At 42.1% G+C, this 115,343-nt stretch carries 89 protein-coding genes and 2 tRNA genes (1 of these 91 cut by a window edge); 56 read left to right on the top strand and 35 right to left on the bottom strand.

Annotated features, from left to right (window positions below):
- Positions 1–308: 308 nt before the first annotated feature.
- The 5 genes from rplU (at position 309) to BacF7301_RS11220 (ending at position 6,064) form a co-directional block, all read left to right on the top strand.
- On the top strand, positions 309–626 hold the full coding sequence (rplU, locus tag BacF7301_RS11240; protein ID WP_151209221.1) for a 50S ribosomal protein L21: 318 nt from the start codon (positions 309–311) through the stop codon (positions 624–626).
- Positions 627–648: 22 nt separating this feature from the next.
- Positions 649–912, top strand: coding sequence for a 50S ribosomal protein L27 (rpmA, locus tag BacF7301_RS11235; protein WP_167962818.1), 264 nt, complete (start codon positions 649–651; stop codon positions 910–912).
- Positions 913–1,059: 147 nt separating this feature from the next.
- Complete coding sequence (serS, locus tag BacF7301_RS11230; RefSeq protein WP_167962816.1) at positions 1,060–2,334, top strand: serine--tRNA ligase; 1,275 nt, start codon at positions 1,060–1,062, stop codon at positions 2,332–2,334.
- An 85-nt stretch (positions 2,335–2,419) separates the two neighbouring features.
- The gene (gene gluP / locus BacF7301_RS11225; RefSeq protein WP_167962814.1) at positions 2,420–3,631 is read left to right on the top strand and encodes a glucose/galactose MFS transporter; all 1,212 of its coding nucleotides are present in this window, start codon (positions 2,420–2,422) and stop codon (positions 3,629–3,631) included.
- A gap of 144 nt (positions 3,632–3,775) precedes the next feature.
- Positions 3,776–6,064 carry a bifunctional dihydroorotate dehydrogenase B NAD binding subunit/NADPH-dependent glutamate synthase gene (locus tag BacF7301_RS11220; RefSeq protein ID WP_167962813.1) on the top strand — a complete coding sequence of 763 codons (2,289 nt, stop codon included), beginning with the start codon at positions 3,776–3,778 and terminating at the stop codon, positions 6,062–6,064.
- 107 nt (positions 6,065–6,171) lie between these two features.
- Here BacF7301_RS11220 and panD read toward each other — a convergent pair whose 3' ends face one another.
- Both panD and panC read right to left on the bottom strand, forming a co-directional pair.
- Positions 6,172–6,525 (bottom strand): aspartate 1-decarboxylase, encoded by a 354-nt coding sequence (gene panD / locus BacF7301_RS11215; protein WP_004301789.1) that lies wholly within the window; start codon positions 6,523–6,525, stop codon positions 6,172–6,174.
- 18 nt (positions 6,526–6,543) lie between these two features.
- Positions 6,544–7,389 carry a pantoate--beta-alanine ligase gene (gene panC / locus BacF7301_RS11210; protein ID WP_167962811.1) on the bottom strand — a complete coding sequence of 282 codons (846 nt, stop codon included), beginning with the start codon at positions 7,387–7,389 and terminating at the stop codon, positions 6,544–6,546.
- A 142-nt stretch (positions 7,390–7,531) separates the two neighbouring features.
- On the opposite strand from panC, the gene BacF7301_RS11205 reads away from it, so the two are divergent.
- Together BacF7301_RS11205 and bamH are read left to right on the top strand one after the other, a co-directional pair.
- Positions 7,532–8,374, top strand: coding sequence for a glycogen/starch synthase (locus BacF7301_RS11205; RefSeq protein ID WP_167962809.1), 843 nt, complete (start codon positions 7,532–7,534; stop codon positions 8,372–8,374).
- 22 nt (positions 8,375–8,396) lie between these two features.
- Positions 8,397–10,103 (top strand): BamH family beta-barrel-assembly machinery protein, encoded by a 1,707-nt coding sequence (bamH, locus tag BacF7301_RS11200; protein ID WP_167962807.1) that lies wholly within the window; start codon positions 8,397–8,399, stop codon positions 10,101–10,103.
- A gap of 160 nt (positions 10,104–10,263) precedes the next feature.
- Here bamH and BacF7301_RS11195 read toward each other — a convergent pair whose 3' ends face one another.
- The 3 genes from BacF7301_RS11195 to BacF7301_RS11185 are packed head-to-tail and all read right to left on the bottom strand — an operon-like array spanning position 10,264 to position 14,975.
- Positions 10,264–11,733 (bottom strand): glycoside hydrolase family 57 protein, encoded by a 1,470-nt coding sequence (locus BacF7301_RS11195; RefSeq protein WP_167962805.1) that lies wholly within the window; start codon positions 11,731–11,733, stop codon positions 10,264–10,266.
- Positions 11,734–11,750: 17 nt separating this feature from the next.
- Positions 11,751–13,019 (bottom strand): glycosyltransferase family 4 protein, encoded by a 1,269-nt coding sequence (locus BacF7301_RS11190; RefSeq protein WP_167962803.1) that lies wholly within the window; start codon positions 13,017–13,019, stop codon positions 11,751–11,753.
- Positions 13,020–13,037: 18 nt separating this feature from the next.
- Positions 13,038–14,975, bottom strand: a complete 1,938-nt coding sequence (locus BacF7301_RS11185; protein ID WP_167962801.1) for a glycogen debranching enzyme N-terminal domain-containing protein — start codon at positions 14,973–14,975, stop codon at positions 13,038–13,040.
- 214 nt (positions 14,976–15,189) lie between these two features.
- Here BacF7301_RS11185 and BacF7301_RS11180 point away from each other — a divergent pair, with 214 nt between their 5' ends.
- A complete protein-coding gene (locus BacF7301_RS11180; protein WP_167962799.1) occupies positions 15,190–15,849 on the top strand; it encodes a rhomboid family intramembrane serine protease in 660 nt (219 codons plus the stop codon).
- Positions 15,850–15,879: 30 nt separating this feature from the next.
- On the opposite strand, the gene BacF7301_RS11175 is transcribed toward BacF7301_RS11180, so the two are convergent.
- A complete protein-coding gene (locus BacF7301_RS11175; RefSeq protein ID WP_167962797.1) occupies positions 15,880–16,479 on the bottom strand; it encodes a MarC family protein in 600 nt (199 codons plus the stop codon).
- 138 nt (positions 16,480–16,617) lie between these two features.
- On the opposite strand from BacF7301_RS11175, the gene BacF7301_RS11170 reads away from it, so the two are divergent.
- Positions 16,618–17,283 (top strand): Crp/Fnr family transcriptional regulator, encoded by a 666-nt coding sequence (locus tag BacF7301_RS11170; protein WP_167962795.1) that lies wholly within the window; start codon positions 16,618–16,620, stop codon positions 17,281–17,283.
- 25 nt (positions 17,284–17,308) lie between these two features.
- Entirely contained in the window at positions 17,309–19,060 is a 1,752-nt protein-coding gene (locus BacF7301_RS11165; RefSeq protein ID WP_167962793.1) for an SGNH/GDSL hydrolase family protein, read from the top strand.
- A 123-nt stretch (positions 19,061–19,183) separates the two neighbouring features.
- Here the strand turns inward: BacF7301_RS11165 and BacF7301_RS11160 are convergent, their stop codons facing one another.
- The 6 genes from BacF7301_RS11160 to mscL form a co-directional block, all read right to left on the bottom strand.
- Positions 19,184–20,584, bottom strand: a complete 1,401-nt coding sequence (locus BacF7301_RS11160; RefSeq protein WP_167962791.1) for a DUF4998 domain-containing protein — start codon at positions 20,582–20,584, stop codon at positions 19,184–19,186.
- Between the two features lie 16 nt (positions 20,585–20,600).
- Positions 20,601–21,776 (bottom strand): DUF5126 domain-containing protein, encoded by a 1,176-nt coding sequence (locus BacF7301_RS11155; RefSeq protein ID WP_167962789.1) that lies wholly within the window; start codon positions 21,774–21,776, stop codon positions 20,601–20,603.
- 25 nt (positions 21,777–21,801) lie between these two features.
- Positions 21,802–23,697: a RagB/SusD family nutrient uptake outer membrane protein gene (locus BacF7301_RS11150; RefSeq protein ID WP_167962787.1), complete on the bottom strand. Its 1,896-nt coding sequence runs from the start codon at positions 23,695–23,697 to the stop codon at positions 21,802–21,804.
- Positions 23,698–23,709: 12 nt separating this feature from the next.
- Positions 23,710–26,847, bottom strand: a complete 3,138-nt coding sequence (locus BacF7301_RS11145; protein WP_369805656.1) for a SusC/RagA family TonB-linked outer membrane protein — start codon at positions 26,845–26,847, stop codon at positions 23,710–23,712.
- Positions 26,848–28,430: 1,583 nt separating this feature from the next.
- Complete coding sequence (gene guaA / locus BacF7301_RS11140; protein ID WP_167962783.1) at positions 28,431–29,954, bottom strand: glutamine-hydrolyzing GMP synthase; 1,524 nt, start codon at positions 29,952–29,954, stop codon at positions 28,431–28,433.
- Positions 29,955–30,083: 129 nt separating this feature from the next.
- Positions 30,084–30,530: a large-conductance mechanosensitive channel protein MscL gene (gene mscL, locus BacF7301_RS11135; RefSeq protein ID WP_167962781.1), complete on the bottom strand. Its 447-nt coding sequence runs from the start codon at positions 30,528–30,530 to the stop codon at positions 30,084–30,086.
- 142 nt (positions 30,531–30,672) lie between these two features.
- Here mscL and gap point away from each other — a divergent pair, with 142 nt between their 5' ends.
- From gap to BacF7301_RS11100, 7 genes are all read left to right on the top strand, one after another.
- Positions 30,673–31,683, top strand: a complete 1,011-nt coding sequence (gene gap / locus BacF7301_RS11130; RefSeq protein WP_167962779.1) for a type I glyceraldehyde-3-phosphate dehydrogenase — start codon at positions 30,673–30,675, stop codon at positions 31,681–31,683.
- 169 nt (positions 31,684–31,852) lie between these two features.
- Positions 31,853–33,913: a M3 family metallopeptidase gene (locus BacF7301_RS11125; RefSeq protein ID WP_167962777.1), complete on the top strand. Its 2,061-nt coding sequence runs from the start codon at positions 31,853–31,855 to the stop codon at positions 33,911–33,913.
- Between the two features lie 23 nt (positions 33,914–33,936).
- Entirely contained in the window at positions 33,937–34,443 is a 507-nt protein-coding gene (locus BacF7301_RS11120; RefSeq protein WP_167962775.1) for a DUF4847 family protein, read from the top strand.
- Between the two features lie 13 nt (positions 34,444–34,456).
- Positions 34,457–34,906 (top strand): dCMP deaminase family protein, encoded by a 450-nt coding sequence (locus BacF7301_RS11115; RefSeq protein WP_167962773.1) that lies wholly within the window; start codon positions 34,457–34,459, stop codon positions 34,904–34,906.
- 30 nt (positions 34,907–34,936) lie between these two features.
- Positions 34,937–36,688, top strand: coding sequence for a S41 family peptidase (locus BacF7301_RS11110; RefSeq protein WP_167962771.1), 1,752 nt, complete (start codon positions 34,937–34,939; stop codon positions 36,686–36,688).
- On the top strand, positions 36,600–37,190 hold the full coding sequence (locus tag BacF7301_RS11105) for a 5-formyltetrahydrofolate cyclo-ligase (RefSeq protein WP_167962769.1): 591 nt from the start codon (positions 36,600–36,602) through the stop codon (positions 37,188–37,190). The genes BacF7301_RS11110 and BacF7301_RS11105 overlap by 89 nt, the downstream gene beginning before the upstream one ends.
- On the top strand, positions 37,135–37,926 hold the full coding sequence (locus tag BacF7301_RS11100; RefSeq protein WP_167962767.1) for a histidinol-phosphatase: 792 nt from the start codon (positions 37,135–37,137) through the stop codon (positions 37,924–37,926). The genes BacF7301_RS11105 and BacF7301_RS11100 overlap by 56 nt, the downstream gene beginning before the upstream one ends.
- Here BacF7301_RS11100 and BacF7301_RS11095 read toward each other — a convergent pair.
- The gene (locus BacF7301_RS11095; RefSeq protein ID WP_167962765.1) at positions 37,913–38,200 is read right to left on the bottom strand and encodes a DciA family protein; all 288 of its coding nucleotides are present in this window, start codon (positions 38,198–38,200) and stop codon (positions 37,913–37,915) included. The genes BacF7301_RS11100 and BacF7301_RS11095 overlap by 14 nt on opposite strands.
- Positions 38,200–39,306 carry a DNA replication/repair protein RecF gene (recF, locus tag BacF7301_RS11090; RefSeq protein WP_167962763.1) on the bottom strand — a complete coding sequence of 369 codons (1,107 nt, stop codon included), beginning with the start codon at positions 39,304–39,306 and terminating at the stop codon, positions 38,200–38,202. Before recF ends, BacF7301_RS11095 begins: the two co-directional genes overlap by 1 nt.
- A gap of 160 nt (positions 39,307–39,466) precedes the next feature.
- On the opposite strand from recF, the gene BacF7301_RS11085 reads away from it, so the two are divergent.
- The 5 genes from BacF7301_RS11085 to BacF7301_RS11065 all read left to right on the top strand — a co-directional run bounded on the left by BacF7301_RS11085 (position 39,467) and on the right by BacF7301_RS11065 (position 42,337).
- Positions 39,467–40,150, top strand: a complete 684-nt coding sequence (locus tag BacF7301_RS11085) for a tetratricopeptide repeat protein (RefSeq protein WP_167962762.1) — start codon at positions 39,467–39,469, stop codon at positions 40,148–40,150.
- Between the two features lie 163 nt (positions 40,151–40,313).
- The gene (gene ribH / locus BacF7301_RS11080) at positions 40,314–40,808 is read left to right on the top strand and encodes a 6,7-dimethyl-8-ribityllumazine synthase (RefSeq protein WP_167962760.1); all 495 of its coding nucleotides are present in this window, start codon (positions 40,314–40,316) and stop codon (positions 40,806–40,808) included.
- A 49-nt stretch (positions 40,809–40,857) separates the two neighbouring features.
- A tRNA-Tyr gene (locus BacF7301_RS11075) sits at positions 40,858–40,940 on the top strand.
- A gap of 8 nt (positions 40,941–40,948) precedes the next feature.
- Positions 40,949–41,021, top strand: a tRNA-Gly gene (locus BacF7301_RS11070).
- Positions 41,022–41,083: 62 nt separating this feature from the next.
- Positions 41,084–42,337, top strand: a complete 1,254-nt coding sequence (locus BacF7301_RS11065) for a Gfo/Idh/MocA family protein (RefSeq protein ID WP_167962758.1) — start codon at positions 41,084–41,086, stop codon at positions 42,335–42,337.
- On the opposite strand, the gene BacF7301_RS11060 is transcribed toward BacF7301_RS11065, so the two are convergent.
- The 6 genes from BacF7301_RS11060 to BacF7301_RS11035 all read right to left on the bottom strand — a co-directional run bounded on the left by BacF7301_RS11060 (position 42,309) and on the right by BacF7301_RS11035 (position 53,032).
- A complete protein-coding gene (locus BacF7301_RS11060) occupies positions 42,309–42,869 on the bottom strand; it encodes an RNA polymerase sigma-70 factor (RefSeq protein ID WP_167962756.1) in 561 nt (186 codons plus the stop codon). The two genes, BacF7301_RS11065 and BacF7301_RS11060, sit on opposite strands and share 29 nt — an antisense overlap.
- A gap of 220 nt (positions 42,870–43,089) precedes the next feature.
- Positions 43,090–45,957 carry a M60 family metallopeptidase gene (locus tag BacF7301_RS11055; protein ID WP_209319522.1) on the bottom strand — a complete coding sequence of 956 codons (2,868 nt, stop codon included), beginning with the start codon at positions 45,955–45,957 and terminating at the stop codon, positions 43,090–43,092.
- Between the two features lie 167 nt (positions 45,958–46,124).
- Positions 46,125–46,994, bottom strand: a complete 870-nt coding sequence (locus BacF7301_RS11050; protein ID WP_245208439.1) for a discoidin domain-containing protein — start codon at positions 46,992–46,994, stop codon at positions 46,125–46,127.
- Between the two features lie 21 nt (positions 46,995–47,015).
- Positions 47,016–48,920, bottom strand: coding sequence for a RagB/SusD family nutrient uptake outer membrane protein (locus tag BacF7301_RS11045; RefSeq protein WP_167962752.1), 1,905 nt, complete (start codon positions 48,918–48,920; stop codon positions 47,016–47,018).
- Between the two features lie 11 nt (positions 48,921–48,931).
- On the bottom strand, positions 48,932–52,330 hold the full coding sequence (locus BacF7301_RS11040; protein WP_167962750.1) for a TonB-dependent receptor: 3,399 nt from the start codon (positions 52,328–52,330) through the stop codon (positions 48,932–48,934).
- 42 nt (positions 52,331–52,372) lie between these two features.
- Positions 52,373–53,032: a FecR family protein gene (locus BacF7301_RS11035; protein ID WP_256380259.1), complete on the bottom strand. Its 660-nt coding sequence runs from the start codon at positions 53,030–53,032 to the stop codon at positions 52,373–52,375.
- 214 nt (positions 53,033–53,246) lie between these two features.
- On the opposite strand from BacF7301_RS11035, the gene BacF7301_RS11030 reads away from it, so the two are divergent.
- A complete protein-coding gene (locus BacF7301_RS11030; RefSeq protein ID WP_167962748.1) occupies positions 53,247–53,486 on the top strand; it encodes a hypothetical protein in 240 nt (79 codons plus the stop codon).
- Between the two features lie 160 nt (positions 53,487–53,646).
- The gene (locus BacF7301_RS11025) at positions 53,647–55,494 is read left to right on the top strand and encodes a right-handed parallel beta-helix repeat-containing protein (protein WP_167962746.1); all 1,848 of its coding nucleotides are present in this window, start codon (positions 53,647–53,649) and stop codon (positions 55,492–55,494) included.
- Positions 55,495–55,614: 120 nt separating this feature from the next.
- Here BacF7301_RS11025 and BacF7301_RS11020 read toward each other — a convergent pair whose 3' ends face one another.
- From BacF7301_RS11020 to BacF7301_RS10990, 7 genes are all read right to left on the bottom strand, one after another.
- Entirely contained in the window at positions 55,615–56,160 is a 546-nt protein-coding gene (locus tag BacF7301_RS11020) for an RNA polymerase sigma-70 factor (RefSeq protein ID WP_167962744.1), read from the bottom strand.
- Between the two features lie 182 nt (positions 56,161–56,342).
- Complete coding sequence (locus BacF7301_RS11015) at positions 56,343–57,752, bottom strand: Gfo/Idh/MocA family protein (RefSeq protein WP_167967173.1); 1,410 nt, start codon at positions 57,750–57,752, stop codon at positions 56,343–56,345.
- A gap of 53 nt (positions 57,753–57,805) precedes the next feature.
- The gene (locus tag BacF7301_RS11010) at positions 57,806–60,388 is read right to left on the bottom strand and encodes a M60 family metallopeptidase (RefSeq protein ID WP_245208437.1); all 2,583 of its coding nucleotides are present in this window, start codon (positions 60,386–60,388) and stop codon (positions 57,806–57,808) included.
- Between the two features lie 100 nt (positions 60,389–60,488).
- Positions 60,489–61,841 (bottom strand): BT_3987 domain-containing protein, encoded by a 1,353-nt coding sequence (locus BacF7301_RS11005; RefSeq protein WP_167962740.1) that lies wholly within the window; start codon positions 61,839–61,841, stop codon positions 60,489–60,491.
- Between the two features lie 24 nt (positions 61,842–61,865).
- The gene (locus tag BacF7301_RS11000) at positions 61,866–63,890 is read right to left on the bottom strand and encodes a RagB/SusD family nutrient uptake outer membrane protein (protein ID WP_167962738.1); all 2,025 of its coding nucleotides are present in this window, start codon (positions 63,888–63,890) and stop codon (positions 61,866–61,868) included.
- 24 nt (positions 63,891–63,914) lie between these two features.
- Positions 63,915–67,250 (bottom strand): TonB-dependent receptor, encoded by a 3,336-nt coding sequence (locus BacF7301_RS10995; RefSeq protein ID WP_167962736.1) that lies wholly within the window; start codon positions 67,248–67,250, stop codon positions 63,915–63,917.
- Positions 67,251–67,284: 34 nt separating this feature from the next.
- Positions 67,285–67,959: a FecR family protein gene (locus BacF7301_RS10990; RefSeq protein ID WP_167962734.1), complete on the bottom strand. Its 675-nt coding sequence runs from the start codon at positions 67,957–67,959 to the stop codon at positions 67,285–67,287.
- Between the two features lie 1,287 nt (positions 67,960–69,246).
- On the opposite strand from BacF7301_RS10990, the gene BacF7301_RS25930 reads away from it, so the two are divergent.
- The 9 genes from BacF7301_RS25930 to BacF7301_RS10945 all read left to right on the top strand — a co-directional run bounded on the left by BacF7301_RS25930 (position 69,247) and on the right by BacF7301_RS10945 (position 86,858).
- Positions 69,247–69,915 (top strand): FecR family protein, encoded by a 669-nt coding sequence (locus BacF7301_RS25930; RefSeq protein ID WP_256380263.1) that lies wholly within the window; start codon positions 69,247–69,249, stop codon positions 69,913–69,915.
- A gap of 34 nt (positions 69,916–69,949) precedes the next feature.
- Positions 69,950–73,285 (top strand): TonB-dependent receptor, encoded by a 3,336-nt coding sequence (locus BacF7301_RS10980; RefSeq protein ID WP_167962730.1) that lies wholly within the window; start codon positions 69,950–69,952, stop codon positions 73,283–73,285.
- A 31-nt stretch (positions 73,286–73,316) separates the two neighbouring features.
- Positions 73,317–75,257: a RagB/SusD family nutrient uptake outer membrane protein gene (locus BacF7301_RS10975; protein WP_167962728.1), complete on the top strand. Its 1,941-nt coding sequence runs from the start codon at positions 73,317–73,319 to the stop codon at positions 75,255–75,257.
- A gap of 19 nt (positions 75,258–75,276) precedes the next feature.
- A complete protein-coding gene (locus BacF7301_RS10970; RefSeq protein ID WP_167962726.1) occupies positions 75,277–76,683 on the top strand; it encodes a BT_3987 domain-containing protein in 1,407 nt (468 codons plus the stop codon).
- A 20-nt stretch (positions 76,684–76,703) separates the two neighbouring features.
- On the top strand, positions 76,704–79,415 hold the full coding sequence (locus BacF7301_RS10965; protein ID WP_167962724.1) for a M60 family metallopeptidase: 2,712 nt from the start codon (positions 76,704–76,706) through the stop codon (positions 79,413–79,415).
- 480 nt (positions 79,416–79,895) lie between these two features.
- Positions 79,896–81,308, top strand: coding sequence for a Gfo/Idh/MocA family protein (locus BacF7301_RS10960; RefSeq protein ID WP_369805650.1), 1,413 nt, complete (start codon positions 79,896–79,898; stop codon positions 81,306–81,308).
- A gap of 115 nt (positions 81,309–81,423) precedes the next feature.
- Positions 81,424–82,314 carry a YitT family protein gene (locus tag BacF7301_RS10955; RefSeq protein ID WP_167962722.1) on the top strand — a complete coding sequence of 297 codons (891 nt, stop codon included), beginning with the start codon at positions 81,424–81,426 and terminating at the stop codon, positions 82,312–82,314.
- Between the two features lie 72 nt (positions 82,315–82,386).
- Complete coding sequence (locus BacF7301_RS10950) at positions 82,387–85,740, top strand: glycoside hydrolase family 2 TIM barrel-domain containing protein (RefSeq protein ID WP_209319521.1); 3,354 nt, start codon at positions 82,387–82,389, stop codon at positions 85,738–85,740.
- Between the two features lie 29 nt (positions 85,741–85,769).
- Positions 85,770–86,858, top strand: coding sequence for a phosphotransferase enzyme family protein (locus tag BacF7301_RS10945; RefSeq protein ID WP_167962718.1), 1,089 nt, complete (start codon positions 85,770–85,772; stop codon positions 86,856–86,858).
- Between the two features lie 25 nt (positions 86,859–86,883).
- Here BacF7301_RS10945 and BacF7301_RS10940 read toward each other — a convergent pair whose 3' ends face one another.
- From BacF7301_RS10940 to truA, 3 genes are read right to left on the bottom strand one after another with little or no spacing between them, the layout of a single operon-like run.
- Positions 86,884–87,534 (bottom strand): DUF3256 family protein, encoded by a 651-nt coding sequence (locus BacF7301_RS10940; RefSeq protein WP_167962716.1) that lies wholly within the window; start codon positions 87,532–87,534, stop codon positions 86,884–86,886.
- A 1-nt stretch (position 87,535) separates the two neighbouring features.
- Positions 87,536–88,441, bottom strand: a complete 906-nt coding sequence (locus tag BacF7301_RS10935; RefSeq protein ID WP_167962714.1) for a DMT family transporter — start codon at positions 88,439–88,441, stop codon at positions 87,536–87,538.
- 37 nt (positions 88,442–88,478) lie between these two features.
- Complete coding sequence (gene truA / locus BacF7301_RS10930) at positions 88,479–89,240, bottom strand: tRNA pseudouridine(38-40) synthase TruA (protein ID WP_167962712.1); 762 nt, start codon at positions 89,238–89,240, stop codon at positions 88,479–88,481.
- A gap of 126 nt (positions 89,241–89,366) precedes the next feature.
- Here truA and BacF7301_RS10925 point away from each other — a divergent pair, with 126 nt between their 5' ends.
- The 22 genes from BacF7301_RS10925 to miaA all read left to right on the top strand — a co-directional run bounded on the left by BacF7301_RS10925 (position 89,367) and on the right by miaA (position 110,235).
- Positions 89,367–89,864: a hypothetical protein gene (locus tag BacF7301_RS10925; protein WP_167962710.1), complete on the top strand. Its 498-nt coding sequence runs from the start codon at positions 89,367–89,369 to the stop codon at positions 89,862–89,864.
- A 22-nt stretch (positions 89,865–89,886) separates the two neighbouring features.
- Positions 89,887–91,539, top strand: a complete 1,653-nt coding sequence (locus tag BacF7301_RS10920) for a flotillin family protein (RefSeq protein ID WP_167962708.1) — start codon at positions 89,887–89,889, stop codon at positions 91,537–91,539.
- Positions 91,540–92,119: 580 nt separating this feature from the next.
- Positions 92,120–92,797: a DUF5715 family protein gene (locus tag BacF7301_RS10915; RefSeq protein WP_167962706.1), complete on the top strand. Its 678-nt coding sequence runs from the start codon at positions 92,120–92,122 to the stop codon at positions 92,795–92,797.
- Positions 92,798–92,898: 101 nt separating this feature from the next.
- A complete protein-coding gene (locus BacF7301_RS10910; RefSeq protein ID WP_167962704.1) occupies positions 92,899–93,915 on the top strand; it encodes a PhoH family protein in 1,017 nt (338 codons plus the stop codon).
- Between the two features lie 71 nt (positions 93,916–93,986).
- Complete coding sequence (locus BacF7301_RS10905; RefSeq protein ID WP_167962703.1) at positions 93,987–94,931, top strand: phosphoribosylaminoimidazolesuccinocarboxamide synthase; 945 nt, start codon at positions 93,987–93,989, stop codon at positions 94,929–94,931.
- 2 nt (positions 94,932–94,933) lie between these two features.
- Complete coding sequence (gene ubiE / locus BacF7301_RS10900; RefSeq protein WP_167962701.1) at positions 94,934–95,671, top strand: bifunctional demethylmenaquinone methyltransferase/2-methoxy-6-polyprenyl-1,4-benzoquinol methylase UbiE; 738 nt, start codon at positions 94,934–94,936, stop codon at positions 95,669–95,671.
- Between the two features lie 17 nt (positions 95,672–95,688).
- Complete coding sequence (locus BacF7301_RS10895; RefSeq protein ID WP_167962699.1) at positions 95,689–96,717, top strand: hypothetical protein; 1,029 nt, start codon at positions 95,689–95,691, stop codon at positions 96,715–96,717.
- Between the two features lie 6 nt (positions 96,718–96,723).
- Entirely contained in the window at positions 96,724–97,470 is a 747-nt protein-coding gene (locus BacF7301_RS10890; RefSeq protein WP_167962697.1) for a shikimate dehydrogenase family protein, read from the top strand.
- A gap of 56 nt (positions 97,471–97,526) precedes the next feature.
- Positions 97,527–98,477, top strand: a complete 951-nt coding sequence (locus tag BacF7301_RS10885) for an alpha/beta hydrolase (RefSeq protein ID WP_167962695.1) — start codon at positions 97,527–97,529, stop codon at positions 98,475–98,477.
- Between the two features lie 72 nt (positions 98,478–98,549).
- Positions 98,550–99,470: a TPM domain-containing protein gene (locus tag BacF7301_RS10880; protein ID WP_167962693.1), complete on the top strand. Its 921-nt coding sequence runs from the start codon at positions 98,550–98,552 to the stop codon at positions 99,468–99,470.
- A 71-nt stretch (positions 99,471–99,541) separates the two neighbouring features.
- Positions 99,542–99,841: a hypothetical protein gene (locus tag BacF7301_RS10875; RefSeq protein WP_167962691.1), complete on the top strand. Its 300-nt coding sequence runs from the start codon at positions 99,542–99,544 to the stop codon at positions 99,839–99,841.
- The gene (locus BacF7301_RS10870) at positions 99,838–100,158 is read left to right on the top strand and encodes a type II toxin-antitoxin system RelE/ParE family toxin (protein ID WP_167962689.1); all 321 of its coding nucleotides are present in this window, start codon (positions 99,838–99,840) and stop codon (positions 100,156–100,158) included. The genes BacF7301_RS10875 and BacF7301_RS10870 overlap by 4 nt, the downstream gene beginning before the upstream one ends.
- A gap of 7 nt (positions 100,159–100,165) precedes the next feature.
- Entirely contained in the window at positions 100,166–100,747 is a 582-nt protein-coding gene (locus BacF7301_RS10865) for a LemA family protein (protein ID WP_167962687.1), read from the top strand.
- Positions 100,748–100,904: 157 nt separating this feature from the next.
- Complete coding sequence (locus tag BacF7301_RS10860) at positions 100,905–102,071, top strand: AIR synthase-related protein (RefSeq protein ID WP_167962685.1); 1,167 nt, start codon at positions 100,905–100,907, stop codon at positions 102,069–102,071.
- Positions 102,072–102,074: 3 nt separating this feature from the next.
- Complete coding sequence (gene prfA, locus BacF7301_RS10855; RefSeq protein WP_167962683.1) at positions 102,075–103,187, top strand: peptide chain release factor 1; 1,113 nt, start codon at positions 102,075–102,077, stop codon at positions 103,185–103,187.
- Between the two features lie 66 nt (positions 103,188–103,253).
- Positions 103,254–104,078, top strand: a complete 825-nt coding sequence (gene pyrF / locus BacF7301_RS10850; protein WP_004304532.1) for an orotidine-5'-phosphate decarboxylase — start codon at positions 103,254–103,256, stop codon at positions 104,076–104,078.
- A gap of 29 nt (positions 104,079–104,107) precedes the next feature.
- Positions 104,108–105,337 carry an HD domain-containing protein gene (locus tag BacF7301_RS10845; RefSeq protein WP_167962681.1) on the top strand — a complete coding sequence of 410 codons (1,230 nt, stop codon included), beginning with the start codon at positions 104,108–104,110 and terminating at the stop codon, positions 105,335–105,337.
- 82 nt (positions 105,338–105,419) lie between these two features.
- A complete protein-coding gene (lpxD, locus tag BacF7301_RS10840) occupies positions 105,420–106,460 on the top strand; it encodes a UDP-3-O-(3-hydroxymyristoyl)glucosamine N-acyltransferase (protein WP_167962679.1) in 1,041 nt (346 codons plus the stop codon).
- Positions 106,461–106,471: 11 nt separating this feature from the next.
- A complete protein-coding gene (locus BacF7301_RS10835; protein ID WP_167962677.1) occupies positions 106,472–107,857 on the top strand; it encodes a bifunctional UDP-3-O-[3-hydroxymyristoyl] N-acetylglucosamine deacetylase/3-hydroxyacyl-ACP dehydratase in 1,386 nt (461 codons plus the stop codon).
- 19 nt (positions 107,858–107,876) lie between these two features.
- Positions 107,877–108,644, top strand: a complete 768-nt coding sequence (gene lpxA / locus BacF7301_RS10830) for an acyl-ACP--UDP-N-acetylglucosamine O-acyltransferase (RefSeq protein WP_167962675.1) — start codon at positions 107,877–107,879, stop codon at positions 108,642–108,644.
- A 21-nt stretch (positions 108,645–108,665) separates the two neighbouring features.
- Positions 108,666–109,211, top strand: a complete 546-nt coding sequence (locus tag BacF7301_RS10825) for an IS1096 element passenger TnpR family protein (protein WP_167962673.1) — start codon at positions 108,666–108,668, stop codon at positions 109,209–109,211.
- Positions 109,212–109,335: 124 nt separating this feature from the next.
- Entirely contained in the window at positions 109,336–110,235 is a 900-nt protein-coding gene (gene miaA, locus BacF7301_RS10820; RefSeq protein WP_167962671.1) for a tRNA (adenosine(37)-N6)-dimethylallyltransferase MiaA, read from the top strand.
- Between the two features lie 13 nt (positions 110,236–110,248).
- Here the strand turns inward: miaA and BacF7301_RS10815 are convergent, their stop codons facing one another.
- The 5 genes from BacF7301_RS10815 to BacF7301_RS10795 all read right to left on the bottom strand — a co-directional run bounded on the left by BacF7301_RS10815 (position 110,249) and on the right by BacF7301_RS10795 (position 114,722).
- Positions 110,249–112,588 (bottom strand): TonB family protein, encoded by a 2,340-nt coding sequence (locus tag BacF7301_RS10815; protein WP_369805649.1) that lies wholly within the window; start codon positions 112,586–112,588, stop codon positions 110,249–110,251.
- Positions 112,589–112,611: 23 nt separating this feature from the next.
- Positions 112,612–112,980: a BlaI/MecI/CopY family transcriptional regulator gene (locus BacF7301_RS10810; protein ID WP_167962669.1), complete on the bottom strand. Its 369-nt coding sequence runs from the start codon at positions 112,978–112,980 to the stop codon at positions 112,612–112,614.
- Positions 112,981–113,065: 85 nt separating this feature from the next.
- Positions 113,066–113,368, bottom strand: a complete 303-nt coding sequence (locus BacF7301_RS10805) for a G protein-coupled receptor family protein (protein WP_167962667.1) — start codon at positions 113,366–113,368, stop codon at positions 113,066–113,068.
- Positions 113,369–113,522: 154 nt separating this feature from the next.
- Positions 113,523–113,744, bottom strand: coding sequence for a type II toxin-antitoxin system antitoxin (locus tag BacF7301_RS10800; RefSeq protein ID WP_167962665.1), 222 nt, complete (start codon positions 113,742–113,744; stop codon positions 113,523–113,525).
- A gap of 30 nt (positions 113,745–113,774) precedes the next feature.
- Positions 113,775–114,722 carry an SPFH domain-containing protein gene (locus BacF7301_RS10795; RefSeq protein ID WP_167962663.1) on the bottom strand — a complete coding sequence of 316 codons (948 nt, stop codon included), beginning with the start codon at positions 114,720–114,722 and terminating at the stop codon, positions 113,775–113,777.
- 270 nt (positions 114,723–114,992) lie between these two features.
- Here BacF7301_RS10795 and BacF7301_RS10790 point away from each other — a divergent pair, with 270 nt between their 5' ends.
- Positions 114,993–115,343, top strand: the start of a protein-coding gene (locus BacF7301_RS10790) for a S9 family peptidase (protein WP_167962661.1). The gene runs 1,860 nt beyond the window's last position; only the first 351 of its 2,211 coding nucleotides appear in the window; its start codon is at positions 114,993–114,995; its stop codon lies beyond the right edge, outside the window.

Below are 115,343 nucleotides of genomic sequence, written 5' to 3'. Positions count from 1 at the left end.
TTTTGTTTTTGGAGGACGGTGATAGGTGATAGATGCGGTGATAGGTTACAAACCCAACCTATCACCAGGCAAAGTATTATAAATGAATGGTTTGAAACATCAGGTGATAGGTTGAAAGAGAAAATGCGTTTTTAAACTCTGGAGAGAGAGAGAAGTATTCCAAAACAACAAAAAAAGAGCAGAAACATTTGTTTGAATTGAATAAAAATAGTACTTTTGTGCCCGATTATTCCGCAACGGGTTCGATAAAGAGTTCTTTAAGTGATTAAAGACCACCCGCCGGAGCTAACTTATACATTATATATAAGATGTACGCAATTGTAGAAATTAACGGTCAGCAGTTTAAAGCAGAAGCTGGTCAGAAATTGTTCGTTCACCACATTGAAGGTGCAGAAAACGGTTCAACAGTAGAATTTGAAAAAGTTCTTTTGGTAGACAAAGACGGAAACGTAACTGTAGGTGTTCCTACTGTAGAAGGCGCGAAAGTTGTTTGCCAGGTTGTATCAAACTTGGTTAAAGGCGACAAAGTTCTTGTTTTCCACAAGAAAAGAAGAAAAGGTCACAGAAAACTGAACGGTCACCGTCAACAGTTTACTGAATTAACAATCACAGAAGTAGTAGCTTAATCATTTTAAAAAGTAAGAAGAAATGGCACATAAAAAAGGTGTCGGTAGTTCTAAGAACGGCCGCGAATCACAAAGTAAGAGATTAGGCGTTAAGATATTTGGTGGCGAAACTTGCAAAGCAGGCAACATCATCGTTCGTCAAAGAGGTACTGAATTCCACCCGGGTGAAAACATGGGAATGGGCAAAGACCACACTCTTTTCGCTTTAGTAGATGGTACAGTTAGTTTCAAAGTAGGCAAAGCAGACAAAAGATCTGTTTCTATCATTCCTGCAACTGAAGCATAATTGCACAACTGAAAATATTTAAGAGAAGGAGATGTAATCTGAAAGGATTGCATCTCCTTTCTTTTTTATGTCCGTTTTCATTGCTTGGTTGTTCGTTTTTTCTTTATCTTTGCATCCATTAAACGAAAGTACATAAAAAGTATAGATATGCTTACCATTAAACAAATTACAGAAAACACAGAGGCGGTACTCCGCGGACTGGAAAAGAAGCATTTCAAAAATGCAAAAGAGACAATCGATCAGGTGATCGCTCTAAACGACAAGAGACGTAGCACACAAAACCTATTAGATAAAAACCTGGCAGAGGTTAACTCGCTTTCGCGCACTATCGGACAACTAATGAAAGAAGGCAAGAAAGAAGAAGCTGAATCTGCACGCGCACGTGTTGCCGAACTGAAAGAAGGCAACAAGGAACTGGATGCCGTCATGACACAGGCTGCAACTGATATGCAGAATATACTCTATACCATCCCTAATGTTCCTTATGACGAAGTGCCCGAAGGTGTAGGCGCCGAAGACAACGTCGTAGAAAAAATGGGGGGTATGGAAACAGAACTTCCAAAAGACGCACTTCCCCATTGGGAACTGACTAAGAAATATGACTTAATCGACTTTGACCTGGGAGTTAAAATCACAGGTGCAGGTTTCCCCGTATATAAAGGTAAAGGCGCACAACTTCAACGTGCACTTATCAATTTCTTCCTGGACGAAGCACGCAAATCAGGATATACTGAAATCATGCCGCCGACAGTAGTCAACGCCGCTTCCGGTTATGGCACAGGACAGCTTCCCGACAAGGAAGGACAGATGTACCATTGCGAAGTAGATGACTTATATCTGATTCCGACAGCAGAAGTTCCTGTTACCAACATCTATCGTGATGTAATCCTGGAAGAAAAACAATTGCCGATTATGAACTGTGCATATACGCAATGTTTCCGTCGCGAAGCCGGTTCTTATGGTAAGGATGTACGTGGACTGAACCGTCTGCACGAATTTTCTAAAGTAGAATTAGTCCGTATTGACAAACCGGAACATTCCAAGCAATCTCACCAGGAAATGCTGAATCACGTAGAAGGCCTGTTGCAGAAACTGGAACTTCCGTATCGTATCCTTCGCCTTTGTGGTGGTGATATGAGTTTTACCGCTGCGCTCTGCTTTGACTTCGAAGTATATTCCGAAGCACAGAAACGTTGGCTGGAAGTAAGTTCCGTATCTAATTTCGATACTTATCAGGCGAATCGTCTGAAATGCCGTTATCGCAACGCAGACAAGAAAACCGAACTCTGCCACACATTGAACGGTTCGGCATTGGCATTGCCGCGTATCGTTGCCGCTTTACTTGAAAACAACCAAACTCCGGAAGGCATCAGAATTCCAAAGGCATTGGTTCCATACTGCGGTTTCGACATCATAGACTAAAAAAGAAATTTTCACTCTTGTAAGAATAAGGAAGTCCCTCTTCTTACAGGAGTTTTTTATATAACCTTTTAACACATTTACCCCCATGACAAAAAACACAAAGAGTTTCGTGCTGCCTTTGACATTCATCGGCATTATGTTCTTCGCGATTGGTTTCGCATTAGGTATTAATTCGCTGTTAGTTCCCGTATTACAAAAATCACTGGGAATCTCGAATACCGCTTCCTATCTTATTATTGCCGCAACCTTTATCCCATTTTTGGTATTCGGCTATCCTGCCGGACTTACTATCAAGGCGATTGGCTACAAACGCACCATGTCACTGTCTTTCTTTATTTTCGCCGTGGCATTTTACCTGTTCATCCTGTCGGCATCTCAGGAGAGTTTCCCATTATTCCTGTTGGCATCTTTCATTAGTGGAGCCGCCAATGCGTATCTGCAAGCAGCGGTCAATCCTTATATCACCATCTTAGGGCCATTGGACAGTGCCGCAAAACGTATCAGTATCATGGGTATCTGCAACAAACTGGCGTGGCCTATTCCTGCCATCTTCATCGTATGGCTATTAGGCAAAGATGTCAGCCTGATTGGTATCGAAGATTTGAACAAGCCGTTTATTATCATCATTTGCGCTTTTGTCGCTCTGGGCATCATGGCTTTCTTCGCGCCGCTACCCGAAGTGAAGGCTGCAGGAGAAGATGAAAGTGACGAAAAGACTGACGCCAGCTTCTATGCTTCCAGAAAAACATCCGTATTCCAGTTCCCGCATTTGCTGTTAGGCTGTCTGGCTTTGTTCCTTTATGTAGGTGTTGAAACGGTTTCATTAGGAACATTGGTCGATTACGCTAAAGAACTCGGTCTCGAAGGTGCCGCCAATTATGCCTGGATTGCTCCTATCGGTATTGTTATCGGTTACATCTGCGGTATTATCTTTATCCCGAAATATCTTAGCCAGGCAACAGCCTTGAAGATTTGCTCCATTCTGGCTATTATCGGTTCACTGCTGGTAGTACTCACTCCGAGCCATATTTCTATCTATTTCATTTCGTTTATGGCTTTGGGATGCTCATTGATGTGGCCGGCTTTGTGGCCGCTAGCCATGGCAGACCTTGGCAAATTCACCAAAGCAGGTTCATCGCTGCTTATTATGGCCATGTTCGGTGGCGCTGTTGTCCCTACCCTTTACGGTTGGCTGAAAGACATAGCCACTCCGCAACAGGCTTACTGGCTGTGTCTCCCCTGCTTCCTGTTTATCCTATATTACGGAGTAGCCGGATACAAGATCAGAACGAAATAAGCAGAGATATTCACTCATATATAGGGAGCCACTCATCAAAAGAGTGGCTTTTCTTTTTGTTTTTCGTAAATAAGCCGTATCTTTGCCGAAATTTATAACATTCTGCTAGCAGTTACGTAATAAAACCAACAAATTAATTAGATAATGAACAAAATCATTAGCAAAGAACGCTTTTCTGAGAAAGTATTCAAATTTGAAATTGAAGCTCCTCTAATTGCTAAATCTCGTAAGGCCGGACACTTCGTCATCGTACGTGTAGGCGAAAAGGGAGAACGTATGCCTTTGACTATCGCTGGTTCCGATGTAAAGAAAGGTACTATTACTTTGGTTATACAGGAAGTCGGGCTTTCTTCTACCCGTCTTTGTGAACTGAATGAGGGTGACTATATTACCGACGTAGTAGGTCCGCTCGGACAAGCTACACACATTGAGAAATTCGGAACAGTAATCTGCGCCGGTGGTGGTGTAGGTGTAGCTCCGATGCTCCCTATCGTACAGGCTTTGAAGGCTGCCGGCAACCGTGTGATTACCGTACTGGCAGGACGCAACAAAGACCTTATCATCCTGGAGAAAGAAATGCGCGAAAGCTCTGACGAAGTTATCATTATGACAGACGACGGGTCATACGGTCGCAAAGGCTTGGTGACGGAAGGCGTGGAAGAAGTTATCAAACGTGAGAAGGTTGATAAATGCTTCGCCATCGGTCCCGCCATTATGATGAAATTCGTTTGTTTGCTGACTAAAAAATATGAGATTCCGACTGACGTTTCGTTAAATACCATCATGGTAGACGGAACGGGTATGTGCGGTGCCTGCCGAATCACCGTAGGCGGAAAGACTAGATTCGTTTGTGTAGACGGCCCTGAATTTGACGGCCACCAGGTGGATTTCGACGAAATGCTGAAACGCATGGGTGCGTTCAAGAAAATCGAGCGCGAAGAAATGAACAAGTTACAGCCCGAATGTGAAGCCACCAAAGAAATCGACGAAAAAAGCCGTAACGCTGCCTGGAGACAGGAATTGCGTAAATCAATGAAAGCGAAGGAACGTACGGCTATTCCCCGTGTCGAGATGAACGAACTTGACGCGGAATACCGTTCACATAGCCGCAAAGAGGAAGTAAACCAGGGCTTGACAGCAGAGCAGGCGGTTACAGAAGCCAAACGCTGCCTTGACTGTGCCAATCCGGGATGCATGGAAGGCTGTCCGGTAGGTATAGACATCCCCCGTTTCATCAAGAACATTGAACGTGGAGAATTCCTCGAAGCCGCCAAGACACTGAAAGAGACAAGTGCGCTCCCGGCTGTTTGCGGTCGTGTTTGTCCGCAGGAAAAACAGTGTGAATCCAAATGTATCCATCTGAAGATGAAAGAGCAACCGGTAGCTATCGGTTATCTCGAACGCTTCGCAGCCGATTACGAACGCGAAAGCGGACAGATTTCCGTTCCTGTTATCGCGGATAAGAATGGCATCAAAATAGCTGTTATCGGTTCGGGACCTGCCGGATTGGCATTTGCCGGTGATATGGCTAAGTTTGGATATGATGTAACTGTATTCGAAGCACTGCACGAAATTGGCGGTGTATTGAAATATGGTATTCCTGAATTCCGTTTGCCCAACAAGATTGTAGATGTGGAGATTGACAACCTCGCCAAGATGGGGGTCAACTTTATCAAAGACTGCATCGTAGGAAAGACTATCAGTGTAGAAGACCTGAAAGAAGAAGGTTTCAAAGGTATATTCGTGGCTTCCGGCGCCGGCCTGCCCAACTTTATGAATATCCCCGGTGAAAACTCTATCAATATCATGTCTTCCAATGAATATCTGACCCGTGTCAATCTGATGGATGCTGCCAGCGAAGACTCTGATACTCCGGTAGCTTTCGGCAAGAACGTAGCTGTGATTGGCGGTGGTAACACTGCTATGGACTCTGTCCGTACGGCTAAACGCCTGGGAGCTGAACGTGCCATGATTATTTATCGCCGTTCGGAAGAAGAAATGCCCGCACGTATCGAAGAAGTAAAACATGCCAAGGAAGAGGGAATAGAATTCCTGACATTGCATAATCCTATCGAATATATCGCCGACGAGCAAGGTTGCGTTAAACAGGTCGTCCTGCAAAAGATGGAATTAGGCGAACCGGATGCTTCCGGACGCCGTAGCCCTGTAGCTATTCCGGGCGCGACGGAAACGATTGATATTGATTTGGCTATCGTAAGCGTCGGAGTATCTCCTAACCCGATTGTTCCAAGCTCCATCAAAGGACTGGAATTGGGACGCAGAGGAACGATTACTGTCGATGACAACATGGAGTCTTCCATTCCTATGATTTATGCAGGTGGCGACATCGTTCGCGGTGGAGCTACTGTCATTCTCGCTATGGGAGACGGCCGCAAGGCTGCTGCTGCCATGAATGAGCAATTACAAGCGTAGTAAAGCAATACACGGGCTGAAATTCAGCCCGAAGACAGATAAGAAAATCCCCGTCTACATCGAGTAAACGGGGATTTTCTTATTATTAAAATATCAGAGATACTTTCTTACTTTACTACTTTGTTCGTCGCGGGATCCGGAAAAATAACAGCCGGTTTAAACGACTTGGCTTCTTCAAAATCCATCAATGCGTAGGACATGATAATGACAATATCATCCGGTTGCACCTTGCGGGCAGCAGCACCATTCAGGCAAATCTTGCCCGAACCGCGTTCACCTTTGATAATGTAGGTTTCAAAGCGTTCGCCATTATTATTATCAGCGATATACACTTTTTCTCCCGGAATCATGTTCGCAGCATCCAGCAGGTCTTCATCAATCGTGATGCTACCCATGTAGTTCAGATTCGCTTCCGTGACGCGTGCGCAATGAATTTTCGACTTCAACACTTCAATCATCATAAGGTTTCGTCTTTTTAGTTATTCTTTATATTTAATATTATCAATCAGCCGGACTTCTCCGCAGAATACCGTGATGCATCCTACGACATAAGAAGTATCTTCCCAGCTATCTATTTTCTGCAATGTATTTCCGTCTACGATTTCAAAATACTCCAAACGCAAGCCCGGAGCGGCTTCAATCGCATCTTCCACCATCTTCTGCGTTTCGCTCACTGTGTGAGTGGCTGCAAAGTTACGACTTTTAAATAATGTCCGTGAAATATTTAAAGCATTTTCACGTTCTTGTGCAGATAAACGCTTATTCCGGCTACTCAATGCCAGTCCGTCCTCTTCGCGTACAATCGGACAGCCTACGATTTCCAACTTATATCCCAGTTGGCGCACCATCTCACGAATAATTGCCAGTTGCTGGAAATCCTTCTCACCGAAATATGCCTTGTCCGGCTGCACAGCATCAAACAACTTGCTGACAATCTGGCAAACACCGTTGAAATGTCCCGGACGAAACGCACCTTCCATCACCGTATCCAATGGAGCATAGCTGAATTGGCGGGTATCCGGTTCGGGATACATTTCACTTACGGAAGGAGCAAATACAAATGCAGCCCCACATTCTTCCAATAAGCCGCAATCAGCATCCAACGTACGCGGATATTTCTCTAAGTCGTTCTTATCGTTAAACTGTGTGGGATTTACAAAAACACTCACTACAGTTACACCATTCTCACTTACGCTGCGCTTTACCAGAGATGCATGTCCCGTATGCAAAGCACCCATTGTAGGAACCAGTCCCACCGTTTTACCTTGGGCTCTCAGGGCAGTCAATTCCGCCTGTAAGTCCTTGATAGTGTGCACTATTTTCATTTTCGTCAATTGGTTTATGTTTTACTCGTTTGCAAAAACTCTGCAAAATAAACTAATATTTGCCACATAAAGAAAGAATATCTTATTTAATGTGCCTTTTTTTTCGTATCTTTGCAGAATATTATAGTGAACTATCGTTATTATGACAAAGGCGAATAAAGTTTTATTTATTACTCAAGAGATTACACCTTACGTTTCAGAATCCGAAATGGCCAATATAGGTAGAAACCTTCCACAGGCGATACAAGAAAAAGGCCGTGAAATCAGAACATTTATGCCCAAATGGGGAAATATCAACGAGCGCAGAAACCAGCTGCACGAAGTGATTCGTCTCTCCGGTATGAACCTGATTATCGACGATACTGACCACCCGCTGATTATAAAAGTCGCTTCCATCCAATCCGCACGCATGCAGGTATATTTCATCGACAACGATGACTATTTCCAAAACCGTATGCAGACAGCGGACGAAAATGGCGTGGAATACGACGATAACGACAGCCGCGCTATCTTCTATGCACGTGGCGTACTGGAAACAGTGAAGAAGCTTCGCTGGTGTCCGGATGTTATCCATTGTCATGGTTGGATGACGGCTTTGGCTCCTCTTTATATTAAGAAGGCCTACAAGGATGAACCTTCTTTCCGCGATGCCAAGGTAGTTTTCTCTGTTTATGAAGACGACTTCAAGAATACGCTTAGCGACGACTTTGCCGCAAAGCTGATGCTGAAAGGCATTTCAAAGAAAGACTTAGGCGATTTGAATGAACCGATGGACTACGCTGCTCTTTGCAAACTAGCTGTTGACTATTCCGACGGAGTAATACAGAATAGCGAAAAGGTAGATGAGTCTATCATCGAATACGCCCGTCAATCAGGCAAATTGGTACTTGATTACCAGGACCCGGAAAACTATGCAGACACTTGCAACGAGTTCTACGACCAGGTATGGGATGCCACTTCCAACAACAACGAAGAAGAAGAATAAAAAAAATCAAGATACGACGATCATGAAAGCAAAATACGCCTTAATCGCTTTACTGGCAATCACTTTTTTCGGTTGTGATGATAACACAGCAGGATTGGGACTGGGAATGTTTCCGGGAAGCGACCAGAATATTAATGGACAACTGACGACATATGATGTTACAACGGAATCCGTCTCTGCAGGTAAAATTTATGCGATGAGTAACATCGGCTATGTAGGAAAGTTTACGGATGATATATTCGGTACTTATGAAGCTGGTTTTTTAGCTGAGTTGAATTGTGTGGAAGGAACGACATTTCCCGGAGCATATAATTATGAAAAGAATACATCTTTCGATAAAAATAACAAACCTACCCTAACGATGGTAGGGCCAGGCGGAAATGAGGCGGACAAAAAGGATATAGAGTTTGTAAAGGATGGCTATGGAAATATCATAGGTAATATCCATACCATTGAACTCTATTTATGGTACGACAGTTATTTCGGAGATTCATTGACTGCTTCCCGTTTAAGTGTTTATAAATTAGGTGATGCAGCAAAAGAGTTAAATGAGGGTAATGCTTATTATACTAATATTAATCCTGAAGAATTTTACAATCCCAAAAACCTATTAGGAACTAAAGCCTATACAGCGGTTGACCTATCTGTAAAAGATTCTATCCGCAATCTTAGCTCGTATGTTCCTAGCGTACATGTATCTTTCAAAGATGATGTTGCAAAAGAAATAGGTGCAAAAATAATAAAAAAAGCCTATGAGTCAGGAGCCAACTTCGATAGAAAAGCGTTTAAAGAGGCTTTTGAAGGAATCTACGTAAAAAGTGACTATGGTGACGGTACAATACTCTATATAGATCAGGTCCAAATGAACGTAGTATATAAGTGCTATGCTATAGACTCTATTAGTGGCAAAATATTACCTAAACAGGCAGCGGTAGAAGCAGGAGAAAGTAAAGACTCCACATATTATGGATATCGCTTTTTCAATTCTACCCGTGAAGTTATTCAAGCAAACAGTTTGGATAATGACCCGGATGTTATTGAGGAACGCATTAAAGACCCCGATTTGACTTATATAAAAAGCCCTGCAGGTATTTTCACTCAAGTAACTATTCCTGTTAGTGAAATAGCAGAAAAGCTACAAGGAGATACGTTGAATGCTGTAAAACTGGGAATTCCTATTTATAACGAAACGAATGAGAAGAAGTTTGGAATGACCAAACCGAGAAGTGTTTTATTGATACGTAAAAAGTATAAAGACACTTTCTTTGAAAAGAATCAACTTAGTGATGGTACAATTTCATCGTTATTTGACTATTCAAATAATACACTTAGCTTTACTCAGTATACATTCAACAATATCACTCAAATGATAAATAATTGTTTGGCAGATAGGGAAGCTGCGAAGAATTTATTACCAATGACATTTAAAGTTACTGATCCGGTAACTAATGTTGAAAAAAACAAAACAGCAACAACTATCGAAGAATGGGAAGAATATAGTGAGTGGAATAAGTTCGTACTTATCCCGGTACTTGTTACCAAAGATGCTTCATCAAGCAATAGTTATTATGGAACTTCTGCGAATATAATAAGTATACAACATGACTTAAAACCAGGTTTTGTACGCTTAAAAGGAGGTACTAAAAAAGGTTCTGATGGTAAGCCAGATCCAAATAATGTATTAAAACTTGAGGTTGTTTCCACAAACTTTGGAACAAAATCGAAATAAGAAACATTAGAGACACATCTATAAAATATCAGCGCGGATTACTTGATTGTAATTCGCGCTATTATTTTATAGAAATACTTGAAAGACGACAATACAACGAAAAAGCCGTGAACTTGATTTTCATCAAACTCACGGCTTTTTATATTAAGAGCGATTTGTATTATCCTTCTTTCTCTGCTGTAGCTTTCTTAGCTTTTGCAGCCGACTTCTTTGGTTCAGCAGTAGCCTTTTTAGCAGCAGCTTTCTTGGCAGCAGGTTTAGCTGCAGCGGTTTTTGCAGCAGGTTCTTTAGCAGCAACCGCAGTTGCCTTCTTTGCTGTACTCTTTTTCGCAGCAGCTTCCTTCGCAACCTTTGCTTGCAATTTCTCAACTTCTTTCTGTAATCCGGTTATTTCATCACCCTGATTCTTAATCGTAGTCAACAAAGAATTGAGTTCTTCGCTATCCACATCCGAAGGATATAATGAATCCACCCGTTTGATGAAGTCAGCAAGAATATTCATATAGTTAGTGAAAGCATCATAAGGAGAATCATAAATACCACGGTTCAGCCAAATACCGGTATTCTTCGTAGTCATGAAACGGAAGTTGTTGCTAGCCTGCAAATAATCCCAGTCCTGCTTGATACGACGGTCGTCACTCAAGTGAACACGTTCTGCTACACTATACAACTTATTGAAAGCTTCACGCTGCATAACATTACCCAGCCAACTACTTGTATCTCTTTCTTCATCTACCCATGACATCGGATAAGGAACATCAAGCTGAGAAACAGATTTCAACTTCGTCACGATTTCGGTCGGCGTAGAGAAAGTAATACCTTTCACTTTCGCACATTCCGGCAGAGCTTTCAGGAATTCGAGAATATTGGAAGACAAAGGTTGAGCCATACCAAGCGCACTCAATTCCATAAAGATATTGATAACCTGTTCTTCCTGTGGAAATGCATCAATCCAACTGATATATTTATCAGCAAACAAAGGATATTCCGCCCAATCCGAGTTAGAGAAACGCAAACCTATATCATCCGATAACTTGAAGTCTCTCAACAAAAGTTTAAGGCTCGGAGCCTGATTGCAATGATATACATAGTGCGAGCTCTTCCAACCCAATACATGTTTAGCACCTTCCGTCAACATTCCCTTGAAGCCCAAAGAAGCTACCAAACCGCCGATTTCATCTGAATAAATCAAACTGGAGTTGCGGAACACTTTCGGTTCCTTGCCAAACATCTGCTTCATCTTATCACGCTGACGAATCACTTCTTCACGGAAGCAATCCTCATTAGCAAGCGAAGACAGACCATGCGAATAAGGCTCGCAAAGGAATTCACAACAGCCGGTATCATTCAGTTGATGCAATAAGTCAATCACTGCCGGAGCATGAATTTCCAGTTGCTCCAACGCCACGCCTGAAATAGAAAGCGCAACTTTGAAAGCACCGCCCGAGTTCTTCACCATTTCAATCAGTGTACTAAGGGCAGGTATATATGAACGCTCGGCAACTTCATTCATACTCATTTCGTTTGCATAATCATCATAATAATAATGATCATTACCAATATCGAAGAAACGATAGCGTTTCAAATGGATAATTTGATGTATTTCAAAATAAAGACAGATAGTTCTCATTTTTGTATATTGTTTCGTTATTTACCATAGTTTCTTAACACATCCTCGTAGAGAGCACGAATTCTCAAACCGACTTTTTCCCAAGTAATTCCGTCAACCTCCTTCTTTCCTTCTTCCTGAAGATATTGGAAAAGAGATGGATTGGTACAAAGGGAATAGATAGCGTCGGCCATCGCATGAATATCCCAGTAATCGGTCTTAATCACCTCATTGAGGATTTCACCACAACCCGATTGCTTTGAAATGATGGAAGGCGTTCCACATTGCATAGCTTCCAGCGGAGCGATACCGAAAGGCTCGGAGACAGAAGGCATGACAAACACATCACTATTCTTATAAACCTCATATACTTGCTTACCTTTCATAAAGCCCGGGAAGTGGAAACGATCGGCAATACCCCGCTCTGCCACCAGATTAATCATGGCATTCAACATATCGCCCGAACCTGCCATCACAAAACGGATGTTACGGGTGCGTTGCAACACAAGCGCAGCAGCTTCCACAAAGTACTCCGGCCCCTTCTGCATGGTAATACGTCCGAGGAAAGTAACCACTTTCTCTTTAGAATGATCGGGACGCGGAATATCCAAAAGTTCCTGTGACAATGGATAAACGGCATTGTGCATGGCAAATACCTTTCTCGGATCCTGATGATACTCGTTAATAACAGTACGGCGAGTCAATTCGGACACACACATAATACAATCGGCATGATCCATACCATTCTTCTCTATCGAATAAACAGTAGGATTGACTTTTCCACGAGAACGGTCGAAATCCGTAGCATGCACATGGATACACAGCGGTTTACCGCTTACCATCTTGGCGTGCACACCGGCAGGATAAGTCAGCCAGTCGTGTGCATGAATAATGTCAAACTCTTGCGCACGGGCTACTACACCGGCGATAATAGAGAAGTTATTGATTTCTTCGTGTAAGTTTCCGGGATAACCACCGGCAAAATCCATACATCCCAAATCATTGACATGCATATAAGAGAAATCGGCATAGATATGATCACGGAAAGAATAATATTCTTCCGGTGATGTATTTGCCTGTAAGCGAGACTTCAGATAGTCATAATTAATATCACGCCATACGACAGGTACTTGATTCATACCGACTATTTTCAGGAACTTCTCTTCTTCACCGCTGGGCTTAGGCATACAAAAGATTGTCTCGACATCACCCTGCAAACTCAATCCCTTAGTTATTCCATAAGAAGCAACTGCAAGACCACCATATATTTTTGGGGGGAATTCCCATCCAAACATTAAAACTTTCATCTTCGTTCCTCCTTTTTTTTAATAATACTTAGACAGCAGCTTCAAAACACGCAAGATTTCTGCCGTATTCATTGCAAATGACACCGCGCCACGTCCTCTGAAAGGCGGATTTCCGTCAAACAGTTCAGCAAGCGAACCAACGCAATGGCTTGTCATTTCATCATCATAGCTAATCAATTGGCGTTCAACAAATGACAGCCCACTCATTTTATAAATCCGAAGATAAGCTTCCAAATAGAATCCCATCAGCCAAGGCCAGGCCGTTCCCTGATGATATGCATAGTCACGTTGTACCTGCGGGCCTACATAATTCGGGTTGTATCCCCCACTCTTCGGACTCAACGAACGGATTCCCTTAGGAGTCAGCAACTCTTTGGTCACGATATCAAGCACTTGTTTCTTCTGCGCCCGATCCAATGGAGAATAATCAAATGCCACAGTGAATATCATGTTAGGACGTACACTCCAATCCATCATATTGCCATCCACATAATCAAGCAGATATCCGTATTCATTACGGAATACATCAACAAATGACTTACCTGTCACTTCTGCCTGTGCGTCGAGTTCATCTGCCAGATATACATCGCCGCCTTCGCGCACCAAATCGGCCACAAAACGCAGTGCATTATACCACAAAGCATTAAATTCAACAATATATCCTGTACGCGGAATCACCGGATGTCCATTCACTGTAGAATTCATCCATGTAATCGCTTTTTCCGTACCATTCGCATAAAGCAGTCCGTTTTCATGCAGGAAAAGGTTATCATGTTTCCGCTGACGGATAAATTCCATGATATCTTTCAGAAGTTCTCCATATTTCTGACGGCATTGTTCGCGGGAAGTCTCCTTTGTATATTGTTGCAAAGCCCAGACAGCCCAAAGCAATACATCAGGATGCTCCATTTCATAAATCTTGTATCCGACAGGCTCTTCATTAATGAAGTTACGAATCGCCTTTTCCGCCGTTTTCATCACATCTTCAAACTGGTCGACTTCATCGATAGAGAGTGTCAGTCCCGGCAGGGCAATGAACATATCACGGGCGCGGCACTTAAACCACGGATAACCGGCAAGAATATAATGTTCGTCTTCCTGTTGGTTATGGAATTGGTGAGCAGAGTTTTTCAGACAGTGGTAGAAGCTATCACGCGGCGTACGGTCGGCCACTTCCGCTTCAAAAGTCTGTTTCAGTCTGCGGGGAGTGATTTCCGAAGTTCCGGCAGAGAATACGATACTCTCTCCTTTCTTTATATCCACCTCGAAATAGCCGGGAACATATAGGTCTTCGTTAAAGTCATACCCACGCTCTTGTTCTTTCGGATACTCAATGCCACGATACCAGTCGGGCTGGAAGTGGAACTCACATTTTTTGTTCAACTGCATGTAAAGTTCCGGGTAACCGGGATACATACAAGTCTTGATACCATTTTCCACGAGTTGATACTCGCGGCTTGCCTGTGCGTTTTCGTGTGTGTACTCGCGTACACTCCTGAAAGCAAGGAACGGGCGGAAGCGCAGAGTCGTCGCCGAGTGCGCATCAAGTAAAGTATAACGAATCAGGATTCTGTTTTCATGATGTACAAAGATTTTTTCTTTGCGGAGAATCACACCTCCAACACGGTAAGTTGTCGCCGGGATATGTTCGCAGTCAAACTCGCGGATATACTTGTGCCCGTTGGGACTAAAGTTGTTTCCTTGATATTTATGCAATCCCAAGTTAAACTCTGCACCGTGTTGAATTACCGTTTCATCAAGAGAAGATAGCAGCACATGATTTTCATCGTCGATATTGGGAACCGGAATTACCAATAAGCCGTGATATTTGCGTGTGTTACAATCAACAATCGTTGTACAATGATAAGCTCCTGCCTTGTTCGTCCGGAGTATTTCTCTCTGAAGAGATTCTTCCAGATTCGTCATGAGGGTCTTGTCAAATCGTAAATAACTCATAGTTGTGCATTATTTAAAGGTTAATTATTGGCTATTATATCGCACCTGCATTTATCGCCACATTATATACTAAATGGCTGTAGCTCCATACATAACAGGTATAACGCCCAAATGTACAAATTATAGATAAAAACAAAAATAAAAAGGCTTTTTATTTTCAGTTTTTGTGCAAATATTCGTAGTATTGCGTAAAATATCTAAAGAAAAGAATGTCATGAAGCAAGATATTCAGCGTATCATGGTGGCTGCAGCAAAGCCTTTGTTCCTAATTTTTATCTTATATATACTCAAGTTCCTGGAAGTCGGGATGGACTGGGACTTCTCTCACGCGGGGGTATACCCTATGGAGAAGCGAGGTTTAATTGGTATTCTGACTCATCCGCTGATACACAGCGGGTTCAGCCATTTACTTGCAAATACACTCCCTTTATTCTTTCTTTCCTGGTGTCTTTTTTACTTTTACCGGGGAATAGCCGGTAAGATTTTTATTCTCATCTGGCTTGGCGGCGGCCTGCTTACTTTCCTTATCGGAAAACCGGGATGGCACATCGGCGCCAGCGGACTTATCTACGGACTTGCTTTCTTTCTCTTTTTCAGTGGCATTCTCCGTAAGTATGTCCCGCTTATTGCCATTTCCCTACTTGTCACCTTTTTATATGGGGGGATTATCTGGCATATGTTTCCCTATTTCTCTCCCGCCAATATGTCATGGGAAGGGCATCTCAGCGGTGGAATCATGGGAGTGCTCTGCGCATTTGCTTTTGTAAGTCACGGACCTCAGCGACCGGAACCTTTTGCAGATGAGGAAGAGGACGAAGAGGACGACAAAGAAGCCAACGAAGAAACGGCACCGGAAGAAGAAGAAAATATATAAGAACAGGCTTGCGTCAGTTTTCCTGTCCTGTCAGGACTTATGCAATGCCTCAATCAACAACGTAATATTCGCCGTAAACAGCCTCACTGAAATAGCAAGCAGGATAATACCGAAGAATTTACGGATAAGATAGATACCGCCTTTTCCGAGAAAACGTTCCACACGCCCGGTCATACTTACCACGAAGTAAACCCAAATCATATTCAAAACCAAGGCTATGATGATATTAACACTGGCATATTCCGCCCGAAGTGAAAGCAATGTGGTGAAAGCTCCGGCACCTGCCAGCAAAGGAAAGACAAGCGGTACCAGAGTGGCTTCTTTGATAGGTCCCTGATTCTTGAAAATTTCAACGTCCAGAATCATTTCCAAAGACATGAGGAAAATAACAAATGCACCGGCAACGGCAAAAGATTCAATATCTACGTGGAAGAGTTTCAACATCATATCTCCCGCATAGAAAAATCCTATCAAGAGGGCAAAAGAGATGACAGTAGCTTTCGTTGCATTCACATCCTTCCCTTTTTCCTTTAGGTTTATTATAATAGGTATGGAACCAATAATATCTATTACCGCAAAAAGTACGATAAATGCACTGACCATCTGCTGCCAATCAAAACCTGCAAACATAATTCCCTCCTTTTTTTTCTGCAAATATACTCTATTTTTATGCATTCAAACAATAAAAAAAACAAAAAGAAGGGGTATATGTTGACAGTAGTGTCGCATTATGAGTAAATTTGTACGATTAACAAGAGATTACGACGTATGGAAACAATGTTCGACACTTTGCTCCAATTGCCTTTATTCCAAGGTCTTTGTCATGAAGATTTCACCAGTATACTGGATAAGGTAAAGCTACACTTTATCAAGCATAAAGCGGGAGAAACTATCATTGAAAGTGGTAGTCCTTGTACCCAGCTCCGTTTTCTGCTAAAAGGCGAAGTCTCAATCGTCACCAATTCTAAAGAAAACATTTACACTGTCATTGAGCAAATGGAAGCGCCCTATCTGATAGAGCCGCAGTCGTTATTTGGAATGAATACCAATTATAATTCTTCTTATATAGCGCACACGGAAGCACATACGGTAAGTATCAATAAAGTGTTTGTACTCAGCGACCTGTTTAAATACGAGATTTTCCGGCTCAACTACATGAATATTGTCAGTAACCGGGCACAAAATCTTTATTCACGCTTATGGGAAGAACCCACACAGGATTTAAAAAGCAAAATCATCCGTTTTGTCCTGCTACATTGCGAAAAGACACAGGGAGAAAAGATATTTAAAGTAAAGATGGACGACCTCGCCCGCTATTTGGACGACACCCGGTTGAATACTTCCAAAGCGCTTAATGAATTGCAAGATAGCGGCTTGCTTGAACTACGAAGAAAGGAAATTCTTATTCCGGATGCGCAGAAGCTGATTATTTAATCGCCAATATAAATCCAATACCTTCATGAAAACAACACATTTATACACTTTTTCCCTCATCCTTCTTTTCGGATGCAGTTTAACACTAAAAGCACAATACAAGTGGTTCAATCCACAAAAAGAAAAATTTCCGGTCGTACGCGGACAAGCATGGCAAGGACAGCAGGAAGAACCATCAACAGCTTATACACGCCTTCCGCAACGAGCCAGAGAAAAAGTGAGAAGAGACGTATGGAACTTATCACTCCAAAGTGCAGGATTATCCATCGCTTTCCGCTCTAATTCACCGGAAATAAAGGTACGCTATGTTGTAAAAGGTTCCCTTTCTATGCCGCATATGCCGGCAACAGGCGTATCAGGTATTGACTTATACGCTACAGACAACAACGGCCAAGAACGCTGGTGCGCCGGACGGTATGCCATGCGAGATACAATCACATACGATTTCAGCGAACTTTCGTATGCCTCCAAAGCTAGAGACGGCTTCGAGTATCAGTTATTTCTACCTCTCTATAATAATGTGTCATGGCTGGAGATAGGCGTACCCGAAAGTGCTTCTTTCCGCTTCCTTCCCGTCTCACAGGAGAAGCCCCTGGTGATTTACGGAACCTCCATAGCGCAGGGAGCTTGTGCTTCACGCCCGGGAATGGCGTGGGGCAACATACTAAATAGAAAGTCGGGACACCCTGTCATTAATTTAGGTTTTTCCGGTAACGGCAGACTAGAAAGCGAATTATTCGACTTATTATCAGAAATCGACGCCAAACTGTTTATTATCGACTGCATGCCCAACCTGCCGGGAGAAAAAGCAAAGGTTGTATATGACCGCACTTTAGCAGGAGTAAAAAAGCTGCGTAATGTCAGCAAAGCTCCCATTTTGCTGGTAGAACACGACGGATACGCCAACGATGCCAGTTCCGAAGAAGCGGAAAAATCATACCGCATGGCTAATACCGAACTACGCAAAGCATACGATGCCTTGCAACAGGAACAAATTGCGGATATTTACTATTTGACAAAAGAAGAAATAGACATTCCGGCAGACGGTATGGTAGACGGAGTTCACGCAACAGACTTGGGCATGCAGCAATATGCGGATAGTTACCTGAAAAAAATACGGGAGATTCTGCATGAAAAGAGTGAAGGCCCTACTTCATGCATCCCATGCAAACAACAAAGAGACTCCTACGACTGGTATGAACGACACGAAGAAGTCTTGAAACTAAACCGGCAGAACGCCCCGGAAATTGTCATGATAGGCAATTCCATCACACACTTCTGGGCTGGCGAACCGGCTGCACGGACACAGCGTGGTAAGGAAGCCTGGGAAAAACTATTCGAAAACAAATCAGTACACAATCTAGGCTTCGGCTGGGATAAAACAGAAAACGTACTATGGCGTATCTACCACGGTGAACTGGACGGTTTCAAAGCTAATACGATTTTTCTGCTGATAGGAACCAATAATCTTCAATTTAACACTGACGAAGAAATAATACAAGGTATCCTCGGGGTCACCGAAGCCGTAAAAACACGCCAGCCACAAGCTAAACTATGCGTAATGGGAATCTTGCCGAGAAAAAACATGGAAAAGCGCATCTTGCAAATCAACAAAGGGCTTCGTAAGAAATTAGAAAAGAATTGTACGTATATTGATCTTACTTCCTTGCTCACCAGCAAAGGTGGTATCATCAACTCCGCCTTATTCATCGACGGACTGCATCCGAACGCTGAAGGATACGAAAAAATAGCTGAGACTTTAAAAAAACATATTTAGAAGTTCCGTAAAGCTGCAAGTCCTTTTTCTTCATAAGAGGGTGTGACATTTTTCAATTTGCCACACCCTCTTTGAAACAGGATAGTATTAAAAGGGGGAACTATCCTTATTTACGGATTTATCTCACTCATACAGGTTCATCTCACTCATACAAAAATAAGGATTCGCAGATACTCCTTTTAATGCTGTCAGTTTTACATACCGTCCGCTTAACGATTTCTCCAGTGTGTACATTTGCAGGCCATTAATAGTACCGTTAGGGGTAAATTCTCCAGCACTTTCCCAATTTTCATTATCCGGGCTGACTTCCAAGCGCATTTTCGCAGCAAAATTGTTATTACCATTCCGGCGTGCCACGGCAATCGCACGGATAGTGGCAGTTATTTGTAAGTCAATAGTCAGATAATGAGGATAATCAGGTTTTGTCGGATTATACTGGGTATGCCAATATGTATTTATATCACCGTCAATTGCATGCTCGGCATGACCGCCACCACTTTCACCGGTTTCCTGCTGGGAAGAATAACCGATTACCGCCCAATTATCCATTGCTATTTTAGTTACCAGTGCATTCGCATCCACCTTGAGAGTAGGAGCTACGTATTCTTTTTCGTCATCCTCAATGAACGTTTCGATAGAAATCACCGCATTATCAGAAACATTGGTCAGGATTACTTCCAAGGTAGCCGGATCCACCGTAATATCCTCGTCGTCATAATGGATAACCGAACGTACCACGCCCGCGTCCGTACGTGCAGCAGACAAGGTAGCTACCACCGTTGCGGGATCTGTCTTATATATATATGTAAAAGACCGTGACAACCCAGTGGGAATATCCGAAGCGCCGCATTCTTTTACAGGTGCCGCAAAGTCATCAATAGCGGTATCAGACGGTTTCCAAACATCTCTCAGGTTAAAATATGAATCCTCCGCCACGTCATCCAAGAGAAGCTTGTCCACGCTTGCATCTATACGTTCATGCTTTTCTTCTCCCGATATGGACTTGTAATACACTTCAGTAGCCACAACTTTTGATGAAATGCTGGTTGATAATATGACCAATGCCGTATTGGCATTGTCCGGTTGCCTGAGTACCGCTTGAACAAAACGACCGGTACGCAAAGTATTCATATATCGCTCTCCGTACACATCCACTATGACATCGCTTTTTATCGAGCTGTTACCTTCTTTATCCATGGAGTATATGGAGAATGTGTATGTCTTTTCCGGCAAATTTTCAAGAACATATTCAAATTCCAGCCTGTCCTGGTATTCCACAGGAATTTCGGCCAGTATTTTTTCTCCTTCACGGATTTGACATTTGACCACCTGGGTAGGATATTCTAGTGTCCAAGCCAGTTTGGCGCGGTTGTATCCAGAATATGCAACGACCTCCTTGGCTTTTGCCCGGTATACAATTTCACCTCCTTCCAAATAGTCTTTATAGGAGTCTTCCATAGAATCACAAGAAGCAAGCAGGCTTGCAGCGCTTAGTACGATTGTTATATATTTCAATGTTTTCATATTCAATAAATTTTAGTTATCTTGGGTCACCATAGAATTCCAGTTCCGAGCATACGCCTAGATTTGATTCAAAACCCTCAAGGCTCTCTATACGGATGTATCGTACAGGTGGAGCATCCAATGGAATCAAAAATTCATGTCCCTTGTTGTGGGCCAGGTCAAAGTCTTCATCAGACATATATTCACGCCCAAAGCCTATTGGCAGTCCGGACGGCTTTACAATCGGGCAGGTTTGAAGTAGCGTCCACCCTTCCATATCCGTTGTGGGATTATTACTTCCGTAAACTTTATATAACTTTCCGTTTCCACCATAGTAATAGTGCCCATAGTTGCCGGTAGCCGCCCATGCATATTGCCAGATAACAATACGGCTCAAGCGTATCGGTTTGTCGCCTAAAGAGAAAGAAGCATACCAGGGAATATTACTTTGGCCAAATGCGTTAAACTCAAAGTTACCATCCCAGAATTTTACAACATTGCCATAATCTTGCACCTGGTTGAAATAGTCCGCTCCCAAAGATTTAAAGTTGTTGCGGTTCAGCTTTTCTTCGTAAATAGGCAACAGTGATTGCTGCTTGAGCGCTGACAAGTTATTCCACTTATCACGTACTTGTACGGAGAAATCCGTCTCTTCAATCGCCTGTCCTCTGACCGTATAATTACCCTCTTTGGATGATGTATAATAGGTATCGATATTAACATTATCCCCGAATTGATCTTTTTTAAAAGTAATGATGGCCAGTTCGGCTCCTGTGGGATTGATCCATCGCAAGTTAACCCCGCCAAAATCAGCCTGCATTTCTATGGAGTTAAAGACTGCGACGACCGGCGGAGTATCCGGAGTGAAATTTACAATATATGGTTCGGAACGGTTACCGGCACGATCTACACTCGTCAAAGCAACCTGGTACTCTTTCACCTCAGCAAACCCTTCTACCAGAATAGAACGCCCGTTGTAAGAGGAGTTAACATGCAAATTATCTCCATTAGGCAATGTATAGGCAGCCTCTATATAGAGAAGGTCCGGATCCGGTGGCAGCCGGTAGGAGATTTTCGCTCCGCCCGGAATCGGAGATATTACCACATCCGTCACTTGTTGAGGAGCAACACTATCTTGGTCGATAGGTTTTCTTTCCACATCTTCACAAGCCAGGAAGAAGAATAAAGCGAATAAAAAGTAACTATATTTCATTTTATATTTCTTTTAAGAGTTATACTTACCATCCAATCGTTTGGACTAAATTTGTGTTCTTATTTAACAATGAGATAGACAAAGGCCACAGATAATCACGAGCTGTAAATGACTGCAAAAAGAGCACTCTCTCCTTATAATAATTTTCCGTTGTTCTTTGAGTACAATCCCAGCCTGTTACAGGTTTCGCCATATACTCAGCAGTTTTCAACCAACGCCGCAAATCCCAAAAGCGGTGCCCCTCCAACGATAATTCAATTAAGCGTTCCCGTTGGATAATTTCACGCATACCGTCTTTCGAATTTGGCTTGTTCGGGTTTATCGAATATTTTGTCCAACTGTTTTTTACGCCTTCCAGTCCGGCACGGGTTCTTACCTTATCTACATAATCATAAACCTCCTGCCGTGGAGTTTCACCTCCCGACTCGTTTAACGCTTCGGCATACATCAGGTAAAGATCCGCCAGACGAATAATAGGCCACGGATATGCTTGGGCTGAGTAAACCGTTTTTTGAGTTTGCACAGACGCCATGTTCACCAATTTCTTGCCCCAGTATCCGGTGACACAACAACGTTCTCCCTGTGTCGAGTTCGAGGTTTGTCCATATAATCCTTGTAAAACGAATGGGGCGTCATCTTTTTTCCCTGAGCCATACCAAACTCCGCAGTTAAAACCGAGAGAAGCGTAAAATCTGGGTTCACGGTTGAAATTAACCTGTGCAGTGGTACCGCGAATCACGACCTCCTCTTCTGCCGTTGCCGTCCTTAAAGCCTCCTTATCTATTCCCGTCCAGTCTTTGTCTTCCTCAATAGGTATTCCATGTGAAGTATAATATTGGTCTGCTATTTTCTTATTGACATTTAATGAAAGATGTATATGACTGCCTATCTGTAATTTATCCGGATCCAAATAAGCCTGGACTTCTTTCTGAATAGCTCCCGGAGAAATGACCGATCCCCAGATTAATTCACTATTCCATTCCTTATCGGTCACACTTCCACGAATGGTGTATTCCGATTTTAACAACTCATCAGGAATATCCTGCAAACTCGTATATTGATAAAGTCGCATATTCGCTTCGGGACCTTCGCAAAGCGCAATCGCTTCTTCACAAGCTTGCGCGGCTATCGCCCACTTATTGTCATCCTTTTCTCCAAACAAATGCTCTCCGTCCTTATTCTTGAACTCATCGTAATAGGAGTTCCCGTTAAATTGCGGTGAAGCAGAAGTAAGCAGTACCTTTGCTTTCAGGGACAGGGCTATCGTCCGGGTTATACGCCCCAGATTGTCAATACGTGAATAAATAGCAATTGGAAGATCCGGCGCAGCCTCATCCAATAATTGGACGACATAATCGACACATTCGTCCCACGTATTCCTTTTAAGACGCACTGCTTCGGGACTTGCATCAATCGGAAGGTTTTCCTTGACCAACGGGATAGGTCCGTACATTCTCATCAGGTAGAAATGACAGTAAGCCTTGATTACTTTTGCTTCCGCTTTCCATTGACGGGCGTCCAGTTCTTTGAGCCCTTTTACTTCGTCTACACGTTCAATAAAAGTATTGCATTTGCGAATTGTATTCCACAGCCCTCCGCTTTCATATTTATTCTGATAGGGAGAGTTCGTGTTCTGTTCTCCGCGAGCAATCATCCATGACAGATAAATATCGGGATATTCTGCAAATTTAATAAGATTCTCCCATGACCAGAACTCGTCTCCGGCAAGAAACGCCGGGTTATATGTGACATCCGATTCTTTCGGCAGACCTGCATAACAAGTAAACAGATAATGCTCGGTAGTAAGTGCGTTTGCAAAAGAATGGTCGAGTGTCGGTGTATCATCAGGTATAATGTCCAGATAATTACACCCCTGGAGCAGTGCCCCGATTAGTATTATTGTAAAATATATTTTCTTCATACTTCTGCTTCTTTAAAATGATAACTGTAAACCGATATTATACGTACGCTGTATCGGGTAACCCAGTCCCTTGCCAGCCATTTCAGCATCCCAAAGTTTAAACTTACTGAATGTCAACAGATTGGTTCCACTTAGATAAATCCGAAGGTTGGTCATACGTAGTTTATGCAACACTTTATCCGGGAGTGAATATCCTATTTCCACTTGTTTCAAGCGTAGGAAACTACCGTCCCGCATAAACCATGTACTGGTTTTATTGTTGTTGTCAACCAATGTATTCGACAGACGAGGCCACAAAGCATAAGGATTCTGATTGGTTTCCGACCAATGGTCATTGGCGTAAACGTTCAGCAGCGCATTATTACTAATCACCTCTTTAACATCATCCGTGTCAACAAAAGGCGCAGTAGTTTTCTGGTCAATCCAAAATGACTCACGAGCCAGCCCCTGGAAGAAGAAAGAGGCATCGAACCCTTTATATCCGGCTGACAATCCGAAGCCATATATAATTTCAGGCGAAGTAGGATAACCAATAGGGGCCTGGTCATTTTCGTTTATTATACCATCTCCATTAATATCACGATATTTAATATCACCCGCTAAATATTCACCGAACTGCTTAGGAGAATTATCAACATCCGCCTGGTCTATAAAAAGACGCTCGGCGATATATCCCCATGTCTGTCCTAAAGAATGGTTGATATGAGAACGCCATGGAGCATCCGGGTAATCGGGTTCCTCATATACCTTATATTTACTGGTAGAGTAGGTGAAATTAAAACGTCCGGTCAGCCACAGGCTATTCTTAAAATACTTGTTATAATCCAGCGAAGCGTCAATCCCGTGCGCATAAGCCTTTCCAAGATTCGCTTTTATTTCGGCTTCCAATCCCATTTCCGGCGTAATGGATTCACGTTTCATCAGAATGTTGCTACGATCTTCACGGAAATATTCAAGCTGAACATTCAGGTCGTTCAGCACAGTCGCTTCAATACCGAGATTCATTTTCTTGGCAACTTCCCAAGTGATATCGTCATTCGCATATCGTGTGATTGACGTAGTCGGACGATACGCAGGTCCATTAAAGTTCACCCCAAACCCAGGAGCAGTGCCTGCTCCCTGATTCACCTGACTCATGTAAAAGAAGCGGTCGTTTTCATTACCAATTGCATCATTACCGACTAAGCCATAAGTAGCTTTCAGTTTAAGTTGTGTCAGGACTTTCGACAACGGCTTAAAGAAATTTTCATTTGAAATCATCCATCCCGCACCTATTGAAGGGAAGAAGCCGAAGCGGTGTTTTTTAGCGAAACGTTCGGAACCGTTATAACCGAAGTTACCTTCTATAAAATAACGGCTGTCATAACCATAGGTGAAACGACCGGCAAGCCCGATGTTCCGATAAGGCAGAGACTTGGGAAGGTCTTTTGCACTACCCACCAAAGACGTCTTCATTGTATACACCAACAAACCACCGACCGAATGCTTTTCCGCAAAAGTACGGTCGTACTGCGCGGCTGCTTCCAGATAGAAAGTCGATTCGATAATCTTGTCACCCGGTTTATATACAAGCCATTCTTTTGCGCTATTTTCATTTGTATTGCTTAATGTATAAGTCTTGTCCATCTTGTCATACTTGCTGATCACATAATAATATGGACTATAAGCCCGACTTAGGTCGAAGTAAGAAGTGCGGGTAGTATTTGCCATTACACGGGCGGTCAACCCCTTCGTAATAAAATCAAAGTTCTGTTTTATTTCGGCCTGAGCCAGTACTACCGTTCTTGAATATTCTTTGTATCCTTTTACCATATCTGCATAAGGATTTATATAATTAGCGGTTGCTGTGTTACCAAATAAAATGTGATCGGTATAAGCATTCGCTTCGTCCGGCGCATAATAAGCGGGATAAAGTACCGGGTTAGCGCGCATTACTTTGTTGAACATTCCTTCACCTCCGTCAATCGGGCCACTATAATCATCAAAGTTAGCATTGATGCGGATAATCATTTCCGTAGATTTTGTCAGGTTCAGATTTACATTAGAACGAACCGAAATCTTATCCAAGGCAATATTTGAATTAAAGTTATTCCGTTTGTCTACCTTCAAGATACCATTATCCCGGTTGTAAGTGACTGCCAGGTAATAACGTGCCACTTTTCCACCGCCACTCAAGTTCATGTTAAAACGTTGGTTGGAAGTCATATTCTTGAACAGCATATTATACCAGTCAACAGCAGGATACATATAAGGATTTGTGCCCGCTATTGTATTGTCTATTTTTTCTTGCGAGTACGGCTGCGCCGCTAAAGGGTTACGTGTTGTGACGGCTTCATTATGCATTCTCATATAAGTAATCGGATCTGCGATATCTATTTTTTTCGTAGGTGTCGCAAACGAGTTCTCAAAACGTACGGATATCTTTAATTTTCCTTCCGTCCCTTCTTTCGTAGTGACCAAAATAACTCCATTGGCTCCTCGGGCACCATACAAGGCGGACGAAGTGGCATCTTTCATTATCGAGAAACTTTCGATATCATCCGGCTGCAAACGCGCTAAGTCCGTACTTGTCAACTCCACCCCGTCAATCAGAATGAGGGGGTCTGCCTTATATCCGAATGTCGTTACCCCACGAACGAAGAAGTCAGCGTTGTCCTTTCCGGGCTCACCGCTACGTTGATAGGAAATCAGTCCTGCTACACGACCAGCCAAAGCAGTTGTAAGGTTGCTGCTCGGAACCTTGAGTTCTGCTGGTTTAATGGTTGATATAGAACTGATCACACTTTCTTTTTTCTGTTTTGAGAATGCAACGACGGTTACTTCCCCCAGCGTTTGAGAATCTTCCTGAAGGTTTATAACCCGGAAATCATTCAGTTTATCCGGATAAAAAGATACTTCCAACTTTTTATAGCCGATATAGCTGAACTCAATTTTAGTAGCAGAAGAAGGGACTTTTAATTGGTAATTACCATCCAGGTCAGTAACAGTACCTAAAGAGGTGCCAATTACTTTAACATTTGCACCGATTATAGGCTCATTGGTCTTGTCGTCCAATATTACACCTTTTATCGTATACATTTTTTGCTGTTGTACACTCTCAATATCTTTTGCCTGAGTAGACAAATGTACAAACAACAAAACAAAAAGCATAGCGGTCATTCTCCATAAATTCCATCGGCTTTTTCGAAGAGAATTTGTTTTTGCGTGATTCATAAATTTTAAAAGATTAGTGGTTAATTAGGTAATTCATTTTGTTCCTTACGCTTATATGGAACAGGAAATTTTCTCTGACTGTTTTTAATCCATAGGCTTTCTAATTTTAAGTTTATATATCAGTTTTTCGTTCCCTGTGCTAGTCTATGCCGTTTTGTTGATAAAAAACAATAGTCAACAAAAGCATGAGTTCTTATGGGACTTAGTTAGTAATTAGACAAAAAAAACGATACATTACTGATAAGCAATCACTTATAATAAGAAAGAAGAAGACGGAAATCTAAAATAAAAGGTTGGGTATAATAAATGAAATATCATATTTAATTATATCCAACACATTTAATTAAAAAATACAGATATAAGTAGAAGCGATAATAAAAAAAAGAAGTAATTAGGTTGCATTTTAAAATTTTATTCATATATTTGCCACACAAAACAGTATAATTAGGTGAGTATTGGTGAAAAAGAGCGAAATACTAAGTACCATAAGGACTTCATTAATTATACAGTATTTTCTAATGATTTGTTTCATATCGCATTTTAGCTTATACCTTATTAATTTTATCTAGCTATTCCTCTGTATCTCTTTCTTTATAAGCTGAATAACAATAATTTTCCTGTGGATTTTGTTTCTTTTGAAACTTATGTAAATAAGAGTTTTTATATCAGATTTATCAGAACCATTCAACATCAGCTTCGCAAGAAAGGTAATTTTGAGATACCCAAAAAGTTTCCATTAGCATTCAAGATAGCCACACCAAAAGTTCGATTCTATTTTGTACGTTGGCTCTCTTCTGATATTTCAAAATTATTTCATAGACAAATGTTCTATTTTTAAGATTATGGTAGAATTTACTGGAAAGAAAAAGTCCGAAATAGAAAAACAAGTGCATAAATTATTGCAATAATATACAAATTAAAGGGTGATTCTGTATTTATTCTCTTGAAATATGCATCAAATAGCGTCACTATCCGAAGTGTTTCCCGTAGTGAAACCAATCGTTTCTCGGTGTGGAACATTTGGTTTCTCACCGAGAAACGATTTGCTCCTTCTAAAGAAGCTCAAAATCAGACTTCGAGAACTGATTATTCAGTCAGATTGATTACTTTTTTGTTTAAACAAGTATTATCTATTTCATATCAAATAGAGGGAATATAGGATTTATTTTCTTGAAAACAAATCCTAAAGCAGACAAAAAGATTAAAGTAGGATATTATTCGTATCACCACACACTTTACTTATCGAAAATACAGGCTATTTTTGCTTCCACTCTCAATATATATCGGAATAACAAGAAGCAGAAGAAAAGAAATATGCATTTTTTCAGATTAGCCATTTTTTCAGGTCAAATAAAATGCGGATACAACTAAATCTCAATTGAAGACAGATGAAAGATGATAAATATAAGAGGGCAGCTGTTTGGACAAATGAAGAACGATATGCAATACAAAAAAGAGGGAATGACAAAATTTTAATAATGTCACCCCTCTTCTAAAAATATACCTTTAGAATCTGAATTCTATTCCCACTCTATGGTTGCAGGTGGTTTGGAACTGATGTCATAAGTTACGCGGTTCACACCCTTCACCTTATTAATAATATCATTCGAAACTTTGCCCATAAATTCATAGGGCAGATGTGCCCAGTCGGCAGTCATGGCATCTGTAGATGTTACGGCACGCAAGGCAACCGCTCTTTCGTATGTACGCTCATCCCCCATCACACCGACAGATTGTACCGGCAATAAGATAACTCCTGCCTGCCAAACCTTATCATACAATCCCCAGTCACGCAATCCCTGGATGAATATATCATCGGCATCTTGCAGGATACGCACTTTTTCCGGAGTAATATCTCCCAAGATACGCACAGCCAAGCCCGGTCCAGGGAACGGATGGCGGGTAATCAAATGTTCAGGCATACCTAATTCGCGACCTACACGGCGAACTTCATCCTTGAACAACAACCGAAGCGGTTCACACAATTTCAGGTTCATTTTTTCGGGAAGACCGCCTACATTGTGGTGACTCTTAATCACCGTACCTGTGATAGACAATGATTCGATGCAATCCGGATAGATAGTACCCTGAGCCAGCCATTTCACATCTTTTATCTTGTGAGCTTCCACATCGAACACATCAATAAAGCCCTTACCTATAATCTTACGTTTATGTTCCGGTTCCTCAACGCCAGCCAATTCAGAGAAGAACTTTTCGCTTGCATCTACGCCAATTACGTTCAGACCGAGACATTCGTAATCAACCATCACATTCTTAAACTCGTTCTTACGCAGCATACCATGATCTACAAAGATACAAGTCAGATTTTTGCCGATAGCCTTGTTCAACAACACGGCAGCAACGGAAGAATCGACACCACCACTCAAGCCAAGAACTACTTTATCATCACCCAACTGAGCTTTCAATTCAGCAACAGTGCTTTCGATAAAAGAAGCCGGCGACCAATCCTGCTTGCAACCGCAAACATCTACTACAAAGTTCTTCAATATCTGTGTGCCGTCTTCACTATGAAATACTTCCGGATGAAACTGTACGCCCCACACGTTTTCACCTTCTATCTGATAAGCAGCAATCTCTACTTTATCCGTCGAAGCGATTTTCTTGAAATTATCAGGGATAGCGGTAATCGTATCACCGTGGCTCATCCATACTTGCGAACCGTCACGAACTCCCTTGAGCAACACATTATCCTTGCAGAAAGAAGCCAGATGAGCACGTCCGTATTCACGTGTGCCAGCCGGTTCTACTTTTCCGCCATTGGTGTACGACATAAACTGTGCGCCATAGCAAATTCCCAAAATAGGATATTTACCGCGAATCTCGCTCAAATCGACCTTAAAAGCATTTTCGTCATAAACCGAAAAAGGGCTTCCGGAGAGGATTACCCCCTTAATTGTTGTATCTTCTTTAGGAAATTTGTTGTAAGGAACTATTTCGCAATACGTGTCCAACTCGCGGACACGACGTCCAATAAGCTGTGTAGTCTGCGAACCAAAATCAAGAATTATTATTTTTTCCTGCATATTAATGGTTGGTTTTTTGAATAAAATGGTCTGCAAAAGTAGAAAAAAGTACGCAATCTATATAATAATGAAGAAAAAAATAAAGGAGATTCACAAGATAACACTTGGAATCTCCTTATTTTAATTAGTTCAAATCTTCTTTTCTTTCAGCAAATCGCGAATCTCCGTCAGCAATACTTCCTCTTTCGTCGGTACCGGTGGAGCAGGCGGCGCCGCTGCGGCTTCTTCTTTTTTCTTCGTTGTCAGCTTAGTCAGCAAACGTATAAATAAGAATATAGCGAAGGCAATAATCAGAAAATCAAAGGTAGCCTGCAAGAACTGACCGTAATCCAAAGATACCGCAGGGGCAATCTCTTTACCGTCGGCTCCTACCTCAGCCGCTTTCATTACCCATTTCAAATCCGTAAAGTTCACGCCGCCAACCAGTAAGCCGATTGGGGGCATGATTACATTGGCAACCAATGATGATACGATTTTTCCAAACGCACCACCAATAACTACACCGACAGCCATGTCTATGACGTTGCCTTTCATCGCAAACGCCTTAAAGTCCTGTAAAAATGTGCTCTTTCCCATCTTTTTTCAATATTTAATGTGAATTTAATATGCGAATATAAAAACATTTTTGTAATTTTGCACCGCATTTGAAAATAAAACAAATGCGGAGACCGAGAGATATTTGAACAAATATTATAAAACCCTTAAAAGTTTAAACAAAATGATTAAAGTAGGTATTAATGGATTCGGACGTATCGGACGTTTCGTTTTCCGCGCTGCAATGAAGAGAAACGATATTCAAATCGTAGGTATCAATGACCTTTGCCCGGTTGATTACTTGGCTTATATGTTGAAGTATGACACAATGCACGGTCAATTCGACGGTACTATCGAAGCAGATGTTGAAAACAGCAAATTGATCGTTAACGGTCAAGCTATCCGCATCACTGCAGAAAGAAACCCGGCTGACTTGAAATGGGATGCTGTAGGTGCTGAATACGTTGTTGAATCTACAGGTTTGTTCTTGAGCAAAGACAAAGCTCAGGCTCACATCGAAGCTGGTGCAAAATATGTTGTAATGTCAGCTCCTTCTAAAGATGATACTCCGATGTTCGTTTGCGGTGTAAACGAAAAAACATACGTGAAAGGTACTCAGTTCGTATCTAACGCTTCTTGTACTACTAACTGTCTGGCTCCTATCGCTAAAGTATTGAACGACAAGTTCGGTATCCTTGACGGTTTGATGACTACAGTTCACTCTACAACTGCTACTCAGAAAACAGTTGACGGTCCTTCTATGAAAGACTGGAGAGGTGGTCGTGCTGCTTCTGGCAACATCATCCCTTCTTCTACTGGTGCTGCTAAGGCTGTAGGTAAAGTTATCCCTGCATTGAACGGCAAATTGACTGGTATGTCTATGCGTGTTCCGACTTTGGACGTATCTGTAGTTGACTTGACTGTTAACTTGGCTAAACCGGCTTCTTACGCTGAAATCTGTGCTGCTATGAAAGAAGCTGCAGAAGGCGAATTGAAAGGTATCCTGGGTTACACTGAAGATGCAGTAGTTTCTTCTGACTTCTTGGGTGACGCTCGTACTTCTATCTTCGATGCTAAAGCTGGTATCGCTTTGACTGATACATTCGTAAAAGTTGTATCTTGGTATGACAACGAAATCGGTTACTCTAACAAAGTTCTTGACCTGATTGCTCACATGGCAACAGTTAACGCTTAATTAGACGATTAACATAGATGAAACCGCTGCGGGCAACCGTGGCGGTTTTTTTTGTATTCATTTTATATATTGTTAAAAAGCAAGCGGTTATCCGTTGAATCAGCCACAATTTTAGTAGATTTGCGTTCCTATGGAGAGATTATTAATAATATTGATACTTGTTTGCACCATGAACAATATAACAAATGCCCAGAATCCGTTCTTCGGGCAATATCAGACACCGCACGAAACCGTGCCTTTTGACCGGATAAAAACCGAACACTATGAACCTGCCATCCTTGAAGGAATCAAGCAGCAGAATGCAGAAATAGATGCTATCATACAGAATCCGGAAAAAGCGACTTTCAGTAATACAATAGAGACTTTCGAAGCATCGGGAGACTTATTGGACAGAGTAGTAGCCGTTTTCGGCAATATGCTTAGTGCAGAAACGAATGACGACCTGCAGGAACTGGCTCAGAAAATCATGCCACTGCTCAGTGAGCACAGCAACAATATCACGCTGAACGAAAAACTTTTCGCACGCGTGAAAGAGGTATATAACCAAAAAGAAAGCTTACAACTTACACAGGAGCAAAGTAAGCTACTGGAAAATGCATATAACAGTTTCGTTCGCCACGGTGCCAATCTGGAAGGTGAAGCACGCGAAGAATACCGCCGGTTGACTAACGAATTGAGTAAACTGACACTTGACTTCAGCGAGAACAACCTGAAAGAAACCAATCGTTATCAGATGTTGCTGACGAAAAAGGAAAGTCTTGCCGGATTGCCGGACATCATCGTAGAAGCCGCTGCCGAAACAGCGAAAAGCGAAGATAAGGAAGGATGGGCGTTCACACTTCATGCACCAAGCTATGTCCCTTTTATGACGTATGCGGATAACCGCGATTTACGTCAGAGACTGTATATGGCGTATAATACCAAATGTACACACGATAACGAATTCAACAATATCGAAATCGTGAAGAAAATAGCCAATACACGCATGAAGATAGCCCAACTGCTGGGATACAAAGATTATGCGGAATATATGCTCGTGAAAAGAATGGCTGAGAACAGTGAATCTGTATATAAACTTCTCAACCAACTTCTGGAAGCATATACTCCCACCGCACAGCAAGAATACAAAGAAGTGCAGGAACTAGCTCGCCAAGAACAAGGGGATGACTTTGTTGTAATGCCTTGGGACTGGAGTTATTATTCAAACAAGCTGAAAGATAAGAAATTCAATATCAACGAAGAAATGCTTCGCCCCTACTTCGAACTCGAACAGGTAAAGAAAGGGGTATTCGGACTGGCGGAAAAGCTATATGGAATCACATTCCGAAAGAATACGGAGATTCCAGTTTATCATAAAGACGTCGAAGCATTCGAAGTGTTCGATAAGGATGGAAAGTTCCTGGCTGTTTTATATACCGACTTCCACCCGCGTCTCGGAAAACGTTCGGGTGCCTGGATGACAAGTTACAAAGATCAATGGATAGATCAACAAACGGGTGAGAACAGTCGTCCGCATGTATCTGTGGTGATGAACTTCACCAAGCCGACCGAAAACAAACCTGCCCTATTGACATTCAATGAAGTAGAAACATTCCTGCATGAATTCGGGCACAGTCTGCATGGCATGTTTGCCAACTCTACCTATAAGAGTCTAAGCGGTACAAATGTATATTGGGACTTTGTAGAACTTCCTTCACAGATTATGGAGAATTTCGCCATAGAGAAGGACTTTCTGAATACTTTCGCCCGTCATTATCAGACTGGAGAAATCTTGCCGGATGAATTAATCAAACGCTTAGTAGACGCTTCGAACTTCAATATTGCATATGCTTGTCTGAGACAGTTAAGTTTCGGGCTGCTTGATATGGCGTGGTACACGCGCAATGTTCCTTTCGAGGGAGATGTGAAAGCCTATGAACAGGAAGCATGGAAAAAGACGCAAATACTGCCGATAGTACAAGAAGCTTGTATGAGCACTCAATTCTCGCATATCTTTGCAGGTGGATATGCCGCAGGATATTACAGCTACAAATGGGCGGAAGTACTGGATGCTGATGCTTTTTCACTATTTAAGCAGAAAAAAATATTCAATCAGGAAGTTGCTGACTCGTTCCGCAAGAATATCCTGTCGAAAGGGGGTACGGAGCATCCTATGACGCTCTATAAACGCTTCCGCGGGCAGGAACCGACTATTGACGCCTTATTAATCAGAAACGGAATTAAGAAATAAGTATCAAGTATTAAATATTAGATATGAAGAAGAATATATTTCAAATAGTAGGTTTATTCCTATTGCTTCCTTTATTGGCAGGATGCAACGATACAGATGATGTAGCCGCCATCTTTACAGGAAAGACGTGGAAATTGAACTATATCACAGTGGATGGTGGTCACGAAATGTTCAACTTTTGGGGAACCGACAACACGGCAAGAACCAAAAGTTATGAAGAACTCGAAAAAAGCGGTAGCTACAATATTGTATTTGACGGTATAGCTGACGGAGATATAATCAATGGAAAGATAAGAGGAACTATAGTTAAATCCTTTGCCCTTGAGGGAAGCTGGAGTGCAAATGGCAAAGATAACAGTTTTAGTGCTAGTGTTTCCGGAAATGACGGTGGAGACGTCCTTGCCAAAAACTTTATGGAAGGACTTAAGACTGCCACATCTTACGAGGGAGATACCAACGGCAACCTATATTTAATATACAAAGGAGGTCAACAAACTTTCCGTATGGTTTTCCGTGTAGTAAATAATTAATCAGCCAAACAACATGGACTCAGAAAAAAAACAATTAGAACTTGACAAACGTTATATACGTATGGCTAGCATTTGGGCTGAAAACTCCTATTGCGAGCGCCGTAAAGTAGGAGCTTTAATCGTTAAGGATAAAATGATTATCTCCGACGGGTATAACGGAACGCCTTCCGGTTTCGAGAATGTATGCGAAGATGAAAACAACTTGACAAAGCCATACGTTTTGCATGCGGAAGCAAACGCCATTACTAAAATAGCACGTTCGAACAACAGTAGCGACGGAGCCACGATGTATGTCACAGCTTCACCCTGCATTGAATGTGCAAAGTTAATCATACAGGCAGGAATCAAACGGGTAGTTTACTCCGAGCATTATCGCCTGGAAGATGGAATAGAGTTATTAAAACGGGCAGGAATTGAGGTCATCTACACAGAACCGGATGAAAATTCTGCTTCGAACAAATAATAAGACGAACGTTTTAAAAAAGGAATAGACATGAGTACAAAAAACTCTTCACGTTTCACACCTGTCATCATAGCAGTCAGCGTGGTTCTCGGGATTCTTATCGGCACATTTTATGCCAAGCATTTCGCCGGCAACCGCCTGGGTATCATCAACGGCTCTTCCAACAAGCTGAACGCATTGCTGCGGATTGTAGACGACCAGTATGTAGACACTGTTAACATGACCGATCTTGTAGAAAAAGCGATGCCACAGATTTTGGCCGAACTCGATCCGCATTCAACTTACATCCCGGCTCAGAATCTTGAAGAAGTCAACTCTGAACTGGAAGGCAGCTTTAGCGGAATCGGAATTCAATTCACCATACAGAATGACACCATCCATGTGAATGCAGTCATCCAGGGCGGTCCTTCCGAAAAAGTGGGGTTGATGGCGGGCGATCGTATCGTCACCGTAGACGACAGTCTCTTTGTCGGTAAAAAAGTGACTAACGAACGAGCGATGCGTACTCTTAAAGGGCCTAAAGGTTCCCAAGTGAAGCTAGGAGTCAAACGCATGGGAGAGAAAGAGCTATTGAACTTTAGCATCACCCGTGGAGATATTCCTCAAAATACGGTTGATGCCGCTTATATGGTAAATGACGACATCGGCTACGTAAAAGTCAGCAAATTCGGCCGTACTACTCATGTAGAACTGCTCAACGCATTGGCTCAACTCAACCATAAGAAATGTAAAGGGCTGATTATCGACCTGCGCGGTAATACCGGTGGATATATGGAAGCCGCTATCCGTATGGTTAATGAGTTCCTGCCCGAAGGTAAACTGATTGTATATACTCAGGGCCGTAAATATCCGCGTGCAGAAGAATTTGCCAATGGTACAGGTAGCTGTCAGAAGATGCCGCTCGTTGTATTAATCGACGAAGGTTCTGCTTCGGCCAGTGAAATCTTCACCGGAGCTATACAGGACAACGACCGGGGTACAGTAGTAGGACGCCGTTCCTTTGGTAAGGGACTGGTTCAACAGCCTATCGACTTCAGCGACGGTTCGGCTATCCGCCTGACGATTGCCCGCTACTACACTCCATCCGGACGCTGTATCCAACGTCCTTACGAAAGTGGTAAAGACCGTAACTACGAACTCGACTTATACAACCGCTACGAACATGGTGAGTTCTTCTCTCGCGACAGCATCAAGCAAAATGAGAAAGAACGCTATAACACGAGCCTGGGACGTACTGTGTATGGTGGTGGCGGTATCATGCCCGATATATTCGTGCCACAAGATACGACAGGAGTCACTTCCTATCTTTCTACGGTTATCAACCGCGGACTGACTATCCAGTTTACATTCCAATATACGGATAATAACCGGAAAAAACTCAGTCAGTACGAAACTGAAGAGGACTTGCTGAACTATCTCCGCCACCAAGGATTGGTAGAACAGTTTGTCCGTTTTGCCGACAATAAAGGAGTAAAAAGAAGAAATATTCTCATCCAAAAATCCTACAAGCTGCTGGAAAAGAATATCTATGGCAACATCATCTACAATATGCTAGGGTTGGAAGCCTATCTCCAATACTTTAACAAGACAGATGCCACTGTCAATAAAGGCATCGAGATACTCGAAAAAGGAGAAGCCTTCCCGAAAGCTCCGGTAGCAGTGGAAGAGGAAGAAGTGACAAAGGACAAGAAAGATGGAAAGAAAAAAAGAACTGCGCAAGTATATAGCATCACTGAAGACCCGTCACAAGGATTCAGATATGCGGAAGTTGCAATCAGCTAAAGTACTTGCCGCCCTCGAAGCCCACCCGGCTTTCAGGGCGGCAAATACTATATTGCTCTATCATTCGCTGAAAGACGAAGTAGACACGCACGCGTTTATCCGGAAATGGAGTAATAAAAAGCGGATTCTGCTTCCGGTAGTCGTAGGCGATGAGTTGGAATTACGTATATATAGTAGTCCCGAAGACATGGCAACCGGCAGTTATGGAATAGAAGAACCTACCGGAGAAGTATTCACAGACTATGCGGCTATAGAATTTATTGCCGTTCCCGGAGTTGCTTTTGATGCCAAAGGTAACCGGTTGGGACGGGGAAAGGGATATTATGACCGCCTTCTACCACGTATTCCGTCAGCCTATAAAGCAGGCATTTGTTTTCCGTTTCAATTAGTAGAAAAAGTTCCTGCGGATTCATACGATGTACGCATGGACATAATCATAACAAGTAATGAGGACGAATTATCACACCCATACCACCCGCTGCCATCATGCGACAGGGAGTGACGAAGAATTTGTTTTAAGCGCTATCAAAGGCGGTTATCAAGAATTAGGATTCTCTGACCATACTCCGTGGAAATACAATACCAATTATGTATCCGACATCCGCATGACTCCCGAAGAACTGCCGGAGTATGTAGAAAGTCTCCGTTCGTTACGGGAAAAGTACAAAGAACAAATCAGCCTGAAAATAGGACTGGAATGTGAATATTTCCCGGATTACCTGCACTGGTTGAAAGAAGTCATCAAGGAATATCAATTGGATTACATCATCTTCGGAAATCACCATTTTCATACAGACGAGAAGTTTCCTTATTTCGGCCGGCATACAGATACGGTGGATATGCTCGAACTTTATGAAGAGAGCGCCATTGAAGGGATGGAAAGCGGATTATTCGCTTACCTGGCACACCCTGATTTATTCATGCGTTCCTATCCCCGATTCGACCGTCACTGCAAATTAGTCAGCAGACACATCTGCCGGACAGCGGCACGGTTAAACCTGCCGTTGGAGTATAACCTCGGCTACGAAGACTACAATGAGGATCACGGAATTATAACGATTCCTCACCCCGACTTTTGGGAAATAGCTGCTCACGAAGGCTGTACTGCCATTATCGGAGTGGATGCACATAATAATCAGTATCTGGAAACACCATTCTATTATGACCGTGCAGGCGAAACACTCAAGAAGTTGGGAATAAAGGTAACAGACACGATACCTTTCCTCACCGGAAAATGATATTTGTAATAACCGTAGCCCCTACTTTCTCATTAAGCGCACGCACCAACATTTCGCGTCCCATCATCAGTTCCTGACGAAGAGCTGCGGAAGTGAGATGCACATATAAAGTCTGGTTACGAATATAAAGATTGTTGGTATAAGCCGCAGCAGGCCCCAGGATTTTGGGCCAGGCATCCAGCAACCTTTGTTCGTTCAGCGGAGATTCCAAACTCTCCTGACGAAGAAACTGCTGAATCAGTTTTCCTATTTGTTCTGCATCGTTACGTTTCATTATTCAGCTTCCATTTCATGAATCACTCCTGCTTCCACACGGAAAATCTTAAAATCACTGCCTACCTTATGCAGGATGCGATCCAAATGTTCCCGGTTCGTATCCGTTATAAATATCTGCCCGAAGTTATCTCCCGCAACCAATTTAACAATCTGTTCCACACGCGAAGCGTCCAGTTTATCGAAAATGTCATCCAACAATAATAAAGGAACAGTCCTTCCGGTACGTTTCAGGAAGTCGAACTGTGCCAATTTCAATGCCACCAAATACGTTTTATTCTGTCCCTGCGACCCTTCCTTCTTTATCGGAAACTCGCCCAACATCATATTCAGTTCATCCTTATGAATTCCCCGCAGGGAGAATCCCATAATCTTGTCCCGTTCCCTGCTTTGCTTCAGAACTTCCATCAAAGAAGCATCCCGTGCATGAGACTCATAAGACAATCCGACCTGTTCCTTATCCTGTGAAATGAAAGAATAAAAAGACTGGAAGATAGGAATAAACTCCTTGATGAACGCTTCACGCTTTCTGAATACTACTTCACCGGCCTGCGCCATCATTTCTTCCCATACCAGAAACAATTCTTCTTCCACAGGAAACTCACTCTTCAATAAAGTGTTGCGCTGTGTCAATGCTTTGTTATACCGTATCAGCGCATCCAGATACTCCTTATCATACTGCGAAATCACGACATCCATAAACCGGCGCCGTTCATCACTTCCCCCGGCTATCAATTCAGAGTCGGCAGGCGACACCATGACCAAAGGCAAAAAACCGATGTGGTCGGAAAAACGGCTATACTCCTTCTTGTTACGCTTAAACTGCTTCTTCGAACGACGTTTCATCCCGCAATATATTTCCTCGGGAGTCCCGTCCTCGGCTTCATAAAAGCCCTGGATAACGAAGAAGTCCTGCTCATGACGAATATTCTGTGAATCAATCGGATTGCCGGAACTTTTGCAGAAAGACAAAAAATACACTGCATCCAGCAGATTCGTCTTTCCCATCCCATTCTGCCCGAAAAAACAATTCAGCTTGGCGGAGAATCCCAGCTCCACCTCTTCCAGATTCTTATAGTTTAATATGGATATTCGTTTCAGTATCATTGTGTACGCGTTAATTTGTTCACAAAAGTAGCAAGATTTTCGTGGTTTTCGGGTGTAAAACAAAAAAAGATGGCTCTAAATTTCATTTGTAGATATAAAAAAACTACTTTTGCGAGTCGAAATATCAAACCGTGAATAATAACAAAAAGAATCATATAAAATGGCAGAACAAAAGAATCAGAACGAACATCTGAACGTAGAAGATGCACTGACACAATCGGAAGCATTTCTTATCAAGTACAAAAACGCAATCATCGGCGGTGTTGTTGCTGTGATTATTATTGTAGCAGGTTTTATCATGTATAAGAACCTCTATGCTGAACCACGTGAAGAAAAAGCACAGGCAGCTCTTTTCAAAGGACAGGAATACTTTGAACAGGATGCTTTCGAGCAAGCACTGAACGGTGACAGCATCGGTTTTGCAGGTTTTCTGAAAGTAGCAGATGACTACAGCGGAACAAAAGCCGCTAATTTAGCGAAAGCTTATGCAGGTATTTGCTATGCACAACTCGGCAAATACGAAGAAGCAGTGAAGATGCTGGATAGTTTCAACGGAAACGACCAAATGGTTGCTCCGGCAATTTTGGGTGCTGCCGGTAACTGCTACGCACAACTCGGCCAATTGGATAAAGCAGCTTCTACTTTGCTCTCGGCAGCAGACAAAGCTGATAACAACACATTGAGCCCGATCTTCCTGGTACAAGCCGGAGAAATCCTGGTGAAACAAAGTAAATTTGACGACGCTATAAAAGCTTATACTAAGATCAAGGACAAATACTTCCAATCTTACCAAGCTATGGACATCGACAAATATATCGAGCAGGCTAAGTTGATGAAGAAATAATATACCTTATTATATATAAGATATTCAGGCACGGATTACACAGATTGACACGGATTAAAACAGTTATCAACTACAACCGTGAAATCCGTGTAATCCGTGCTTTATTCTCAACCTTTTCCAAACTTTCATTTTTTAATTTTTAATTCTCAATTCTCAATTTATTATGGCAACAGCTTATCATAATTTATCCGAATATGATTTCAACTCCGTTCCGAACGCTGAAGATATGAAATTCGGTATCGTCGTATCCGAATGGAATTTCAATATTACAGGTGCTTTGCTGAAAGGCGCAGTCGAAACATTGAAAAAACACGGAGCTAAAGAAGAAAACATTTTAGTGAAAACTGTTCCGGGAAGTTTTGAACTTACTTTCGGTGCCAACCAAATGATGGAAAATTGCGATATCGATGCAATTATTGCAATCGGTTGCGTAATTAAGGGAGATACTCCACATTTTGATTATGTTTGTATGGGAGCCACTCAAGGAATTACCGAATTAAACGCAACTGGCGATATACCAGTTATTTACGGATTAATTACCACTAATACCATGGAGCAAGCAGAGGATCGTGCCGGTGGCAAGCTGGGTAACAAAGGAGACGAATGTGCAATTTCTGCAATAAAAATGATTGATTTTGTTTGGAGTTTAAATAAATAGTTGTATCTTTGCACCGCGATTGAGAAACAAACTATCTCGAAAGCAAAAAGGGCAAATACCAGAGTGGCCAAATGGGGCAGACTGTAAATCTGCTGTCTTTCGACTTCGGTGGTTCGAATCCATCTTTGCCCACAAAAATTGCGGAAGTAGCTCAGTTGATAGAGCATTAGCCTTCCAAGCTGAGGGTCGCGGGTTTGAGCCCCGTCTTCCGCTCTCCAAAGAGAATCTGAGAAATTAGATTCTCTTTTTTTGTTTTACTTTAGACCGCTATAATTATGAAAGATTCTCTGACACAAACTCACGTACTCCGGTTAGCGCTCCCCCCTATCCCAACCGTTCATATCGGAATCATAGGATTGGGCAACCGGGGATTGCTCACCCTGCAACGTTATCTCCAAATAGAAGGTGTAGAGATCAAGGCTCTCTGCGAAATCAGGGAAGGTAACCTTCACAAAGCCCAGCAGCTATTAAAAGAAGCAAATCGCCCTGACGCCATCGGATACACCGGGACAGACGGCTGGAAAAAGATGTGCGAGTCGGACGGGCTGGATTTAGTTTTCATCTGCACTGATTGGCTGATGCATACACCGATGGCTACCTTTGCCATGGAATGCAACAAACACGTAGCTATCGAAGTTCCGGCAGCCATGAGCGTAGAAGAATGTTGGAAACTGGTCGATACGGCAGAGAAAACACGACGTCACTGCATCATGTTAGAGAACTGCTGCTACGATCCTTTCGCACTGACTACTCTCAATATGGCCCGCCGAGGAATACTCGGAGAGATTATGCACGTAGAAGGAGCCTATATCCATGACCTTCGTTCGATGTATTTTGCCGAGGAAAGCGAAGGCGGCTATCACAACCACTGGGGAAAGAAGTACAGCATTGAACATACCGGCAATCCCTACCCCACTCATGGTCTGGGCCCCGCCTGCCAGATTCTCGACATTCATCGTAGCGACCGGATGGAATATCTTGTTTCTATGTCTACCCATCAGGCAGGAATGACCGAATATGCCCGCCGGATGTTTGGTGAGTACTCACCGGAAGCCTGCCAGAAATATCAACTGGGAGATGTCAATACGACTCTTATCCATACAATCAAGGGAAAAACAATCATGCTTCAATATGATGTATCTACCCCACGTCCTTACAGCCGCCTGCAAACAGTATGCGGAACACTGGGCTTTGCACAAAAATATCCGGTTCCATGTATAGCACTGGATCCGAACGGTGATACACCACTCACAGGGGAAAGACTGGAGAAAACACTGGCACGCTACAAACACCCTTTCAGCGCGACTATCGGTGAAGAAGCGCACCGTAAAGGATTACCTAACGAAATGAACTATGTAATGGATTATCGCCTTATTTATTGCCTGCGCAACGGGCTTCCACTGGATATGGACGTATATGACGCAGCCGAATGGTCGTGTATCACAGAACTAAGCGAGAAATCAGTATTAAACAAAAGCATGGCGATAGAAATACCAGACTTTACTCGGGGAGCGTGGAAAATAAAATAAACAGAAGAAGATTCTTTTTCAGGAATTTCAGAGTAAGGTAGATATGACGTTCCACGGCTTTTTCACCAATACCGCAACGGGCGGCAATCTCCCGATAAGTCATATTTTCCTCTCTGCTCATCAAGAATATTTCGCGTTGCCGCTTGGGTAATACAGCAATGAGCTGGTCGATATATTCTTTTAGGTCTTCTGCCACCATCTGGTCTTCCTGATTATACGGTTCTTCGTTCTCTATTGAACGCAGTATCGTCATTTTGAACATATCTTCACGAACCTTGCTCCGTGCTTTATTAAAAATGATATTCCGGGTAATAATAAACAGGAAGCCTTCCACTCTTTTATTGTTATCCAATAAATGGCGAGCCTCCCAAAATTTCACAAAAACATCTTGAACAATCTCAGAAATTGTATCAGAAGAAGTTACATAAAGCTTGGTAAAATTATAAACTTTCTGCCAATAATAATCATACAACGTAGCAAAGGCAATATTATTGCCATTTTTCATTTGATTAATCAGCTCTTTTTCCTCCATATCGCTCAAAACTTATGATAGACAAAAGTAATATATTTAAAATAAAATATACTATGGCGAGCCAATTAATTTCAAAATTCCATTTTATCTTTTTTATTTATATCATTGTGAATACATCATAAGAAAAATGCCATAAATCAACGCAGTATGTTGTAATAACCTAATACAAACGGACAAAACAACTCTGCGTTAATCTATGGCATAATTTGCACATATATATTTAATTCACCATCGGCACTTCCGTCCGTTTTCCTGTCACTGATACAGCATAAAGTTTATGCCCGTCCTTCCAATCACCGGAAAGTGTAAATACATCGGTAGCAGAAGGCGTCGTCTCACCACTAGAGATAAAGACAAGTTTGCCGGACTGGTTCTCCACTTCATAGGCTACCACATTCTGCCAGTTTCTGATTGTAATGGTATTGCCATTCCGGGTCGCATTTTCCCCAGGTACTACCTGAGGGCGATTCCGATACAACTCCCATGTATTATCTGAAATGTATTCTAAAGCTACATCCTGCAATTTTTCATATCCCAAACTCTCCACTTTCTCCTTTAACTTACTAACCATTTCCTCAGTAATCTTCAGCGTTTTTGTTTCATAATCTTCAATCGACCTATCCACAGGAGTCAAGAATCCCCACTTTTCAAAAAAATCAAGTAAGTTTATCCGGGCTGCTACACAACAGTTGTACACAAAATCAAGCTGTATTTCTCCTTCACTCATGCCACCATAGTTCTTCGTACGGGCATATTCGAAAACTTCGGGATAGAAGCCACCATAATCCGACTGTTGGAGCGGTGTCCGTCCAAGCACTTTACCAAAGTAAAGTTCCAGTTGCCAAAAAGGAACCAACTTACAAAAGACATCATCCGAATCATCTATATTTGTAAAATTAGCATGAGAAGCCTTCGGAACAATAATACCGTTCCATGCCTTCGAATACCTATTGCGGTATACCGCTCCCATATCTTCAGTCTGTATCCGTGAAGGCTGCCCGAAAACAGTAGTCTGTATATATTCGGACATGATATTGTTAGTCACCTCAGTCAATCCTATCCACTTGACTCCCGGACGTGTCTGATTGCAGTGCCCTATTTCATGAGCAGGTCCCCAACAACCGGTGGTTTTCAGCACATCCGGGTCACAAACATCTCCCATTGTTGTCTGGTTATAAGCAGTATGATAAGCAGTTGCATACATAAAAGACTGGTACATGACATTCAAATATATCCTATTTTTGAACACCCTGTCATATTTTTCCAATCCGAGAAGTTGCATCTCACTATAAGCAATCTTATCATAAAGGTCAATCAATTCATCACCATTGGTGGCAGCATACTTTCTGAAGTCATTGGTTTCAAAAGTCAGATGCGCATATTTGCCTATCACATCAAAATATTTATCCGTAGCCTTACCCAACAATTCACTCCAACGCCCTCGGTGATCCTCATTCTGCGAATCAAAATAACCATTCACTGTGCCCGAAGCAAAATGAATATTAACAGGTTGTGCTCTTTCTGCTTCTTCCAGACTTTTAGTATGATACATTACATATACCAATCCTTTTCCTGTCATCGTCAGTTTATTAATACCGCGATACAACGGATAGGTAACTCCTCCGAAACCATCACTTCCCGGTGCGTCCAAATTCTGCACCTTCATCCCTATACTCTGTCCGTATGTATCACCCACCATCACTACCAACGTTTCACCTGCTCCTACCGAAATTCCTGTCGGGTTGTCAAGAAGGCTATACGGATTTGTCTTGTGAGTTTCCGACTGAATATCCGGATGCGGAAACGCTTTGTAATCTGCCACACGGAAGTTCCTGTCATACTTTCCTTTGAACATATAATAAGCCAGATTCTTAAAGAAAGGATAGTTACAGTTCTCGATGTCTGCTTCTGTGACTCCCGCTTTCAGGTTGCTGCATGTCTCGTCTTCAAAAAGAGTAGAATAATCAAACGCATTCAGATTTTTGGTATAAAACTCCATCTCAGCACAAGAAGCAAATCCCTGACCATCTCCTGCTCCGCTCTTTACGATAAAACGAATAGAAATGGCACGAACCGTATTATTAAAAGCTACCCTGGTAGCTGTTGCAGAGCCTTCAAAATCCTTATCAAGTAACTTCGTAAATGTATTTCCATCTTCCGAGTACTGGATTTCCACCTCTTTGAAATGGCCATTATATCCTGTAGAACGGGGATAATAAATCAGATAATCCACATCAGACGCTTCCGCAAAATTATAAGTCAGCGTAATAGGAAAATAATTTGTTCCGCCATTTAACCAGTTCGAATGATACAGTGTTGTATAATCACCATCAAAAGATTTCTCAATACCATCCTCACCCTGGTGAGAAGAATCAGTCCCACTCACTACCTTCACTTTAATATCTCCTTCAATATCCTCTCCTGCTCCTCCATTGTATTCATTCAGTCCATGCTGTGAAATCTGGACCGAAGCAGAAACCGGCACACTTTCTTCCGGGGCACCTGCCGGCAAAACTTCAGTAAAGACTATGGCGCCTTCCCGCTTTTCATCCAATGTACTGCTTTTCACCACATAAGTATGAGTCGATGTTACCATCTCCGGTGCACGGGATTTTACTTTCTCCGAGATCCAATCAGGGAAGCCGGCACTCACTTCTACATTCGCAGTAACATCAAAAGTTATCTCTTTTCCAATAACCTCCACCTCAAAAACATTCTTATCAATCAATATAGCAGCTTCATATCCTAACTGCCGAACCTTGATTGTCCGCATTTGCCCTTCTGCCTTAATTGTTACAGTGGCTTCACGTACCAGCCGTTCCTCACTTTCATCGACAGAAATCTTCAAGATCTTCCCCGCAACGGAAAGAGTACACCAACTTTTATCCGCCTTCGCTTCCCAAATTGAAGCATTGGTTGAAACCGTTATATTTTGTATTCCCGCTTCACTGCTAAAATCCACAATCTCCTTATTTACGGATAAATCGACCACCAATACTTCCTCATCGCTTGAGCAAGAAAAAGCCAAACCCAATGGTACAAATACAAGGAGAACCAACAAGCATTTTTTTATATAATAATTTACCATCTATAATACGTATTATGTAATACTTTCATCGAATAACCAAAGCATCAAATAAAAAGGCGGAAATCCAAAATAATTCTTGAAAAGAAGCATTTATAATTTCCGCCTGATTTGCCCATAAGACAAAGCTTATCCTATTATCTGAATATCTACAGCATCCTGTAACCTAATTATTCAGCCTCCGGATCAACAACACTTGCATTAACCTCAAATAATTTGAATTCCGCCATACTGAAAAAGACAGAACCTGTATTTGTATGGTTTACCGAATAGCGTATATAACGATAGGGCTTGGAATTATCCCCCAGAACAGGAGACATATATGGAGTTGTACTCATCAACATTCCATTCTTATCCTTTGTGAGATTCTCAATCAATTCAAAATTGACTCCGTCATTACTACCCATAATATCCACATCATCAGGGATGTTGTTTCCATTACGTGCCACCGACTCATACTTAAAGTAAGTGATTTCTTTTTTTGTATCTATCTGGAACCAGTGAGGAGACGAAGGAACAGTCCCGCTCCAAGCCGTATGAAAATAAGAACCGGTATTCCCGTCAATAAGATTTGCTATAGGTCCTTCCGAAGCTTCCTGAGCATTCGTTGACAACTGGTCCACGGTCAATACCAATTGTTTGGACTCTCCGAAAACCACTTGTACCGGAGCCGGTTCCGAAACAGCCCGGATTGTCTGGACATTTCCCACATCACCCGTTTCACTATAAGACTGGATCTTAAATTCATATTCTCCGAACTTTTTACGCGTATCCGGAATCAACACACTATCCGCATAAACACTGGCCAGCCTCACCACATCCTGTTCCAATAAATAATCATAATAAGATACTTTTATATATCTGATCGTATTATCATCAGGCGTAACCCAACGAAGCACAATATAACCTGGCTTATCTTGAGTATCGGCACTTAAATCAATCACATCAGAAGGAACAACAGGCTTTGTATCTTCGTCACTGCAACCAGCAAACCCTGTCAAGAGTAGGGTGACAACCAATAAAAATATATTTTTCTTCATAACAGTCATGCTAAAATTTCATTAATAATTAGGATTCTGCACCATATTAGGATTCTTGCTCACTTCTTCAGCCGGGACCGGCAACAAATATTGGCGCGGAGTATCAAAATTACGCACGTCAGGAAGAGTTTTCACAGTAGCAAAGCCACTAATATCAGTAGCATCAATATTCATACCCCTTACCGGCACATTAAAGTACTTGTCCCCCAGTTTCCAACGACGAATATCCCAGAAGTTCTGTTGTTCCAGATAAAGTTCTATCATTCTCTCCTGTCTTACAATTTCTGTCAATTTGCCGTTCAGGCCACCATTTCCCGTATAGCTCACTATAGGATTCTTCGCATTCTTCCAGGAATCCTTAACAGAAAGGAGTCCGGCACGCTGACGCACTCTATCCAGTTTCTCCATCCCCTTTTCAAGATAACCTTCTTTATCATAGGCGATACATGCTTCCGCATAGTTCAGATACAATTCCGCCAGACGAATGACCGGCCACGGATAATCCTTGGAAGGATCTTTCTGCGATTTGGAAGCGGCCACTCCCGGATGAACACCTTTTTTATTCAAGTATCCGGTTTTTGAGTAGTTATTATTTCTGCCCTGCTTGCCGCAATTTCCCTGTTCTGTAAAATCCGTCAACCATTTCTTACCTTCCGCACGTTCAGCTTTCGCTACATAGGCATCCTCCTTAGACTCTGCCTGGCATTCATAATAACCATTCTGAAATGCAATCCAGGCATAAAAACGAGGTTCGCGGTCAATATTCATCTTCAAAGTTTGTCCTTCACCATAAGCAGCATCATCGGGAAACGGAACTACCGAGAAGCGATTCTGATAATCAAACTCAGGATCTTCGTCAATTGGAAGTCCGTTTTTCGTATAAAAGCGCTCCACCATAGTCAAAGTTGGTGCAACACCATTCCAGGAACCATCACTCAGATAAGGCAAGGATTTAGCCTGTAAACCATATGCACCCGCCTTACGCGTCTCGGCAAACAACACCTCTTTTGAATTGTCCTTATCCATAAATGTAAAACGCATCGTACGCTGTGTCAAATCCTGAGGTTCGGGATAGCCGCTCAAGTCCCCTTCTTTCATCTCATATAAACTATACCCGTTAGACTCAGCCAGATTAATTGCCTCAAGTGCGGCATCCGCTGCCTTTTTCCACTTATTTTCGTCATAAGAAAGAGGCATCAACGGACTACCGTCCGTGCCGACAAAGTCATTGTAATATTCCGTATTACCATTAAACAAGGGAGAAGCCGCATAAAGCAATAATCTGGCTTTAAGAGCTTTGGCAGCCACACTGGTTACAAGGCCATATTCCGACCCCGTCCGGGTTGCCGGCAGTCTTCCGGCAGCACTGTCAAACATATCACAAGTCCACTGTACACATTCGTCATAAGAGGTACGTCCCAATAAATTATCTTTTGGAGTATCCAAAACCGGCAGTTCCTTCACTAATACGACAGGACCATAGCATTTAATCAACAGCATATGAAAATAAGCGATCAGGAAATCAGCCTGAGCCACATAACTGTCTATAGTTGCCTGATCAATGCGGGGAACAGAGTTTATATTCTGCTTCAACAAATAACATTGGCGGATACCTAGAAACAAATCGTTCCAATAACTGATGATCAAGTTTCCCGAAGTATAAACACCTTCGGCAAATTTTACATATGCTTCCTGAGTAAAAGGACTTATAATCTCATCTCCACTGAAATCCAGACAATTCTGCACCTTATTAATCTGCGGTATATATCCATAACATGAATACAGAAATCTTTCCGCTGCTTTAGGACTGGAAAAAGCATCTTTATCACTGGCTTTCTCCGCCGGTACCACATCCAGAAAATCACAGGACACCATAACAGTTCCCGCAAACAATGCTAAAAACAGATATTTTATTATATTTTTCATACTATGTAAATTTAATTATTGAAAGTCATTTGGAAACCTACATTAAAGACACGTTGTGTAGGATATTTCAGCCCGCTTCCGCCTCCCTGTTCCGGATCCCATAAATCAAACTTGGAGAATGTCAACAAGTTGGAACCGCTAACATAGAAACGCATTCTTTTAAATGTATATCCAATCTCCATATTTTTCAGTTTCAAGAACGAACCGTCACGCATCCAATAATCAGATGTACGACCGGAGCTACCGGGATTCGTATTATTCAAACTAGTTTTACGAGTCAAACGCGGATATTTCGCATCTACATTCTGATTCGTCGGCGACCATCTGTCATCTGCCACAAATTGCAGCACATTACGCAACGAGTTATCACCGAAAGGATGGAATCCACTCATAAACAATGAAGTTTTCGCTACTCCCTGAAAGAAGAAAGAGAAGTCCCAGTTTTTATATTTGAACGAAGGACCGAAACCATATACGATTTCAGGAACTGTAGGATTTCCAATCCATGTCCAGTCGTCCACGTCCACTATATCATCTCCATACCCATGCATATTCGACACATTGAGGTATTTGATATCGCCTGCTCCCAGTGTAGAACCCATCTGTTGATTGTAGCGGTCTATTTCAGCCTCATCTAAAAATAACCCGTTCGACAAATATCCCTGGTTAACATTGGCACTCTGACCGACTTTCGACTGGAAGGCATATTTAGGAGCTTCATCATATTTAGTAATCTCATTGTGGGCGTAAGTGAACGTTCCCTTAAAGTTCATATAGAAATCCTTGCTGAATGCCTTGTTATAATCAATAGAGAGGTCAAGTCCCTGATTTTTCATCTCGGCAAGATTACCAAACACATCGGTCTTTCCGGTTCCCAGATAAGTAGGAATAGTTCCTTTTTTCTGGAATATATCTCTACGAGTCTCACGGAAAACATCGACAACAATGTTCAGGCTGTTCAATAATTGCAAGTCAATACCAAGATTGATCTTTTCTCCCACCTCCCAAGTTATATTAGTGTTTTCATAACGGGTATAAACCGGTCCGTCCAATCCATAGTTCTGGTCAATACCGGTAGTAAATCCCATACCAGACAGATTAATCATAGGCATATAAATAAACCTTTCACCACCAATCTGGTCATTACCGACCAATCCCCATGAGCCGCGTAATTTCATACTGGTAACAACCTTACGCAGAGGTTCAAAGAAACTTTCTTCACTGATATTATATCCCAGCGCTATGGAAGGGAAAAATCCCCAGCGATGTCCCTTCGCAAAATTCTCCGAACCATTATAGCCCATATTGACTTCCGCCATATATTTTCCGTCGTATGCATACGAAAGTCGTCCGGCAAGACCTTGTTTACGTTTGGGCAGCGAGCTGATAAGTCTTTGGCTGCCTGTATCGCCACTCGGCACATTATTGACAAGTTCGTCTTGATTATAAAGCAACATGGCATTAACATCATGCTTTCCGAATGTACGGTTATAATCAACCATTGCTTCCAGATAAATCCGGCGATCTCCCGCCGTAGCAATGGTATTGTTCAAGTCGGTTGACACTTCGTTGCCTACCCTATTTGTGGTGTAGCTATACGAACCGTCTTCATTCTGTTCATATGACCCCAACAAATATTTATTCCATTCGGCACTATATTTATTGACAGATTTCGACCAGTTCTTGAACGTTCCCAATGCCTTAAACCGAAGCCCCTTGGTCAGAAAGTCTAATTTCTGTTCAAACTCAAGAGCAGCAATAACCGTACTTTCAAATGTATCATTATACCCCGTAGCCAACTGAGCAACCGGATTCCCCTGATAAGCCGTAATCAAACGGTCGGTCGTACCCCATTTCACATGACTGGTTGTTCCGTCCGGTTCATAGAAAACAGGTGCTTCAACCGGACTTGAGTTCATAGCATCCGCAAAAATATCATCAATACCGCGGTTGGGCTCACGCAAGTCACGAAGTTGTACGTTCAATCTCACTGACAACTTGGACGTTTTGCTGAGGTATGCATTAATATTGTTCTGAAAAGCATAACGCATCACGTCAATATTATTGTTATAAGAGAAAAAGTCCTTAGAACGATTCTTCAGCATACCCGATTCGTGATTGACCGAGATACTTGAAAAATAATCAATTTTCTTTCCTCCGCCACGGATGTTAAAGTTCACTTTCTCATTAAAAGCTACATTATTAAACATCTCATCATACCAGTCCACATCCGGAAAAACATACGGGTTCAGTTTCATACGCGTCCCGTTAATCTTATCCTGACTATACAAAACGTCCGGACTGCCATCATTCTTCACAGCTTCATTGAACAGCTCCATATACGTAGCTCCGTCCACGAACTTAGGAGTCTTGGTAGGTTGGCTGACCTGTCCCTCTACACGGAAGTTTATAATCGGCTTGTCCAGATTCTGTCCGGATTTAGTAGTGACAATCATTACACCGTTTGCACCACGAGTTCCGTACATTGCCGTAGCGGTAGCATCCTTCAAGATGGAGAAACCGTCAATCACTTCCGGATCCAATGCATTCAAATCAGCGGAAGATACCTGCACACCATCAATGATAATCAGAGGCGATGTAGCCTGACTCAAGGTTGAAATTCCCCGAATCCAGAAATCAGAACCATCTGCGCCGGGACGACCGGAACGTTGAACAGCTACCACACCGGACAAACGTCCTGCAAACGAATTGGAGAGATTCGTCGAAGGAACTTTCAATTCAGCCGGACGGATAGCCTGTACCGAACCTACCATACTTGCTTTCTTTTGTCCTGTTCCATAAGCTGTCACTACCACCTCATCAAGTGCCTGTGCATCTTCTGACAAATCAATGGCAAGTACCTTCTTATTGCCTACCTTCACTTCTTTAGCGGTATATCCTACATAGGATATTCTCAAAACATCCTTCGGACTTGCCTGAAGGACAAACTTACCATCCATATCCGTGATGACTCCCGTTGCACTTCCCACAATAGCAACACTTGCACCAATGATAGACTCCCCTGTACGTGCATCGGTCACGACACCCACAATTTCTGTCTTTTTGACCTGTTGGGTAGATTCTGCCTTACTCACTTTTAGAACTACATCATTGCCTTGAATTAAATAGCTGATTCCGGTATTAGCAAAAACTTCATTCAACACCTTATCAATTGTACCCGAACAATTAATGTTTTTCAATCGAATATTTTTTAAATCGGCAGCATTATAGAAGAAAACATAATTACTGTTTTTTTCTATAAGCATAATAGCCTCTTTAATTGTAATAGACTGCCCTTTAACCGTAATATGACCTTGAGCACCAAGGACTGTCAACGGATAAAAAAGCAAAACCAGCACGATATATCTGATATATCGCACACCACAGTGTAAACTGAGTAACTTTCTCATGCTTTTAATAATTTGATTAGACATATGGTTAATAAAAATAAATTAGTAAAGAATAATCCGGCCATCGGCTTTCCGGACGTTAAGATTCAGGCTAAAACAAATCTTGTTCAGCACATTGTCCAAAGGTTCATTATAATGAATACTACCGCTAAATGAAGACTCATCCTTGTGTACTCCTTGCAGGAGAATATCAGCATGATACATCTGACCTACGGTTTGAATTAACTGGGTCAATGGGACATCCTTAAAGTTATATCTCCCGTCCTCCCAGCTGATATTAGCAATGTCACTTATCTGTGACTGTGAATCAACCGGATTGTAAGTGAGCTTCTGCAAGGGACGCATCACCGTCTTCTGCCCGATAGATGGAATATTAAATTCAATCTTACCTTCAAATAAAGTGACCTCACTACAGTGTGCGTCCTCCTGCTTCACCAAAAAACAAGTTCCTTTCACCTCTATAAATGCATCGTTAATATATACTTGAAATGTACTTCCCTGATGTTTATGCACCTCAAATAAGGAATTGCCTTCCAGCCATACTTTCCGATCTTGCTTGAATGCTTTCGCATACCGGATCGAGCTACCCGGCTGCATCCACACTTTAGTACTATCGGGCAGCACATACAATTGATTCTTTTCTGCGATTATCTTGGCGTATTTTTCTACTCCTATCTTATCATTCCCAGATAAAAAGAGCAAACTACCTATCACTAAGAGGATTGCAACGGCAGCAGCCAACGTATGCCATAGTTCTATATGAACTATATTGTTCCTAAAAATAAAGGAATGATAATCAAAGGCTATTCATTTAAAAGCTATCTATTTTCAAAAAAAAGACATATTCATTGTAGGGATAAGCCAAGTTGCGGTGTATTTATATATGTAGCACTAATTATCGCAGAACGAAATTGAAATGGAAACAAATATAGATAAAAGAAAAAGATTGATAAGGGCACTGCTAGCAGAACACTTATTGCCGGAAGAAAAACAAAATCTACTAAAGAGAAACTCGGTAGAAAAGGAGATGAAAAAGCAATGGAAACAATTTGAAAATGACCCAGTTAATTCAAGAATAAAAAAACGAATATGGAGAAATATTCAGCGTAGCTGTGAAGGCAGATCCAAAACTTTAGTACATATAGAACTATGGTAGCTTTCTGCCACATTCCACAACTTGTTTCCATTCGTTATGCAATAATCCTCTTCTAATAGAGGATAAATACTAAAAAATCTTTTTTTTAAAAGAAAAGTGTAGGGTTACAAGCAAACAAACAGTATTTATATTAAATTTATCGCATAATAATGTACAAAACATGAAAACACTTTTATCATTCAAAGCTTACTTACTTCTTGTACTCTTACTTTGTACCGCCAGTATTTCGGCAAGTAAAGTTATTTCAGTCACCGAGTTTGGTTTAAAACCCAATAGTCGTATCAATGCTGTACCATTCGTACAGAAGGCCATTAAAGTCTGCAAAGAGCACCCGGGCTCCACGCTTGTCTTTCCCAAAGGAAGATATGATTTCTGGGCACAACATGCCGTTGAAAAGGAATACCACGAGACAAACACATATGATGTAAACCCCAAAATACTTGCTGTGTTACTAGACGAGGTGAATAACCTGACCATTGACGGCAATGGCTCGGAATTCATCATGCACGGACGGATGCAACCATTCACTTTGGATCATTGCCAAAACATTACACTGAAGAATTTTACTGTAGACTGGGATATCCCCTTGACCGCACAAGGCACTGTAACCGAATTGACGCCCGACTTTATGGAAATCGAAATCGACGCCTGCCAATATCCGTACATCATCGAAAACAAACGACTGACTTTTGTTGGTGAAGGATGGAAAAGCAGTGTATGGTCTATCATGCAGTTTGATCCCAAAAACCACTTCGTTCTGCCCAACACAGGAGACAATTTAGGTTGGCGTGGCTATGACGCAGTAGAAGTAAGTCCCGGACGCGTTCGCCTATCCGACCCCAAAGGAGAAGCAAACAAGTTCTATCCTGCAGTGGGTACCATCCTCGTGTTGAGGCATAGCACTCGTGACCATGCCGGTATCTTTATTTTCCATAGTGAAGACACGAAAATGGAAAACCTGAAGCTATTCCACACATGCGGATTGGGCATCTTGTCGCAGTACAGCAAAAATATATCGTTCGATGATGTTCATATTATCCCGAACGCTTCCAAAGGACGTGTATTAAGCGGACACGATGACGGCTTTCATTTTATGGGGTGCAGCGGTCTGCTCAAAATTGAAAATTGCAGTTGGGCTGGACTAATGGATGATCCTATCAATATTCACGGAACCTGCTCCCGTATCATGGAAGTTATCTCCCCTACCCGTATCAAGTGTAAATTCATGCAAGATATGAGCGAAGGTATGGAATGGGGACGCCCGAATGAAACTATCGGATTTATAGAACACAATACAATGCGTACGGTAGCCACCGGAAAAATGACTAAATTCGAAGTATTGAACAAAGCTGAGTTTATTATTGAACTGTCTGCACCGCTTCCTACAGGAGTAGAAGCCGGATATGTTATAGAAAACCTGACTTGCACCCCTGACGCGGAAATACGCAACTGCCACTTCGGAAGTTGTCGTGCGCGCGGCTTACTTGTATCTACTCCGGGAAAAGTTGTTATCGAAAATAACGTGTTCGAATCAAGCGGCTCCGCCATCCTGATTGCCGGAGACGCCAACGCCTGGTATGAATCGGGCGCAGTAAAGGATGTATTAATACGTAACAATGATTTTCGCTATCCGTGCAACTCTTCACTTTATCAATTCTGCGAAGCTGTGATTAGTATTGACCCGGAGATACCGACACCGGAACAAAAGTATCCATACCATCGTAACATTCGCATTGTAGAAAATACGTTCCATCTTTTCGATTATCCGATTCTCTTCGCACGTTCGGTAGACGGACTTACCTTCTCTGACAACACACTGATACGCGACACTACCTATCAACCGTATCATTACCGCAAAGAAGGAATCACACTGGAAGCTTGCAAATCTGTGATTATTTCAAATAATAAGATTGAAGGAGATGTATTAGGACGAAAAGTCAAATTCGAAAGGATGAAAGCTTCCGATATTAAGATTAGTAAAAATTCATTCTTTCAGAAAGTCAAATAATAAATTATTAGCTTGTAATAAAACCGTTATAGCATAGCTTTAGCCTATCTAAAGCTATGCTTTTCTTATGCTAAAGCACTACTTTCTCTTTATTCTTCGGATACTTTTCTCATAAAAAATCTATCCCATAAATACAATGAACAAGGGCAGATTATCTTTAATAAACTTCAATGCCAAAGTAATCTGGCGCTCTATCGCTTTTTCTGTAACTGCACACTGTTCCGCAATTTCCTTATTAGACAGATGTTGTTCGCGACTCATCTTAAAGATGCGCTGTCGTTGAGGTGGAAGTTGGGCTATTAATCTATCAACATAATTTTTCAAATCAGCCGCATCCAATTCTTCCTCTATATTGTACGAATTCTCAATTCCCCTTAGAGCCGTCATTTTAAAATTCAACTCATTAAAATATCTACGCGAATAATTGAAAATGATATTACGGGTAATGATAAAAAGGAAACCGTCAAAATTCTTGGTTTCATCAAACGTTTCTCTCGATTCCCAAACTTTAACAAAAACATCTTGTACCACTTCAGAAACCTCAGACGAAGAAGTTATATAAAGCCGCGCAAAGTTATAGACTTTTAGCCAATAACAATCATATAAACGCTCAAATGCAGTCGTATTTCCAGCCTTTACTTCAGTTAAAATCTCCTGTTCATCCATATTGTACAAAAACTATACAAATATAAAGAAAAATAAATAAACTTCTATATTATTTGAAAAAATCATCCAAAAACATCTCTTTTTATTCATCTGACTTAAGTAAACAGAAGATACGACAACAAGCGAACCGTCTTTGGAAAGATCGGCCCGCTTGTTATATCAATATCAAAAGACGTTACTACTTATTGTGCAAAAGCATGGCGATAGCCTTGTACCTTATTCCATCCCCCACGAGTAAAGTCGGGTATTTCTACCGGAGCTGAATTATTTTCGATAGAAAGACGGGTAAGTTCAGCCATACAACACCATTCTGCAAGGTCATAAACATCCATATCCAACGGTAAACCATTTTGTAAACAATACGCCAGACGATAATCCATTATAAAATCCATACCGCCATGTCCGCCAATTTTCTTTGCAGTTTCTTCCAATTCCTTATGAATTGGATCTTTATACTTATCCATCAAAGCCTTTTTGACATCTTCAGGAACAGAACCGTGCATATTTAATTGTTCATGGTTTGGCACATCTTTAGAATCGACCTGCGCAGGGCGCAAACAATATTCTTCAATCGGATATTTGCTGGCATAACCGTCAGCCCCAACAATCTGATACATACGGCTATAAGGACGTGGAGTCATTACATTATGCTGAATCAACATCGTTTTACCATTTTCTGTACGGATAAGAGTTGTAGTCTGATCGCCATTTTGAAAGTTATCCACTTTCTTTCCAGTCTTATTCTTAATATATGCCGGTCCATTGACCGCTTTTGTATCCATAGCCACTAATGTTGTCATACGATCACCACGGTGTATACCTAGAACTTGACAAGCCGGTCCCATGCCATGTGTAGCATATACATCTCCGCGATGCTCCCGGTTATACTCCATACGCCAATTGTTCCAGTAATAAGGCCAGAAATCTTCGAGATTATGGATATATGCGCCTTCTACATGCAACACCTCACCAAACACTCCTTGCCGCGCCATATTAAGCGACGTCAACTCAAAAAAGTCATATACGCAGTTTTCAAGTTGCATACAGTGCTTACGAGTCTTTTCGGAAGTGTTGATTAATTGCCAGATTTCGTCCAGTGTCATAGCGGCAGGCACTTCGATAGCCACATGTTTACCATGCTCCATGGCATAGACACCCATTTCTGCATGATGCTTCCAATCAGTGGCTATATACACAAGGTCAATATCATCCCGTTCGCAAAGCTTTTTCCACGCCTCTTCGTCTCCTGAGTACAAAACAGCTTCAGGGCGACCTGCTTTTTTCAAAATTTCTTGTGCTCCCGATGCACGTCCGGGAATAAGATCACATAAAGCCACAATCTGCGTTCCCGGAATATGAGTCCAACGTTCCACTGCACCGGGACCACGCATTCCTAATCCGATGAAACCGACACGTACGGTTTCAAGTTTTGGAGCAACAAGTTGGATTACATCTTTCTGTCCGACGGGACGGGCAGGAGTTTCAACCTTTACAGGGGTAAAATTCTTTTTGAGCTTTGTTCCTTTTGCATAAACGGTTTGTGAAGTAAATAATACAAGACCGATTGCAACAATTGTTAGTAGTTTTTTCATCATAAGTTGAAGTTTTAATGGGGGATTATTTTTTCATTCTGACTGTTGATACATTAAAATTGAGTAATTAATTTCCGCACGCCATCCGCTTGCACGGCAAATAAAGAAGCACCGTTAACAACTATTGATTGAGGTACTGTGAATTGGAAAGTATTTGCAAAGTACAATAGTGCTCCTTTTCCATCCGTACCTTTTCTGATTTCAAAAGCGACAGCTTCATCGCCATTAGCAATAGAGACTGTTTTCCCCGAAATTGCAGCACTGACCGGCTTCGTTATTTGGATATTATTTTTGAACTGTATATAATAGCCCACATCACCGACTTCTCGCGCACGATAATCCGTAGCAGGAAAATCGCTTGCAATCCGGTCTTCAATGTACTGAATCGGGACAGCCTTTTTATCATATTTGGAGATTTCACTTTTTGTATTCTCTATCATTTGAGCGGTTACCAAATAATTATAAGTTCCATATTGCTCGATTTGAGTATTCACTTCTTTAAAGAATCCCCACGTTTCGAAAAAGTCAGTGAGATCTTCTTGTGCAGCTTCACACACAGCCTTTACAAAAGCCATTTGGCGTTTACCCGGATCCGACTCCGGAATATCCCCATATTTATCGCGCATTATCTTAAACACTTGAGGCCAAAATACAGGTTTATTCTCATTGCCTTTACAACGTTCGTAATAAATCCACAATTGCCAGTTCATACGCATATGCATCTCTGTATCTTCATTCTGGTGAGTGGAAGTGCCCATGTTCCACCATGCTTTCTTGTCACCATAAACTGTTTGAGCAAGATAGTTAATTCCCTGGCCACGAGATTTATATTTTCCTAGTCTATAAATGATGTAATTAGAGAACAAGTTATTAGACGATTCGGTAGACGACGGCCAATTGATTGCTTCCTGATGCACATGACCAATCTCATGGGCAGGTCCCCATGCATTATCTTCGGCAGCCATGACATTGTCATACAAAAGAATGTTACCTAAATAAGTATATACAAAGGCTATTTGATAATCAGACGCCCACATATAACTCCCTTCCGGAGAAATAGCAAACATATGATTATTAACCTGGCTAGGGCGTACATCTTCTATTCCCATCAATTCCTGTTGCCAGCCTATAATATTATCCCACAAGTTGATAGCAGACAATATATTATTCGGCAAATACTCAAGCATTTTCGTACGATGGAAATAGAACATAATCTTCTCGCCACGTACACAAAAGTATTTGTGCGTTGCCTTGTGCAGCAGTTCCGAATATTTAGTATCTGTCCTATGCTTCTTCAAGTCGAAATACCCGTTTACTTTACCACTACCCAATGGAATATGTATTTTAATGGGATTGGCACTGGAAGAAGTTATATCCGTATTATACATAACAAACAACTGTCCTTGCCCTTTCATCATCAGTTTGTTAACTCCCGGCTGTAACATATAGACATCCCCACTCGCTGCCGTTTGTACATAATCCGTTCCGGTTTCCCAGATACATTGTAATGAAATGTCTTGTCCGTGAGTGTCACCTACCAGCACAATAACTTCATCTCCTGCATTCACGGAGATTCCAGTCGGATTATCCAAATTACTGTATTTTTTGGTCATCAACTTTTCCGCCCATTCTTCTACGTTACTGTATGCCTCGTACTCATGAATTCTAAATTCTTTTTCCCATTCATCGTAACTATTATTTTTCAGCGCTTCCGCGATGCGAACAAAGTAAGCAGGCAATGCATTGATTGCTTCTTCGTCGACGCCCGTTTTAAGCGCCGTACAAGTAACGTCTGTAAATACAGTCAGAAGTTGTTTATCCAAAGTCTTATCCGTATTCTTTTTAAAGAACTGCATTTCGTCACAACTAACAAAATTGCCTAAACCGCTTAATACTTCAAACTTGACACCAGTCGCTTTTACGCCCTGAGAGAACGAAACTTTGGAAGGAGCATTCTGCTCTTTGAAATCATACTCTCCCTGCAAGGTATAACCGGAACGGTCGGGGTTGGTAGTCGTATATACTCTGAGCTTTCCAAAATTTCCATTACCGGAACGAGTATAATAAATCAAATAGTCTATTTCCGTATCTCCCCTAAAATAATACTCTAATATGACAGGGAAATGTGCAGACTGCCCCCATGGAGTATGAAAAGGGTCAGCTCCATCCGCCGCAAATTTTCCGTCATATGTATTTGTGATATCTTGCCCGGGCTGATGCTCACTATCTTTTCCACCATAAGGCTGAACTAAATAATCACTTTCTACTATTACATCATTGGGACCGTATTGAGTGATCGAGATGGAGTAATTCCTGACGGAAGAAGTAACTTTAATTATAGTTTCCCTTTTTTCTCCCGCATTAGCTTTGGCGGAGATAATGATTGACGCACCGTTCGTATCCTGCTTTTTACTTACAAATAGCCAATTAACAGAACTAACTACATTCCAATCATTTGTGTTTAATGTTGTATTGACAGGTATGGTGATTTGTGTTGCATTGTTATCCAGGCTTTTCGTCAGCTGGGTTGATTCTATTTCAAAAACAGAGGTTATATCGCTGTCTTTATCACTACATGACATATTCGCAGTCCATAAAATGGATAACAACAGTGAGGCTATTATATTTCTAATCATGGTGAGTAGATTATATGGTTTATGAATGAAGAAGCCGGACTTAAGCATTAGCTTTTATTAACCCGGCTTCCCCTATTTATGTATTAGATAATCACAGCATTTATTCTCCGTAAATACTTAATTCGCCCAGATTGAAATAAGCGCCATTTGTCACATCACCGGCGGCACTTTTAGTGACAGAGAACCTCCAATAAGCAAACTTGTTTTCGGCTGTAAATATGGACGATGCATATTCCGCATTCCCACCTAAACCGGTTTTGGTTATTGTACCCAGTTTAGTCCAAGCCTGACCGTCGTTGCTTGTATACATTATGATCTCCGTCGGGTCACCATTTCCATTCTCATACCGGGTATGATAATTGAACATGATACTGCTTATCGGAGTTTTCAGATGTATGTCAATATAGTGTCCGTATGTCGCATCAATTACAGCACCAGCATAATTTGAATGATAGTGTTTTCCACTCCCCAGGCCATCGAATAAACCAGTCAGGCCGGTTCCGTCACCATCTACCGTAGCATTAGAACTTAACATGTCAAGTGTCAATGGAATTTGTGGTGGCAGATAGCTGATACCTGCGAGATAATAATTTTCATCCAGGTCAAATCCATCTTGCGTACAACTTTCCAGTTTGACAGGCAAAGCATAATCCCCCAATGACAGGTTATTACGATCGACTTCTAATCTGATAGAACTGCTATTGCTGCCTATGGCAAATTGGCAAGTCTTCTGAAGCGTATAAGAAGCATCAGGGAGCAGTTGATAAGAAGTGCCGTGTTTGGTATTATATGTATCCAGCCATTCCTTATCCAGCTTCACAGTACATTCAAATTCCCATTTATTGTCAAGAGGCAATGTAACCGGAATTTCGATTGATACCGGATTACTGCTCTGCGCAGTTATAGCAGTCTTTTGATAACCGGTCTTAGCGAAAGAAACAGTTGGTACAACGATAGAAGGTTGCAGGATAACATAATTGTTTGTAGTAGAAACTGTTGTATTATCACTTAACAAACGAATCGGCAATGCATACTTCTTACCCGGATTATTACTTATCAAAGCGTCAAGATTAGTGGTTTTAAATGTCAGATTGAGAAGCTTGTATTGTTCGTCTCCTTGCACCTGGACGTTTTGAGTGTCAAAACTATAATATTCAGAAGGTATCATCACATAATGTTCTGCATTATCCTCATTATATTGGTCCATCCATTCCTCGTCAACCACTAATTGTGCCTCGGCACTCAAACCATTTTCACTTCCCGCTTTGATGATACACATTTCATAACGGCTATCCTCTCCCGTCCTGTATAATGTGACGGTTTGTTCTCCAGCAGATTGCAGGATAAGAACTTTATGATATTCTTCCGGAATCTTGGTTTCGTCATAGTTTTCACAAGATGTATTGCATAACATCCATCCTGCCAATACTGTGATATATAATATTCTTTTCATAATTTATCATGTCTTTTATAATAGTTAATAACCCGGAGCTTGAAGCATATTCTCGTTCTTGGCAACTTCTACATAATAGAGCGACCCCAAATACTGGCGTCTTGTCCATTTATAGCCAATAGAAGTGACCGGAGTCGGCCTGTTGAATTCTTCAAAAGTAGGATTTGCCACCTTGTCCGTATAAAGCCCCTCGCGCATTCCTTCACCCAATAAATTAGGAGCAAGTACCCAACGGCGTATATCATAATAACGGAACCCTTCTCCCCACAATTCGATAAAACGCTCATTCAAAATCCAATCGACTAAGCTCATACCGCTTTCGGCAACCATACTTTCAGTTAAATCAGGTATGCCGGCACGCTCACGTATTTTATTGAGATGAGTGAAAGCACTTGTACGATATGTGTCATTATTGTTTAGTTCACTCATGGCGGCTTCACATTCAGCCAGATTCAAATACAATTCCGCTATCCGTATCACAGGCATCGGGCTATTTTGGTCGCCAGTTGTACTGTTCGCTGTTTTTTGTACCAATGGATATACAAATTTCTGGCTAAGGAATCCTGTCAGAGAGCGGTTTCTTTCCTGCGTCGGGTCATAACCTTGTCCTCCCCGTTGTCCGGATGTCGTGGTGCTTGTGTTAGACTTCATGTCAAGCATCAAAGGTTTTCCGTCGAATAACTTGACCCCATAATCCCCGCCGTCGAATGCCATCCAAGCATAATATCTGGCTTCACGGTTTAAGTTAAGGTTGATGATATTTGCCCTGTAGGATGTCTCCTCTTCAGTCGTACCTGTCAATCCGGCACTTTTATACCATTCACTTTCTTTCGCAAAGCCCGGATCTTTAGCCGGCAGTTTACCATTCTTTGTATAAAAGTTAGTGATAGTAGAGAGCAAGGGGGATATTCCGCTCCATCCCTCATGCCAACCTGAACTGGTATTGCGAATAATCTTTAATGGCATAGAGGCATTGACAGTAGAACCCAGCCCGCCCCATTTGCCCCAGATGATTTCCTCATTTCCCTGATCGGCACGGGTTGCAACCAGATAGCGGAACATCATCACTCTCTTTTTAAATTCTTTTGCAGCCTCAGCTTCAGGACCAGTCTCTACCAATCCCGGTATATAAGGCAGCGCCTGGGATTGTGGATCTGTTGTCATATAGTAATCCAAGTTAGTATACAACTTATGTCCGGCAGCTAATGCCGCATCCAATGCTTCCTGACAAGCACTTCTTGCCCGTTCCCATTTGCTTGCATCATAAGCATGACTGACAACAGATTTCCCATATCCCGGAGTTTCCCATTTTTCATTTCTCCAGTCTGCATCACTATAAGGAAAACTTCCGTTCCATAATGGTGACGCGGCATAAAGATACATACGTGCTTTAATAGCCTTGGCAATAACAGATGTTGCACGTCCCCATTCATCTCCCGAGCGCGTTGCCGGCAGATTAGGAATGACTTCCGTATCCAGTTTGTTAGCAATCCAGTCCACCACATAGTCAAAATGAGACCGTCCGGGGAAATCTTCGGAAGGTGTATCCATATCTATATAATGGTCGTTGATAGGAATAGGGCCATAGAACTGTAACAATAGGAAATGATAATAAGCAATCAGAAAGTTTGCTTCCGCTCTCCAGTTCGCTTTCTTTTCTTCTGATACGACAGTCGTTTTTTCCAGTTGTTGCAGGAACAAGTGACATTGACCGATATACCGATAGTAATTACCCCATTTCCATTCGGGAGAATCTGCCGTGGTAAAATTATTGGTTGCCATCTTTATAGACGCTTCTCCCCACTCTCCCGGCATAGTATATTCGTCAACACCCCCGTTTTCCGTCTGGGCGCTGTAATTGCCTGTGTTGGGAACAGCGGCATAACATGAATACAAAAATCCTAAAGTTGCGTTTTCCGTCTTGGTCGCGTCCGGCAATGATGCTTGTTCCGGCGGGACAACATCCAGATAGTCACAAGAAGTCAGGCTACCTGCGGCAATCAATAATGCGGTAGCTACAGATTTGGCATATTTAATGATATCTTTCATATCTTGCTTGTTTTTCATGATTAGTTAAAAATGTAATTGAATTCCGATATTGAATGTACGTTGCAACGGATAGGCATACCATGCCAGTTCCGGGTCCCAATGCTTGAAAGGGCTGAATACCGCTACATTATCACAGTTGAAGTAAGCCCGTCCATATTTGAATGTATACCCTAATTCCAACGTTTTAAATCGTATGAAATTCCCATTACGCATCCAATATGTACTACTCAGCTTATTGTTGGCCGTTTCAGTATCCAATAATCCCAGACGAGGATATTTGGCATTCGGATTCGGATTGGCTTCTGTCCAGTAATCATCAGCAATAAACTGGAAGATATTATTATCACCCGCACCGAACGGATGAATGCCGCTAATCATAAGTGACCTCTTGGCGGAACCATTGAAAAACACACCGAAATCGAAATTCTTATAAAACAGATTCAAGCCGAACCCATATTGGATACGTGGTGTGCCACCATATTGCGAGATAACCATCTGGTCATCCGTATCAATGATATTATCGCCATTAATATCTTTATATTTGATATCCCCCACTTGCGGAGTACTACCAAAATCCTGAAGCGGAGAATGGTCTATCTCATCCTGTGACTGGAATAATCCTTCTGCTATATATCCGTAAGTATATGACAACGGACGTCCTTCTGCGCTCAACCATGGCAAATCATATTTGGGCTCATCAGCTTCAATGTATTTATTGGCAGTGTATGTAAAGTTTCCACGCACTTCCATACTTAAGTCCTTAGTGATTGATTGACGGTACGTAGTGCTAAATTCAATACCGCTATTTCTCACCTTGCCTAGATTACTCCATGGTTTAGCACCGTAATATCCTAATGATTCCGGCCATGCTTCACGGTGTAACAAAATATTATACCGGTTTTCACGAAAATAATCAAATGTGATATTCCAGTTACGGAACAGAGTCAGGTCTACACCCAAGTCTAACTTTTTGGCACGTTCCCATCCTGCATTTTGCACTGCATATTGATTTACGATGGGACCATTCATATTCAGATTTGGTCCTGACATGCCCGTAGTGAAACCACCGCCACCCGTTAAATTAATATTATCAATATACAAGAAGTGAGGCCCGTCTTTGGGACCTGTCTCATCACTACCTACAAGACCGTAAGAACCTCTGATTTTCAGATTATCAACGACATGTGAAAGTGGTTTGAAAAATTCTTCATTACTGATAACCCATCCCAGGGATACGGCCGGGAAAAACTCGAAACGGTTCCCTTTTGCCATACGTTCAGAACCGTTATAACCAAAGTTGAATTCAAACAGATACCGTTGTCCGTAATCATAAGTAGCGCGTCCCGAAAATCCTTGAAGACGATTCGGTAGTACGCTGTCCCTATATTCACGTTGCGTATATAACAACATGGCACCTACACTGTGTAGTCCGAACTGCCTTCCATAATTCAATGCAAACTGCATATAGATGGTATAATCCCCATTTTTGACATAGTCGGAAGTTGCCAGATAGTCAGTACCTTCCTTTATCATTTCCGTTTCATATGTAGCAGGGTTTTCAGGATCATAACTTCCGGCCTTTACTTTATAGTAGTAGGGGGTAATGGTGCGTGTAAAATAAGAACTTGACCAATTCTTAAAATTAAGCAATCCGTTGACACTAAGCCCTTTTGTAATAAAATCCAATTGTTGTGTCAACTTCAATGAGGCATTAATTGTATTCTCACTGCTTTCCTTAAAAGAGCTTACCATGTAAGCATAAGGATTTGTACGCACCCCACTGTCCACAGTCGACATATTACCGAAACGTACATGGCTATCCCCGTCTTCTGCAGGGAAATAAGCAGGGAAATAAACAGGATTAGCAGTATAAGTCAGTTTAAATAAGTCTCCGGTAGAGTAACTCGGTCCCTTGCCTTTTTGAATCTGTGCATTGATTCTCAATTCCACCTTCGTACTGGGAGTCACTTTATAGGTGATATTATTCTGGAAATTGAATCCCCAGTTATTGATGTTATTATCGAATGAGTAAATTTTAGGAGATTCAATAAGCCCTGTATCATGATTTGCCTGTACACTCATGAAATAAGTTGCTTTTGAATTACCACCCTGAATGGTAAGGTTTGCACGTTGGTTTACTGCCATATTCCTGAATATCAAGTCGCTCCAATCCACATCCGGATATACGTATGGATTCAAGTGGTTGCGTGTAGCGTTAATCGCTTCTTGCGAGTATTTCGGAGTGACCGCATGGTTACGTGTAGTTGAAGCCTCATTATACATTTCCATCCACGTAGCCCCGTTTACGAATTCAGGAAAATTCATAGGTTGGTTGAACGAGTTCTCGAAAGTGACACTAATTTTAGTTCTTTCGTTTTCGTTACCGTCTTTGGTTTTGATAAGCATCACACCATTCGCGCCACGCGCACCGTAAATGGCGGTAGCGGAAGCATCTTTCAGGATGGAGAAACTTTCAATGATTTCCGGCGGAAGCCTGTTCAAGTCGCTAGACGAAATTTCTACGTCATCCAACATGATTAATGGAGTGGCACGTCCTCCGAATGTACTAACGCCACGGATATAGAAATCAGACGCACTACCCGGTTCGCCACTTGTACTCATTGAAATCACACCAGCCAATTTTCCAGCAAACGAATTGGTCAATGAAGAACTAGGAGCTTTGAGTTCCATTCCCTTTACACTTGTAATAGAGCCTGTTACACTAACTTTTTTCTGTGTGCCGGCACCAACAACCACAACTTCGTTCAGCATCTGGTTGTCAGATTCCATTTTCACATTCACCACACCAAGGTCGCTGACGTCTACTGTCTTTTTCTTGTAACCGATATAGCTAACCTCAATTTGGGAACGGGTACCGCTGACAGATATTGTAAAATTTCCGTCCACATCAGTAATGACTCCTTCTTTCTGACCTTTTATCAGTATTGTCGCACCAATAATGGGCTCCCCTGTTTCCGCATCGGTCACAGTACCGATAACTGAGCGTTTTTTCTTGCCTTGCTGTTGCGTGACTTCTGCCTTATCTACTTTCAGTATGACCTCATTTCCTTTGATCATGTAAGAGATTCCACTACCTTTAAATACTTCTTTTAGTACTTCTTCAATGGTACCTTCGCAATTTAAGTTTTTGTTGATTGTGTTTTTCAAGTCAGCAGCATTGTAAAAGAAAGTATAATTACTACTTTTTTCAATAATCTGAATGACTTGTTTGATTGTCATTGCTTGTCCTTTTACTGAGATAACTCCTTGTGCTCCTAAAAGAGTGATCGGATAAAAAAACAGCAACAACGCGATATACTTTAAATACCGCCGACTGTTAGACTTTCGATTCTTTTTCATGCTTTTGCATTTTTAATTAGACATAAGTTGAATATTAGTTTTTTATAATGATTCCATCTGTGTGTTCTTCTTTGTTTAAGTTTAAACTGAAGCAAATTTTATTGATTACATCCATTAACGACTCGTCATAACGGATACTGCCGGTAAATGCAGATTCATGATTGAGACCTTTGTCTAAAGTGACATCGGAATTATACATCCGATTGACAATACCAATAAGTTCTTGTAAGGGAATATCTGTGAAATTATATTTTCCATTATCCCATTTAATGTTAGCAATCCGTTCTACTTTTGTTTTAGCATTACTGGGGTTGTATATCACCTTTTGCAAAGGTTTCATGACAGTTCTCTGCCCTGTAGCTTCCACATTAAATTCTATCTTACCGTTAAACAAGGTTATTTCGTTTTTCTCAGCATCGGTCTGCTTGACAAGAAAGCACGTACCCTTTACTTCTATAAAAGCCTTGTTTATATGTACTTGAAAAGTACTTCCTTCGTGTTTATAGACTTCAAATAATGAATTGCCGCTGAGCCATACCTTCCGATCCTTATCAAATGCCTTCGTGTATTTTATAGTGCTTCCTGGCTCCATCCATACTTTAGTACTATCCGGCAAAATATACATCTGACTTTGTTGGGCAGTAACTTTGATAAACTCATCTGCTATTTTGTCTCCTTTTGACGTTAACCAATGTCCACCTATTATCAATAAAAGAGTAAATGAAGCTGCAACTAAAGCCCACCTTAGTCCTACAAGAACTCTGTTGCTTTTATATACCTTGCGAATAGAATTAATCCATTTTTGTCTTGTTTTGGGCTAATTGAGAGAAAATATTTCATTCTCATCTTTCCTCTCATATACAAAAATGAAAATCCTCTTTCAACCTATCACCACTCTCCTGGAACTCCCTATTCATCGCGTTTACAGAGCGGTGATAGGTCGTTAATAACCTATCACCACATCTATCACCTATCACCATCCGGATAGTGCATATTATGCTCTTTTTAGCTTTTCCCAAACCATGCCATACATATTCCAACGCTTGACGTGTATAAAATGACTTATAGTGAAACACTTCGTTTCAAGCCTTGGAACAAAGTGTTTCAAGTAATGAAACAATTAGTTTCAACCATCAGAAACTTTAGTTTCAAGTAATAGAAACTTTAGTTTCTTACCGATGAAACTCTAGTTTCAAGCAATAGAAACTTTAGTTTCAAGCCAAGAAACACATTGTTCCAAGGCTTGAAACGAAGTTATCCCCTACGGAATGTACTGTTTACATATAAGCTCCTGTTTATATGCAGGCTTGTCTATGTCGGGCGGTGATAGGTGATAGATAAGGTGATAGGTTATCAACCACCTATCACCGTCCTGTAAATACGATGAATAGGGAGTTTCAAGAGAGTGGTGATAGGTTGAAAGAGGATTTTCATTTTTGTATATGAGAGATGATAGACGATAATGCCAAATTTCCTGTATTTACTAGAGGACAATCGTATTCAAAATTTAGTTTATCCCTGTATGTTTATTTATAAACTCCGCCAGTATATTTGTTTTTTTATAAAAAAACAAATATATTATATTACACATAATCAATGCGTTACGAATTAATTCCATTTTTTCTTTCACTTTTTTACAAAGTCGATGTGGGGTTAGAAAGGAGTGCTGTGTATTTAATAGTATAAGAGCAAAAGTAAAGTTTAAAACCAACAAGATAAAAATAGGATGGATAAGGTTGAAAAGAAAAGTTTAATCAAAAGCTTGCTATCAGGCAGATTAACCAAAAAGCAACGCAGAGAGTTTGCTGACTTGGAACCGGTAGATATAGAAATTAGAAAACAATGGAATGAATCTGGCAACAGACTTGTTAATGTGGAGATAAAAGAACAAATATGGAAAAAAGTAAAAAACAGATGTGAATACAAGGACAGAAACCAAGTTCTTGTAGAACTTAGGTGGTATTTTGCCGCAGCTTCATTAGCTCTTTTATTAACGATAGGTGGATTCTGGTTAAAGTCAAATGGAGACAAGATTGCAAATGAGTTCATTAAAATCACTGCACAACAAAGCCAGATGTACACTTTACCGGATAGCACCAAAGTATGGATGGAGCCCGGAAGCACTATAAGATATGCAAAAACATTTAACAAATATAGAAAAGTATGGCTCAGTGGTAATTCATTATTTGAGGTCTACAAACATGAAGGCAGTACTTTTCAAGTATATATCGATAAAGCTTTCATAGAGGTAAAGGGGACATGTTTCCACGTTAAACAAACTAACGCTGAGAAAAACGAAATAACCTTGTTTAACGGTAAGATAGAATTTAATGTGGAAGCTACCGGACAGAGAACTGTCATGAAACCTTTGCAGAAGGTGATATACAACCCCAGTAATGCTGAAACGAAAATAGAACAAATCGCTAACATAAAATGGGAAAACGGGAAATACAACTTCACCGATATTCCCTTGCAAGAACTAATCAGCATTATCAACCAAATGTATAACTCCGATGTCATTTTACACAAAGGTATCAATCATGAGTCAGCATTCACCGGCAGTATTCGCTACGATGAACCGCTGGAAGATGTTGTCAACAAGATTTGTTTCACACTAAACCTGAATAAAGAAGAACATGCAAATAGAATCATTATAAAAAACTAATAATTAACTTATGTCTAATCTAAAATGCAAAAGCATGAGAAAAATTCATTTCTTTGACAAGCAACGATATCTGAAGTATATCGTATTGCTGTTGCTTTTTTACCCGCTCAACATCTTGGGAGCGCAAGGAGTAATCTCAGTAAAAGGGCAGGCAATGACTATCAAACAAGCGATTCAGCTAATTGAAAAAAACAGTGATTACACATTTTTCTACAATGCTGCAGACTTGAAAAACACAACCAACAAAAATTTCAATTGTGAAGGATCCATTGAAGAAGTCCTGAAAGAGGTATTCAAAGGAAGCGGAATTACCTATATGATCAAAGGTAACGAGATCATACTGAAGGTAAACAAGGAAGAACCTGCCCAACAGCAACCTAAAAAAAAGCGTAGCGTTACGGGAACGGTGGTAGATGCTGAAAATGGCGATCCGGTCATCGGTGCCACCGTTGTAGTGAAAGGACAGAAAGACGGGGTCATTACCGACTTGGACGGTAATTTCACAATCTCCGTGAGCGGTTCAAGAGTACAACTGGAATTCAGTTACATCGGCTACAAGAAAAAGACAGTCGATGTGGGCGATCTCGGTGTCATCAATGTAAAGATGGAATCGGATAACCAGTTGTTAAGCGAAGTAGTGGTAGTAGGTGCCGGTACACAGAAAAAGGTCAGCGTCACAGGCTCTATCACCAGTGTAAAAGGTATGGCTTTGAAAGCACCCAGTTCATCACTGACTACCTCATTTGCAGGTAAACTCTCCGGAGTTATCTCAATGACAAAATCGGGTGAGCCCGGAGCCGCTTCTGAATTTTATATCCGTGGTGTAAGTACTTTCGGCGGACGCTCCACTCCTCTTATCCTGCTGGATGATGTGGAAATTTCCACTACAGACTTGAACAATATTCCGGCCGAAACAATCGAAAGTTTCTCTATCTTGAAAGATGCTTCCGCAACCGCAATTTATGGCGCACGCGGTGCAAATGGAGTGATGCTGATTACCACAAAAACAGGTAAGGAGAATGAGAAAACACGTATCAACGTGACTTTGGAAAACACATTTAACAAACCTATGAACATGCCGAAGTTTGTAGACGGGGCAACATGGATGGAACTGTATAATGAAGCCCAATTGACACGAAATGCCGGAGCAACTCCAAAATATTCACAATTGGATATTGATAATACCCGCAACCACGTCAATCCGTATGTTTATCCGGATGTAAACTGGCAGGATATGATATTCAAGGATATGAATATGAACCAACGCGTGAATGTCAATATCTCCGGTGGCGGCAGCAAGGCATCATATTATATGAGTTTGCAGGCAAACCACGATACGGGTTTGCTGAACACCAAGAAAGTTTATTCTTATAATAACAACATCAATAACTGGGGATATAACTTCCAGAACAACATCTCTTATAAAGTGACTCCGACCACCAAAATAGATCTGCACATGAACGCGCAGATTCGCAATATGAAAGGTCCGAATTACAGTACCTCGGAGTTATTCAAAAAAATGTTGTACACCAATCCTGTATATTTTCCGGCCACTTTCCCCGCACAGGAAGGCGATACACATATCCGCTTTGGTAATGCCCGCTGGGCCGGTTCCAGTTTACGCACGAACCCATATGCCTATATGTTGAGTTCATTCAAGGAAACCAATGAAAACACGTTGAATACTTCATTGAAAATCAACCAGAAATTGGATTTTGTTACCAAAGGATTAAGTGTTCAAGCCATGGTTAACTGGAAAAACTGGTCGTCCTCGGGATATAACCGCAGTATTAAGCCCTACTATTATGGTATAAAAAACGGCAGTTACAATCCCAACAACCCGACCGACTACGAAACAGAATTGCTTAATACCGACGGAACTGACTATCTGGCCACATCTGACATCAGTAAGTCATCCGACCAGACTTTCTATATGGATGCCCGTATCAACTACGACCGTCAATTCGGTCTACACCACGTGACTGGAATGTTGATGTATATGCAGCGCGAATACCGTAGTGACGTATTGCCCCAACGTAACCAAGGGCTTTCCGGCCGTTTCACCTATGATTACGGACAACGTTATCTGATAGAATTGAATTTCGGCTACAACGGAACCGAACGCTTGGCAAAGAAAAGCCGTTTTGAGTTTTTCCCTGCACTTTCTTTAGGATGGGTAGTCAGCAATGAGGCATTCTTCGAACCGATGACCAAATGGGTGGACAACTTGAAGGTCAGAGGGTCTTATGGACTTGTCGGCAGTGATGAAACCGGATTAAATGCCGGTGCGCAACACTTCCTCTACATCGATCAGGTAAAACTTAACACAATAGGATTTACCACCGGGGTAGATATGAACTATACGCTTAACGGCCCGCAAATGATTACGTATGCCGTGCAAAATGCCGGATGGGAACGTGTCAAGAAGCTTGATATAGGTGTAGATATGAGCTTGTTCCGCCAAATAGATATTACAGCCGACTATTTCAAGGAACGTCGCTATAACATCCTATTGAATCGGGAAGCATGGCCACAATCATTAGCTTACCATACAGCCAAGCCATGGAGCAATCAAGGTAAAGTCGACAACTGGGGTATCGAACTTAGCGTCAACTGGCACAAGGAAATAATCAAGGATGTATATATCGACTTCCGTGGTAACTTTACTTATACAGAAAACAAATATGTCAACCTGGACGAACCTGTATATCCATACATATGGAAAACTTCCACAGGAAAACCGCTGAGCCGCACAACAGGGTATGTGGCCGAAGGATTATTCCAGAGCCAGGAAGAAATAGACAAAAGTCCGGTACAGAATTTAGGTAGTGTTACCAAGCCCGGTGACATAAAATACCGTGACATCAATGGTGACGGCAAAATCGATGCAGACGACCAGGTCATGCTTTCTCCCTACGGCACCGTGCCCCGTATCCAATATGGTTTGGGATTCAATATTACCTATAAGAAGTTTGACTTTGGTGTATTCTTCAACGGTTCGGCAAAACGCAAACTTATGGTTAGCGGCATCACTCCATTCGGAGAAAGTGACTACAACGTTATGCAGTTCATTGCCGACGACCGTTGGACAGAGAACAACCCCAACCCAAATGCCCAATATCCACGTTTAGGATTGACCAGTTCACAAACAGCCAACAATACAGTGGCAAGTTCTTACTGGATGCGTAATGGAAATTTCATCCGCTTCAAGACACTGGAATTCGGTTATAGTTTCAAATATGGACGTGTTTACCTCAGTGGTGACAACCTGGCGGTGTTCAGCCCGTTCAAACTTTGGGATCCGGAACTCGGTTGGGACTCATATCCGCTGCAACGCGCATTCAATATCGGAATACAATTGACATTCTAAATCGGTAACTTTAAACTTATACGCGAAATATATGAAACTAAGAGATAAAATAACCAAAATAGGCAGCCTGCTTACAATCGCAGTTTATTGCCTGACATCATGCGATTATCTGGATGTTGTTCCACCCGAACAAGCCAGCCTGAAAGACGCGACCAAAACACCGGAAACTACGAAAGGCTTCCTATATTCCTGCTATGCCGGCATTAAGGGAGACCAGGTTACCTGGCAATATACCAACATGGAAGGTTCTACTGATGAATACGCCTTACCACCCCTATGGAACACGAATGGACAGAAACTGGCTTGGGGGCTTTTCAACTCTACCAATTACGGAGCGTGGAGATGGGGAAGTGTATATCAATACATCGGCCAATGCCACCTGTTCCTTTCCCAACTCGAAAACGCACATGGAGTATCAGAAGTGTTAAAGAAAGAATGGAGAGCGGAAGCGAACTTCCTTATTGCATATTACCACTTCCTGCTGTTGGAATATTACGGCCCTATCCCCATCACAGATTCTTATATTGACATGGAAACCCCGTCCAACGAATACAACGGACGTTTCCACTTCGACTACATCGTCAATTGGATTGCCATGAAACTGGATCAGGCTTCCGAAGACCTTCCGGCTTCCCGTGTAGGTGACGAATGGGGACGCGCAACTTCCACCATCGCCAAAGCTATCAAAGGACGTTTGTTGCTTTACGCAGCTTCCCCTCTATGGAACGGCGGCTTCCCTTATCCGGAATGGAAAAATGAAAATTTTGAAACTCCGGGATACGGAAAAGAGCTGGTCAGCAAAACTGCCGATCCTGACAAATGGAAACGTGCCTTGACCGCTTGTAAAGATGCTTTAGAATGGGCAGAAGGAGATGGCGGATGCTCATTAATGGATATCGAGGACTGCAAGACCCAGATGACCAACCAAAGCCTGAACATCAGTTCATTGTCATTACCTGTAACCGACGCAAACGATTCTTTCAAGAATCATGTCATGCTAATGCGTTATATCCTTACCACCCGCTATTCGGACGGTAACCGCGAAATACTCTGGGGGCTGGCAGGAACAGATTTGTACAACCAGATATTATCCTGCCTTCCATTACATTGCAGCAAGCAAAGCAACGGTACATGGAACGACGGATACAGCGGTATGTCTCCTTACCTGAACGCCGTGGAACGTTTCTATACGAAAGACGGAAAACTGCCGAGACTGGCAGCCGAAACTAACGAATTTGCCAGTGAAGACTCGTGGTATGAATCAGCACAGCAAAGTAACGCGGACGTCATCCGCCTGAACGCGAACCGTGAACCGCGCTTTTATGCATGGATTTCCTTTGACGGCGACCAATATGCCTTGAAACTGAATGACGGTTCTCCGTTAGTCATCAACCTGAAAGACCCGGATGCCCAAGGTAAGAGTACATCAGGCAACAGCGCACGCAACTATTGTGTGACAGGATATCTCTGCAAAAAGTTTATCCAACCGAATATCAACTGGACAAAAGGCGGCAACTTGGATAAGAAAGATTATCCGGCTACACTGATACGTCTTGCAGAACTTTATCTCAACTTAGCCGAATGTTACGCTGAAACAGGTGACACGGAAAATGCCCTGAAATATCTGAATGTTATCCGTAACCGTGCGGGTATTCCCGAACTGACCACCGCCGACCTTACCGCCGAAATGACACTTATCGACTGGATACGCAACGAACGCTTCGTGGAGCTTTATGCTGAAGGACATCGTTACTATGATGCCCGTCGCTGGATGATTGCCCCGGAAGTATTTGCAGCCGGTGTTCGTAAAGGACTCAATATGGAAGAACTGGAAAGTCCGTCTTTCGAAGAATTGAATCAGCCGGTAAATGTACAACAGGATTTCAAATGGGAAAACCGGATGTATCTGGCACCTGTATTTGTGAACGAGGTCTATAAGAATCCACAAATGGTTCAAGCACCGGGATATTAACCATAAACAGTATATCAATATGAAGAAATTAATATATTCATTCCTTTTCTTAGGAACAATTATCAGCCTCAGCAGTTGCAAGGAGGACAGCTTCGAGGATTTGATTCCACAGAAATATGAAAAGATCCTCTATCTCACGACTAGCGGACAACAGAATCTTGCGCTTTTCAATGATGGTTCGAATGTAGATTATACGGTAACTGTCGGAAAAACAGGCAGTAATCCGGCAGCCACTGCAATGGTTCAACTAAAAGTCATGACTCAGGCAGAAATTGACAAAGACGAACATTACACCGGAAATAACTACACCGTATTCAGCAATGAGTGTTATATATATAAGGCTCAAGCACTCGAATTCAAATCCGGAGACACTTACAAGAGTGTCACACTGCAACTGGTACCGGAGAAAATGGTGGAAGAGATACATGCCAACGAAAATCCGGATGCTGTATTCATTCTTCCGTTTAGGCTTACAAGCCAGACGGATTCTGTAAACACAGATAAATGTGACTTGATACTTAAACCGAAAATCACAGAATTGAGTATTGCATTCAAAAAAGGAAGCAAGACTATCAATCTGACTGACAACAAAGAAAACAGCATCATCTTTGAAACAGACATTGCAATGGTGGCCGGTGTACAAAACACTTGGGATTTCACTGCTGACATGGAAGTGCTGACAGACCAAAGTATCCTGGATAAATATAACAGTGACAACAACACCAACTACCTTATGATTCCAACCGGAGCATTCAGCGATATAGAATCTGCTGTATTTGAAGCCGGCAACAATGAATCCGCAGGTACGGTAACTATCAGACGTGACCATTTATCTAAAGGATACACCTATCTGCTCCCGTTGAGGCTCAAAGCTATCACGGAATATGAGAATATCGCAGTCAGCGACAAGATATTCTATGGAATAGTGGAATATCCGCTGGATATGGTAAAAGACAAGATAACCCTGACAACTGCAATGTTGGCAGACCCATTCGGCTGCGGTGGTGGAGATGGTACGGTATTGGCTAATTTAGTGGATGGAGTAACCGATACATATTACCATACCCAATATGGAAAAGCAGTCGGTGACCCCACATATGGGCAACCGGTTGATATTACTCTGGATAATCTGGTGAAAAGTATCATGTTCAGTTATGTAACAAGACATAATAATGGTAATGCGACTCCACAGATCATCAAATTATTCACTAGCAATGATGGAGAGAACTGGACTGAACTGACGACAATAAATAGCGGTTTGCCAGTTGACAACCTGAAAACATATACCTCTAAAATATTTGCAGCGACCGAGGAATTCAAATACCTGCGATTCTCTGTAATTCGTTCCAGATTAGGAGAATGTGACGGTTCTTCCGTAGGACCATGCTGGGCTCTGGCCGAACTGGAACTTTGGGGAAGTAATTAAACACTAATAAAGTACAAACTATGAAACATATATCTTACTATTTAATCACTTTATTATGCGTCTTTGCCATGGTAACTAATACCGGTTGTAAAGATGATGAAGAAGTAATCGTAGCCAAACAACTGGAAATCGACGGCAGTCTGTTGAACAAAGAACTGGATTTCAGAAGTGCCACCATTACTATACCGATCAATACGAATATGCGTATCAGTGAATGGAGTGTCAACTCTGACAGCAAATGGGTAACCGCCTTCCAGCAAACTGACAATATCATTTTATCCGTACTGGACAGCGAAGAGCAGACCAAGCGTACTGCAAACATTACCATACGCTCGGAACTGATAAATGTCAAGTACACTATCAAGTTGACCCAATATGGAATCAATGATGTCCCGGTGAGGGCGGATACCAAAATTGAGATTACAGGTGGATGGGATAATCAACATCACAGTGGAAATGATATCAGCAAAACATGGGATAAGAATTTCTCAACTGTTTACCATTCTCCATGGGAAACAGAGACTCCGACCACTAAATTCCCGGTACTGCTAGATTACTATTTCTCAGACAATGCAAAGAAGATAGATAGAATCGTTTATTATAGTGGTGGTGGCAATGGTGCCATGGGTGAATTTCAGTTAGGATATTCATTGGAAGTTAAAGAGTCGTATGAAGAGGCCGACTTCATATTCACAGGTGAGAAATACGATTTCGGGAAAAGCGGCACACAGCATACTCTCGATACTGATAAAATTCCAGCAGGTGCCAAGGCCATTCGTTTCAAAGTACTTAGTGGAGCCGGAGATAATAAAGACCCGGAACTTCCTGAAGGAGTAACCGCAGGATTCGTTTCATGCCAGGAAATGGAATTTTATGAAAAGGCCAACTATCGTGATATGAATGACCAGTTATTGAGCGTATTTACCGATCATAGTTGTACGGCTGTATTGGAAGGCGTGACTGACGAGCAGATCGAAGCTCTCCCCAGTGAAACATTCAAACGTATCGCCTATGCTCTCAGAGACAACACGTACGATGAATGGGAAAAAGATTTCCGTATCCGCAACTACGAAGCATATAGCAATAACAAATACTGGGCGGAACAGATACAGACCAAGAAATACAGTGACCTGGACAATCCTACGGGTATCTATGTAAAGAAGGATGAAGAAATGATTGTTTTGGTAGGTAAAATACCCGCAGGGCAAAAAGTCTCTTTACAGTGTATCTGGGAACATTGGGGAGATAACAAACATACCTACAAGCAAACGTCTTCAAGCGGTGATACTTATCCATTGACTGAAGGTGTCAACTTATTGACAATGAAAGGCCCCGGACAGTTATTCATCATGTATAATGTAGATGGAGAAGGTCTGTTGTCAAATCCCGAACCGGTCAAGATACATATTCCATTAGGGAATGGCGTTGTCAACGGTTTCTTCGATCTGAAAGAACATAAGACTGACGCCAAATACGCAGAATTGATAAGCAAGGCAACCCACAAGTATTTCTGTGTACGCGGTGAACGAATCATGTTCTATTTCCACCGTCTCAAAATGCTGGACGCTGCTCCGACAGAGATTCTGTCTGCTATCCACCTGTGGGATGACTTCATCCGTTGGGAACAGGAAATGAGCGGTATCGAAGCATTCCGGCAAGCGGGCAAATACAACAACCATATGTTTGCCATTTCACCGGAAGGAAGCTATATGTGGGCATCCGATTATCAAATTGGATTCGTTTATACCTATCTGAGTAATATTCTTCTGCGCGAAAACGTAATGGCTGTAGAAGATAATGCCTGGGGACCGGCACACGAAATCGGACACGTACACCAGTATGCCATCAACTGGCCCGGTTCTACCGAATCCAGCAATAACCTGTTCTCGAATTATATTATCCGTCGTTTAGGAAAATACTATTCTCGCGGACGCGGACTTTCTTATCTTGCCAATACCGTTTACAAAGACGACAAAGCATGGTATAACATGGGAAGTTCCACCCATCAGAATGAAGATACGGAAATACATATGCGAATGAACTGGCAATTATGGATTTACTATGAACTCTGCAAGGGTACGGAAGAAACGCCGACATTCTGGCCGGAAGTATTCAATATAATGCGTACCAAATACCGCTCTATACCTGAGAGTGATCCGGGAGCCCGCCAAATGGCATTTGTCAAAGCTGTATGTGAAGCTGCACAGGAAGACCTGACAGAATTCTTTGAAACATGGGGATTCTTCAAGACTGTAAATGCCACAATCGAACAATACGGTACTTTCAAATATACTGTAACCGACCAGATGATAGAAGACACCAAAGCGGAGATTGCAAAATATCCGAAAAAAGCAGTGCCTATCCAGTATATAGAAGACCGCAGAACGAGTGATTTCTCATCAGGAGATTATAGGTACAAAGAAGTCGGTGATGTGGGTTACTATACACAATTCAAAGAGAATACACAGATAACGAAAACACCGACCTATACTTTGTCCTCTTCCGTACAAGGAAAGAAAATCATAGTAAGCAATGGTGAACAAGCGGTAGCCTTTGAAGTGAGAAAACAAGATAAACAAGCAGAAGGGAACGAGGCTCTAATGGGCAAAGTCGTATTCTTCGCTAACTCTTTCGAGTTCCTTGTTCCACGTAATATCAGCATGAGCGGTTGCGGTATATACGCTGTACAAGCGGATGGCGAACGCAAACTAATGACTCAGGTGAAAGAATAACTTTCATCTCACCCGATAAATGGCAGGCAGCATATGCCTGCCATTTATTATTTCCCAATATATGCCAAGCTAGATGCCGTACACAAATGATTGCCATATACTTGGTTACGCAAAAAGTTAAGTAATACAAAAAAGAAGACTTATGTCTTAGGAAAATGCTCTTGTAACGTGTCTTATTTTTGAATACGTTCAAATAATAACCGTAAACTCAAATATTAAGAAATGCTAAATAAATCATTTATTCATAGGGGAGCACCCTTTACGATGTGTATTTATCTTGTATGTAAGAAAAATCACCGTCACAACCCAGACACATTAAGACAAGATGAAACCAATGAGAAAAGTAGGACTCATTTTCTACCCGAAATATGAATTTATAGTAAAAATATCTGTGACAAGCATACAGAATTGACTATTAATTACTACTTTTGGCAACTAAATGAAAAACGACAAATAACCCCCTATTAAAAACATAAAAATATGATGAAAAAGCTATTTACAGTCGCAGCTATCGGCCTTACTTTGTTAACCTGCCATACAAGCTGCACATCTCAGCAAAAGGTTCAGGAAGCCTTTGCACCTATCAAAGTAGAAACCCCTGCCCGCCCTGCCGGTCAAGAGGATGTAATCCAACTTGTCGCTCCCAAAATTGATACCGTACGTGTCGGTTTCATCGGACTGGGAATGCGTGGTCCCGGTGCCGTTGCACGCTGGACACATATTCCGGGTACTAAAATCGTTGCTTTATGCGACCTTGCTCCCGAACGTGTAGAGAAATCACAGGAAATCCTGAAAAATGCAGGATTGCCGGAAGCGGCATCTTACAGCGGTTCGGAAGACGCATGGAAGAAACTCTGCGAACAGGATGACATTGACCTCGTATATATCGCAACCGACTGGAAGCATCACGCTGAAATGGGTGTTTATGCTATGGAACATGGCAAGCACGTTGCTATCGAAGTTCCCGCAGCCATGACATTGGATGAAATCTGGCAATTAATCAATACGTCTGAAAAGACTCGCAAGCATTGTATGCAGTTGGAAAACTGTGTATATGACTTCTTTGAACTGACTTCTTTGAACATGGCACAGCAAGGTGTTTTCGGAGAAGTGCTTCACGTAGAAGGCTCATATATCCACAATCTGGAAGACTTCTGGTCTGAATATTGGAACAACTGGCGTATGGATTACAACCAAAAACATCGTGGTGATGTATATGCCACTCACGGCATGGGTCCGGCTTGCCAAGTGCTTAATATCCACCGTGGAGATCGTATGAAGACATTGGTATCTATGGATACAAAGGCAGTCAACGGTCCGGCTTATATCAAAAAGCAAACAGGAGAAGAAGTGAAAGATTTCCAGAATGGTGACCAAACTTCAACTTTGATTCGTACAGAAAATGGCAAGACCATGTTGATTCAGCATAATGTAATGACTCCGCGTCCATACAGCCGTATGTATCAAATAGTAGGAGCCGACGGTTACGCAAGCAAGTATCCGATTGAGGAATATTGCCTGAGACCTTCACAGGTTGACTCTAAAGATGTGCCTAATCACGAAAACCTGAATGCACACGGTTCTGTTCCGGCAGATGTAAAGAAAGCCTTAATGGATAAATACAAAGATCCTATCCATATCGAGTTGGAAGAAACTGCCAAGAAAGTAGGTGGTCACGGTGGTATGGACTTTATCATGGACTATCGCCTGGCATACTGTTTACAGAATGGTCTACCATTGGATATGGACGTTTACGACCTTGCAGAATGGTGCTGCATGGCTGAACTTACCCGCCTTTCTATCGAAAACAATTCAGCTCCGGTTGAAGTCCCGGATTTCACTCGCGGCGGATGGAACAAGGTACAAGGCTACCGTCACGCTTTCGCAAAATAATAAAATAGAATTTTCTTTTTGCACGAACACTATGAACCAATCCGGCTTTTCCAAAAAAGCCGGATTATTCTTAGGTTCGTGTTTGAACATTTTATAGAACATCATAATCACATTTATGAAAACAGCTATTCCAAAGCCTTCTAAGCAAGTCGTTATCCGTGAAGCCAGAGATTATGTAATGATTGCCATCGGCATGATTTTGTACGGTATCGGTTGGACAGTTTTCCTGCTTCCTAATGATATCACCACCGGGGGAGTGCCGGGTATTGCATCTATCGTATATTGGGCTACGGGTTTCCCCGTGCAGTACACCTACTTCACGATCAACTTCTTCTTGCTGTTACTGGCTCTCAAGCTCTTGGGTTTAAAATTTTGCATAAAGACAATCTTCGGTGTATTCACCCTGACTTTCTTTTTGTCTGTTATCCAAAAGCTGACAGCAGGTATCGGCCTTCTTCATGACCAGCCCTTCATGGCATGCGTCATCGGAGCATCCTTCTGCGGCGGGGGTATCGGCATTGCCTTTTCGGCCAACGGAAGTACCGGCGGTACGGATATTATCGCGGCTATTATTAACAAATACCGGGATATTACATTAGGAAGGGTTGTCTTAATTTGTGATATGATTATTATATCATCCAGTTATTTTGTCTTAAAAGACTGGGAAAAAGTGGTATATGGATTCGCAACTCTATATATTTGTAGCTTCGTACTCGACCAGGTAGTGAACAGCGCCCGACAGTCCGTACAGTTCTTCATTATATCCAATAAATATGAGGAAATTGGAAAAAGGATCAACGAGTACCCACACCGGGGAGTTACTATTATCAATGCAACCGGTTTCTACACCGGACGAGAACAGAAAATGATGTTTGTATTGGCCAAGAAGCGGGAATCTACCATTATCTTCCGGTTAATAAAGGACATCGACCCGAAAGCCTTTGTTTCGCAAAGTGCTGTTATCGGAGTTTACGGAGAAGGATTCGACCATATTAAAGTAAAATAAAAAAGGAATGAAAAACCAATATTGAAAAACATGAAATTTCGACCACACCCCCTCTTATTAACTAACATCTTGATGGGAATAATTTCCCTGGTAGCAACTAATGCCGTAGCTGATAATGCGAAAAAGCCTTATTGGCAAGACGTGCAGGTAGTAGCAGTCAACAAAGAGTATCCCCGTTCTTCGTTTATGACGTATGACAATCGAGACGATGCCATGAGCGGCAAATTTGAACGGAGCAAATACTACCGGTTACTAAACGGAACATGGAAGTTTTACTTTGTAGATTCTTACAAGGATCTTCCCGACAACATTACCGACCCGAATACCAGTACGGACTCATGGTATGACATTCAGGTACCCGGCAACTGGGAAGTACAGGGACATGGAGTAGCCATCTATACGAATCACGGCTACGAGTTCAAGGCTCGTAACCCGCAGCCGCCCATCTTACCGGAAGCTAATCCCGTTGGTGTATATCGCCGCGACATCGACATTCCTGCCGATTGGGACGGACGGGATATTTATCTGCACCTGGCGGGAGCCAAATCAGGCGTATATGTATATATCAACGGCAAGGAAGTAGGATATAGCGAAGATTCAAAGAATCCTGCCGAGTTCTTAATTAACCCGTATGTGAAACCGGGCAAGAACGTGCTTACGCTGAAAATCTTCCGTTGGAGTACTGGTTCTTATCTCGAATGCCAGGACTTCTGGCGTATCAGTGGCATTGAACGTGATGTATATATCTATTCACAGCCTAAAGTGGCAATTAGGGATTTCCGTGTAACATCCACATTGGATGATACTTATAAAAACGGTATTTTCAAATTGGCAATGGATGTACGCAACAATACCTCACAAACTTCCAAAGATTACATTATCGGATATAAGGTAATAGACCCCAAAAACGATAAAGAAATTGCAGGATTCGAAATGAATACTGCCTTTGGTGCCAACCAGACTGTACCTTTCTTTGAAGAAATAAAAGTTGATGTCCCCAACGTAAAGACATGGACTTCCGAACACCCCAATCTCTACAAACTATTGATGTATATCAAAGATGGAGACAAATTTGTAGAAATAGTACCTTTCAATGTCGGTTTCCGTCGTATTGAGATTAAACCGATTGAGCAGAAAGCTGCCAACGGCAAACCATATGTTTGCTTGTTTATCAACGGGCAACCGTTGAAACTGAAAGGCGTGAATATCCATGAGCATAATCCGGCGACAGGACACTACGTAACAGAAGAACTGATGCGCCGTGACTTTGAGCTAATGAAACAGCACAACTTAAACAGCGTACGCCTCTGCCACTATCCGCAAGACCGCCGTTTCTATGAGCTTTGCGATGAATACGGACTTTATGTATATGATGAAGCGAATATCGAAAGCCATGGCATGTATTACGATCTCCGTAAAGGCGGCACATTGGGCAACAACCCGGAATGGCTGAAACCTCATATGGATCGCACCATCAATATGTTCGAGCGTAACAAGAATTATCCAAGTGTCACTTTCTGGTCATTGGGTAACGAAGCCGGAAACGGATATAACTTCTATCAAACGTATCTGTGGCTGAAAGAAGCAGATAAGAATATTATGGATCGTCCTGTAAACTATGAGCGCGCCCAATGGGAATGGAACTCTGACATGTACGTTCCGCAATATCCGGGTGCCGACTGGTTGGAGAATATAGGCAAGAACGGCAGCGACCGCCCTATAGCTCCTTCCGAATATGCGCACGCTATGGGTAACTCCACCGGAAACCTGTGGGGACAATGGCAGGCAATCTATAAGTATCCGAATCTTCAGGGCGGATACATCTGGGACTGGGTAGATCAAGGTATCCTTCAGAAAGACAAGAACGGAAGAGAGTATTGGGCTTATGGTGGCGACTTCGGTGTAAATGCGCCTAGTGACGGTAACTTCCTTTGCAACGGTCTTGTAAACCCCGACCGCGGTCCGCATCCGGCAATGGCTGAGGTGAAGTATGTACATCAGAATGTAGGCTTTGAAGCGACAGATGCCGCATCCGGCAAATTTAAGATTACCAACCGTTTCTACTTTACGAACTTGAAAAAGTACCAGATTCATTATAATGTCGTTGCTAATGGCAAGAATATAAGAGGTGGAAAAGTATCTTTGGATATTGCTCCGCAAGCATCCAAAGAGTTCGCAGTACCGGTAAATGGATTGAAAGCCCAACCGGGAACTGAATATTTTGTCAACTTCAGCGTGACAACTACGGAACCGGAACCGTTGATTCCTGTTGGATATGAAATTGCATACGACCAGTTCCAGCTTCCTATCCAGGCAGAGAAAGGAACATATAAAGTTAGCGGCCCCGCATTGAATACATCCACACAAGGAGACGAATTAATGGCCTCATCCTCAAAGGTGAATTTTGTATTTAACAAGAAAAGCGGATTGGTTACTTCTTATAAAGTAGACGGAACGGAATATTTCAAAGACGGATTTGGTATTCAGCCTAACTTCTGGCGTGCTCCCAATGACAATGATTACGGAAACGGTGCTCCCAAACGTTTGCAGGTTTGGAAACAATCAAGCAAGAATTTCCATGTGACAGATGCCAGCATGACTACTGAAAACAAAGTCGTTTCATTGAAAGTGACTTATCTATTGGCTGCCGGCAATCTCTACGTCGTTACTTATAAGATTTATCCGAGCGGAGTCGTAAACGTAAATGCCAAGTTTACATCTACCGATATGCAAGCGACAGAGACAGAAGCGTCCGAAGCTACCCGCACGGCAACTTTCACTCCAGGAAGTGATGCTGCCCGTAAGGCTGCTTCCAAACTGGAAGTTCCTCGTATCGGTGTACGTTTCCGTCTGCCGGCACAGATGAATAATGTGCAATATTTCGGCCGTGGCCCGGAAGAAAATTATATCGACCGTAATCATGGTACTCTTGTTGGAGTCTACAAAACAACAGCAGACAAGATGTATTTCAACTACGTTCGCCCGCAGGAAAACGGACATCGTACGGATACCCGCTGGATTGCATTATCACCCGATAAAGGTAACGGACTGGCTATTGTGGCCGATAGTCTTGTCGGATTCAATGCTTTACGTAACTCCATCGAAGACTTCGATTCGGAAGAAGCCCTGCCCCACCCTTATCAATGGAACAACTTCAGCCCGGAAGAGGTTGCCAATCATGACGAGAAAGCTGCCCGCAATGTATTGCGAAGAATGCATCATGTCAATGATATCACTCCAAGGGATTTCGTAGAAGTCTGTGTAGACATGAAGCAACAGGGAGTCGGTGGTTACGACAGTTGGGGTTCCCGTCCGGAACCTTTCTATCAGATTCCTGCAAACCGCGAATACAACTGGGGATTCACGTTGGTTCCTGTTCGTTCAGCCAGCCAGGCTAATGAAGCTGCCAAATACGATTATCAATAACCTTAGTATAAATTTTAAAGAAAAGACCCATGAAAGATTTATCTAGCATTGTAGCTAAATTCAAAGTCCAAGGTACGGTAGAAGAAATCAAGCCGCTGGGATCAGGACTTATCAATGACACTTACAAAGTAAACACGAAAGAAGCAGACGCCCCCGACTACGTTTTGCAACGTATCAACCATGCTATCTTTCAGAATGTAGAAATGCTTCAATCCAATATTGCTGCCGTAACAGGACATATCCGTAAGAAATTGACTGAAGCAGGAGAATCGGATATTGACCGCAAAGTTCTATCTTTCCTCAAAACAGAAGAAGGCAAGACTTACTGGTTCGACGGTGATAATTATTGGCGCGTTATGGTATTCATTCCACGTGCCAAGACTTATGAGACAGTAAATCCCGAATACTCAAATTATGCCGGAGAAGCTTTTGGTAACTTCCAGGCCATGTTGGCAGATATTCCTGAAACTTTGGGTGAGACTATTCCTGATTTTCATAATATGGAGTTCCGTCTGAAACAGTTACGCGATGCTGTTGCTGCCAACGCTGCCGGACGAGTAGCAGAGGTACAATACTTTCTGGATGAAATAGAAAAGCGTGCAGACGAAATGTGCAAAGCAGAACGTCTGTATCGGGAAGGCAAGTTGCCGAAACGTGTATGCCACTGCGATACGAAAGTTAATAATATGATGTTCGACGAAGATGGTAAAGTGCTTTGCGTTATCGATCTGGATACGGTGATGCCTAGCTTTATATTCTCCGATTACGGTGATTTCCTTCGCACAGGAGCCAACACTGGTGATGAGGATGACAAAGACCTCAACCGCGTAAACTTCAATATGGAAATATTCAAAGCATTTACCAAGGGATATTTAAAAGGTGCCAAGTCATTCCTGACACCGATTGAGATAGAAAATCTTCCTTATGCTGCGGCTTTATTCCCATATATGCAATGCGTACGTTTCCTTGCCGATTATATTAATGGAGATACTTACTACAAGATTAAATATCCCGAACATAATATGGTTCGTACAAAGGCACAGTTCAAATTACTTCAAAGCGTAGAAGCACACACACCGGAAATGGTGTCATTCATCAATGAGTGCTTAAAGAGTTGAGAGTGGAGAATTGAGAGTGGAGAGTTTACCTGGTAAAAGCTCCATTCTCCCAACGATAAACAATAGGACGGCGGAGAAACGGTTTCAGTTTTTCCGCCGTTTCTTTTGACATATAGTCAGGAGTGGTAAGTGTAACGGTCAGTTCAGTATTCTTTTTATTGAAATCGGCTTTCATCAAGAGCATATCTGCCGAACGACGTGCTTCGTCAAAAGCATAGATGCCTGTTGAGTCCGGTGTGTTTAGGAAATCGCCCATTGCAGGCAGAGTGATAAACTGAGACTCGGTAAGCGGTTTCCAGTCCGTCGTATAAAAACGGATACTGCTATCACAGGCAGGAGCGCAAGCGGTAGAAACCGTACAAATCACGTTCGTTGTATCATTCAATGCCAATACTTTCATCTGCCATGTAGTTTGCGGAGACATTTGCATGCGGATATAGTCTTTTCCAAGTTCAGTCATTTCCGACTTCTTGCCAAAACGGTTTTCTACCTGTGCCTTCATTTTGCTTTCCAGAAAATCCACACAATCCGCCCTATTCACTTTAGTCAATAAGGGACTCAAAGAATCCGGCATATTCACAAACAAGGTTTTAGCTTCTTGTGCCTGAAGGGAAGTCAAGGAAAATAATCCGACAACTGAAAAGAGTATAGCGATAAAAAGTTTATTTATTTTCATATCAATCATATTTAGTCCCCAAATATAAGAATATCATTCCGATTAACACCAGTATAAGGTCAATCGCTTTGCTTTTTAAATTCTTTTCACGGAAGAAAAGAGCTCCGAAAATGAAAGAAACAATTACACTTCCCCGGCGGACCATCGAAACAATGGAAATCATGGAGTCGTCATAGCTTAATGCATAAAAGTACACAAAGTCTGCTGCCGAAAGAAAAATGGAAATCAGAATGATCGTCCAGTCCCAGCGAAACGGAGTGGTGGACTTTCTTTTTGGCCACCAAAGTAACAACAAGATAGGACACATGATAAAAACCTGATAGACATTGTACCAGGACTGTACTAACATCGGATTCAGTGACTTCATCAGATATTTATCATACAATCCGCTGATGGCACCTGTTATCGCTGCCAATACAATAAAGAAGATCCATTTATTATGTTTAAAATCAATTCCTTCTTTCTTTCCCGAACGGCTCAACATGAAGAAAGAAGCAATAGCCAGCATTACACCAATCCATTGATAGAGATTCAACCGTTCGCCAAACACAAGCATAGCTCCTACCAGCACCATCACCGGGCGGGTGGCATTGATAGGCCCTACGATGGTAATGGGCAGATGCTTCATTCCAAAATAACCGAATATCCATGAAGATAATACGATGAACGACTTGATAATAATATATTTATGCTGTTCCCATCCGGCAACCGGAACATTGAATATCGTTTCGCCCAGCACGTTCGGCTGATATACAGAAAGCAGAATAAACGGAAGAAATATGAGACTGGAAAAGAAAGTGTTCAAAAACAGGACGGGAAGTACCGCATTGTCTTTCAGCGATTTCTTTTTGAATACATCATAAAATCCCAGCAAAGTAGCCGAGAGAAATGCTAATAATAACCACATGAGGAGATTTACTATTTTACGATTTACAATTTACTATTTATGATTTACTACTTTCAAATATACTTTCGGGATATTCTACATTTACCAGAAAAAGAGCATTCCCTGGTGCAGAAGTACCCGCTTTGCCACGGTCTTGCAGTTCTATGACCTTACGGAATCCTTCAATAGAAAGTTTGCCACGTCCCACTTCAAGAAGAGTGCCCACTATAGCACGCACCATATTCCGTAAAAAACGGTCGGCACGGATAGTAAATACCCAAGTGACATCATCTTCCTGTGTCCATTCGGCATGAGTTATATGACAAATATTAGTTTTTACGTCCGTATGTAGTTTGCTAAAACTTGTAAAGTCCGTGTATTCAAACAAAGTACGTGCAGCCTCATTCATCCGTTCATAATCCAATGGATTGAAAATACGACAACGATATTGCCGGTTGAAAGGGTATTTCGCAGTTGTTACATAATACTTGTACGTTCTGGCTGTCGCGTCAAAACGCGCATGTGCATCCGGTCTGACCCGGCAAACGCGAAAAACGGAAATATCCGGAGGGAGCAGACGATTCAACTTATCTGTGACAGAATCCGTATCCAGCAACTCTTCAGATTCAAAATGGGCGACCATCAAAGAAGCATGCACTCCCGCATCTGTCCGCCCTGCCCCTATCACCTCTATTTCACGACGCAGAAAAGTGGACAAGGCTTTCATCAAACATTCCTGCACACTAATTCCATTAGGTTGAATCTGCCAACCGTGATAGTTGGTTCCATCATAAGCCAAATAAATAAAATACCTTTGCACGCTAATTCCTCTTTTTAGGGTTTTTGCGTGCAAAAGTAGTCATTTTATCCCATTTATCTTTGTATAATCCGCACAAACCTGTATATTTGGAGAACAATACATATGATTCACTAACAGTACAAAATTATGAGCAGTACTATTTTTCTCATTATTGCCCTTGTCACGACAGGCATTTTTGTGATTCAGTTTATTCTATCAATCTTTTTCGGAGATATGGATGCAGATGTGGACGTAGATGCCGACATCAGCAGTGTAGTTTCTTTCAAAGGGCTCACTCATTTCGGTATCGGCTTCGGCTGGTACATGTACTTGGCAGGTAACACGGAAATCCAAAGCTATATCGTCGCCATCCTGATTGGGCTCTTCTTTGTTTTCGCCGTATGGTTTCTGTACAAGAAAGCCTATCAACTGCAACAAGTGAACCGCTCCGAAGCGACAAATGAACTTGTAGGGCGCGAATGTACCATTTACTTCAAACAAAGCGACAATAAATACACCGTACAGGCCAATCGTGACGGGGCCATGCGTGAAATAGACGTAATCTCCGAATCGGGAAAGACGTATCAAACCGGGGACCGCACTGTTATCACCAGATATCAGGACGGAACATTATATATTCAATAACTATTCAAATTTACACAATTTTATGACACAAGAAATGCTAATCATGGCCGCAATATTAGTGGCGGTCATCCTGCTCACTTTTATCGGTATCCTTTCTCGCTACCGCAAATGTAAGAGTGACGAAGTCCTCGTCGTATATGGTAAGACGGGAGGAGAAAAGAAATCTGCGAAATTATATCACGGTGGAGCTGCTTTCGTATGGCCGATTATCCAAGGCTACGAATTCCTGTCAATGAAACCGATGCAGATTGACTGCAAGCTGACAGGCGCACTATCCGCACAGAATATCCGTGTGGACGTACCTACTACGATTACCGTAGCCATCAGCACAGATGCAGACGTAATGCAAAATGCTGCTGAACGTATGCTCGGACTGACGATAGACGACAAACAAAACCTGATTACAGATGTAGTTTACGGTCAGATGCGTCTGGTTATCGCCGACATGACGATTGAAGAGTTGAACTCCGACCGCGATAAGTTCCTTTCCAAAGTAAAAGACAATATCGACACGGAACTCCGCAAGTTCGGTTTGTATCTGATGAATATCAATATCAGTGATATCCGCGATGCTGCCAACTATATCGTCAACCTGGGTAAGGAAGCCGAAAGCAAGGCATTGAACGAAGCACAGGCCAACATCGAAGAACAGGAAAAACTGGGTGCTATCAAAATTGCGAACCAGATTAAGGAACGCGAAACGAAAGTAGCGGAAACCCGCAAAGACCAGGACATCGCTATCGCGGAAACTAAGAAACAGCAGGAAATCTCCGTTGCGAATGCTGACAAAGACAGAATCTCGCAGGTAGCCATCGCCAACGCTGAGAAAGAGTCACAGGTAGCAAAAGCCGAAGCCGAAAAGAATATCCGCATCGAACAGGCAAATACCGAAAAGGAAAGCCGCGTTGCCGAACTGAATTCCGACATGGAAATCAAACAGGCGGAAGCTGCCAAGAAAGCTGCCATCGGACGAAATGACGCACAGAAAGAAGTAACCCTGTCTAATGCCGAACTGGCCGTGACACAAGCCAATGCTGACAAACAAGCCGGTGAAGCCGCAGCCAAATCGGAAGCTGCCGTACAGACTGCACGCGAAACTGCACAAAAAGAAGTGGAAGAAGCGAAAGCACGTAAGGTTGAATCGTCATTGAAAGCAGAAAAGATTGTTCCTGCCGAAATCGCAAGACAGGAAGCTATCCTTCAGGCAAACGCTATCGCAGAAAAGATTACCCGCGAAGCGGAAGCCCGTGCAAAAGCAACTTTGGCACAAGCCGAAGCGGAAGCAAAAGCTATCCAAATGAAACTGGAAGCCGAAGCAGAAGGTAAGAAACGCTCATTGCTCGCTGAAGCGGAAGGTTTCGAAGCGATGGTAAGGGCTGCAGAATCGAATCCGGCTATCGCTATCCAATATAAGATGGTAGACCAGTGGAAGGAAATTGCCGGTGAACAGGTAAAGGCGTTCGAACACATGAACTTAGGAAATATCACCGTATTCGACGGTGGAAACGGCGGTACAAGCAACTTCCTGAATACATTGGTAAAGACGGTAGCTCCAAGCCTTGGTGTATTGGACAAATTGCCTATCGGTGAAACTGTAAAAGGCATTATTAATCCGGAAAGCAAAACGGAAGAAAAGCCTACAACAAAAACGGAAGAGAAAAAGGATAAGAAATAATCCTGCTCTAAACAAAACATGCGCTGATGGAAAAAAGAACAATTACTTTTTCTCATCAGCGCATTATTCATTTTGGATTTTCCCATCATTACATTCTTTATGCTACAAAAACATGTAACAATATCAGCCCATACAAGTATGGTACTGAATCTTTACATGAATAAATTATATTTTCCCACTGGACATTTATTCTCAATCTTTCTATCTCCCCATCATCTTTTCCCTGTTTCTCCGATGAATAAAGGGTTTGCGAGTAAAGAGCAACAATTTCACCCGTAAGCGATTAGTTTCAAAATTGTTCCTCCTAATGAAACTATTCGTTTCTCGGTGTGAAACACTTTGTTTCCCGTAATGAAACACTTCGTTTCACACCGAGAAACAAAGTGTTTCAAATGGGGTTGAAACTAATTACGAAATAGCTTTACTAATCATGCTCAATTGTGGAATCAGGAAGCATCAATTAATTATTCATTTCCGTACGGGTTTGAACAATCTTTTTGGTGCGGGCAACTGTTATTCTTCTTAATTTCATATGTATATTCCAACGTTTTCATATAACTTTGCGGGCAAAAAATACAAAATGACTATACATAAGCTTCGTGTATTACCCCTATTTTTGCTGATTACAGGACTTGCAACACTCACTTCCGGTTGCAAAAAGAAAGACATGTCACTGAAACTGAACGAACCCCGCAATATCCGTGGCGTAGTCAGCTACAAACGTTCTTTTCCTGACTTGAATGACGCACATCTGGAAGTAGCCAAAAAGATTGGTATCCGTCCGCTAGCCGACCGAGACGCAGCGGAAGCTATGAAAGAGAAACTCACACATATCACTGATAATGAATTTTATGTGGTAGATTCACTGACACATTCCATTCCTTATCTCGTTCCCCGTGCCAGCGCATTGCTCGATACGATTGGAGTCAATTTCCTCGATTCATTGACTGCCAAAGGCTTAAATCCGAATCAAGTAATCGTTACTTCAGTATTGCGTACGGAAAACGATGTGAAACGTCTCCGCCGCCGGAATGGAAATGCTTCCGCAAATTCTGCGCATTGCTTCGGAGCCACTTTCGATGTCAGTTGGAAACGCTTCAAGAAGGTGGAAGATAAAGACGGACGACCTTTGCAGGACGTTAGCTCAGATACTCTGAAACTCGTTCTGTCTGAGGTTTTAAGGGATCTACGGAAAGCGGAAAAATGCTATATCAAATATGAGTTGAAGCAAGGATGTTTCCACATCACCGCCAGATAATCGGAAGATGAGTATAAAATGCAATAAAATTCATCCCCAAACAATCAGAGAATCCAAAACGTTTCATTAAATTTGCAGAAATTTTTCTTTAATACGATTGAATGATAGAGAAACTGATTGTTCTTGAGGATATTGATCCTGTTATTTTTTACGGTGTAAACAACGCCAACATACAGTTAATTAAAGCTTTATATCCGAAGCTGCGTATCGTTGCCCGTGGCAATGTCATCAAAGTGCTGGGCGACGAGGAAGAAATGTGCGCCTTCGAAGAAAACATCACCAAACTTGAAAAGTACTGCGCCGAATATAATTCACTGAAAGAAGAAGTTATCATCGACATTATAAAAGGGAATACCCCGCAAGCGGAACAGAGCGGAAACGTGATCGTGTTCAGCGTCACGGGAAAGCCCATCATCCCCCGAAGCGAAAACCAGTTGAAACTGGTGGAAGGATTCGCCAAGAACGATATGGTATTCGCCATCGGTCCCGCAGGTTCGGGAAAGACATATACCGCTATCGCCCTTGCCGTACGTGCGCTGAAAAACAAGGAAATCAAAAAGATTATCCTCAGCCGCCCTGCCGTAGAAGCCGGAGAAAAACTCGGTTTCCTGCCCGGAGACATGAAAGACAAAATCGACCCGTACCTGCAACCCTTGTACGATGCCCTTCAAGATATGATACCTGCCGCCAAGTTAAAGGAATACATGGAATTGAACATTATACAGATTGCCCCGTTAGCCTTTATGCGCGGACGCACGCTGAATGATGCTGTCGTGATTCTTGACGAAGCACAGAACACCACCGCGCAGCAGATTAAAATGTTCCTCACCCGTATGGGTATGAACACCAAAATGATTGTGACAGGAGATATGACGCAGATTGACCTTCCCGCTTCGCAAACTTCGGGACTGGTGCAGGCACTCCGCATACTGAAAGGGGTGAAAGGTATCAGCTTTGTCGAGTTGAACAAGAAAGACATTGTGCGCCATAAGTTGGTGGAACGCATCGTGGATGCTTACGAGAAATTCGACAAAGAAGCGAAAGCCGAACGGGAGAAACGGAAAAACGAGCAACTGGTTCTCAACGGCGAACGTCCGGTGAAACTGGCAAAAGAATAATCGCCTTTAGTTCGGAACTCCTATGGCGACTCATGAACTGGAACTTATAATTTGTAATTATAGATAAAACAATGAAAGCATTAACAAAAACAGATTTCAACTTTCCGGGACAGAAAAGCGTGTACCACGGAAAAGTGCGCGATGTGTACAACATCAACGGTGAAAAACTCGTCATGGTAGCAACCGACCGTATTTCGGCCTTTGACGTGGTACTGCCTGAAGGTATTCCTTACAAAGGACAAATGCTGAACCAGATTGCAGCTAAATTCCTCGATGCCACTACTGACATCTGTCCGAACTGGAAACTGGCTACTCCGGACCCAATGGTTACTGTCGGCGTATTGTGCGAAGGTTTTCCGGTAGAAATGATTGTACGCGGTTACTTGTGCGGCAGCGCATGGCGTACTTACAAAAGCGGTGTACGCGAAATTTGCGGCGTGAAATTGCCGGACGGAATGCGTGAAAACGAGAAATTCCCCGAACCTATCGTAACTCCGACTACCAAAGCGGAAATGGGACTGCACGACGAAGATATCTCTAAAGAAGAAATCCTGAAACAAGGACTGGCTACTCCCGAAGAGTACGAAGTGCTTGAAAAATATACGCTGGCTCTCTTCAAACGCGGTACTGAAATCGCTGCAGAACGCGGATTGATTCTTGTCGATACCAAATATGAATTCGGCAAGCACAACGGCACTATTTACCTGATGGATGAAATCCACACTCCGGACTCCAGCCGTTATTTCTACTCGGAAGGTTATCAGGAACGCTTTGAAAAAGGCGAACCACAGAAGCAGCTTTCTAAGGAATTTGTTCGCGAATGGTTGATGGAAAACAGTTTCCAGGGCAAAGACGGCCAAAAAGTGCCTGAAATGACTCCGGCTATCGTACAGAGCATCAGTGACCGTTACATCGAATTGTTCGAAAACATCACCGGCGAGAAATTTGTGAAAGAAGATACCAGCAACATCGCTGAACGTATCGAAAAGAACGTAATGAATTTCTTGACTAAATAAGAATGGACTACCCACAACAGCATATCAAGCCTTACGACGAGGAAGGGAAAAAGACCGAGCAGGTGGAGCGCATGTTCGACAACATCGCGCATGCTTACGACAAGCTGAATCATACCTTATCTTTAGGTATCGACCGCAGTTGGCGCCGCAAAGCCATTGCCTGGCTGCGTCCTTTCCAACCGCAACGCATGATGGACGTGGCTACCGGCACAGGGGATTTTGCCATCCTTGCCTGCCGCAAACTGCAACCTGCCGAGCTAATCGGCACGGACATCTCGGAAGGTATGATGAACGTGGGGCGTGAAAAAGTAAAGAAGGAAGGGCTCTCGGACAAAATCTCTTTTGCCCGGGAGGACTGTACTTCACTCTCTTTTGCCGACAATGACTTTGACGCGATTACCGTAGCGTTCGGCATCCGCAACTTCGAAGACCTCGACAAAGGGCTCTCCGAAATGTGCCGGGTACTGAAACCGGGGGGACATCTCGTGATTTTGGAACTCACCACTCCCGACCGTTTCCCGATGAAACAATTGTTTTCCGTCTACTCTAAAGTCGTCATCCCATTGCTGGGCAAGCTTCTCTCCAAAGACAACAGTGCCTACCGCTATCTGCCGGACACCATCAAAGTATTTCCACAAGGGGAAGTCATGAAAGGGGTCATCTCACGAGCCGGATTCAGTGAAGTTAATTTCCGGCGGCTGACATTTGGTATCTGCACTCTTTATACTGCGACAAAATAACTTAACAATTTAGCCTTATGAAAACGACAAAATCAATTGGACTATTTCTACTCTCTATTTTTTGTTGTATCAATTTCACATCTTGTGATCCGGCAAATAATGAAGGAGATGATCTTATATGGGATTTCTCTCCCATAGTTCTTTACATTTCAGTGCAGGATGCCCAAGGCAATGATTTACTGAATCCACTCACCAAAGGCTCTATTGCCAATCAAGGAATAAAAGCAATTTACAAAGGGGAGACTTACGAAAAAGATGCTCCGTTAAAAGAACGAACCAGAGCATATATGGCCTATTTCGCAGGTCTGCAAACAGAGATCAATCGAGATGGAAAATATTATTTGACTTTCGGAGAATTCAATGGCGACCAGACATTCGACAACGAAAAAGTTGAAATAGACTGGAACGACGGAAAAGAAAAATCTGTTATCACCTTTTCCAGTAAATTGACCTGGAAATCAAAAAAGGAACCTATATTCAATCGAAAATTCTGCCTGAATGGAGAAGAAATATCCCTTAAAGAAGGTTTTGTAATAACCAAATCCTCTTCTCAATCCGAACAAAAATTCGATATTCTTTCTGTAGAATATGGCATAGAGGCGGAAACGGATGAAATTAAAGAAAAAATAAAAGCTGATTTAGAAAGTAAATCTCCTTATACCAAGGGAGAAGCATATAATATAGCTATTCAAGAAAAAAACTCCGGTAAATATACATTATTCAATTCCGAGGGTTTGCCTATCGCAGACAAAGAGTTTGTTATTAAAGAAACAGAAGCGCATGGTGTATATGGAATAACCGCCGAAATAGCCAAAGCTTTCAGACTTATTCCTCCTGAAGACCAAATATACAGCCATATAAAATTGAAATTAGATATAAACGGCGAGAAGTCCTCTAATACTTTTAATATCTTTACCACCCGCCCTAATATTTTCTGGATATATGAAGATTTGACGGAATACTATAAAGACAAATATCCTGACGGTAAAGTCAAAGAAGTAGTACGTCTTTTGAAAAGTAAACCCAATTACCCAACTAAGCAATAAACGATTATGGAAAAATATGGTTTAATCGGCTACCCTTTGAGACATTCATTTTCTATCGGATACTTTAACGAGAAGTTTAAATCCGAAGGCATCAATGCGGAATATGTGAATTTTGAGATTCCCCAAATCAACGATTTCATGGAAGTGATTGAAGAGAATCCAAATCTGCGTGGTCTTAACGTCACTATCCCTTACAAGGAGCAAGTTATTCCTTTTCTGAGCGAACTAGACCCTGATACTGCGAAAATCGGTGCAGTAAATGTAATCAAAATTATCCGTCAGCCGAAAGGAAAGGTGAAGTTGGTAGGTTATAATTCTGATATTATCGGATTTACCCAATCCATACAACCATTATTGCAACCCCATCACAAAAAGGCTTTAATACTGGGCACCGGTGGAGGGTCCAAGGCTGTCTACCACGGTCTTAAAAACTTGGGCATTGAAAGTGTGTTCGTTTCGCGCACTCACAGAGCGGACGGCATGCTGACCTACGAGGAACTAAGCCCTGAAATCATGGCGGAATATACAGTAATTGTAAACTGCACTCCTGTAGGCATGTTTCCTAAAGTCGATTTCTGTCCTAATATACCTTATGAGCTGGTAACTCCAAACCATTTACTCTACGATTTGTTATATAATCCAAACGTTACCCTTTTCATGAAAAAGGGAGAAGCACAGGGTGCCGTTGTAAAAAACGGTCTTGAAATGCTGCTTCTTCAGGCATTTGCCGCCTGGGAAATCTGGAATAAATAGAATCTCTCCTAGCCCCTTTTTCAAGGCGAGAGAGTAAAAAAGGTCAAAGGTATCATATGAAGAGAAAAGTAGTCTATAGTATTATCATCATTATGCTGGTGATGACCGGTTGCACTATCGGAGGAAGTTTCTATATGTTGAACTTTTCTCTGACTCCGGACGCAAAGATTTTGTCTAAAGATGCCGACTCTTATCCTTTTATGTACAAAAACTATCCATTTCTGCGCCCATGGGTAGATAGTCTGCGACAGGCAGATGCGCTGAAAGATACTTTTATCATCAATCCGCATGGCATACAACTCCATGCTTACTATGTAGCTGCTCCCGAACCGACCAATAAAACAGCAGTTATTGTCCACGGATATACGGACAATGCTATCCGTATGTTTATGATTGGGTATTTATACAACCGCGATTTGGGATACAATATTTTGCTACCTGAGCTTCAGCATCAGGGAGAAAGTGAAGGCCGTGCCATTCAGATGGGTTGGAAAGACCGTTTGGATGTGTTGCAGTGGATGAATATTGCCAATGAAATTTTCGGAGACAGTACGCAGATGGTAGTGCATGGCATTTCGATGGGCGGTGCAACCACGATGATGGTATCCGGCGAGCAGCAGAAGCCTTTTGTGAAATGTTTCGTGGAAGATTGCGGTTATACCAGTGTATGGGATGAATTTTCCCATGAATTAAAGTCATCCTTCGGACTTCCACCTTTCCCACTAATGCATACCACAAGCTGGCTATGCGAAAAGAAATACGGCTGGAACTTCAAAGAGGCTTCTTCACTAAAACAGGTGGCAAAGTGCGAGTTGCCGATGCTGTTTATTCACGGGGATAAAGACACATACGTCCCGACATGGATGGTATATCCGCTTTATGAAGCGAAGCCGGAACCAAAGGAACTTTGGATTGTGCCGGGTGCCGCCCATGCCGTTTCCTACAAAGAGAATAAACAGGAATACACCGATAAAGTCCGTGAGTTCGTCGGGCGATACATTCATTAAACCTATTATAACAAGGAGTTTTAGATTCATAACAGAAAAAGTTTCTATATTTGCAAACGTAAAATGACTGTTATGAAATCAATATTCACACTTATAATCTTTACTTTTCTGCTGATACCTTTACAGGCTCAAGAGAAAGTATATACGGTAGACAATCTTCCGAAAGTTCACTTGCAAAACAAGATGCAGTATGTTTGTAATCCTGCGGGGGTACTTTCACAGGTTGCTTGTGACAGCATAGATGCCATGCTTTATGCCTTGGAACAGCAGACGGGAATTGAAACGGTGGTTGCCGCAGTCCCTTCTATCGGGGATGAAGATTGCTTTAATTTCTGCCACCAGTTACTCAATAAATGGGGTGTAGGAAAGAAGGACAAAAATAACGGTTTGGTTATTTTGCTAGTTACCGACCAGCGTTGTATTCAGTTTTACACTGGCTATGGGTTGGAAGGAGTTCTTCCCGATGCTATCTGCAAGAGGATTCAGACGAAGTACATGATTCCTTATTTAAAAAACGGGAATTGGGATACAGGAATGGTAGCGGGGTTGAAAGCGACTTGTCAACGACTTGACGGTTCTATGGAGAACGATTCTCTTTCTGATTCGGGCGGGGGTGGTTCATTCGATTTTATTCTTGCTATCTTCTTCTTCATCCTCATTGGCGGAGGTATCTCCTTCTTTGCGGCACGTAAGCAAAGCCGTTGCCCGAAATGCGGAAAGCATACATTGCAAAGAAGTGGCAGCAGGGTGGTATCCCGGATTAACGGTGTGAAAGCCGAAGATGTCACTTATACTTGCAGAAACTGCGGGCATACTCTCGTACGCCGTCAGCAAAGTTACGAGAATGACTATCACCATCGCGGTGGTGGCGGTGGTCCGTTCATTGGCGGTATGGGCGGTGGAAGTTTCGGTGGCAGTAGAGGTGGCGGCTTTAGTGGTGGCAGCTTCGGCGGCGGAATGGGTGGCGGCGGAGGTGCCGGTTCACGGTTCTAAAATAAACGTAATACGATACCTAAGTTTCAAAATAAATTAGTAACTTTACTTAATTACTAAGATTGAAGAATATGAAAGAAAATAAGGGATATAAAGAAAATAAAGAACAAGAGAAGGTTGTTCACGAACCAGCAGGTTCTTATGGCCTGGATGCGGTTACCATGAGACAAAAAATTATGGAACGGGTAATGCTCATGGAAGATAATCAGCTAAAAGAAATGCTCCGGTTCTCCAACGAACTGGAACAAAAATCCTGGTTAATACCACATACTCAAGAAGAATTAGAAAACGCTATCAACAAAAGTATGGAAGATGTCAAAGCCGGAAGGGTTATTTCACATGAAGATGTCCTCAAATATTATATGAAATGATAAATATTGTTTGGACTCAATCGGCTTTACAAACGCTGGAATTAGTTTATTTACAAACATTACGATATACAAAGAACGAACGTATAGCTGCGAATTTGCATAATAAGCTCATCAAAGAAGCAGAAATACTTAGTACCTTTCCCAATGCGGGCAGTATTCTAAGTACTTCAGATAAAGTCACACTCTGTTACAGAGCATTAGTAGTAGATGCTAACTATAAACTTATTTATTACATTGATATTAATGAAGATGTAATCATCGTAGCAATTTGGGACGTTCGTCAAAATCCTGATAAATTAATAAAAACAATAGAATAATAGAAACATGAAAAAGTCAATTATCATCATCTTAGCCGTTGTAGCTATCCTTGTCTTCTGGGCAGTCAGTGTATATAACGGCCTGGTTACTATGGACGAGAATGTAAGTGGTCAATGGGCAAATGTGGAAACGCAATATCAACGCCGTGCCGACTTGATTCCCAACCTGGTAAATACAGTAAAAGGGTATGCAACCCACGAAAAAGAGACATTAGAAGGGGTTGTTGCCGCACGCAGCCAGGCAACACAAATCAAAGTGGATGCTGCTGACCTGACACCGGAAAAACTCGCGCAATATCAAAAAGCACAGGGTGCTGTCACTTCTGCTTTAGGTAAGTTGTTAGCTATCACAGAGAGTTATCCCGACTTGAAAGCTAATCAGAATTTCCTTGAATTGCAGGCTCAACTGGAAGGTACTGAAAACCGTATCAATGTAGCACGCAAGAATTTCAATGATGCCGCACAGGCTTATAACACCAATATCCGCCGTTTCCCCAAGAGTCTCTTTGCAGGAATGTTCGGATTCGACAAGAAAGCATATTTTGAAGCAGAAGAAGGTAGCGAAAAAGCACCTAAAGTAGAATTCTAAGAAAAGTCTGCTGAAGAGATTGTGCCGCTGACTAAAAGTTTCCGTATCTCATTAGACACGAAAACTTTATTAGTCAGCGGCATTTCTATTAAGATAGTTGGCTGTACGAAAAAAAAGCAGTACTTTTGCAACCGTATACAAAATAATTCTATAACTCATGAGTAATCAACGATACATGATGCGTGGAGTAAGCGCATCAAAAGAAGATGTGCACAACGCCATCAAGAACATCGACAAAGGAATTTTCCCGAAAGCATTCTGCAAAATTATTCCCGATATATTGGGAGGTGACCCGGAATATTGCAACATTATGCATGCCGACGGTGCCGGAACCAAATCTTCCCTTGCTTATATGTACTGGAAAGAGACAGGCGACTTGTCTGTATGGAAAGGAATTGCCCAGGATGCTTTGATTATGAATATCGACGACCTACTTTGCGTAGGTGCCGTAGATAATATCCTCGTCTCTTCAACCATCGGACGCAACAAGTTATTAATCCCGGGAGAAGTTATCTCCGCCATCATCAACGGAACAGACGAACTACTTGCCGAACTCCGTGAAATGGGTGTAGGCGTATATGCAACCGGTGGCGAGACTGCTGACGTCGGCGACTTGGTTCGTACTATCATTGTAGATTCTACCGTAACTTGCCGTATGAAACGTTCGGACGTTATTGATAATGCCAACATTCGTCCGGGCGACGTTATCGTCGGTCTTGCTTCTTACGGACAGGCTACTTACGAGCAAGAATATAACGGCGGCATGGGCAGCAACGGTCTGACAAGTGCACGCCATGATGTATTCGGCAAATATCTTGCTGAAAAATATCCGGAAAGCTATGATGCGGCAGTTCCCGAAGAATTGGTTTATTCAGGAAATCTGAAACTGACAGACAGTGTAGAAGATTCTCCGATTGATGCAGGCAAGTTAGTGCTCTCTCCTACCCGTACCTATGCACCGGTAGTAAAGAAATTGCTGGATGCATTACGTCCCGAAATTCACGGAATGGTTCACTGCTCCGGTGGTGCACAGACCAAAGTGTTGCACTTTGTTGAAAACGTCCGTGTTGTAAAAGACAATCTTTTCCCTGTTCCCCCATTGTTCAAGACTATTCAAGAGCAAAGCGGTACTGATTGGTCAGAAATGTACAAGGTATTCAATATGGGACACCGTCTTGAAGTTTATCTGTCACCGGAACATGCAGAAGAAGTTATCGCTATTTCCGAATCATTCGGTATCCCGGCACAGATAGTAGGACGCGTTGAAGAATGTGACAATACAGAGTTAATCATCAAGAGCGAGTTCGGAGAATTCAGATATTAAGGAATGGCAGATAACAGTACCATATTAGAGAAACTGGACGGACTTGTAGCCCGTTTTGAAGAAATATCAACCCTTATCACCGACCCGGCAGTAATTGCCGACCAAAAGCGCTATGTCAAGCTGACTAAGGAATATAAGGAACTGGATGACTTAATGAAAGCCCGCAAGGAATATATCCAATTACTGGGTAACATTGAGGAAGCCAAAAGTATCCTTTCCAGTGAGTCGGATGCCGAAATGCGTGAAATGGCTAAAGAAGAGATGGATAACAGTCAGGAACGCCTTCCGGTATTGGAAGAAGAAATCAAACTGATGCTTGTTCCCGCCGACCCGCAGGATAGCAAGAATGCGATTCTTGAAATCCGTGGCGGTGCAGGTGGTGACGAGGCAGCTATCTTCGCCGGCGACCTCTTCCGTATGTATGCCAAATTCTGCGAGACAAAAGGCTGGAAGATGGAAGTCTCCAATGCGAACGAAGGAACGGCAGGTGGGTTCAAGGAAATAGTTTGTAGCGTCACAGGTGACAATGTTTACGGAATCCTGAAATATGAATCGGGCGTACACCGCGTACAACGTGTTCCTGCAACAGAAACCCAGGGACGTGTACATACTTCGGCAGCTTCGGTAGCCGTACTTCCCGAAGCGGAAGAATTCGATGTAGTCATCAATGAAGGTGAAATCAAATGGGATACTTTCCGAAGCGGTGGTGCCGGCGGACAGAACGTAAATAAGGTAGAATCCGGAGTGCGACTGCGCTATATATGGAAGAACCCGAATACAGGCATTGCCGAAGAAATCCTGATTGAATGTACCGAAACACGCGACCAGCCGAAAAATAAAGAACGTGCATTGGCACGTCTCCGTACTTTTATCTACGACAAAGAACATCAGAAATATATCGACGACATTGCTTCCAAACGTAAGACAATGGTATCGACCGGCGACCGTTCGGCTAAAATCCGCACATATAACTATCCGCAAGGACGTATCACCGACCACCGCATCAACTACACGATTTACAATCTGGCTGCTTTCATGGATGGAGATATCCAAGACTGTATCGATCACTTGATTGTGGCTGAAAACGCGGAAAGACTGAAGGAAAGTGAGTTGTAGAAAATAGGAAGTTGAGAGCGGAGCTTTAATTTGCAAACAGTAAATCGTATAATAGTAAATAACAAGATGGATAAACAACAATTATTTGAAAACATAAAACGCAAGAAATCATTCCTTTGCGTAGGACTTGATACCGACATCAAGAAAATCCCGGAACATCTGTTGAAAGAAGAAGACCCAATCTTCGCATTCAACAAAGCAATTATCGACGCAACAGCAGATTTGTGTATCGCCTATAAGCCCAATTTGGCTTTCTACGAAAGCATGGGCGTAAAAGGATGGATTGCATTCGAAAAGACAGTAAAATACATCAAAGATAATTATCCCGACCAGTTCATCATTGCCGACGCAAAGCGCGGAGATATCGGAAACACTTCCGCCATGTACGCCCGCACATTCTTCGAAGAACTGAATATTGACTCTGTCACAGTAGCTCCTTATATGGGTGAGGACAGCGTTACTCCATTTCTTACTTATGAAGGAAAATGGGTTATATTATTAGCACTGACTTCCAACAAAGGCTCTCATGACTTCCAGTTGACAGAAGACGTGAACGGCGAACGTTTGTTTGAAAAAGTACTGCGCAAATCACAGGAATGGGCAAGCGACGACCGCATGATGTATGTGGTAGGCGCAACTCAAGGACGTGCTTTCGAGGACATCCGCAAGATTGTCCCCAATCATTTCCTGCTTGTCCCCGGTGTCGGCGCACAAGGCGGCTCGCTCGAAGAAGTTTGTAAATATGGAATGAACAGTACCTGCGGATTAATTGTTAACTCATCCCGTGGTATAATCTACGTGGACAAAACCGAGAAATTTGCTGAAGCTGCCCGCACCGCCGCACAAGAAGTACAGGCACAAATGGCCGAACAGCTCAAAGCAATTCTCTGAAAAGAAAACAAAATCTCTAAAAGAAACGAATGTCTCACGAAAGAAAGATAATCAACGACCCGGTATTCGGGTTTATCAATATTCCGAAGGGGTTGCTATACGATTTAGTACGGCATCCCCTTTTGCAACGTCTTACCCGCATCAAGCAGGTAGGACTCTCGTCCGTGGTATATCCCGGTGCGCAGCACACCCGCTTCCAACACTCCCTGGGTGCTTTCTACCTGATGAGCGAAGCTATTACACAACTGGCTTCCAAAGGTAATTTCATCTTCGACAGTGAAGCGGAAGCTGTACAAGCTGCCATTCTGCTGCATGACATCGGTCACGGTCCTTTCTCTCATGTACTGGAAGACACCATTGTAAAAGGAATCCCCCACGAAGAGATTTCCCTTATGCTGATGGAACGGATGAACAAAGAAATGAACGGTCAGCTTAGCCTTGCCATTCAAATCTTCAAGGACGAGTATCCGAAGCGCTTCTTGCATCAGCTTGTCAGCGGTCAGTTGGATATGGACAGGCTTGATTATCTTCGCCGTGACAGTTTCTATACGGGAGTTACGGAAGGAAATATCGGCTCGGCACGAATCATCAAGATGCTCGACGTGGCAGACGACCGTCTTGTCATCGAATCCAAAGGGATTTACTCTATCGAGAATTTCCTCACGGCACGCCGCCTGATGTATTGGCAGGTATATCTGCACAAAACTTCGGTAGCTTACGAAAAGATGCTTATCAGTACCCTTTTGCGCGCCAAAGAACTGGCTTTGCAGGGAGTGGAACTGTTCGCATCGCCTGCATTGCGCTTTTTCCTTTACAAAGACATCACTCCTGAGGAGTTCCACAACAATCCCGATTGTCTGGAGAATTTCGTCCAACTGGATGATAACGATATATGGACGGCCCTGAAAGTATGGAGTACCCATACCGACAAGGTTCTTTCCACTTTAAGCATGGGAATGATTAACCGAAATATCTTTAAAGTGGAAATTTCATCGGAACCGATTAGTGAAGACAGAAAAAAAGAATTAACTTTGCAAATCAGCCAGCAATTAGGCATAACACTTTCCGAAGCGAACTATTTTGTTTCTACCCCCAGCATCGAAAAGAATATGTATGACCCGGCAGACGACAGTATTGACATTATCTACAAAGACGGCACTATCAAAAATATTGCCGAAGCATCGGACATGTTGAACATCTCGTTATTGTCCAAAAAGGTAAAGAAATACTATCTCTGCTACCAGAGATTACATAGGTAAGTATAAAATATTCATGCAATAACACGGAAATCTGAAAAAAAAGTCCGTTATTTGTGAACTAATTAAATTTTAAATTAAAGACATGGAGTTCTCGGCTAAGCAAATTGCAGCATTTATCCAAGGGGAAATCATTGGAGACGAAAACGCTACGGTACACACATTCGCTAAAATAGAAGAGGGAATGCCCGGAGCAATTTCTTTCCTGTCAAACCCTAAATACACACCTTACATCTACGAGACACAATCAAGCATTGTCTTGGTTAATAAGGACTTCACTCCTGAACATGAAATAAAAACAACCCTTATCAAGGTAGACAATGCATACGAAAGCCTGGCAAAATTGCTCAACCTTTATGAAATGAGCAAACCTAAAAAACAGGGTATCGATTCATTAGCATTTGTTGCCGCCAGTGCCAAGATTGGTGAGAACGTATATATAGGTGCTTTTGCCTACATTGGCGAAAACGCCGTGATCGGAGATAATACTCAAATCTATCCACATACTTTTGTTGGAGACGGAGTAAAGATAGGCAACAGTTGCCTGCTCTACTCGAATGTAAATGTTTATCATGATTGCCGCATAGGCAACGAATGTATCCTGCACTCGGGTGCGGTAATCGGAGCCGACGGATTCGGCTTCGCTCCTACTCCGAACGGATACGATAAGATTCCTCAAATCGGAATTGTTATTCTGGAAGATAAAGTAGATATAGGTGCCAATACCTGTGTAGACCGTGCTACAATGGGAGCTACGGTAGTACATAGTGGTGTCAAATTGGATAACCTGATACAAATAGCCCATAATGACGAGATCGGTTCGCATACCGTAATGGCTGCACAAGCCGGTATCGCCGGTTCTACCAAAGTGGGTGAATGGTGTATGATTGGCGGTCAGGTAGGTATTGCCGGACACTCAAAAATAGGAGATAAAGTCGGTTTGGGCGCACAATCAGGCGTACCGGGAGATATCAAGTCCGGTAGTCAACTTATCGGTACTCCTCCTATGGAGCTAAAACAATATTTCAAATCATCTATCGCACAAAGAAGCCTGCCGGACATGCAGAAAGAACTGCGTAACCTGCGCAAGGAAATCGAAGAATTAAAACAACTATTAAATAAGTAAACAAATAGCCAATGCTGAAACAAAAAACGCTGAAAGATAGCTTTTCACTGAGCGGGAAAGGTCTTCACACTGGACTTGACCTCACTGTTACATTTAATCCTGCTCCGGACAATCATGGATACAAAATCCAGCGTATTGACGTAGAAGGCCAACCAACTATCGATGCAGTAGCCGACAACGTGACAGAAACCACCCGTGGTACTGTGCTGTCGAAGAATGGAGTCAAAGTAAGCACCGTTGAACATGGTATGGCAGCCCTTTACGCATTGGGCATTGATAACTGCCTTATCCAGGTAAACGGCCCGGAGTTTCCGATTTTAGATGGTAGTGCACAATATTATGTACAAGAAATAGAACGTGTAGGAACAGTAGAGCAGAATGCTGTCAAGGACTTTTATATCATCAAGTCAAAGATTGAATTCCGTGACGAGTCGACAGGTTCTTCCATCATTGTATTGCCGGACGAAAATTTTAGCCTGAATGTACTGGTTTCTTATGATTCGACCATCATCCCGAACCAGTTTGCTACACTTGAAGACATGCATAAATTCAAAGACGAAGTGGCTGCCAGCCGTACATTCGTCTTTGTTCGCGAAATAGAACCGCTTCTCTCTGCGGGATTGATTAAAGGGGGCGACCTGGACAATGCTATCGTAATCTACGAACGTAAGATGTCTCAGGAAAGCTTCGACAAGTTGGCAGACGTTATGGGAGTTCCTCATATGGACGCCAATGAGTTAGGCTATATTAACCACAAACCGTTGGTCTGGGCGAATGAATGTGCCCGTCACAAATTACTGGATGTTATCGGCGACCTCGCTTTAATCGGCAAACCGATTAAAGGGCGTATCATCGCTACCCGTCCCGGGCATACTATCAATAACAAGTTTGCCCGTCAGATGCGGAAAGAAATTCGTTTGCACGATATTCAGGCACCAAGCTATGACTGTAACCGCGAGCCAGTGATGGATGTTAACCGTATCCGCGAACTGTTGCCGCATCGCTATCCTTTCCAACTGGTAGATAAAGTGATTGAAATCGGTGCCAACTATATAGTAGGTGTAAAAAATATAACTGCCAATGAGCCTTTCTTCCAAGGACATTTCCCACAAGAGCCCGTTATGCCGGGTGTGCTTCAAGTAGAAGCAATGGCACAAGTAGGCGGTTTGCTTGTTCTCAACTCTGTTGACGAACCGGAGCGTTACTCTACTTATTTTATGAAAATAGACGGTGTGAAGTTCCGCCAGAAAGTAGTGCCGGGAGACACATTAGTTTTCCGTGTAGAAATGCTTGCTCCAATCCGCCGCGGCATCTCCACTATGAAAGGCTATGCTTTCGTTGGGGAAAAAGTAGTTTGCGAAGCTGAATTCATGGCACAAATAGTAAAAAACAAGTAATCAACAATTGGAAATTCAAATGATAAGTCCTTTAGCGTATGTTCATCCTGAAGCTAAAATCGGGGAAAATGTAGAAATTGCGCCTTTTGTATTTATAGATAAAAACGTGGTTATCGGCGACAACAATAAAATTATGGCTAATGCCAACATTTTATACGGCTCACGTATCGGTAACGGAAATACAATTTTTCCGGGTGCCGTTATCGGTGCCATTCCGCAAGACCTTAAATTTCAAGGAGAAGAATCAACAGCCGAAATCGGAGACAATAACCTGATTCGCGAGAACGTGACAATTAACCGTGGTACGGCAGCTAAAGGGCGCACGATTGTAGGAAATAACAACTTACTGATGGAAAGCGTGCACGTGGCACATGATGCTTTAGTCGGTAACGGATGTATCATCGGTAACTCTACCAAGATGGCCGGTGAGATCGTAATTGATGATAACGCTATTATCAGTGGCGGTGTACTAATGCATCAATTCTGTCATGTAGGCAGTTATGTAATGATTCAAGGTGGTTCCCGTTTCAGTAAGGACATTCCTCCCTACATCATTGCAGGACGCGAACCAATCGCTTTCAGCGGAATCAACATTATCGGCTTGCGTCGTCGTGGTTTTACCAATGAAGTGATTGAAAGTATTCACAATGCCTATCGTATCATCTACCAAAGTGGATTGAACACGACAGAAGCATTAAAGAAAATTGAAGATGAATTCGAGAAGAGTCCTGAAATCGACTACATCATCGACTTCATCCGTAATTCAGAACGTGGTATAATTAAATAAACAGTTCAAAATAGTCATATTATGATATACAGATTTACTATCATATCTGATGAAGTTGACGATTTTGTCAGAGAAATACAAATTGATCCGGAAGCTACTTTTTTAGACTTCCATGAGACAATCGTAAAATCAGTTGGGTATACAAACGACCAGATGACTTCTTTCTTTATCTGCGACGATGATTGGGAGAAAGAAAAGGAAGTGACTTTGGAAGAAATGGACGACAACCCGGAAATGGACAGTTGGGTGATGAAAGAGACTCCTATCAGCGAACTGGTAGAAGATGAAAAACAGAAGTTACTGTATGTATTCGATTACATGACTGAACGTTGTTTCTTCATCGAGTTATCCGAAATCATTACCGGAAAAGAAATGACCGGCGCTAAATGCACCAAGAAATCAGGAGATGCTCCCAAACAGACTGTCGATTTTGAAGAAATGGCTGCCGCCGGTGGTTCTCTCGACTTGGACGAAAACTTCTATGGCGACCAGGATTTCGATATGGAAGACTTCGATCAGGAAGGATTCGATATTGGTGGCGACGCAGGCGGATCATTCGAAGAATAGAAATTTTAAATAGCAAGTATCAAGTATTAGGTATTAATTGCTATGCAGCGCCAGGCAGTTAATACCTACTATTTTTTAGCTCACACTTTAATACTTAATACCTGATACTTAATACTTAAAATCCATGCCTACTCTCATTGTTCTTATAGGTCCTACCGGCGTAGGGAAAACCGAATTGAGTCTACGGATAGCAGAGAATTTCCAGACAAGCATTGTATCTGCTGATTCGAGACAGCTTTATGCCGAATTAAAAATAGGTACGGCAGCACCTACTCCCGAACAACTGGCACGTGTGCCCCATCACTTAGTCGGCACGCTCCATCTTACAGACTATTACAGTGCCGCCCAATATGAAGCGGAAGCACTGGAAATACTTGAAAAGTTATTTATCGAACATGAAGTTGTGGTTCTTACCGGCGGCTCGATGATGTATGTCGATGCTATCTGCAAAGGTATTGACGATATTCCTACCGTCGATGCGGAAACTCGTCAACTCATGTTGCAGAAATATGAGGAAGAAGGACTTGAACAACTCTGTGCTGAACTCCGCTTATTAGACCCGGAATATTATCGTATTGTAGATTTAAAGAATCCCAAGCGAGTGATTCATGCACTGGAAATCTGCTATATGACGGGACGCACGTACACTTCTTTCCGTACGCAACAAAAGAAAGAACGCCCTTTCCGTATTATCAAAATAGGATTAACCCGCGACCGGGAAGAACTTTACGACCGCATCAACCGACGTGTAGACATGATGATGGAAGAAGGATTGCTGGAAGAAGTACGTTCCGTACTTCCCTACCGTCACCTTAACTCTCTTAATACGGTAGGATACAAAGAAATATTCAAATACTTGGATGGAGAATGGGAATTACCTTTTGCCATCGAAAAGATAAAGCAAAACTCCCGTATTTATTCACGCAAACAGATGACCTGGTTCAAACGGGATGAGGAAATACGCTGGTTCCATCCGGAACAAGAAACGGAGATACTTACATACCTCCGTCAATCTTTATCATAACCTTTCAAATATATTACTTTTCACTCACTAAACGAATAACTATCTTACCATCTACACGATCTGCCGATGCCGATTTTATAGTCTTAGCCGATATTTGCTCCAATTTACTTGCAGTAACCTCTTTTCCATCCAAGAGGTATATAACTTCTCCTTCCATATCTTTCGCAGTACTTTCAGCCAGTTGCCATGCATTAGCATAATTGAGTTGACGGTTATTCTTCATAGCCTGAAAATCTTCGTCCGTCATCATTTCTACAATAATCACTCCATCCTTTGCCTTATCTCCATAAACAGCGGTCGCCGGTTTATCTTTCAGTATAGTAATGCTTTTGATATGGTCAGGAGCTATCTTAGATAAAGCATCTTTTTCCAATGCTTCCTTACCATCAACAATAACCAAAGGCTGTTCGCCCTCTTTCACTCCATGCACAGTAATTCCATTAATAAGTCCGGTAGGTTTTGTATCTCGAACTCTTATCAGCCGACTTGTTGTTTCCGGCAATAAGTTGACTACCTCCTGTTCCATCCGCACTGACATCGTAGCAGTCACGGGAACTTTCATGGATTTATATCCGATAAAAGAAAATAGCAGGTTACCACCCTTCACTGCTTTCAAGCTGAAATGACCATTTACATCTGATATTGCGCCAGAAGTCGTATTAGGCACAATTATACTTACACCGGGTTTAGGGCGTCCCTGTTCGTCAACAACAGTACCGGTAACTTGAAAATCGGGAACTACGTTTTCTTGATTATCCACTTTAGAAAATTTAAATTGCGATGTCGTACCGGGTTTCTTTGTGGTTACGAGTATCATTCCATTTACGCCACGTTTACCATGCACTTTTATAGAAGCACTATCCTTCAAAACTGACACGCTTTCTATTATGTCCCTATCAATTTTCTCAAAATCATCCATGCTCACTTCTTTGCCATCAACCATAATTAACGGCTTCTTATTTTCCGGAAATCTGATATCTCCAAATCTTACCGGAACTGAATATTTCACAGATACAGGCACACCACGCTGCTTTCCCGGAATCCAGGCCGGCATCCCGTTCACAATTCTTTCAGCTTCTTTATTCAATACAGATTGGTCTGATTGAAGCACTTGCACATCCTTCACTTTTCCAGTCTCATCCACTGTGAAACCGACTATCACCCTTCCTCCGGCTTTACCTTTCATGTTAGAACTATCTACCTTATCTTTCAGATACTTTTTTAACGCATCTATACCACCCGGATATTCAGGCATTTGTTCCACTACTTCAAAAATGATCATTTCTTCATCATCTTTCGTTTTTGCTGTACGCTCTTCAGCATTAATATCGGTCTTACTGCCGCTATGTGACACTTTTACAGTATCTTGCAACACATTAACCGCATCTCCCAATACATTTTCTTGCATATAATTCGCCAAATCATTAACTTTGACGACAGAAATCTCTTCTACTTTTTCAGAGACTTCGGGACGGGCAAAAGCAGTTACTGCAATAGCTGCCAACGGAAGTACATACAAGTACTTCAAACGTGCCCACGGATTTGATTTTTCTTTTAACATCATAGTGATACGTTTTTTAAGTTTACTGTGATTAAAGCTGTTGGCCATAGAGTAGAGCCTTGTGCCAACGGCTTTTTTTATTAATAATAGTTGATATTCTTTCGCGTTTACTCCTTCATTGATTACAGTCTCGTCCGCTTCATACTCATGGATATTCTGCAATTCCTGTTTCAGCAACCATGCACCGGGATTGAACCACTGAAAGAAGATACAAATATCCGCCAACAATAAATCTATGGAATGACGATGTCGGATATGTGCCGCCTCGTGAATCAGAATTTCCCGCCCGTTCTCCCTCAGGTCTTTTTGACTGATAACAATATACTTCATCCAACTGAACGGAGCTATCTCCTGCTCGTGAACGACAAGCGTGACTCCATTCTCTAATTTTTCCCGTTTACCGGAATGTATTAATCTGAAAAGACAGAATAAAGAATATAGATTACGGCAGGCAAGGAATATAATGCCAGCCAGATAGACAAGCAGGACGATTTCTATCCAAGAAAAAGAAGCAGCTTCATTCACCGCTACTCCAGCCGCATCAACAGCGGTAGATTCCATTTCTGCCATCATCAACAACTGCTCGATGGTAAGCACCGTCTGTTGCACTTCAACCTGGTGATTCGTTGTTACTTCGATAAAAGGGATGAGTAGTGACAGGAATAGCACTCCCAATAAAGCAACACGATTAAAGCGATGAAAAGTCTCCTTACTAAGTAATAACCGAAAAAACAGGTAAAACAAAACAAGGCAAACGGATGATTTTAATATGTAAATGAAGAATGCTCCCATAGTATAGATTGTCGTTTTATTAATTAATCTTTCTTATCAGCCTGTTCCACTTCGTTGATGAGCCGTTTCAACTCATCCAAAGAAATATCTTCTTCTTTGACTAAAGAAGAGACAGCGCTTAAATAAGAATTATTAAAATACTTGCTAATCACATTCCGAAGCGTTCCTTTACGAAAATCTTCTTCGCTGACTACAGGATAATATTGATAGGTATTACCAAACGTATAGTGAGCCAGGAAACCTTTGTCTTCCAACCCACGCACGATAGTAGATAATGTATTGAAATGTGGTTTCGGTTCTCCATAGAAAGCCAACATTTCCTTCACGAACAATGGACCTTTTTCCCAAAAAAAGCCCATGATTTCTTCCTCTTTTACTGTTAATCCTTTCATACTTGCAACATTATTTGCTGCAAATAACGAAAAGTTTTAGTTCATAAACTAATTTTCCTAGTTAAAGTAAACTAAAGCTTATAGTTTACCCAAATAATTTGTCAACAATGAAGTTGCCGATAAAGAATAAATCGCCCATAAAAATAATGCTGAACACTAAAAAAGTAAAGCAAGTACTCCAACGGGCTCCTCCTTCTTCTTCGCCACGTTTGATACGAAGCAGGGAACTATACAGGCAATCGCCCGCAATGAACAGTACAAATAAACTCGGTATCAGGTCGCCCCATGACACCAACCAAAGATTATCCCCCTTCCCCAACAGGAAGGTCAACGCCACTGCCAACAAGAAAACAGAAGCATACTGCAAGTCTTTCCTTTTTGAATTCATAGTGGTAATATTTAAAGTCCTTTTCACAAAGATATTGAATCTCACCCAATAATCCTCATCAAAACCATACAAAAATCAGTATCACCACCTATTAAATTGTCTCAAAGAATATAGGAGAAAATGAAGCAAAAATAGTGAGGAAGGAGAAGAATAGCTAATCATCCACTTCTCCTTCGTCAGATTTCACTGGCCTATGCCCCGCTTTAGACGATTTCTTTTTCAACCGTCCGCTTTTTCTCAAAGCTTCGGCAATAATCCATTGAAGCTGCCCGTTTGTACTCCGAAACTCATCAGCCGCCCATTTTTCAATGGCTTCCATTGTTTCAGTATCCACCCGCAGAACAAAACTCTTTATTGAAGATTCTTTTTTAGCCACTTCTTTCTTACCTTCTTTTTTTATAATTTATCAATGATTCAGCGTACCCGTATTCACTACCGGCTGCGCAGCTTCATCCGCACAAAGCACCACAAGCAAATTACTTACCATGGCAGCTTTCTTGTCCTCATCCAATTCAACAATCTCTTCTTCAGAAAGTTTATGTAATGCCATGCTAACCATTGACACAGCACCCTCAACAATCTTTTCACGAGCACTGATAATAGCTGATGCCTGCTGGCGGCGCAACATAACCGCTGCAATCTCCGGAGCATAAGCCAGGTAATTAATACGGGCTTCCACTATCTCCATACCTGCCATAGCCAAGCGTTCATTCAACTTCTGTTCCAACTGTTCATTGATTTCATCACCGCCACTACGCAACGTCAATTCATCCACGTTCGCCTCGTTGTCGTCATAAGCATACAATCCAGCCACTTGGCGAAGCGCAGCATCACTTTGCACACGGACAAAATCTTCAAAAGCATTCATACGCCCGGCAACAGTCACGCTCATTTGCCCGGTTCCTTTATTATCCGCCATGGTCTGCGCATCAATTTCGAACATTGCCTTATAAGTATCTTTCAGTTTCCAGACAAGCACCAGACCAATCAAAATAGGATTACCTATCTTATCATTCACCTTAATGGGCTCCACATCCAGATTACGGGCACGTAAAGAAAGTTTTTTCTTATTCATAAAAGGATTTACCCAGAAAAATCCGTTTTCAGTAAACGTCCCTTTATAATTTCCGAAAAACACCATGAGCCGGGCTTCGTTCGGTTCTTGCGAAAAGTAGCCCGGAATCATCAGAATAGCCAATGCTATAAAGAACAATAACAAGAAAAACAGAATAATGCTTCCCTTGAAAAGCACAAAGCTCGTTACAACCAATAACGGCAACACTATCAAATTGAGGAACAAGGCTAGAAAGCCATTAATAACCGCACCATTGTACTTAAATTCTTTTGTATTCATAGCATTCATTTTTTGATATTATTTTGATATCACAAATATATCACTATTTTAATTTAAAAAGCAAGGAAAAAGAGAGTTATTTTAATTATAAACCACTTTTTTAACTAAACAGTCATGTCGGGATACTAAACAAATCTAAAAGTTAAGGAAATAAGCCGCTATCCGAATCTAAAAAAAGAGTTTGTACTTTGAGGTATTTAAGTTTATTACTATTTTTGCAGGATACGAATTTAAAACCTTTAAACTGTATAATATAAAACGATTCATAAAATGAGAAAAGTTAGTTTAGTTCTGCTCTTCTGCTTTATCTGCCTGACCGGAATGGCACAGGGTCAAAAGGCACTTGATTTAAAAGATATCACCTCCGGACGTTTCCGTCCGGAAAACATTCAGGGAGTCATCCCTACACCCGACGGTGAGCACTACACGCAGATAAACGCCGAAGGCACGCAAATCATCAAATATTCTTTCAAGACAGGCGAAAAGGTAGAAGTTATCTTCGATGTAAACACTGCACGAGAATGTAACTTCAAGAACTTCGACAGTTATCAGTTCTCACCCGACGGACAAAAATTACTGATTGCTACCAAGACAAATCCGATTTACCGGCATTCATATACA

Source organism: Bacteroides faecium (assembly GCF_012113595.1).
GTDB lineage: Bacteria > Bacteroidota > Bacteroidia > Bacteroidales > Bacteroidaceae > Bacteroides > Bacteroides faecium.
This window is presented reverse-complemented; position numbering and strand designations above follow the sequence as displayed.

Excerpts from the sequence above, each read along its gene's own strand:
- rplU (WP_151209221.1), top strand. The coding sequence starts at position 309 with ATGTACGCAATTGTAGAAATTAACGGTCAGCAGTTTAAAGCAGAAGCT.
- rpmA (WP_167962818.1), top strand. The coding sequence starts at position 649 with ATGGCACATAAAAAAGGTGTCGGTAGTTCTAAGAACGGCCGCGAATCA.
- serS (WP_167962816.1), top strand. The coding sequence starts at position 1,060 with ATGCTTACCATTAAACAAATTACAGAAAACACAGAGGCGGTACTCCGC.
- gluP (WP_167962814.1), top strand. The coding sequence starts at position 2,420 with ATGACAAAAAACACAAAGAGTTTCGTGCTGCCTTTGACATTCATCGGC.
- BacF7301_RS11220 (WP_167962813.1), top strand. The coding sequence starts at position 3,776 with ATGAACAAAATCATTAGCAAAGAACGCTTTTCTGAGAAAGTATTCAAA.
- panD (WP_004301789.1), bottom strand. The coding sequence starts at position 6,525 with ATGATGATTGAAGTGTTGAAGTCGAAAATTCATTGCGCACGCGTCACG.
- panC (WP_167962811.1), bottom strand. The coding sequence starts at position 7,389 with ATGAAAATAGTGCACACTATCAAGGACTTACAGGCGGAATTGACTGCC.
- BacF7301_RS11205 (WP_167962809.1), top strand. The coding sequence starts at position 7,532 with ATGACAAAGGCGAATAAAGTTTTATTTATTACTCAAGAGATTACACCT.
- bamH (WP_167962807.1), top strand. The coding sequence starts at position 8,397 with ATGAAAGCAAAATACGCCTTAATCGCTTTACTGGCAATCACTTTTTTC.
- BacF7301_RS11195 (WP_167962805.1), bottom strand. The coding sequence starts at position 11,733 with ATGAGAACTATCTGTCTTTATTTTGAAATACATCAAATTATCCATTTG.
- BacF7301_RS11190 (WP_167962803.1), bottom strand. The coding sequence starts at position 13,019 with ATGAAAGTTTTAATGTTTGGATGGGAATTCCCCCCAAAAATATATGGT.
- BacF7301_RS11185 (WP_167962801.1), bottom strand. The coding sequence starts at position 14,975 with ATGAGTTATTTACGATTTGACAAGACCCTCATGACGAATCTGGAAGAA.
- BacF7301_RS11180 (WP_167962799.1), top strand. The coding sequence starts at position 15,190 with ATGAAGCAAGATATTCAGCGTATCATGGTGGCTGCAGCAAAGCCTTTG.
- BacF7301_RS11175 (WP_167962797.1), bottom strand. The coding sequence starts at position 16,479 with ATGTTTGCAGGTTTTGATTGGCAGCAGATGGTCAGTGCATTTATCGTA.
- BacF7301_RS11170 (WP_167962795.1), top strand. The coding sequence starts at position 16,618 with ATGGAAACAATGTTCGACACTTTGCTCCAATTGCCTTTATTCCAAGGT.
- BacF7301_RS11165 (WP_167962793.1), top strand. The coding sequence starts at position 17,309 with ATGAAAACAACACATTTATACACTTTTTCCCTCATCCTTCTTTTCGGA.
- BacF7301_RS11160 (WP_167962791.1), bottom strand. The coding sequence starts at position 20,584 with ATGAAAACATTGAAATATATAACAATCGTACTAAGCGCTGCAAGCCTG.
- BacF7301_RS11155 (WP_167962789.1), bottom strand. The coding sequence starts at position 21,776 with ATGAAATATAGTTACTTTTTATTCGCTTTATTCTTCTTCCTGGCTTGT.
- BacF7301_RS11150 (WP_167962787.1), bottom strand. The coding sequence starts at position 23,697 with ATGAAGAAAATATATTTTACAATAATACTAATCGGGGCACTGCTCCAG.
- BacF7301_RS11145 (WP_369805656.1), bottom strand. The coding sequence starts at position 26,847 with ATGCTTTTTGTTTTGTTGTTTGTACATTTGTCTACTCAGGCAAAAGAT.
- guaA (WP_167962783.1), bottom strand. The coding sequence starts at position 29,954 with ATGCAGGAAAAAATAATAATTCTTGATTTTGGTTCGCAGACTACACAG.
- mscL (WP_167962781.1), bottom strand. The coding sequence starts at position 30,530 with ATGGGAAAGAGCACATTTTTACAGGACTTTAAGGCGTTTGCGATGAAA.
- gap (WP_167962779.1), top strand. The coding sequence starts at position 30,673 with ATGATTAAAGTAGGTATTAATGGATTCGGACGTATCGGACGTTTCGTT.
- BacF7301_RS11125 (WP_167962777.1), top strand. The coding sequence starts at position 31,853 with ATGAACAATATAACAAATGCCCAGAATCCGTTCTTCGGGCAATATCAG.
- BacF7301_RS11120 (WP_167962775.1), top strand. The coding sequence starts at position 33,937 with ATGAAGAAGAATATATTTCAAATAGTAGGTTTATTCCTATTGCTTCCT.
- BacF7301_RS11115 (WP_167962773.1), top strand. The coding sequence starts at position 34,457 with ATGGACTCAGAAAAAAAACAATTAGAACTTGACAAACGTTATATACGT.
- BacF7301_RS11110 (WP_167962771.1), top strand. The coding sequence starts at position 34,937 with ATGAGTACAAAAAACTCTTCACGTTTCACACCTGTCATCATAGCAGTC.
- BacF7301_RS11105 (WP_167962769.1), top strand. The coding sequence starts at position 36,600 with ATGGAAAGAAAAAAAGAACTGCGCAAGTATATAGCATCACTGAAGACC.
- BacF7301_RS11100 (WP_167962767.1), top strand. The coding sequence starts at position 37,135 with ATGAGGACGAATTATCACACCCATACCACCCGCTGCCATCATGCGACA.
- BacF7301_RS11095 (WP_167962765.1), bottom strand. The coding sequence starts at position 38,200 with ATGAAACGTAACGATGCAGAACAAATAGGAAAACTGATTCAGCAGTTT.
- recF (WP_167962763.1), bottom strand. The coding sequence starts at position 39,306 with ATGATACTGAAACGAATATCCATATTAAACTATAAGAATCTGGAAGAG.
- BacF7301_RS11085 (WP_167962762.1), top strand. The coding sequence starts at position 39,467 with ATGGCAGAACAAAAGAATCAGAACGAACATCTGAACGTAGAAGATGCA.
- ribH (WP_167962760.1), top strand. The coding sequence starts at position 40,314 with ATGGCAACAGCTTATCATAATTTATCCGAATATGATTTCAACTCCGTT.
- BacF7301_RS11065 (WP_167962758.1), top strand. The coding sequence starts at position 41,084 with ATGAAAGATTCTCTGACACAAACTCACGTACTCCGGTTAGCGCTCCCC.
- BacF7301_RS11060 (WP_167962756.1), bottom strand. The coding sequence starts at position 42,869 with ATGGAGGAAAAAGAGCTGATTAATCAAATGAAAAATGGCAATAATATT.
- BacF7301_RS11055 (WP_209319522.1), bottom strand. The coding sequence starts at position 45,957 with ATGGTAAATTATTATATAAAAAAATGCTTGTTGGTTCTCCTTGTATTT.
- BacF7301_RS11050 (WP_245208439.1), bottom strand. The coding sequence starts at position 46,994 with ATGAAGAAAAATATATTTTTATTGGTTGTCACCCTACTCTTGACAGGG.
- BacF7301_RS11045 (WP_167962752.1), bottom strand. The coding sequence starts at position 48,920 with ATGAAAAATATAATAAAATATCTGTTTTTAGCATTGTTTGCGGGAACT.
- BacF7301_RS11040 (WP_167962750.1), bottom strand. The coding sequence starts at position 52,330 with ATGAGAAAGTTACTCAGTTTACACTGTGGTGTGCGATATATCAGATAT.
- BacF7301_RS11030 (WP_167962748.1), top strand. The coding sequence starts at position 53,247 with ATGGAAACAAATATAGATAAAAGAAAAAGATTGATAAGGGCACTGCTA.
- BacF7301_RS11025 (WP_167962746.1), top strand. The coding sequence starts at position 53,647 with ATGAAAACACTTTTATCATTCAAAGCTTACTTACTTCTTGTACTCTTA.
- BacF7301_RS11020 (WP_167962744.1), bottom strand. The coding sequence starts at position 56,160 with ATGGATGAACAGGAGATTTTAACTGAAGTAAAGGCTGGAAATACGACT.
- BacF7301_RS11015 (WP_167967173.1), bottom strand. The coding sequence starts at position 57,752 with ATGAAAAAACTACTAACAATTGTTGCAATCGGTCTTGTATTATTTACT.
- BacF7301_RS11010 (WP_245208437.1), bottom strand. The coding sequence starts at position 60,388 with ATGATTAGAAATATAATAGCCTCACTGTTGTTATCCATTTTATGGACT.
- BacF7301_RS11005 (WP_167962740.1), bottom strand. The coding sequence starts at position 61,841 with ATGAAAAGAATATTATATATCACAGTATTGGCAGGATGGATGTTATGC.
- BacF7301_RS11000 (WP_167962738.1), bottom strand. The coding sequence starts at position 63,890 with ATGAAAGATATCATTAAATATGCCAAATCTGTAGCTACCGCATTATTG.
- BacF7301_RS10995 (WP_167962736.1), bottom strand. The coding sequence starts at position 67,250 with ATGAAAAAGAATCGAAAGTCTAACAGTCGGCGGTATTTAAAGTATATC.
- BacF7301_RS10980 (WP_167962730.1), top strand. The coding sequence starts at position 69,950 with ATGAGAAAAATTCATTTCTTTGACAAGCAACGATATCTGAAGTATATC.
- BacF7301_RS10975 (WP_167962728.1), top strand. The coding sequence starts at position 73,317 with ATGAAACTAAGAGATAAAATAACCAAAATAGGCAGCCTGCTTACAATC.
- BacF7301_RS10970 (WP_167962726.1), top strand. The coding sequence starts at position 75,277 with ATGAAGAAATTAATATATTCATTCCTTTTCTTAGGAACAATTATCAGC.
- BacF7301_RS10965 (WP_167962724.1), top strand. The coding sequence starts at position 76,704 with ATGAAACATATATCTTACTATTTAATCACTTTATTATGCGTCTTTGCC.
- BacF7301_RS10960 (WP_369805650.1), top strand. The coding sequence starts at position 79,896 with ATGATGAAAAAGCTATTTACAGTCGCAGCTATCGGCCTTACTTTGTTA.
- BacF7301_RS10955 (WP_167962722.1), top strand. The coding sequence starts at position 81,424 with ATGAAAACAGCTATTCCAAAGCCTTCTAAGCAAGTCGTTATCCGTGAA.
- BacF7301_RS10950 (WP_209319521.1), top strand. The coding sequence starts at position 82,387 with ATGGGAATAATTTCCCTGGTAGCAACTAATGCCGTAGCTGATAATGCG.
- BacF7301_RS10945 (WP_167962718.1), top strand. The coding sequence starts at position 85,770 with ATGAAAGATTTATCTAGCATTGTAGCTAAATTCAAAGTCCAAGGTACG.
- BacF7301_RS10940 (WP_167962716.1), bottom strand. The coding sequence starts at position 87,534 with ATGAAAATAAATAAACTTTTTATCGCTATACTCTTTTCAGTTGTCGGA.
- BacF7301_RS10935 (WP_167962714.1), bottom strand. The coding sequence starts at position 88,441 with ATGTGGTTATTATTAGCATTTCTCTCGGCTACTTTGCTGGGATTTTAT.
- BacF7301_RS10925 (WP_167962710.1), top strand. The coding sequence starts at position 89,367 with ATGAGCAGTACTATTTTTCTCATTATTGCCCTTGTCACGACAGGCATT.
- BacF7301_RS10920 (WP_167962708.1), top strand. The coding sequence starts at position 89,887 with ATGACACAAGAAATGCTAATCATGGCCGCAATATTAGTGGCGGTCATC.
- BacF7301_RS10915 (WP_167962706.1), top strand. The coding sequence starts at position 92,120 with ATGACTATACATAAGCTTCGTGTATTACCCCTATTTTTGCTGATTACA.
- BacF7301_RS10910 (WP_167962704.1), top strand. The coding sequence starts at position 92,899 with ATGATAGAGAAACTGATTGTTCTTGAGGATATTGATCCTGTTATTTTT.
- BacF7301_RS10905 (WP_167962703.1), top strand. The coding sequence starts at position 93,987 with ATGAAAGCATTAACAAAAACAGATTTCAACTTTCCGGGACAGAAAAGC.
- ubiE (WP_167962701.1), top strand. The coding sequence starts at position 94,934 with ATGGACTACCCACAACAGCATATCAAGCCTTACGACGAGGAAGGGAAA.
- BacF7301_RS10895 (WP_167962699.1), top strand. The coding sequence starts at position 95,689 with ATGAAAACGACAAAATCAATTGGACTATTTCTACTCTCTATTTTTTGT.
- BacF7301_RS10890 (WP_167962697.1), top strand. The coding sequence starts at position 96,724 with ATGGAAAAATATGGTTTAATCGGCTACCCTTTGAGACATTCATTTTCT.
- BacF7301_RS10885 (WP_167962695.1), top strand. The coding sequence starts at position 97,527 with ATGAAGAGAAAAGTAGTCTATAGTATTATCATCATTATGCTGGTGATG.
- BacF7301_RS10880 (WP_167962693.1), top strand. The coding sequence starts at position 98,550 with ATGAAATCAATATTCACACTTATAATCTTTACTTTTCTGCTGATACCT.
- BacF7301_RS10875 (WP_167962691.1), top strand. The coding sequence starts at position 99,542 with ATGAAAGAAAATAAGGGATATAAAGAAAATAAAGAACAAGAGAAGGTT.
- BacF7301_RS10870 (WP_167962689.1), top strand. The coding sequence starts at position 99,838 with ATGATAAATATTGTTTGGACTCAATCGGCTTTACAAACGCTGGAATTA.
- BacF7301_RS10865 (WP_167962687.1), top strand. The coding sequence starts at position 100,166 with ATGAAAAAGTCAATTATCATCATCTTAGCCGTTGTAGCTATCCTTGTC.
- BacF7301_RS10860 (WP_167962685.1), top strand. The coding sequence starts at position 100,905 with ATGAGTAATCAACGATACATGATGCGTGGAGTAAGCGCATCAAAAGAA.
- prfA (WP_167962683.1), top strand. The coding sequence starts at position 102,075 with ATGGCAGATAACAGTACCATATTAGAGAAACTGGACGGACTTGTAGCC.
- pyrF (WP_004304532.1), top strand. The coding sequence starts at position 103,254 with ATGGATAAACAACAATTATTTGAAAACATAAAACGCAAGAAATCATTC.
- BacF7301_RS10845 (WP_167962681.1), top strand. The coding sequence starts at position 104,108 with ATGTCTCACGAAAGAAAGATAATCAACGACCCGGTATTCGGGTTTATC.
- lpxD (WP_167962679.1), top strand. The coding sequence starts at position 105,420 with ATGGAGTTCTCGGCTAAGCAAATTGCAGCATTTATCCAAGGGGAAATC.
- BacF7301_RS10835 (WP_167962677.1), top strand. The coding sequence starts at position 106,472 with ATGCTGAAACAAAAAACGCTGAAAGATAGCTTTTCACTGAGCGGGAAA.
- lpxA (WP_167962675.1), top strand. The coding sequence starts at position 107,877 with ATGATAAGTCCTTTAGCGTATGTTCATCCTGAAGCTAAAATCGGGGAA.
- BacF7301_RS10825 (WP_167962673.1), top strand. The coding sequence starts at position 108,666 with ATGATATACAGATTTACTATCATATCTGATGAAGTTGACGATTTTGTC.
- miaA (WP_167962671.1), top strand. The coding sequence starts at position 109,336 with ATGCCTACTCTCATTGTTCTTATAGGTCCTACCGGCGTAGGGAAAACC.
- BacF7301_RS10815 (WP_369805649.1), bottom strand. The coding sequence starts at position 112,588 with ATGGGAGCATTCTTCATTTACATATTAAAATCATCCGTTTGCCTTGTT.
- BacF7301_RS10810 (WP_167962669.1), bottom strand. The coding sequence starts at position 112,980 with ATGAAAGGATTAACAGTAAAAGAGGAAGAAATCATGGGCTTTTTTTGG.
- BacF7301_RS10805 (WP_167962667.1), bottom strand. The coding sequence starts at position 113,368 with ATGAATTCAAAAAGGAAAGACTTGCAGTATGCTTCTGTTTTCTTGTTG.
- BacF7301_RS10795 (WP_167962663.1), bottom strand. The coding sequence starts at position 114,722 with ATGAATACAAAAGAATTTAAGTACAATGGTGCGGTTATTAATGGCTTT.